112 protein-coding genes, 1 tRNA gene and 1 other RNA gene (1 of these 114 only partly in view) are annotated in these 111,497 nt (G+C 67.3%); 59 read left to right on the plus strand and 55 right to left on the minus strand.

From position 1 onward, the window contains the following. Positions 1–1,384, plus strand: the 3' portion of a protein-coding gene (locus tag GOAMR_RS16475; protein WP_005190367.1) for a propionyl-CoA synthetase. The gene continues 500 nt to the left of window position 1, outside the view; the window shows 1,384 of its 1,884 coding nt (coding positions 501–1,884); its start codon lies off the left edge, out of view; its stop codon occupies positions 1,382–1,384. Between the two features lie 137 nt (positions 1,385–1,521). Here the strand turns inward: GOAMR_RS16475 and GOAMR_RS16480 are convergent, their stop codons facing one another. Further along, positions 1,522–2,745: an acyl-CoA dehydrogenase family protein gene (locus GOAMR_RS16480; protein ID WP_005190371.1), complete on the minus strand. Its 1,224-nt coding sequence runs from the start codon at positions 2,743–2,745 to the stop codon at positions 1,522–1,524. Positions 2,746–2,777: 32 nt separating this feature from the next. Then, complete coding sequence (locus tag GOAMR_RS16485) at positions 2,778–4,148, minus strand: acyl-CoA dehydrogenase family protein (RefSeq protein ID WP_005190374.1); 1,371 nt, start codon at positions 4,146–4,148, stop codon at positions 2,778–2,780. Positions 4,149–4,315: 167 nt separating this feature from the next. Here GOAMR_RS16485 and GOAMR_RS16490 point away from each other — a divergent pair, with 167 nt between their 5' ends. Further along, positions 4,316–4,975 carry an MBL fold metallo-hydrolase gene (locus GOAMR_RS16490; protein WP_005190377.1) on the plus strand — a complete coding sequence of 220 codons (660 nt, stop codon included), beginning with the start codon at positions 4,316–4,318 and terminating at the stop codon, positions 4,973–4,975. 49 nt (positions 4,976–5,024) lie between these two features. Here GOAMR_RS16490 and hisN read toward each other — a convergent pair whose 3' ends face one another. Beyond that, a complete protein-coding gene (hisN, locus tag GOAMR_RS25375) occupies positions 5,025–5,825 on the minus strand; it encodes a histidinol-phosphatase (RefSeq protein WP_005190379.1) in 801 nt (266 codons plus the stop codon). A gap of 33 nt (positions 5,826–5,858) precedes the next feature. Here hisN and GOAMR_RS25380 point away from each other — a divergent pair, with 33 nt between their 5' ends. The 9 genes from GOAMR_RS25380 to GOAMR_RS16540 all read left to right on the plus strand — a co-directional run bounded on the left by GOAMR_RS25380 (position 5,859) and on the right by GOAMR_RS16540 (position 13,484). Further along, a complete protein-coding gene (locus tag GOAMR_RS25380) occupies positions 5,859–6,224 on the plus strand; it encodes a hypothetical protein (RefSeq protein WP_005190382.1) in 366 nt (121 codons plus the stop codon). Positions 6,225–6,274: 50 nt separating this feature from the next. Beyond that, positions 6,275–7,390 (plus strand): peptide chain release factor 2, encoded by a 1,116-nt coding sequence (prfB, locus tag GOAMR_RS16505; protein ID WP_005190385.1) that lies wholly within the window; start codon positions 6,275–6,277, stop codon positions 7,388–7,390. A gap of 5 nt (positions 7,391–7,395) precedes the next feature. Further along, a complete protein-coding gene (locus tag GOAMR_RS16510) occupies positions 7,396–8,346 on the plus strand; it encodes a mechanosensitive ion channel family protein (RefSeq protein ID WP_005190388.1) in 951 nt (316 codons plus the stop codon). A 3-nt stretch (positions 8,347–8,349) separates the two neighbouring features. Next, a complete protein-coding gene (locus GOAMR_RS23745) occupies positions 8,350–8,787 on the plus strand; it encodes a hypothetical protein (RefSeq protein ID WP_005190392.1) in 438 nt (145 codons plus the stop codon). A gap of 50 nt (positions 8,788–8,837) precedes the next feature. Then, complete coding sequence (gene ftsE / locus GOAMR_RS16520; protein ID WP_005190395.1) at positions 8,838–9,524, plus strand: cell division ATP-binding protein FtsE; 687 nt, start codon at positions 8,838–8,840, stop codon at positions 9,522–9,524. A gap of 121 nt (positions 9,525–9,645) precedes the next feature. Then, complete coding sequence (gene ftsX, locus GOAMR_RS16525) at positions 9,646–10,554, plus strand: permease-like cell division protein FtsX (RefSeq protein ID WP_005190397.1); 909 nt, start codon at positions 9,646–9,648, stop codon at positions 10,552–10,554. A gap of 15 nt (positions 10,555–10,569) precedes the next feature. Then, positions 10,570–11,043: an SsrA-binding protein SmpB gene (gene smpB, locus GOAMR_RS16530; protein ID WP_005190399.1), complete on the plus strand. Its 474-nt coding sequence runs from the start codon at positions 10,570–10,572 to the stop codon at positions 11,041–11,043. A gap of 1 nt (position 11,044) precedes the next feature. Then, a complete protein-coding gene (locus GOAMR_RS16535) occupies positions 11,045–12,322 on the plus strand; it encodes a glycoside hydrolase family 27 protein (protein WP_244427436.1) in 1,278 nt (425 codons plus the stop codon). Positions 12,323–12,518: 196 nt separating this feature from the next. After that, complete coding sequence (locus tag GOAMR_RS16540; RefSeq protein ID WP_138943780.1) at positions 12,519–13,484, plus strand: neutral zinc metallopeptidase; 966 nt, start codon at positions 12,519–12,521, stop codon at positions 13,482–13,484. Between the two features lie 102 nt (positions 13,485–13,586). On the opposite strand, the gene GOAMR_RS16545 is transcribed toward GOAMR_RS16540, so the two are convergent. Then, a complete protein-coding gene (locus tag GOAMR_RS16545; RefSeq protein ID WP_005190408.1) occupies positions 13,587–14,732 on the minus strand; it encodes an acyl-CoA dehydrogenase family protein in 1,146 nt (381 codons plus the stop codon). Between the two features lie 228 nt (positions 14,733–14,960). Between GOAMR_RS16545 and ssrA the strand changes: the two genes are divergently transcribed. Further along, positions 14,961–15,333: a transfer-messenger RNA gene (gene ssrA, locus GOAMR_RS24285) on the plus strand. A 108-nt stretch (positions 15,334–15,441) separates the two neighbouring features. Here the strand turns inward: ssrA and GOAMR_RS16550 are convergent. Genes GOAMR_RS16550 through GOAMR_RS16560 form a run of 3 tightly spaced genes read right to left on the minus strand, consistent with a single transcriptional unit; the run spans position 15,442 to position 18,418 of the window. Further along, positions 15,442–16,305 (minus strand): 3-hydroxyacyl-CoA dehydrogenase family protein, encoded by an 864-nt coding sequence (locus GOAMR_RS16550; RefSeq protein ID WP_005190410.1) that lies wholly within the window; start codon positions 16,303–16,305, stop codon positions 15,442–15,444. Continuing rightward, positions 16,302–17,213, minus strand: coding sequence for a hypothetical protein (locus GOAMR_RS16555; protein WP_005190412.1), 912 nt, complete (start codon positions 17,211–17,213; stop codon positions 16,302–16,304). Before GOAMR_RS16555 ends, GOAMR_RS16550 begins: the two co-directional genes overlap by 4 nt. Further along, a complete protein-coding gene (locus tag GOAMR_RS16560) occupies positions 17,210–18,418 on the minus strand; it encodes a CaiB/BaiF CoA transferase family protein (RefSeq protein WP_005190415.1) in 1,209 nt (402 codons plus the stop codon). Before GOAMR_RS16560 ends, GOAMR_RS16555 begins: the two co-directional genes overlap by 4 nt. 132 nt (positions 18,419–18,550) lie before the next feature. Between GOAMR_RS16560 and GOAMR_RS16565 the strand changes: the two genes are divergently transcribed. Beyond that, the gene (locus tag GOAMR_RS16565) at positions 18,551–19,414 is read left to right on the plus strand and encodes a 3-hydroxyacyl-CoA dehydrogenase NAD-binding domain-containing protein (protein ID WP_005190419.1); all 864 of its coding nucleotides are present in this window, start codon (positions 18,551–18,553) and stop codon (positions 19,412–19,414) included. A 112-nt stretch (positions 19,415–19,526) separates the two neighbouring features. Beyond that, positions 19,527–20,942: an NAD(P)/FAD-dependent oxidoreductase gene (locus GOAMR_RS16570; RefSeq protein ID WP_005190422.1), complete on the plus strand. Its 1,416-nt coding sequence runs from the start codon at positions 19,527–19,529 to the stop codon at positions 20,940–20,942. Between the two features lie 33 nt (positions 20,943–20,975). On the opposite strand, the gene GOAMR_RS16575 is transcribed toward GOAMR_RS16570, so the two are convergent. Beyond that, positions 20,976–22,481, minus strand: a complete 1,506-nt coding sequence (locus GOAMR_RS16575; protein ID WP_005190425.1) for an APC family permease — start codon at positions 22,479–22,481, stop codon at positions 20,976–20,978. A 174-nt stretch (positions 22,482–22,655) separates the two neighbouring features. Next, a complete protein-coding gene (locus GOAMR_RS16580) occupies positions 22,656–23,540 on the minus strand; it encodes a formate/nitrite transporter family protein (RefSeq protein ID WP_005190427.1) in 885 nt (294 codons plus the stop codon). Between the two features lie 234 nt (positions 23,541–23,774). Here GOAMR_RS16580 and GOAMR_RS16585 point away from each other — a divergent pair, with 234 nt between their 5' ends. Beyond that, positions 23,775–24,095 (plus strand): putative quinol monooxygenase, encoded by a 321-nt coding sequence (locus GOAMR_RS16585; RefSeq protein WP_005190430.1) that lies wholly within the window; start codon positions 23,775–23,777, stop codon positions 24,093–24,095. Positions 24,096–24,098: 3 nt separating this feature from the next. Here the strand turns inward: GOAMR_RS16585 and GOAMR_RS16590 are convergent, their stop codons facing one another. Continuing rightward, on the minus strand, positions 24,099–24,719 hold the full coding sequence (locus GOAMR_RS16590; protein ID WP_005190434.1) for a LysE family translocator: 621 nt from the start codon (positions 24,717–24,719) through the stop codon (positions 24,099–24,101). 93 nt (positions 24,720–24,812) lie between these two features. Between GOAMR_RS16590 and GOAMR_RS16595 the strand changes: the two genes are divergently transcribed. Next, a complete protein-coding gene (locus GOAMR_RS16595) occupies positions 24,813–25,664 on the plus strand; it encodes a MerR family transcriptional regulator (protein WP_005190437.1) in 852 nt (283 codons plus the stop codon). On the opposite strand, the gene GOAMR_RS16600 is transcribed toward GOAMR_RS16595, so the two are convergent. The 3 genes from GOAMR_RS16600 to GOAMR_RS16610 form a co-directional block, all read right to left on the minus strand. Continuing rightward, positions 25,636–26,115 carry a hypothetical protein gene (locus GOAMR_RS16600; protein ID WP_005190440.1) on the minus strand — a complete coding sequence of 160 codons (480 nt, stop codon included), beginning with the start codon at positions 26,113–26,115 and terminating at the stop codon, positions 25,636–25,638. The genes GOAMR_RS16595 and GOAMR_RS16600 overlap by 29 nt on opposite strands. A gap of 74 nt (positions 26,116–26,189) precedes the next feature. Beyond that, a complete protein-coding gene (locus tag GOAMR_RS16605) occupies positions 26,190–28,325 on the minus strand; it encodes a DUF2339 domain-containing protein (RefSeq protein WP_170319176.1) in 2,136 nt (711 codons plus the stop codon). An 87-nt stretch (positions 28,326–28,412) separates the two neighbouring features. Continuing rightward, positions 28,413–29,024, minus strand: a complete 612-nt coding sequence (locus tag GOAMR_RS16610; RefSeq protein WP_005190445.1) for an alpha/beta fold hydrolase — start codon at positions 29,022–29,024, stop codon at positions 28,413–28,415. A 114-nt stretch (positions 29,025–29,138) separates the two neighbouring features. Here GOAMR_RS16610 and pgm point away from each other — a divergent pair, with 114 nt between their 5' ends. The 3 genes from pgm to GOAMR_RS16625 all read left to right on the plus strand — a co-directional run bounded on the left by pgm (position 29,139) and on the right by GOAMR_RS16625 (position 31,813). Continuing rightward, positions 29,139–30,782 carry a phosphoglucomutase (alpha-D-glucose-1,6-bisphosphate-dependent) gene (gene pgm / locus GOAMR_RS16615; RefSeq protein ID WP_005190455.1) on the plus strand — a complete coding sequence of 548 codons (1,644 nt, stop codon included), beginning with the start codon at positions 29,139–29,141 and terminating at the stop codon, positions 30,780–30,782. Positions 30,783–30,891: 109 nt separating this feature from the next. Further along, positions 30,892–31,623 carry a DsbA family protein gene (locus tag GOAMR_RS16620; protein WP_005190458.1) on the plus strand — a complete coding sequence of 244 codons (732 nt, stop codon included), beginning with the start codon at positions 30,892–30,894 and terminating at the stop codon, positions 31,621–31,623. A 117-nt stretch (positions 31,624–31,740) separates the two neighbouring features. Further along, positions 31,741–31,813, plus strand: a tRNA-Ala gene (locus GOAMR_RS16625). Between the two features lie 74 nt (positions 31,814–31,887). Here the strand turns inward: GOAMR_RS16625 and GOAMR_RS16630 are convergent. Together GOAMR_RS16630 and GOAMR_RS16635 are read right to left on the minus strand one after the other, a co-directional pair. Next, positions 31,888–32,265 carry a VOC family protein gene (locus GOAMR_RS16630; protein ID WP_005190460.1) on the minus strand — a complete coding sequence of 126 codons (378 nt, stop codon included), beginning with the start codon at positions 32,263–32,265 and terminating at the stop codon, positions 31,888–31,890. A gap of 85 nt (positions 32,266–32,350) precedes the next feature. Further along, entirely contained in the window at positions 32,351–33,604 is a 1,254-nt protein-coding gene (locus GOAMR_RS16635; protein ID WP_005190462.1) for a pyridoxal phosphate-dependent aminotransferase, read from the minus strand. Positions 33,605–33,690: 86 nt separating this feature from the next. On the opposite strand from GOAMR_RS16635, the gene GOAMR_RS16640 reads away from it, so the two are divergent. From GOAMR_RS16640 to GOAMR_RS16650, 3 genes are all read left to right on the plus strand, one after another. After that, positions 33,691–35,112: an aminotransferase-like domain-containing protein gene (locus tag GOAMR_RS16640; protein WP_005190464.1), complete on the plus strand. Its 1,422-nt coding sequence runs from the start codon at positions 33,691–33,693 to the stop codon at positions 35,110–35,112. 69 nt (positions 35,113–35,181) lie between these two features. Beyond that, positions 35,182–35,490, plus strand: a complete 309-nt coding sequence (locus tag GOAMR_RS16645) for a hypothetical protein (RefSeq protein ID WP_005190466.1) — start codon at positions 35,182–35,184, stop codon at positions 35,488–35,490. Between the two features lie 54 nt (positions 35,491–35,544). Continuing rightward, positions 35,545–36,246, plus strand: a complete 702-nt coding sequence (locus tag GOAMR_RS16650) for a M24 family metallopeptidase (RefSeq protein WP_170319177.1) — start codon at positions 35,545–35,547, stop codon at positions 36,244–36,246. A gap of 45 nt (positions 36,247–36,291) precedes the next feature. Here the strand turns inward: GOAMR_RS16650 and GOAMR_RS16655 are convergent, their stop codons facing one another. After that, a complete protein-coding gene (locus GOAMR_RS16655) occupies positions 36,292–36,861 on the minus strand; it encodes a dihydrofolate reductase family protein (RefSeq protein ID WP_005190471.1) in 570 nt (189 codons plus the stop codon). Positions 36,862–37,001: 140 nt separating this feature from the next. Continuing rightward, positions 37,002–37,904: an EamA family transporter gene (locus tag GOAMR_RS16660; RefSeq protein WP_244427437.1), complete on the minus strand. Its 903-nt coding sequence runs from the start codon at positions 37,902–37,904 to the stop codon at positions 37,002–37,004. Between the two features lie 68 nt (positions 37,905–37,972). Here GOAMR_RS16660 and GOAMR_RS16665 point away from each other — a divergent pair, with 68 nt between their 5' ends. Continuing rightward, positions 37,973–38,833 carry a LysR family transcriptional regulator gene (locus GOAMR_RS16665; protein ID WP_005190476.1) on the plus strand — a complete coding sequence of 287 codons (861 nt, stop codon included), beginning with the start codon at positions 37,973–37,975 and terminating at the stop codon, positions 38,831–38,833. A 9-nt stretch (positions 38,834–38,842) separates the two neighbouring features. Here the strand turns inward: GOAMR_RS16665 and GOAMR_RS16670 are convergent, their stop codons facing one another. After that, positions 38,843–39,205: a DUF2200 domain-containing protein gene (locus GOAMR_RS16670; protein ID WP_005190477.1), complete on the minus strand. Its 363-nt coding sequence runs from the start codon at positions 39,203–39,205 to the stop codon at positions 38,843–38,845. Positions 39,206–39,250: 45 nt separating this feature from the next. Here GOAMR_RS16670 and GOAMR_RS16675 point away from each other — a divergent pair, with 45 nt between their 5' ends. Then, a complete protein-coding gene (locus tag GOAMR_RS16675) occupies positions 39,251–40,162 on the plus strand; it encodes a 3-hydroxyacyl-CoA dehydrogenase (RefSeq protein WP_005190480.1) in 912 nt (303 codons plus the stop codon). Positions 40,163–40,220: 58 nt separating this feature from the next. On the opposite strand, the gene GOAMR_RS16680 is transcribed toward GOAMR_RS16675, so the two are convergent. From GOAMR_RS16680 to GOAMR_RS16695, 4 genes are read right to left on the minus strand one after another with little or no spacing between them, the layout of a single operon-like run. Beyond that, the gene (locus GOAMR_RS16680) at positions 40,221–40,850 is read right to left on the minus strand and encodes an NUDIX hydrolase (protein WP_005190483.1); all 630 of its coding nucleotides are present in this window, start codon (positions 40,848–40,850) and stop codon (positions 40,221–40,223) included. Next, positions 40,829–42,199: an adenylosuccinate synthetase gene (locus GOAMR_RS16685; RefSeq protein ID WP_005190485.1), complete on the minus strand. Its 1,371-nt coding sequence runs from the start codon at positions 42,197–42,199 to the stop codon at positions 40,829–40,831. Before GOAMR_RS16685 ends, GOAMR_RS16680 begins: the two co-directional genes overlap by 22 nt. Then, positions 42,196–43,152, minus strand: a complete 957-nt coding sequence (locus tag GOAMR_RS16690; protein WP_005190486.1) for a hypothetical protein — start codon at positions 43,150–43,152, stop codon at positions 42,196–42,198. Before GOAMR_RS16690 ends, GOAMR_RS16685 begins: the two co-directional genes overlap by 4 nt. Before the next feature lie 13 nt (positions 43,153–43,165). Then, entirely contained in the window at positions 43,166–44,068 is a 903-nt protein-coding gene (locus GOAMR_RS16695) for a hypothetical protein (protein ID WP_040515612.1), read from the minus strand. Between the two features lie 116 nt (positions 44,069–44,184). Between GOAMR_RS16695 and GOAMR_RS16700 the strand changes: the two genes are divergently transcribed. After that, positions 44,185–44,523 carry a GNAT family N-acetyltransferase gene (locus GOAMR_RS16700; RefSeq protein ID WP_005190491.1) on the plus strand — a complete coding sequence of 113 codons (339 nt, stop codon included), beginning with the start codon at positions 44,185–44,187 and terminating at the stop codon, positions 44,521–44,523. A gap of 9 nt (positions 44,524–44,532) precedes the next feature. On the opposite strand, the gene GOAMR_RS16705 is transcribed toward GOAMR_RS16700, so the two are convergent. Both GOAMR_RS16705 and GOAMR_RS16710 read right to left on the minus strand, forming a co-directional pair. Further along, positions 44,533–46,026 carry a carboxylesterase/lipase family protein gene (locus GOAMR_RS16705; protein ID WP_005190493.1) on the minus strand — a complete coding sequence of 498 codons (1,494 nt, stop codon included), beginning with the start codon at positions 46,024–46,026 and terminating at the stop codon, positions 44,533–44,535. Positions 46,027–46,105: 79 nt separating this feature from the next. Continuing rightward, positions 46,106–47,584, minus strand: coding sequence for an MFS transporter (locus GOAMR_RS16710; RefSeq protein ID WP_005190494.1), 1,479 nt, complete (start codon positions 47,582–47,584; stop codon positions 46,106–46,108). Between the two features lie 101 nt (positions 47,585–47,685). Here GOAMR_RS16710 and GOAMR_RS16715 point away from each other — a divergent pair, with 101 nt between their 5' ends. Continuing rightward, on the plus strand, positions 47,686–48,135 hold the full coding sequence (locus GOAMR_RS16715) for a MarR family winged helix-turn-helix transcriptional regulator (protein ID WP_005190497.1): 450 nt from the start codon (positions 47,686–47,688) through the stop codon (positions 48,133–48,135). 43 nt (positions 48,136–48,178) lie between these two features. Here GOAMR_RS16715 and GOAMR_RS16720 read toward each other — a convergent pair whose 3' ends face one another. Continuing rightward, on the minus strand, positions 48,179–48,928 hold the full coding sequence (locus GOAMR_RS16720; protein WP_005190498.1) for an SDR family NAD(P)-dependent oxidoreductase: 750 nt from the start codon (positions 48,926–48,928) through the stop codon (positions 48,179–48,181). Between the two features lie 113 nt (positions 48,929–49,041). Beyond that, positions 49,042–50,115 carry an LLM class flavin-dependent oxidoreductase gene (locus GOAMR_RS16725; protein WP_005190501.1) on the minus strand — a complete coding sequence of 358 codons (1,074 nt, stop codon included), beginning with the start codon at positions 50,113–50,115 and terminating at the stop codon, positions 49,042–49,044. A gap of 210 nt (positions 50,116–50,325) precedes the next feature. Here GOAMR_RS16725 and GOAMR_RS16730 point away from each other — a divergent pair, with 210 nt between their 5' ends. The 4 genes from GOAMR_RS16730 (at position 50,326) to GOAMR_RS16745 (ending at position 54,432) form a co-directional block, all read left to right on the plus strand. After that, a complete protein-coding gene (locus GOAMR_RS16730) occupies positions 50,326–51,357 on the plus strand; it encodes an aldo/keto reductase (protein WP_005190503.1) in 1,032 nt (343 codons plus the stop codon). Between the two features lie 117 nt (positions 51,358–51,474). Further along, on the plus strand, positions 51,475–51,798 hold the full coding sequence (locus tag GOAMR_RS23750; RefSeq protein ID WP_005190505.1) for a FeoA family protein: 324 nt from the start codon (positions 51,475–51,477) through the stop codon (positions 51,796–51,798). Then, positions 51,791–53,800: a ferrous iron transporter B gene (feoB, locus tag GOAMR_RS16740; RefSeq protein WP_005190508.1), complete on the plus strand. Its 2,010-nt coding sequence runs from the start codon at positions 51,791–51,793 to the stop codon at positions 53,798–53,800. Before GOAMR_RS23750 ends, feoB begins: the two co-directional genes overlap by 8 nt. 107 nt (positions 53,801–53,907) lie before the next feature. Next, positions 53,908–54,432, plus strand: a complete 525-nt coding sequence (locus tag GOAMR_RS16745) for a NifU family protein (protein WP_005190510.1) — start codon at positions 53,908–53,910, stop codon at positions 54,430–54,432. Positions 54,433–54,436: 4 nt separating this feature from the next. Here the strand turns inward: GOAMR_RS16745 and GOAMR_RS16750 are convergent, their stop codons facing one another. Further along, entirely contained in the window at positions 54,437–55,105 is a 669-nt protein-coding gene (locus GOAMR_RS16750) for a response regulator (RefSeq protein WP_040515651.1), read from the minus strand. Next, positions 55,102–56,268, minus strand: a complete 1,167-nt coding sequence (locus tag GOAMR_RS16755) for a sensor histidine kinase (protein WP_005190516.1) — start codon at positions 56,266–56,268, stop codon at positions 55,102–55,104. The genes GOAMR_RS16750 and GOAMR_RS16755 overlap by 4 nt, the downstream gene beginning before the upstream one ends. A 129-nt stretch (positions 56,269–56,397) precedes the next feature. On the opposite strand from GOAMR_RS16755, the gene GOAMR_RS16760 reads away from it, so the two are divergent. Both GOAMR_RS16760 and GOAMR_RS16765 read left to right on the plus strand, forming a co-directional pair. Further along, positions 56,398–57,312: an ABC transporter ATP-binding protein gene (locus GOAMR_RS16760; RefSeq protein ID WP_085949077.1), complete on the plus strand. Its 915-nt coding sequence runs from the start codon at positions 56,398–56,400 to the stop codon at positions 57,310–57,312. After that, complete coding sequence (locus tag GOAMR_RS16765) at positions 57,309–58,106, plus strand: ABC transporter permease (protein ID WP_005190525.1); 798 nt, start codon at positions 57,309–57,311, stop codon at positions 58,104–58,106. The genes GOAMR_RS16760 and GOAMR_RS16765 overlap by 4 nt, the downstream gene beginning before the upstream one ends. A gap of 101 nt (positions 58,107–58,207) precedes the next feature. On the opposite strand, the gene GOAMR_RS16770 is transcribed toward GOAMR_RS16765, so the two are convergent. Further along, positions 58,208–58,549: a histone-like nucleoid-structuring protein Lsr2 gene (locus GOAMR_RS16770; RefSeq protein WP_005190528.1), complete on the minus strand. Its 342-nt coding sequence runs from the start codon at positions 58,547–58,549 to the stop codon at positions 58,208–58,210. A gap of 319 nt (positions 58,550–58,868) precedes the next feature. Next, positions 58,869–59,699 carry a hypothetical protein gene (locus GOAMR_RS16775; protein ID WP_005190530.1) on the minus strand — a complete coding sequence of 277 codons (831 nt, stop codon included), beginning with the start codon at positions 59,697–59,699 and terminating at the stop codon, positions 58,869–58,871. A 1-nt stretch (position 59,700) separates the two neighbouring features. Here GOAMR_RS16775 and trhO point away from each other — a divergent pair, with 1 nt between their 5' ends. The 6 genes from trhO to GOAMR_RS16805 all read left to right on the plus strand — a co-directional run bounded on the left by trhO (position 59,701) and on the right by GOAMR_RS16805 (position 65,257). Then, positions 59,701–60,588, plus strand: a complete 888-nt coding sequence (gene trhO / locus GOAMR_RS16780; protein WP_005190534.1) for an oxygen-dependent tRNA uridine(34) hydroxylase TrhO — start codon at positions 59,701–59,703, stop codon at positions 60,586–60,588. Continuing rightward, positions 60,585–61,730: a CobW family GTP-binding protein gene (locus GOAMR_RS16785; RefSeq protein WP_005190537.1), complete on the plus strand. Its 1,146-nt coding sequence runs from the start codon at positions 60,585–60,587 to the stop codon at positions 61,728–61,730. Before trhO ends, GOAMR_RS16785 begins: the two co-directional genes overlap by 4 nt. Positions 61,731–61,872: 142 nt before the next feature. Beyond that, the gene (locus tag GOAMR_RS16790; protein WP_005190540.1) at positions 61,873–62,943 is read left to right on the plus strand and encodes an N-acetylmuramoyl-L-alanine amidase; all 1,071 of its coding nucleotides are present in this window, start codon (positions 61,873–61,875) and stop codon (positions 62,941–62,943) included. 85 nt (positions 62,944–63,028) lie between these two features. After that, positions 63,029–63,910 carry an SDR family oxidoreductase gene (locus GOAMR_RS16795; protein ID WP_005190543.1) on the plus strand — a complete coding sequence of 294 codons (882 nt, stop codon included), beginning with the start codon at positions 63,029–63,031 and terminating at the stop codon, positions 63,908–63,910. Further along, complete coding sequence (locus GOAMR_RS16800) at positions 63,903–64,694, plus strand: fructosamine kinase family protein (RefSeq protein ID WP_005190545.1); 792 nt, start codon at positions 63,903–63,905, stop codon at positions 64,692–64,694. Before GOAMR_RS16795 ends, GOAMR_RS16800 begins: the two co-directional genes overlap by 8 nt. Positions 64,695–64,699: 5 nt before the next feature. After that, a complete protein-coding gene (locus GOAMR_RS16805) occupies positions 64,700–65,257 on the plus strand; it encodes a nucleosidase (RefSeq protein ID WP_005190548.1) in 558 nt (185 codons plus the stop codon). Positions 65,258–65,272: 15 nt separating this feature from the next. Here GOAMR_RS16805 and GOAMR_RS23755 read toward each other — a convergent pair whose 3' ends face one another. After that, complete coding sequence (locus GOAMR_RS23755) at positions 65,273–66,124, minus strand: DUF6542 domain-containing protein (RefSeq protein ID WP_138943782.1); 852 nt, start codon at positions 66,122–66,124, stop codon at positions 65,273–65,275. Between the two features lie 59 nt (positions 66,125–66,183). Continuing rightward, complete coding sequence (locus GOAMR_RS16815) at positions 66,184–67,398, minus strand: DNA recombination protein RmuC (protein WP_005190552.1); 1,215 nt, start codon at positions 67,396–67,398, stop codon at positions 66,184–66,186. Between the two features lie 91 nt (positions 67,399–67,489). Here GOAMR_RS16815 and GOAMR_RS16820 point away from each other — a divergent pair, with 91 nt between their 5' ends. The 3 genes from GOAMR_RS16820 to ychF all read left to right on the plus strand — a co-directional run bounded on the left by GOAMR_RS16820 (position 67,490) and on the right by ychF (position 70,274). Continuing rightward, positions 67,490–67,756 (plus strand): hypothetical protein, encoded by a 267-nt coding sequence (locus GOAMR_RS16820; RefSeq protein ID WP_005190554.1) that lies wholly within the window; start codon positions 67,490–67,492, stop codon positions 67,754–67,756. A gap of 136 nt (positions 67,757–67,892) precedes the next feature. After that, positions 67,893–69,188 (plus strand): AI-2E family transporter, encoded by a 1,296-nt coding sequence (locus tag GOAMR_RS16825; protein WP_083836995.1) that lies wholly within the window; start codon positions 67,893–67,895, stop codon positions 69,186–69,188. Between the two features lie 6 nt (positions 69,189–69,194). Continuing rightward, a complete protein-coding gene (ychF, locus tag GOAMR_RS16830) occupies positions 69,195–70,274 on the plus strand; it encodes a redox-regulated ATPase YchF (protein ID WP_005190558.1) in 1,080 nt (359 codons plus the stop codon). Between the two features lie 52 nt (positions 70,275–70,326). Here the strand turns inward: ychF and GOAMR_RS16835 are convergent, their stop codons facing one another. Both GOAMR_RS16835 and GOAMR_RS16840 read right to left on the minus strand, forming a co-directional pair. After that, complete coding sequence (locus GOAMR_RS16835) at positions 70,327–70,953, minus strand: class I SAM-dependent methyltransferase (protein ID WP_005190560.1); 627 nt, start codon at positions 70,951–70,953, stop codon at positions 70,327–70,329. Positions 70,954–71,146: 193 nt separating this feature from the next. Further along, positions 71,147–72,355, minus strand: a complete 1,209-nt coding sequence (locus GOAMR_RS16840) for a globin domain-containing protein (RefSeq protein WP_005190561.1) — start codon at positions 72,353–72,355, stop codon at positions 71,147–71,149. A gap of 269 nt (positions 72,356–72,624) precedes the next feature. Between GOAMR_RS16840 and GOAMR_RS16845 the strand changes: the two genes are divergently transcribed. Then, positions 72,625–73,563: a glycoside hydrolase family 43 protein gene (locus GOAMR_RS16845; protein ID WP_005190564.1), complete on the plus strand. Its 939-nt coding sequence runs from the start codon at positions 72,625–72,627 to the stop codon at positions 73,561–73,563. 285 nt (positions 73,564–73,848) lie between these two features. Further along, a complete protein-coding gene (locus GOAMR_RS24865; RefSeq protein WP_050942775.1) occupies positions 73,849–74,157 on the plus strand; it encodes a putative quinol monooxygenase in 309 nt (102 codons plus the stop codon). Between the two features lie 39 nt (positions 74,158–74,196). Here GOAMR_RS24865 and GOAMR_RS16855 read toward each other — a convergent pair whose 3' ends face one another. The 3 genes from GOAMR_RS16855 to GOAMR_RS16865 all read right to left on the minus strand — a co-directional run bounded on the left by GOAMR_RS16855 (position 74,197) and on the right by GOAMR_RS16865 (position 78,144). Further along, entirely contained in the window at positions 74,197–75,477 is a 1,281-nt protein-coding gene (locus GOAMR_RS16855) for a GDSL-type esterase/lipase family protein (RefSeq protein ID WP_005190570.1), read from the minus strand. A 100-nt stretch (positions 75,478–75,577) separates the two neighbouring features. Next, the gene (locus tag GOAMR_RS16860; protein ID WP_005190572.1) at positions 75,578–75,952 is read right to left on the minus strand and encodes a DUF3021 family protein; all 375 of its coding nucleotides are present in this window, start codon (positions 75,950–75,952) and stop codon (positions 75,578–75,580) included. A gap of 44 nt (positions 75,953–75,996) precedes the next feature. Beyond that, positions 75,997–78,144 carry a molybdopterin-dependent oxidoreductase gene (locus GOAMR_RS16865; RefSeq protein ID WP_005190577.1) on the minus strand — a complete coding sequence of 716 codons (2,148 nt, stop codon included), beginning with the start codon at positions 78,142–78,144 and terminating at the stop codon, positions 75,997–75,999. Positions 78,145–78,385: 241 nt separating this feature from the next. Here GOAMR_RS16865 and GOAMR_RS16870 point away from each other — a divergent pair, with 241 nt between their 5' ends. Further along, entirely contained in the window at positions 78,386–78,637 is a 252-nt protein-coding gene (locus GOAMR_RS16870) for a WhiB family transcriptional regulator (protein WP_005190580.1), read from the plus strand. An 83-nt stretch (positions 78,638–78,720) separates the two neighbouring features. Here GOAMR_RS16870 and GOAMR_RS16875 read toward each other — a convergent pair whose 3' ends face one another. From GOAMR_RS16875 to GOAMR_RS16885, 3 genes are read right to left on the minus strand one after another with little or no spacing between them, the layout of a single operon-like run. Next, on the minus strand, positions 78,721–79,593 hold the full coding sequence (locus GOAMR_RS16875; protein ID WP_005190583.1) for a DUF1266 domain-containing protein: 873 nt from the start codon (positions 79,591–79,593) through the stop codon (positions 78,721–78,723). Continuing rightward, a complete protein-coding gene (locus GOAMR_RS16880; RefSeq protein ID WP_005190584.1) occupies positions 79,581–80,459 on the minus strand; it encodes a DUF1266 domain-containing protein in 879 nt (292 codons plus the stop codon). The genes GOAMR_RS16875 and GOAMR_RS16880 overlap by 13 nt, the downstream gene beginning before the upstream one ends. Then, entirely contained in the window at positions 80,449–81,234 is a 786-nt protein-coding gene (locus tag GOAMR_RS16885) for a DUF1266 domain-containing protein (protein WP_005190587.1), read from the minus strand. Before GOAMR_RS16885 ends, GOAMR_RS16880 begins: the two co-directional genes overlap by 11 nt. 223 nt (positions 81,235–81,457) lie before the next feature. Here GOAMR_RS16885 and GOAMR_RS16890 point away from each other — a divergent pair, with 223 nt between their 5' ends. The 5 genes from GOAMR_RS16890 to GOAMR_RS16910 all read left to right on the plus strand — a co-directional run bounded on the left by GOAMR_RS16890 (position 81,458) and on the right by GOAMR_RS16910 (position 86,620). Continuing rightward, complete coding sequence (locus GOAMR_RS16890; RefSeq protein WP_005190590.1) at positions 81,458–82,096, plus strand: TetR/AcrR family transcriptional regulator; 639 nt, start codon at positions 81,458–81,460, stop codon at positions 82,094–82,096. A gap of 156 nt (positions 82,097–82,252) precedes the next feature. Then, positions 82,253–83,398, plus strand: coding sequence for a VOC family protein (locus GOAMR_RS16895; protein WP_005190592.1), 1,146 nt, complete (start codon positions 82,253–82,255; stop codon positions 83,396–83,398). Continuing rightward, positions 83,395–84,354: a fumarylacetoacetate hydrolase family protein gene (locus GOAMR_RS16900; RefSeq protein WP_005190595.1), complete on the plus strand. Its 960-nt coding sequence runs from the start codon at positions 83,395–83,397 to the stop codon at positions 84,352–84,354. Before GOAMR_RS16895 ends, GOAMR_RS16900 begins: the two co-directional genes overlap by 4 nt. Continuing rightward, the gene (gene mhpA / locus GOAMR_RS16905; protein ID WP_005190596.1) at positions 84,351–85,859 is read left to right on the plus strand and encodes a bifunctional 3-(3-hydroxy-phenyl)propionate/3-hydroxycinnamic acid hydroxylase MhpA; all 1,509 of its coding nucleotides are present in this window, start codon (positions 84,351–84,353) and stop codon (positions 85,857–85,859) included. The genes GOAMR_RS16900 and mhpA overlap by 4 nt, the downstream gene beginning before the upstream one ends. Before the next feature lie 284 nt (positions 85,860–86,143). Next, positions 86,144–86,620, plus strand: a complete 477-nt coding sequence (locus tag GOAMR_RS16910; RefSeq protein WP_005190599.1) for a peptide-methionine (S)-S-oxide reductase — start codon at positions 86,144–86,146, stop codon at positions 86,618–86,620. A gap of 63 nt (positions 86,621–86,683) precedes the next feature. Here GOAMR_RS16910 and GOAMR_RS16915 read toward each other — a convergent pair whose 3' ends face one another. Beyond that, a complete protein-coding gene (locus tag GOAMR_RS16915; protein WP_005190602.1) occupies positions 86,684–87,097 on the minus strand; it encodes a RidA family protein in 414 nt (137 codons plus the stop codon). Positions 87,098–87,179: 82 nt separating this feature from the next. On the opposite strand from GOAMR_RS16915, the gene GOAMR_RS16920 reads away from it, so the two are divergent. Next, entirely contained in the window at positions 87,180–87,587 is a 408-nt protein-coding gene (locus GOAMR_RS16920; RefSeq protein WP_005190604.1) for a winged helix-turn-helix transcriptional regulator, read from the plus strand. Between the two features lie 102 nt (positions 87,588–87,689). On the opposite strand, the gene GOAMR_RS16925 is transcribed toward GOAMR_RS16920, so the two are convergent. Next, positions 87,690–88,319, minus strand: a complete 630-nt coding sequence (locus GOAMR_RS16925) for an NAD(P)-dependent oxidoreductase (RefSeq protein ID WP_005190607.1) — start codon at positions 88,317–88,319, stop codon at positions 87,690–87,692. After that, entirely contained in the window at positions 88,316–89,125 is an 810-nt protein-coding gene (locus tag GOAMR_RS16930; RefSeq protein ID WP_005190610.1) for an inositol monophosphatase family protein, read from the minus strand. Before GOAMR_RS16930 ends, GOAMR_RS16925 begins: the two co-directional genes overlap by 4 nt. A gap of 92 nt (positions 89,126–89,217) precedes the next feature. Here GOAMR_RS16930 and GOAMR_RS16935 point away from each other — a divergent pair, with 92 nt between their 5' ends. Together GOAMR_RS16935 and GOAMR_RS16940 are read left to right on the plus strand one after the other, a co-directional pair. After that, the gene (locus tag GOAMR_RS16935; protein ID WP_040515617.1) at positions 89,218–90,108 is read left to right on the plus strand and encodes a LysR family transcriptional regulator; all 891 of its coding nucleotides are present in this window, start codon (positions 89,218–89,220) and stop codon (positions 90,106–90,108) included. A 135-nt stretch (positions 90,109–90,243) separates the two neighbouring features. Continuing rightward, a complete protein-coding gene (locus GOAMR_RS16940) occupies positions 90,244–90,654 on the plus strand; it encodes a VOC family protein (RefSeq protein ID WP_005190616.1) in 411 nt (136 codons plus the stop codon). Between the two features lie 79 nt (positions 90,655–90,733). Here the strand turns inward: GOAMR_RS16940 and GOAMR_RS16945 are convergent, their stop codons facing one another. Then, positions 90,734–91,618, minus strand: coding sequence for an NADP-dependent oxidoreductase (locus tag GOAMR_RS16945; RefSeq protein ID WP_005190619.1), 885 nt, complete (start codon positions 91,616–91,618; stop codon positions 90,734–90,736). A gap of 131 nt (positions 91,619–91,749) precedes the next feature. Here GOAMR_RS16945 and GOAMR_RS16950 point away from each other — a divergent pair, with 131 nt between their 5' ends. Next, a complete protein-coding gene (locus tag GOAMR_RS16950) occupies positions 91,750–92,145 on the plus strand; it encodes a winged helix-turn-helix transcriptional regulator (protein WP_005190622.1) in 396 nt (131 codons plus the stop codon). A 194-nt stretch (positions 92,146–92,339) separates the two neighbouring features. Here GOAMR_RS16950 and GOAMR_RS16955 read toward each other — a convergent pair whose 3' ends face one another. Next, positions 92,340–92,909, minus strand: a complete 570-nt coding sequence (locus tag GOAMR_RS16955) for a helix-turn-helix domain-containing protein (RefSeq protein WP_005190624.1) — start codon at positions 92,907–92,909, stop codon at positions 92,340–92,342. A gap of 47 nt (positions 92,910–92,956) precedes the next feature. Between GOAMR_RS16955 and GOAMR_RS16960 the strand changes: the two genes are divergently transcribed. From GOAMR_RS16960 to GOAMR_RS16970, 3 genes are all read left to right on the plus strand, one after another. Continuing rightward, positions 92,957–93,781 carry a class I SAM-dependent methyltransferase gene (locus tag GOAMR_RS16960; protein WP_005190627.1) on the plus strand — a complete coding sequence of 275 codons (825 nt, stop codon included), beginning with the start codon at positions 92,957–92,959 and terminating at the stop codon, positions 93,779–93,781. Between the two features lie 198 nt (positions 93,782–93,979). Next, a complete protein-coding gene (locus GOAMR_RS16965; RefSeq protein ID WP_005190629.1) occupies positions 93,980–94,231 on the plus strand; it encodes a WhiB family transcriptional regulator in 252 nt (83 codons plus the stop codon). Positions 94,232–94,389: 158 nt separating this feature from the next. Then, positions 94,390–94,809 carry a nitroreductase/quinone reductase family protein gene (locus tag GOAMR_RS16970; RefSeq protein WP_005190632.1) on the plus strand — a complete coding sequence of 140 codons (420 nt, stop codon included), beginning with the start codon at positions 94,390–94,392 and terminating at the stop codon, positions 94,807–94,809. 56 nt (positions 94,810–94,865) lie between these two features. On the opposite strand, the gene GOAMR_RS16975 is transcribed toward GOAMR_RS16970, so the two are convergent. Further along, positions 94,866–96,548, minus strand: coding sequence for an acyl-CoA dehydrogenase family protein (locus tag GOAMR_RS16975; protein WP_005190635.1), 1,683 nt, complete (start codon positions 96,546–96,548; stop codon positions 94,866–94,868). Beyond that, positions 96,545–97,222: a TetR/AcrR family transcriptional regulator C-terminal domain-containing protein gene (locus tag GOAMR_RS16980; protein WP_005190638.1), complete on the minus strand. Its 678-nt coding sequence runs from the start codon at positions 97,220–97,222 to the stop codon at positions 96,545–96,547. Before GOAMR_RS16980 ends, GOAMR_RS16975 begins: the two co-directional genes overlap by 4 nt. Before the next feature lie 223 nt (positions 97,223–97,445). On the opposite strand from GOAMR_RS16980, the gene GOAMR_RS16985 reads away from it, so the two are divergent. Together GOAMR_RS16985 and GOAMR_RS16990 are read left to right on the plus strand one after the other, a co-directional pair. Then, the gene (locus tag GOAMR_RS16985; RefSeq protein WP_005190641.1) at positions 97,446–98,846 is read left to right on the plus strand and encodes an FAD-binding oxidoreductase; all 1,401 of its coding nucleotides are present in this window, start codon (positions 97,446–97,448) and stop codon (positions 98,844–98,846) included. Positions 98,847–98,872: 26 nt separating this feature from the next. Then, positions 98,873–100,429, plus strand: a complete 1,557-nt coding sequence (locus GOAMR_RS16990) for an acetolactate synthase large subunit (protein WP_005190643.1) — start codon at positions 98,873–98,875, stop codon at positions 100,427–100,429. Between the two features lie 71 nt (positions 100,430–100,500). Here GOAMR_RS16990 and GOAMR_RS16995 read toward each other — a convergent pair whose 3' ends face one another. From GOAMR_RS16995 to GOAMR_RS17005, 3 genes are read right to left on the minus strand one after another with little or no spacing between them, the layout of a single operon-like run. Next, positions 100,501–101,043 (minus strand): GNAT family N-acetyltransferase, encoded by a 543-nt coding sequence (locus GOAMR_RS16995; RefSeq protein WP_005190645.1) that lies wholly within the window; start codon positions 101,041–101,043, stop codon positions 100,501–100,503. Next, entirely contained in the window at positions 101,040–102,119 is a 1,080-nt protein-coding gene (locus tag GOAMR_RS17000) for an alpha/beta fold hydrolase (protein ID WP_005190648.1), read from the minus strand. The genes GOAMR_RS16995 and GOAMR_RS17000 overlap by 4 nt, the downstream gene beginning before the upstream one ends. Positions 102,120–102,121: 2 nt before the next feature. After that, positions 102,122–102,427, minus strand: coding sequence for a hypothetical protein (locus GOAMR_RS17005; RefSeq protein ID WP_005190650.1), 306 nt, complete (start codon positions 102,425–102,427; stop codon positions 102,122–102,124). A gap of 213 nt (positions 102,428–102,640) precedes the next feature. Here GOAMR_RS17005 and GOAMR_RS17010 point away from each other — a divergent pair, with 213 nt between their 5' ends. After that, positions 102,641–104,293 carry a long-chain fatty acid--CoA ligase gene (locus tag GOAMR_RS17010; protein ID WP_005190651.1) on the plus strand — a complete coding sequence of 551 codons (1,653 nt, stop codon included), beginning with the start codon at positions 102,641–102,643 and terminating at the stop codon, positions 104,291–104,293. An 84-nt stretch (positions 104,294–104,377) separates the two neighbouring features. On the opposite strand, the gene GOAMR_RS17015 is transcribed toward GOAMR_RS17010, so the two are convergent. The 5 genes from GOAMR_RS17015 to GOAMR_RS17035 form a co-directional block, all read right to left on the minus strand. Then, a complete protein-coding gene (locus GOAMR_RS17015) occupies positions 104,378–107,062 on the minus strand; it encodes a bifunctional acetate--CoA ligase family protein/GNAT family N-acetyltransferase (protein ID WP_005190655.1) in 2,685 nt (894 codons plus the stop codon). Further along, positions 107,055–108,284 carry an acetoin utilization protein AcuC gene (locus tag GOAMR_RS17020; protein WP_050942777.1) on the minus strand — a complete coding sequence of 410 codons (1,230 nt, stop codon included), beginning with the start codon at positions 108,282–108,284 and terminating at the stop codon, positions 107,055–107,057. The genes GOAMR_RS17015 and GOAMR_RS17020 overlap by 8 nt, the downstream gene beginning before the upstream one ends. Then, a complete protein-coding gene (locus tag GOAMR_RS17025; protein WP_005190661.1) occupies positions 108,281–108,691 on the minus strand; it encodes a universal stress protein in 411 nt (136 codons plus the stop codon). Before GOAMR_RS17025 ends, GOAMR_RS17020 begins: the two co-directional genes overlap by 4 nt. Before the next feature lie 39 nt (positions 108,692–108,730). Next, positions 108,731–110,332 (minus strand): sugar porter family MFS transporter, encoded by a 1,602-nt coding sequence (locus GOAMR_RS17030; RefSeq protein ID WP_083836996.1) that lies wholly within the window; start codon positions 110,330–110,332, stop codon positions 108,731–108,733. 79 nt (positions 110,333–110,411) lie between these two features. Further along, the gene (locus tag GOAMR_RS17035) at positions 110,412–111,440 is read right to left on the minus strand and encodes a LacI family DNA-binding transcriptional regulator (RefSeq protein ID WP_005190665.1); all 1,029 of its coding nucleotides are present in this window, start codon (positions 111,438–111,440) and stop codon (positions 110,412–110,414) included. Positions 111,441–111,497: the final 57 nt, after the last annotated feature.

Here is a 111,497-nt window from a genome sequence, read left to right on the forward strand (position 1 = left end):
TATCGAGCCGGGCCGCAATATCGAATACCTGCCGATGGCGGCCAAGGCCATCGAGCTCTCGGAGTTCCCGCCCACGACCGTCATCGTCAAAGACCGCGAGCAGGTGGCCGGTTCGGCCGCCGACTTCGACGGCTGGCTCGACTGGGACGCCGAGATGGCCGTCGCCGCACCGGCCGACGCGGTCACCGTCGCCGCCACCGACCCGCTGTACGTGCTGTATACCTCCGGAACCACCGGCAAGCCGAAGGGCGTGGTCCGCGACAACGGCGGCCACGCGGTGGCGATGACCTGGTCGATGGGCAACGTCTATGACATCAAGGCCGGAGACGTGTTCTGGGCGGCCTCCGACGTCGGCTGGGTCGTCGGGCACAGCTACATCGTGTACGCGCCGCTGCTGTCGGGTGCCACCACGGTGATGTACGAGGGCAAGCCCGTCGGCACCCCCGATGCGGGTGCGTTCTGGCGGGTCGTCGCCGACCACAAGGTGAGCGCCCTGTTCACCGCACCCACCGCCATCCGGGCCATCCGCAAGGCCGACCCGGAGGCGGCTGAACTCGCCAAGTACGACGTGTCGACGATGCACACGCTCTTCGCGGCCGGCGAGCGCCTCGACCCCGACACCTACGAGTGGGCCACCGAGGTCCTCGGGGTGCCCGTCGTCGACCACTGGTGGCAGACTGAGACCGGCTGGGCCATCGCCGCCAACCTGCGCGGCCTCGAGCCGATGCCGCTCAAGGCCGGCTCGCCCACTGTCCGCGTGCCCGGCTATCAGGTGGAGATACTCGACGCGGGCGGCGCCCAGGTCACCGACGGCAGCGAGGGCAACATCGTCATCAAGCTGCCACTCCCGCCGGGCACCCTGGCCGGTCTGTGGCGTGACGACGACCGGTACCGCACCTCGTACCTGTCGGCGTTCGACGGCTACTACCTGACCGGCGACTCCGGCTACATCGACGCCGACGGCTACGTCTTTGTGCTCGGCCGCTCCGACGACGTCATCAACGTGGCGGGTCACCGGCTGTCCACGGGCGGTATCGAGGCCGTCGTCGCCTCGCATCCGGCGGTCGCCGAATGTGCCGTCATCGGTATCCACGACGACCTCAAGGGCCAGCGCCCGAGCGGCTACGTGGTGCTCAAATCGGGTGTTGAGATCGAACCCGACACCCTGCGGTCGGAGCTGGTGAAGATGGTGCGCGACGAGATCGGCGCCGTCGCCACGTTCCGCGACGTGACCGTCGTGGCCGCGCTGCCCAAGACGCGGTCGGGCAAGATCCTGCGCAAGACGATGCGGCAGATCGCCGACAACGAGGAGTACACGGTGCCCTCGACCATCGAGGACCGTTCGGTGCTCGACGCGCTCGCCGAACAGCTCGGCGGCAAGTAGCCCACTTTCTTGCTGGTTGAGGCGTGAGGAGCGCAAGCGACGAGCCTCGAAACCCGGTGAGACGACATTGTCATCTCACGAGGTTTCGAGGCTCATCGCCTAGCGGCTCTTCGCACCTCAACCAGCAGTGAAGGTGATCACTTCAGTTCGGCGCTGCTCTTGCCGAGTACGCGGCGGGCGATGATCAGATTCTGGATCTGCTGGGTGCCCTCGAAGATGTCGAGGATCTTCGAGTCGCGGGCCCATTTCTCGATCAGCAGCCGCTCGGAGTAGCCCAGCGTGCCGGTCAATTCCACCGTCTTGTTGGTGATGTCGGTGACGGTGCGTCCGGCCTTCGCCTTCGACATCGACGCCTCGGTGGAGTTGGGGATCTTGTTGTCGGCCATCCAGGTGGCGCGCATCGTCATCAGGTAGGCGGCCTCGAAATCGGCTTCCATCCGGATGAATTCGGCCGCGGCGGCATGCTGGTCGGCTGCCGGACGGTCGTAGTCGATCTCGACGCCGGCCTCTTCGAGGATGCGGCGCAGCTCTTCCAGGGCCGCCCGCGCCAGACCGACGGCCATACCGGCCACCAGCGGACGGGTGTTGTCGAAGGTCTGCATGACCCCGCCGAAGCCCTTCTTGACATCCACCTCGGGGGAGCCGAGCAGGTTGTCCTTGGAGATACGGCAGTTGTCGAAACGGATGACCGCGGTGTCCGAGGCCTTGATGCCGAGCTTGTGCTCGAGGCGCACGATCTCCACGCCCGGATGCTCACGCGGCACCACGAACGACTTGATCGCCGCGCGGCCCAGGCTCTTGTCGACGGTCGCCCACACCACGATGTGGGTGGCGCGCGAACCGGAGGTGACGAAGATCTTCTCGCCGTTGATGACGTAGTCGTCGCCGTCGCGGGTGGCGGTGGTGGTCACCGCCGCCGAGTCCGAGCCGAAGCTCGGTTCGGTGATGGCCATCGCGGCCCACACCTTGCCGAACTTCTTGAGCTGCTCGTCGGTGGCCACTGCGGCGATCGCCGAGTTGCCCAGACCCTGGTACGGCATCGACAGCATCAGGCCGACGTCGCCCCACGAGGTCTCCATGACGTTGAGCACCGACTGCATGTTGCCGCCGTTGACCACTTCGCCTTCGGCCTTCGGCTTCTTCTTGGCGGCCTGGCTGCGGCCACCGTCGGCGCCGGCACCGGCCTGGCCGGTCTCAGCGAGGCCGTCGTACAGGCTGGCCAGGGTGTCGAGCTCGACCGGGTAGGCGTGCTCGGCCAGGTCGTACTTGCGCGAGACGGGACGGAAGATCTCCGCGGCCGCCTGATGCGCCTGGTCGATGGTGGTGTGCAGCTTCTTGGGAAGCTCAAGGTTGATAGCCATGAGTGTTCTCTCCTAGACCTTGCGCCGTGTCGTCAGAGGACGACGATGCCCTCGCCGATGCCCGCACCGCGCAGGTCGCGGTACCAGCGCTCCACCGGATGCTCCTTGGTGAAGCCGTGGCCGCCGAGCAGCTGCACGCCGTCGAGGCCGATCTGCAGGCCCTTGTCGATGGTCAGCTTGCGCGAGAGCGCGGCCTCGCGCGCGAACGACAGACCCTGCTCGGCGCGCGAGGCACCACGCAGGGTGACCAGGCGGATCGCGTCGAGTTCGGTGGCGATGCCGGCCACCATGAAGGCGACGGCCTGACGGTTGGAGATCGGCTCGCCGAACGCCTCACGCTCGTTGACGTACGGGATCACGTAGTCGAGGACGGCCTTGCCGGTGCCGGCGGCCAGCGCCGACCAGCCCAGGCGCGAGAGCCGCACCACGTCGCGGTAGGCGGCGAACGCCTCCTCGCCGGGGGCCTCACCGAGCAGCGCCGACTCGGGGACGGCCACGTCCTGCAGTAGCAGGCGGCCCATGCCGGCGGCACGCACGCCCATGCCGGGATCGGCCTCGATGATCAGGCCCTTGGAGTCGGATTCGACGATGAACAGCGCGGGCTTGCCGTCGAGCTGGGCACCGACGATGAACAGCTCCGACGATCCGGCGGCCGGCACGAACGACTTCACACCGTTGAGGCGGTAGCCGCTGGGCACCCGGGTGGCCTTGGTCTGCAGCGCGAACGCGTCGAACAGGGGACGCGGTTCGGCGATGACGACAGCCGACTGCGGCACGTCCTCGCCGGCGAAGTCGGGCAGGTAGGTCTTCTGCTGGCCCTCGGAACCGAAGTTGGTGAGGGTGGTGGCCACGCCGCTCGGGGCGAGCAGCGGCAGCGCCAGTCCCATGTCGCCGTACGCCATCGCCTCGGCGACCAGCGCGTTGGTGACCACACCACGCTCGGAGGCCGCGCCGTCGAACTCCTCGGGCACGTTGATCATGGTGATGCCGAGTTCGGCGGAGCGCTTGAGGATCTCCTCGGGGGCGCTGGCGTCGTGATCGGCGTCGTAGGCTGCCGGACGCAGGATCTCGGTCGCGAAGTCCATGACGGTCTCGGCGATCATCTGCTGCTCGTCGTCGGGCGTCAGGTTGAAGTAGTTCTTGGTGGACTTCGCCGGGCGTGCTGCCTCACCCGAACCGCCCTGTACCTTCTTGAAGGCGCGGCCTGCGGCACCGAGCGACTGGAAGCCGGTCTTGGTGGCCTGGTAGGCGACACGGTTGATGGGTTCGCGGAGCTGGTACTTCTCGGCGAACTCGGAGCCGGTGACCGTGGACAGCACGCGCATCGCGGTGCCGATGAAGTTGCGGGGATGCGGGTTCTTTCCGACTGCGGAGGTATCGCGCGGTTCGGCGTGAGTGGTCATGTCCTCAGCTCTTCTTCCTGGGGTATCCCCGGGATGTGGATGGAAACGTTCGCACCGATCTTACTCGGTAGTAAGAACAAACCTTACTACTCGGTAGGTAGGTTGTCACGCATCCGGGTGAACTTGTTCCAGCAACGCGTGCGCGGCAGTGGTGGAACAGTGGAAACATGCAGATCACGCACTTCGGTCATTCCTGCCTGCTGGTGGAACTCGACGGCACCCGGATCCTGTTCGACCCCGGCAACTTCTCCCACGGATTCGACGGCCTGACCGGCCTCGACGCGATCCTGGTGACCCATCAGCACCCCGACCACTGCGACGTCGCGCGCCTGCCCGATCTCGTGGCCGCCAACCCCGGCGCGGTGCTGTACGCCGACCCGCAGACCACCGCCCAGCTCACCCGCGACAACGTCGCCGGAACCTGGACCGCCGCGAGCGCGGGCGACCAGGTTTCGGTGGGTGCGGTGTCGGTCCGCGTGACCGGCGGCCGGCACGCCGTCATCCACCCCGAACTCCCCGTCATCGACAACGTCGCCTACGTCCTCGACACCGCCGATTCGCGAGGCCGCTTCATGCACCCCGGCGACTCGTTCTACATCCCGTTCGAGAAGATCGACGTCCTCGCCCTCCCGTCCGCCGCCCCGTGGATGAAACTCAGCGAATCCGTCGACTACCTGCGCGCCATGGCCCCCCGCGTGGCCGTCCCCATCCACCAGGCGATCCTCTCGGACGCCGGCACCGGCATCCACTACGGCCGCCTCGCGGAGATGAAGGCCGACGCCACCGAGTTCCGCGTCCTCGACAAGGAATCAGGAACAGACCTGTAAACCTTGCTGTCAGGTCCGGAATTCCGGAACTGACAGCTAGCTTTACGGGTTACGGGGCGAGGGCGGACAGGACGGCGTCGTGGAGGTGACCGTTGGTGGCGACCGCATTGCCGCCGCCGGGGCCGGAGGTGCCGTCGAGGGCGGTGAACCGGCCACCGGCCTCGCGGACGATGATGTCGAGCGGGGCGAGATCCCACAGCGAGACCTCGGGTTCGCAGGCGATGTCGACGGCACCCTCGGCGACGAGGCAGTAACTGAAGAAGTCGCCGTAGGCGCGCACCCGCCACACCTCGTCGGTGAGGTCGAAGAACTTCTCGCGCAGGCCGCGTTCGGCCCAGCCTGAGATACTGGAGAACGACAGCGACGACGACTCCAGATGTGCGACGCCCGACGCCGAGATGGCGTGCGCGGGCTGGTCGTCGAAGGCGACGAACGCGCCCTGGCCGGACCCGGCCCACCAGCGCCGGCGCAGCGCGGGCGCCGACACCACGCCGACGACGGGCACACCGTCGACGAGCAGCGCGATGAGGGTGGCCCACACCGGGACGCCGCGCACGAAATTCTTGGTGCCGTCGATCGGGTCGATCACCCACTGCCGTCCCGACAGCACCGCGTCGCCCCCGAACTCCTCGCCGAGGATCTCATCGCCCGGCCGCATCGCCGCCAGCCGTTCCCGCACCAGCGCCTCGCACGCCAGGTCGGCGTCGGAGACGGGGGTGAGATCCGGTTTGTCGTCGACGCGCAGGTCGACGGCACCAAACCGGCGCATCGTCAGCGCGTCGGCCGATTCGGCCAGCGACAGGGCGAGTTCGAGATCGTCGGCAATCGTGAAGGGATTCTCTGCAGGCACGGGGGCCAGCGTAGCGCCGGTAGGCTGGCGACCATGCTTGAGTTCGTCTTCATCATCGTGCTCGTGGCCGTGCTCGTGATGTTGGTGATGCAGTGGCGGGGTGGACGCGGCGGAAAGGGACTGTCGCAGGCCGCGGCCGCGCAGTACGTGCAGGGCACGTTCACAGTGACCGGTGTGTCCGAGCGGCCGGCTGAGACAGACAAGAACGGCGACAGCTACTGCACCATCTCGGGCACCATCACCGGTCCGCAGACCAACCCGACGGAGGTGTACGGGACGCTGGTCATCGGGGCGCTCGGGTCGTGGCCCCATCACGGTTCCGACATGCCGGTGATCTACAAACCGGGCAAGGCCGAGACGACGTGGCGGTTCGGGACCCTGGAGGAGCCGTCGGCGTAGCCGGGCTGTGACCGCGGGGTCGTGACCGCGAGGCGGTACTCTGAAGAATTGTGCATCCCGATGTGACCGTTGATCTCGAATCGCTTGACGCGACCCTCACCACCGTCGAGAAAGTCGTCGACCTGGAGGAACTGCGCCGTCGCATCGACGAACTGGAGATGCAGGCGTCCGATCCCGAGTTGTGGAACAACCAGGACCACGCCCAGAAGGTGACGAGCGAACTGTCGCACGCCCAGGCCGAGTTCCGGAAGGTCAGCGAACTCCGCCAGCGGCTCGAGGACATGCCCGTCCTGTACGAGCTCGCCGAGTCCGAGGAGGGCGAGGACCGCACCGCCGCCCTGGCCGACGCCGACGAGGAGCGGGCCGCGCTGCGCACCGACATCGAGGCGATGGAGGTGAAGACGATGCTGGCCGGCGAGTACGACGCGCGCGACGCCCTGGTCAACATCCGCTCCGGCGCGGGTGGCGTCGACGCCGCGGACTGGGCGCAGATGCTGATGCGTATGTATATCCGGTGGGCGGAGAAACATCACTACGGAGTTGAGGTCTACGACACATCCTATGCGGAGGAGGCCGGCATCAAGTCGGCGACGTTCGCGGTCAAGGCGCCCTACATGTACGGCACGCTGTCGGTGGAGCAGGGCACGCACAGGCTCGTCCGGATCAGCCCGTTCGACAACCAAAGCCGCAGGCAGACGTCCTTTGCGGAGGTCGAGGTGCTGCCCGTGGTGGAGACCACCGACCACATCGACATCGCCGAGACCGACCTGCGCGTGGACGTGTACCGCTCGTCCGGGCCGGGCGGTCAGTCCGTCAATACCACAGATTCCGCGGTCCGCCTCACCCACATACCGACCGGTATTGTGGTGACCTGTCAGAACGAGAAGAGCCAGCTGCAGAACAAGGCCGCCGCGATGCGCGTGCTTCAGGCCAAGCTGCTCGAACGCAAACGACAGGAGGAGCGTGCCGAACTTGACGCACTCAAGGGGGACGGCGGATCCAGCTGGGGCAACCAGATGCGCTCGTACGTCCTGCACCCGTACCAGATGGTCAAGGACCTGCGCACCAACGTCGAGAACAACAACCCGTCGGCTGTGCTCGACGGTGAGATCGACCCGTTCATCGAGGCCGGCATCCGCTGGCGGATGGCCTCTGCCGACGCCTGAGCAGCATGTTCGCTGACCTGGGGGCGGCGCCGTCGACGACGGTCGCCGCGGCGACGGTGCCCTACCAGTCGCTGGTCGGGGACTGGTACCGGTGGCTGGCCACCGACGGTCTGTCGATCCTGCTGTGGATTCTGGGCGCGGCGATCGTCATCCGGTTCATCCGCTGGCTCGGCGAGCGGTACAGCGAGCGTTTCGAAGCGGAATTCGCCGGCAGCGACATGCTGGTGCGTTCGGAACGGTCCAAGCACATGCGCACGGTGATCCAGGTGATCAGCTGGACGTTGATCGTGCTCGTCGCGCTCATCGGTGGCCTGAAGATCCTGGGCATCATCAACGTGCCCATCACCAGCCTCGTCGGTCCCTCCGCGGTGATCGGCGCGGCGCTCGGTTTCGGCGCCCAGCGCGTGGTGCAGGACCTCCTCGCCGGATTCTTCGTGGTCACCGAGAAGCAATACGGATACGGCGACGTGGTCAACCTCGCGGTGACGGGCGGCGCCACCAAACAGGGCACCGTCGAGGACGTCACCCTGCGCGTGACCAAGCTGCGTACCAGCGACGGCGAGGTGGTGACCGTGCCCAACGGGCAGATCATCACCGCCACCAACCTGTCCAAGGACTGGGCGCGGGCCGTCGTCGACGTACCGGTCCCCGGTGAGGCCGACATCGCGCGCGTCACCGAGATCCTCGAGCAGGTGGGCGAACGGTTCTTCGACGACGAGCGCTGGCACAAGTATCTGCTCGACGCGCCGGCCCCGCTCGGGATCACCGACCTCGAACTCGACTCGCTCACCATCCGGATGGTGGCTCGCACCCTGCCCGGTCAGCAGTTCGCGGTCAGCCGCGCCCTGCGCAGCCGGATCGTGCGCGCGCTCGCGGCCGAAGGCATCAGCGTGCGCGAGGTACCCACGCACACCGCCCCTGCCGCGATCGGAGCTGCCGGCGAAGGAGGTGTGTAACCGATGGGAGAAGACGGACCCAAGGTCATCTACCGCACCCGCATCCGGGTGCGCACCGCGATACTCGTGGCGGCGTTTCTGGTGCTGCTGGCGGTGTACGGCTACACATCGGAGCGGTACCCACCTGAGGAGAAGGCAGGTAGGCCGGTCAGCACCGTTCAGGAGCAGGCGAAGTCGACTCGCACGCCGTCGTCGACGTCATCGACAAAGAGGACGTCGTCGACCACCGAGAGCAGCAGCGCCGGCGAAACCGAGGAGACCACCACCGACGAGGAGTCCTCGACCGACACCACCGACACCTCGGACGAGACGCTGACGAGCACGGCCCGGCGGCCGAAGCTCACCACCACGTCGGTGCCCGGTATCCCGGTGCCGATCCCGCGGATCACCACCGAGGACGGGGACGAGACGACGACGGCCGAGGAATCATCAGCGCGGTAGTACGCGAGCCTGAGCGTTGTTCTCAGGGGCCGTGGCTACACTGACTTGCTGTGATCAAGCTGGAGAACGTCTCGATGAAATACAAGGCGTCGAGTCGGCCTGCGTTGTCGGGGCTCAATTTAGAGGTGGACAAAGGCGAATTCGCTTTCCTCATCGGGCCGTCCGGTTCGGGCAAGTCGACGTTTTTCCGTTTGCTCCTCAAGGAGGACAAGCCGACCACCGGCGAGGTGTTTGTCGGGGAGTATCACGTCAACCGGCTCAAGGCCCGGATGGTCCCCAGGCTGCGGCAGTCGGTGGGCTGTGTGTTCCAGGATTTCCGGCTGCTGCAGCAGAAGTCGGTGGCCGACAATGTGGCGTTCGCGCTCGAGGTGATCGGTAAGCAGCCACAGGTCATCCGCAAGGTGGTCCCCGAGGTGCTCGACTACGTGGGCCTGTCCGGCAAGGCCGACCGCATGCCCAACGAGCTCTCCGGTGGTGAGATGCAGCGCGTGGCCATCGCCCGCGCGATTGTCAACCGGCCGCTGGTGCTGCTCGCCGACGAGCCCACCGGAAACCTCGACCCGGAGACCAGCGAGGAGATCGTCGACGTCCTCGACCGGGTCAACCGGCGCGGCACCACGGTCCTGATGGCCACCCACGACCGGCACATCGTCGACGCGATGCGGCGGCGGGTCCTCGAATTCGACAGCGGGCATCTGGTCCGCAACGACGAACGCGGCGTGTACGGCATCGGCTGACCGCCTACCGGACCGCGTCAGCCCCGCACGCCGAGACTCCCTCGCGCGGTGCACGCGGCACCCGGCGACCACCTTCCGCCCAGCGGCACCCGACCCGGGGCCACCACGACAACGGAGCACGATGCGCGCGAACTTCATCTTCAGCGAGGTCCTCAACGGGCTGCGCCGCAACGTCACGATGACCATCGCCATGATCTTGACCACCGCCATCACCCTGGCGATGTTCGGCGGCGGTCTGCTGGTCATCCAGATGGCGGACAAGAGCCAGAAGATCTTCCTCGACCGCGTCGAGATGCAGTTCTTCATGAACCTCGACGTGAGCAAGTCCGACCCCGACTGCCAGAAGGCCCCCTGCTCGACGCTGCGCACCGAACTGGAGAACGCGCAGGGCGTCGCGACCGTCACCTACATCTCGCAGAAAGAGGCCTACGAGGCGTCGAAGGAGGCCTTCGCCGACAGCCCGGAGATCGCGGAGATGATCGACCCGTCGAGCACCCAGGCGGCGCTGCGGGTGCGGATGAAGGACGCGGACCGGTTCGGCGCGGTGCTCGACGAGTTCGCCGACCGTAAGGACCTCGGCGTCGACAGCGTGCTCGACCAGCGCGACCTGGTCAAACGTATCTTCAGCGTGCTCGACGGCGCGCGCAACGCGGCGTTCGCGGTGGCGGTGGTCCTGGCGATCGCGGCGATGCTGTTGATCGTCAACATGATTCAGATCGCGGCATTCACGCGGCGCACCGAGGTATCCATCATGCGCCTGGTGGGCGCCACCCGCTGGTACACCCAATTGCCCTTCCTGCTGGAGGCGGTGGTGGCCGCCCTGGCCGGCTCATTCCTGGCGATCGGCGGGCTGTTCGGGGCCAAGGCGCTGTTCTTCGACCGCGCCCTCGAAGACCTGTACGGCGTCAATATCCTTGCCCGCATCACCAATTCGGATGTGCTCGTGGTGTCGCCATGGCTCATCGCCGGCGGAATTCTGTTGGCCGGAATCACGTCGTATGTCACGCTTCGTGTGTACGTCCGTGAGTGAGGAGGTGAAATAACCATGCCCAAGGAGAAGGGTCGCAGCGTGATCGCGACCAACCGCAAGGCGCGGCACAACTATGCCATCCTCGACACCTACGAGGCCGGTATCGCGCTCGTCGGCACCGAGGTGAAGGCGTTGCGCGACGGAAAGGCGTCGCTGGTCGACGCGTTCGCCACCGTCGACGATGGCGAGGTGTGGCTGCGCGGCCTCAACATCGCCGAATACGGTCACGGCTCGTGGACCAACCACGCACCCCGCCGTAACCGCAAACTGCTGCTGCACAGGCGCGAGATCGACAATCTGATCGGCAAGATCCGCGACGGCAACCTGACATTGGTCCCGCTGTCGCTGTACTTCAACGACGGTCGGGTCAAGGTCGAGCTGGCTTTGGCCCGCGGTAAGCAGGCCCACGACAAACGTCACGACCTCGCCAAACGAACCGCCCGGCGGGAAGTGGAGCGAGAGGTCGGCAGGCGCGTCAAGGGTATGTGAGTTGAGACCGGACCACCGTCGTCGCCGTGGGTTGTGCGCCGCCGTCGCCGCGCTGGCGGTGGCGGCCCTCGCCGTCGGATGCACCGATAGCCCCGAGGACCGGCTCGGCGGCGAACGACCCGCGATCGAGGGGGTGGCGCAGACCCCTCCGATGGGGTGGGACAGCGGTCCGTCGCTCGGGTGCAAGGTGTCCGAGGAGACTATCCGGCAGCAGGCCGACGCACTGGCGTCGTCCGGTCTGCGCGCCGCCGGCTACCGCTACGTGATCGTCGGCGACTGCTGGTCGGCCCGGGAGCGGGCCGCGGACGGCACTCTGCTTCCAGATCCGGTCCGCTTTCCGTCCGGGATGGCCGCGCTCGGCGAGTACCTGCACGCCAGGGGGCTGCTCTTCGGGTTGTCGTCGGCGGCCGGAACCCGCACCTGCGCGCAGCATTCGGGCCGCAGCGCGGGCAGCACCGGGAGCCTGGGCCATGAGTCCCGCGACGCCGCGACGTTCGCGGAGTGGGGTGTCGACTACCTTTCGTACGACTGGTGTTCGGGCCAGTCGGACCGTGGCGAGCAGATCGCCGCGTTCACCGCCATGCGCGATGCGCTGCGCGGGTTGCACACACCGATCGTGTACGCCATCAACCCCAATCGCGGGCTCGATGCCATCCGCCCCGGCAGTGACGCCTACTGGGGCGGGGTCGCCACGGTCACCAGGGTCACCGGGCCGACCGGTCCCGCGTGGTCCACCGCGGGTCGGGACAAGAAGGTGCAGGGCGTCGTCGAGGTGACCGATTCGCTCGCGCCGCTTGCCGGCCGGGTGCGGCCGGGCACCTACAACGATCCGGGCCTGCTCATGGTGGGACTTTCCGACGGGGCGGGCGATCTGACCGAATCCGAGCAGCGTACCCAGCTGTCGATGTGGGCGATGATGGCCGCACCGTTGATCCTCGGGGTCGATCTGACCTCGATGCCCGCGTCGGCGGCGCGGACGCTCACCAATACCGCGATCGTGAGGATCGATCAGGATGAGCGGGTCAGTGCGGGTGCCCGCGTCGCGAACAATCCGGAGGTATGGTCGCGGGCCGTCGGGGACAAGGGCCTGGTGGTGTCGTTGACCAATCGCGGCAAGGCGCCCCGCAAGCTGTCGGTGGCGCTGAGCGACCTCGGGCTCAACGGTGACGCGACGGTCGCGGGCGTCGACGCCTGGACCGGTGAGCGGCATCAGGCGGTCAACGGCAGACTCACCGTCACCGTCGCCGCGCACGACACCGCCGTGCTCACCATCGTCTGACCTGAACAGACGCTTAACTGATGTGCCACACCGGTTCGTGGCCGTGGGCCGATCATTTGCTTCGCCGACACCGCGGATAGGCCCGGCCCGGACCTGCTACCTTTCTCACACTCGGCCCGCGGGGGGCCGCCCGCTTTTCGTGATCGGAGAAAAAGTGCGAGTGGTCCATTCCCCAAGAGCGCGTGGGGTGCGCGCGATGATCGTGGTCGCGGTGGCTGTGCTCGGTACGGTCACCGGATGCTCGGATGTGCTCTCATCCCAGGATGATTCGGCTTCACCACCGGGGGTCTCGGCGCCGGCCGACGGCGGCGGCCAGAATACGGACGGAGACCGCGGCCAGGACGATTCGGGATCGTCGAATGGAAATCCCGGTACCTGCCAAGGTGATTCGTGCCCGAAGCTGCCCACGCCGTCGAGCACGTTCGAGGGCAGCGGCGTCACCGCCGACAACACCGACAAGACGGTGTCCCCGTACCTGGCCTCCCTGCTCGACGACCTGGATTCGGCGTGGGGTGCCTGGTTCACCGAACTCAACTGGGGCGATCCGTCTACGGGACGCAAACTCATCGAACCGGGCACCACCTACACCACCGACTGCACCAGCGACGACAAGAAGATCGGCGAGATCTCCTCGGACCTGAAGAACGCGTTCTTCTGCGCCGTCGATACCCAGCCGAACGGCAAGGGCAAGCCCACCGAGGGCACGATCATCCTGCCCGTCGAGACTTTCGCCGGGATCTGGAAGGGTGACGTGTTCGGGGCGTCGGTGCCGTCGGTGATCGTCGGTGACTTCACCGCCGCCACCGTGGTGGCGCACGAGTACGGCCACAACATCGTGTTCCGGATCGCGGACGCGCTCAAGATCCCGGAGAGTTCGTTCCCGCAGGGCAACAATCTGGAGCTGATCGCCGACTGCTTCGCCGGCAACTGGGCGGCAACGGTTTTCGACCGCGACGATTTGTCGCTGCGCAACATCCTGCAGGCCGCGACCCTGCTGCCGATCATCGGTGACACCGGCCCCGATCAGGGTCACGGCACCACACGCGAACGTGCGGCGGCGATCACCACGGGTCTGACGGGTAAGTCGCTGCCGACGTTCGAGCGCCGGGGCCAGCCGTCAGATTGCCTCGCCAAGTACTGGCCCGAACGGTTCTCCTCCTAGAGCGAAAAGCAGGAGGGGGCGAAAGGCAGGAGGGGGTGGGCGAGCCGGGTCATGGCCGATCGCTCACCCGCCGGCGGCGACGGGGAGCGATCGGTGCCTGGTTCACAACCCGAGGTCGCGTCCCACGATGTCCTTCATGATCTCGGTGGTGCCGCCGAAGATCGTCTGGATCCGGATGTCGGTGTACGCGCGGGCCACCCGGTACTCGTTCATGTACCCGTAGCCGCCGTGCAGCTGCAGGCAGGAGTCGATGACCTTCTTGCTCAGTTCGGTGCACCACCACTTGGCCTTGGATGCGTCCACGGCGGTGGCCTCACCGTCGAGCACGCCCTGCAGGCAGCGGTCGATGTAGGCCTGGGCGATGTCGAGTTCGGTGGCCATCTCGGCGATGGTGAACCGGTTGGCCTGGAACGTGCCGATCGGCTTGCCGAAGGCCTTGCGGTCCTTCACATACTGCACCGTCTCGTTGAAGATCGACCGGGCGATCGCGGTAGCGGTGATGGCGATCGACAGCCGCTCGGACGGCAGGTTGTGCATCAGGTGGTAGAAGCCGCGGTTCTCCTGGCCGAGCAGGTTGGCGACGGGCACCCGGACGTTGTCGAAGTGCAGTTCGGAGGTGTCCTGCGACTTGAGGCCCATCTTGTCGAGCTTGCGGCCCCGTTCGAAGCCCTCCATGCCGCGTTCGACGACGATCAGGGAAAACGCCTTATGCCCGGCGGCCGGGTCGGGATCGGTGCGGCACACCACGATCACCAGGTCGGAGTTGATGCCCGAGGAGATGAAGGTCTTGCTGCCGTTGACGACGTAGTGGTCGCCGTCGCGGACGGCACTGGTCTTGATGCCCGCCAGATCGCTGCCGGCGCCCGGCTCGGTCATCGCGATGGCGCCGATGGTCTCGCCGGAGGCGAAGCCGGGCAGCCAGCGCTGCTTCTGCTCGTCGTTCGACAGGGAGATGAAGTACGGGGTGACGACGTCGTTCTGCAGTGTGAAGGCAGGTGCGGTGGCGGCATCGGCCAGTTCCTCGGCCACGACGGCGTTGAAGCGGAAATCGTCGACGCCCGCGCCACCGAACTCCTCGGGCACGTTGAAACCGATGAGCCCGGCCTCGCCGGCTTTGCGATAGATCTCGCGGTCGACCTGCCCGGCGGCGATCCACTCACCGGCGTGCGGATTGATCTCCCTCTCGATGAACGCCCGCGCGGTCTGCCGGAACTGCTCATGCTCGGACTCGAAGATCGATCGCTTCATCGTTCGTATACCTTCCGGTCATAGGTGTGTTGGCCGTAACACTACATCTCTACATGTCCCGCGGACCGAGCGATCGCTCGGGGTCGCGTTTCGCGTATTTTCGCAGGTCATCAGCCGAACATGGCAACAAGGCGGCAGGTGCGGGGAGTGTGGAGAAAACAGGGATGAAAAGTTGCCGAGGTGTTGTTAGTATCGAGTGCCCGCCGGGAAACCGGAGGGACCTGACTCGGGGCTGATCGGATTCGACTACGTGCGCCGAGGCAGGGGAAGCGTGCCGGTGCAGGCCAGAGACCACCGTATAAGCGTCGCGGCAACCAATTAAGCGCCGATAAGAATCAGCGCGACTACGCCCTCGCTGCCTAAGCAGCCAGGCTAGTCTGTCGGCCCGAGGGTGCTCTCACCTCGGCCCCCGGCATCATCTTCGGGAGCTCACCGTCTCCGCCGGTCGCGGGTGGGGACGGGACAACTCACAGCGACTGGGATCGTCATCTCGGCTTGTTCGCGTGACTGAGAGATCCGAGTAGAGACACAGCGGACTGCGCACGGAGAAGCCCTGCCGACTCGACGGAGGACCCGGGTTCAATTCCCGGCAGCTCCACGAGAGCCCCTCACCTGTTACCGCAGGTGAGGGGCTTTTCTCATGCGCGATGCGGGTTAGCGGCCGCAATGTGGGGCCGCGGTGCCCACAAGCGTGCCCACGCTGCGGTCGTCAGGAGTAGTCGTAGAACCCGGTGCCGGACTTGCGGCCCAGCTTGCCCGCGTCGACATACTCGTGCAGCAGCCGCCGCGGACCTTCCGGCAGATGCGGATTCTCGGCCGCGTAGTGGTCCTCGATGTCGAGAACCACGTCGAGGCCGACGCTGTCCATCATCTGGAACGGCCCGACGGGCATGTGCCAGTTCAGCCGGAACATGGCGTCGATGTCCTCGGGGCGGGCCACCCCCTCGGCGACCACCTGCAGGCTCTCGCGTTTGATGGCCGCCCACACCCGGTTGAAGATGAAGCCGGTGCTCTCCCGCATCGCCACGAACGGGTGGATGTCGTACTCCGGCAGAATCGCCTGCAGGCTCGACAGCAGTTCGGGGTCGGTCTGGCCGTCCGACATCAGGTCGACGGCGTTGGAGCGCGGCGGCATGTAGAAGTGCATGTTGCACAGCCGCGACTTGTCGCGCACCTTCTCGCTCATCAGCCGCGACGCGTACGACGACGAGTTGGTCGCGAAGATGGTGCCGGCGTCGGCGAGCTCGTCGATCTGACCCCACACGTCGATCTTCAGGTCCAGGCGTTCGGGCACCGCCTCGACGACGAGCCACGCTCCGGCGAGGGCCTCTGCCAAGCTCGATACCGGCTCGGCCCGGCCGACGGCCCCGGAGCCACGGTCGGCGACCATCTGCGGCAGGGTGGTCGCGACGAACTCGGCGCCGGCCTGAGCCTGCGCCGGATCCGGGTCGTAGATCCTGCTCAGACCGCCGCGGCTCGCGAACATCAGCGCGATGCGCCTGCCGAGGGTGCCCGCCCCGAGGACGGCGACCGGCCGGTCCTGAACGTCGGCGAATGTGACCGCGTAACTCACCGGGATGCCTCCAATCCGTAGATGCCCGTGACCGGGCCGCCGAGGTGTGTCAGTAGCGTGTCGGAACCGTCGCGCCCGATCCGCCGGATTCGTCCGGACAGGTCCGAGACGTAGATGGCCACGCTGTCCACGGCCAGCCCGATGGCCTCGCGGAAACCGTCGGCCAGGACCTCGGGCGTCGCGCCGGGCTGCCCGGCTGCGGGCAGTGCCGCCCGGTTGAGCGTGTTGCCCAGCGGTGGCGCGCCCCGGTCGGTCCAGTACAGGTCGCCGTCGTAGATCTCGAGGTCGATCGGCTCGGGCAGGTCCTCCCACAGCACCTCGATGTCTGTGCGGCGGTTGGCCGACTCGCCCTCCGGTACCGACAGCCCGGCCCGGAAGATCCGGCCGCGCCCACCCTTGGCCGGTCCCTTCTGAGTCCAGTAGAGATGCCCTGCCGCGGCGTCAATGGCGACCCCGACGCATTCGGCCATCTTGTCGGGGGCCGGCGGGTTGATCACCTCGTCGCGGCGGTCGGTGCCGTCGAGACGAATGCTGCTGACCCGCAGGCCCTCCCGGTCACCCCAGTACAGTCGGTCGACGCCGTCGAAGGCGATCTGCTTGCCGGTGACCACGCTGCCCCGGCCGGTGAGGTCGCGGCGATTGCCTCCGTCCCGGTCGATGGCGTGCACACCGCCGTTGGCCGCGCCGTAGTCCCGGCCGGCCTCGCCCGGGATGTCCGGATCCTTCACCGAGGCACCCATCGTTGTCCAGTAGACGGTGTCGCCGATCATGAGGATGCCGTCGGGTGCTCGTCCGGTGCCGTCGTAGAGCTGCTCCACCTGCCCGTCGGGGATGCGGACACGCTGAATGTCGTGGGTGGCGATCCCGAGGACGAGCAGCCGGTCGAACACCGCGCCCGTCGCGCTCATGCGACCGCGCCGGACGACCGAAGCGTCGCCACTCTGTCTGTGTCGTAACCCAATTCGGTCAGGATCTCGTCGGTGTGCTGCCCCGGCGAGGGAGGCATTCGCGGCGGGACCGGTTGCTGGCCGGCCAGCCGGAACGGGGTGGCCACGGCTTTCAGACGCTCGTCGTCGGGGAAGGTCTGCACCATCTCGTTGACATAGATCTGCGGGTCGTCGGGAATGTCCTCGGAGGTGGCGACAATGTCGAACACGATCCCCGCCTCGCTCAGCGTTGACGCCCAGTGGGCCCGCTCCCGGCTCGCGAATGCGGCATCCATGATATCTACCAGTGCGCGGGCGTTCTTGAGGCGCAACGGTTTCGACGCGAAATCCGGGTGGTCGATCAGATCGGGCCGGCCGAGGCAAGTCGCCAGCGACGGCCAGTGCCTGTCCTCGTTGAGGATGGTCAGGATGAGCCACTTGCCGTCGGCGCACTGATAGTACGCGCCGAGTGCGTTGAGACTCGCCTCGCGCGGTGGGCGTGGGATGAAGGTGGCACCGCAGAGTGCGGCTGTGGCCATATAACTGTTGGCCCACAACCCGTTCGCCAGCAGCGACGACGACACGTAGGTGCCCTTGCCGGTGCGTTCGCGTTGATAGAGCGCGGTGACGACGGCGGCGAACATGGTCATCGCCGACGGATGGTCACCCTGCCCGACGACGGACCGGGCGGGGACCGCGCCGGCGTCGCTGCGGACGGTGTCCATCATTCCCGAGCGGGCCCAGTACGAGGTGGTGTCGAAGCCCGGTTTGGTTGATTCCGGTCCGGTCTCCCCATATCCGGTGAACGAGCCGTAGATGATCTTCTCATTTCGGGCAGCAAGGGTCTCGTAGTCCAAATGGAGTTTTTGCCGGACTTTCAGCGGATAGTTGGTGACGAAGACGTCGGCACTGGCCACCAGGTCGTGCAGCACCGACTGCCCATCCGGGTCCGCGAGATTGAGGGCGATCCCGCGTTTGCTGTGCGCGTCCATCAGCCACGCGAAATCGTGCTCGCAGACGGGATTTCCGGGGAGTTTGGGAAGCTGACGGTACGGGTCGCCCATGCCGGGCGGTTCGATCTTGATGACGTCGGCACCGAGGTCGGCCAGAATTGTCGTCGATGCCGGCGCAGCGATATAGCTGCCGCAGTCGATCACCCGAAGTCCGTCGAAAACATGCGAATTCATGCCGCCTCCTCAATCGCGCTCCCATCGGAGTTGTTATCGAACATAACCAATTCCCGAACGGTGCGAGGCTGATCCGGTAGACCGGTGACAGTGGGTGTGCGAGTGGCGCCTCATGCGAGGAAGGGAGTACTCATGCCGATTGTGACCATCGTCGGAGCCGGGGTGATCGGTATCTCGTGGGCAAGGCTGTTCGCCGGTGCCGGGTGGGAGGTTCGTGTCAGCGACCCCCGGCCCGACCTCGAACAGGCACTGCAGGGTATCGACGCCGCGGCGGTGGCGGACCTGGCCGAGGCGTTGCGCGACGCGGACTTCGTCCAGGAGAACGGCCCGGAGCGGATGGAGCTGAAGCGAACGCTGCTCAACGCGGCCGCCGAACACGCGAAGGGTGATGCGATCCTGGCGTCGTCCACATCGTCGCTGCTGCCGTCGGCGCTGTCCGAGGGCAACCCGGCCGCCGACCGCATCCTGGTCGGGCACCCGTTCAACCCGCCGGAACTGATGCCGCTGGTGGAGATCGTGCCCTCACCCGCGACGTCGCCCGAGGTGGTCGAGCGTGCCTACGCCGTGTACGAGAGCCTCGGCAGGCAACCGGTGCGGCTCAAGCAGGAGATCCGCGGCTTCGTCGGCAACCGATTGCAGAAGGTGTTCGCCGAGCAGGCCAGTTACCTTGTGCAGCAGGGGATCATCGAACCCGGTGAACTCGACACCCTGGTGCGCAATTCGCTAGGCCTGCGGTGGGCGACGATCGGCCCGTTCGAATCCCGTCACCTCGGTGGCGGGCCCGGTGGTATCCGGCACCTCGCGGCCAATGTGGGATCGCAGATGAACTTCGAGAACGGCATGCCCGATCCCGCGCTGAACGAGAAGGTGTTCGAGTCGGTGGAGGCCGCCTACGGGACGGGAGTCGACAGCTACCGCGAGCTCGCGGAGCGTCGCGACCGACGCACCCGGGCCATTCTCGCCGCACTCAAGGAGGCCGACGAACAGGAGGACTGAACCGGCCAGGGGTGCGCAATGTCGGTTCTCCTGACTGCGCACTTTCTCCGGTGACCGAGCTGTTTCGGCTATATGGTGATCGAAACCGTTCGCCGGACATCGAGGAGAACTCATGACCTGGGCTTCCGTTTCCACCGAGCGGTCGAAGGCGATGGTGGCCGGGGCGTCGCCGGAACCCTACTGGCTCGACCGCCCCGAACGTCCGGCGCCCCGCGCGCGACTCGCCGCCGACACCGAGGCCGACCTGCTGGTCGTCGGTGGCGGATTCACCGGACTGTGGACCGCGGTGCAGGCCGCCGAACGGCACCCGGGGCTGCGCATCGTGCTGGTGGAGCGGGACCGGATCGCCGAGCATGCCACCGGGCGCAATGGCGGATTCTGCGCGGCCAGCATCACCCACGGTCTCGGCAACGGATTGACGCGCTGGCCCGACGAGATGCCCACCCTGGTGCGGCTCGGCAAGCAGACGCTCGACGAGATCGAGGCGGCGATGGAGCGTCTCGGTATCGACGCCGATGCCGAGCGCGCCGGCGAGGTCGACATCGCCAACTTCGATTGGCAGGCCGCCGAATTGGCCGAGGTCGTGCAGGACGCGGCGGCCGTCGGGCTGACTGTGGACCTGCTGTCCGCGGAGGCGGCCCGGGCGCGGGTCAAGTCACCCATGGTCGCCGGTGCCACCTTCGACCCGGACGTGATCGTCCTCGATCCGGCGAAACTCGCGTGGGGCCTGGCCGCCGCGGCCGAACGCCTGGGTGTGACGATCCACGAGCACACCGAGGTCGGGAATCTGAAGTCGGTGGGGGACAGGGTGGTCGCAACCACCGGCTACGGTTCGGTCACCGCGGCCAAGGCGGTGCTGGCGACGTCGGCAAGTCCGTCGCTGGTGCGGCGCCTGCGGCTGTACACGGTGCCGGTGTGGGATTACGCGATCATGACCGAGCCGCTGTCCGACGGACAACTCGCCTCGCTCGGCTGGGCCGGTCGCGAGGGCCTGGCCGACGCCGGACCGCGCTTCCACTACTTCCGGCTCACCGCCGACAACCGGATCCTGTTCGGTGGCTGGGACGTGCTGTACCACTTCGGATCCGACTCCGACCGCCGGCACGAGTTCGAGCCGGCCGAGTTCGCGTTGCTCGCCGAACACCTGCTCCAGTTCTTCCCACAGCTCGAGGGCATCAAGGCCACGCACACGTGGGGCGGACCGATCGACACCTGTTCGCGGTTCAGTGCCTTCTGGGACACCTCCCACTCCGGACGCGTCGTCACCGTGGTCGGATTCACCGGACTCGGGGTGGGTGCCAGTCACTTCGGGGCGACGGTGGCGCTCGACCTGCTCGACGGGGTGCGTAACGAACGCACCGAACTGGAGATGGTCAAGACCAAGCCGATCCCGTTCCCGCCCGAGCCCGCCCGTTGGCTGGGTGTGAACATCACCCGCCACCAGATCGCCAGAAGTGAACGGCGGCAAGGAAAACGTGGCCTGTGGCTGACGATCATGGACAAGACCGGTCTGGGCTTCGACAGCTGACGGCTGCCCGGACGGTCAGTTGCGGCGGGATCGTCAGTAGACGTCGGGCACCATCACCTCGGTGTCGGCTGTCAGTGTCTTTCCCTGGAAGAAATCCTTCCGGTGGGCGAAGCAGGCCAGCATCAGCGGGATACCCAGCACGAGCATGCCCACCCCGAGGATGAAGACACCGCCGACACCCCCGATGGACGTGGCGCCGTAGTCCTCGGCGAACATGTCGACGGCGGACTGGACGAACGCCCACGTCATCGAGATGCCACCGAGCAGCGGCAGCAATCCGCGCATGAGGAAATTGCGGACCGAATCGAACAGGGTGGCGCGGAAATACCAGACGCAGGAGAAGGCGGTGATGCCGTAATAGAAGGCCACCGCGAGCCCGAGCGAGGCGATGGAGTCGGCGAGGGTGTCCTCGCTCAGCAACGACAGCACGAGGTAGAACATCAGCGCCGACGCACCCATCACGGCGGTGCCGAAATCCGGTGTCATATAACGCGGATGGATGCGGGCAAACTTGTCGGGCAGTGCCTTGTAGACGGCCATCGACAGGCTGCCGCGCGCGGTGGGCAGGATGGTCGACTGGGTCGACGCCAGCGCCGACACACTGACGGTCAGCAGCAGCGCCGAGGCCATCAGCCCGCCCGCCACCGGATCGCCGAGAATGGTGAGCACGTCGTCGGCGTTCTCGGGATTGTTCAGGCCGATACCTGTGTCCCCGAATCCCGCGAACGCCTGTACCGCGTAGGCGACCAGGACATAGGTGGCGACGAGGATCAGGCAGGTGATGATCGCGGCCTGGCCGGGGGTCTTCGCCGGATTCTTCGTCTCCTCGCTCACCGCCAGGCAGGCGTCCCATCCCCAATAGATGAAGATGCACAGGATGACCGCCGCCGCGATCTGCGACTGGCTCAGATCGCTCGGCCATAACCAGCTCAGCTCCGGTGTGATCGCCTGGTCGCCGGCCTTGTCGAAACCGACTTTCACCAATGCGATGACGCTGGCGAGGATCAGCACCGCGAACTGGATCACCATCAGCACGGCCTGCAGCCGCTCACTGATCACGATTCCGCGGATACTCACCCAGGTCATGCCGGCGATGAGAATGCACCCGAATGCGACCTTCACCCACAGATTGTCGGCCCAGGAATCCAGATGCAGGAAGCGCAGCATGTAGATGCCCGCGATCTCGGCGACATTGGCCAGCACGATGATCGCCGACACCGCCAGGCCCCAGCCACCGATCCAGCCGATCCACGGTCCGAATGCCCTTGTACCCCAGGTGAAGGTGGTGCCGCAGTCGGGGGTGTCGGCCGCGAGTTCCTTATAGGCGAAGGCCACCAGCAACATCGGCAGAAAGGCGATGAGGAACATCGCCGGCGCCTTCTCGTGCACCTCGTAGACGACATAGCCGAGCGTCGCGGCGAGACTGTAGGTGGGCGCGGTGGCCGACAGACCGATGGTGACGTTGCCCAGCAGGCCGATCGAGCCTGTGCGCAGGCCCTTGTCCATCGGGTCGGATTGAACTACGGGGTTCTCTGTCATCTTCGCGTTCTCCCGATCGCCACGACATGTGCGCTCAGACTACGGTCGTGGTGGTCGTCGCGCCCGGCACTGGGCGAAATTCATAGCCGGGCAGAAATCACGAATCTGCGCAATAAACAAAACGGAGTCCAGGTGCTACATTTTGGCACCCGGACTCCGAATTGATGGCCAGGATCAACGGGTCACGTCGACCTTGGCGGGTTCGGCCACCGCAATATCGGTGGTGTGGGGGGTGAGGCTCGCGGGCAGCCGCGGCTCACGGGTCTTGGCGTGCGTCCAGTACATCGTCAGACCGACGAACGACAGGCCGCCGACGACGTTGCCGAGCACGGTGGGGATCTCGTTCCACACCAGGTAGTCACCGATGGTGAAGTCGGCGCCGAGCAGCAGGCCCGACGGGAACAGGAACATGTTGACGATGGAATGCTCGAAGCCCATGTAGAAGAACAGCATGATGGGCATCCACATGGCGGCGATCTTGCCGATGACGGTGTCGGACATCATCGCGCCGGCCACCCCTGTGCACACCATCCAGTTGCACATCATGCCGCGCACGAACAAGGTGAGCATCCCGGCCGCGCCGTGTTCGGCGTAGCCGACGGTCCGGCCGTGCCCGATCTCACCGATCGCCTGCCCGACCGCGTTGGGGTCGGTGTCGAATCCGTAGGTGACGATGATCGCCATCAGCACGGCGACGAGGAATGCGCCCAGGAAGTTGCCGAGAAACACCAGGCCCCAGTTGCGCAGCAGGGCCTTCATCCCGATGCCGGGCCTGCGATCGATCCACGCGAGCGGCACCAGCATGAACACGCCGGTCAGCAGGTCGAAGCCCATCAGGTACAGCATGATGAAGCCCACCGGGAACAGCAGCGCCCCGAGCAGCGGCTGTCCCGTGTTGACGGTGACGGTCACCGCGAACGCCGCGCCCAGGGCGAGGATTGCGCCGCCCATGAAGGCACGGATGATGGTGTCTCGCGTCGACAGCAGCGCCTTGTACTCGCCCGCGGCGACCAGCCTCTTCACCAGGTCTGCGGGTTTCACATATGAAACGTCGGACATCGGTTCCAGCTCCTTGTACGCCGCGTCGGCGCGGCATGTTCGGCGTTCCGGCCCGCGTCGTCGGGGGCAGGAGGACTGCCGAACAGAGTCGCCGTCGGGGATTGCCGAGGGTTCACCGCTCTATTGCCGCAATGACGCGAAGAACGCACGCGCACCGGATCCCCGGGTGAGGTCCGACCATCTCAATGTGAGATTCCGTGCAGTTCACGGTGACCGGCGGCGGAGACTGAACCCATGATCTTCATCGTCGCCAAGTTTCTGATCAAACCCGAACATGCCGACAAATGGCCCGACCTGTCGCGGGAGTTCACCGAGGCCACCCGCGCCGAACCGGGCAATCTGTGGTTCGACTGGGCACGCAGCGTCGACAATCCGGACGAGTACGTGCTCACCGAGGCGTTCAAGGACGACGCGGCCGTGGCGCACGTGACCGGCGATCACTTCCGCAAGGCGCAGCAGGACCTTCCGCAGTACCTGCAGGAGACGCCGCGGATCCGCAACACCCAGCTCGATCGTGACGAATGGGACCAGCTGGGCGAGTTCACCGTCGAGTAGCGGTCAGGCCGATTCGAGCGCGAGAGCCCCGGCGAAGCCGAGCATCACGGCGCCGACCGTTCCGTCGATGCCACGCCGGAACGCCGACCGGGAGATGAGCTCCCGGAACATTGCCGCCCCGAACACCACGACGAGAAGGAACAGCGAACCGACGACGGCCAGCGTGAGCGCGTACAGCGCGAGTTCGGCGACGGTGGCGTTCTCGGAGACAAACTGCGGCAGGATCGCCAGATTGAAGGCGAGCACCTTCGGGTTGGTGATGTTGCACAGGAATCCTTGCCGCGCGGCCTTGAACGGGCTCACGGGTGAACGGCGCAGGTTCTGCCACCCGGCGTCGGAGTAGCGCAGGGCGGCGACGATCGCAGTGATGCCCAGGTAGATCAGGTACGCGACGCCGATCCACTTGATGGTGAGGAACACCGGTTGGCTGTGCGCGATGATCGCGCCGAGCCCGGTGACCACGGCCCCGGCCTGCACCACGTTCGCGGTGAGGATCCCGGCGGTGGTCCACAGGCCCCGGCTCCGGCCGCCTGCGACGCTGGCCCGGAGGGTGAAGAAGGTGTCCGGTCCCGGCGCCACGGCCAGCAGGATCGCGACACCCAGAAACGACAGGTACGTGCTCACCGGACAACGGTAGCCGCAGGTCAGCGGCGGTTCAATTCGGTCACGCGTCGACCCCTTGACCCTGACACCGTGTCAGCCCGCACACTGGTCGCCATGACCGACACCCTGAACCTGATGTCGATCGGCGAGTTCTCCTCCATCACCCGGATCAGCGTGCGCATGCTGCGGTATTACGACACCCACGGCGTGCTCAGCCCCGTCGATGTCGACGGCGCGACCGGGTATCGCAGGTACTCGTCCGATCAGATCACCGTCGCCGGCCACATCCGGCGCCTGCGCGACGTCGGGTTCGGCGTGTCCGCCATCGGTGCGTTGCTCGCCGTCCGGGACACCCCGGACTACGCCCGCGCTCTCCGCGCCCAGCGGACGGTGCTGGTGGACGAGGCGGAAGCCGCGGCTGCGCGGCTCGGCGCACTCGAGCGCATGCTCACCGAATCCGAGAAGGAGTACCCGATGTCCCAAACCCCCGTCGCCCTGACCACACTCGAACCGACAACCATCGCCTACCTGCGTGACACCATCCCGAACTATCAGTCCGAGGGGATGCTGTGGGAGCGTTTCATGCCCGCGCTCGCCGCGCAGGGCGTCCAACCGCTGCCCGGCGGCGGCTGTATCGAGCACGACGCCGAGTTCCGGGAATCCGACGTCACCGAGTCTGTATTCGTTCCGGTCGCCGCGGGAACGACGGTGTCGGCGCCGCTGGCGACCACCGATCTGCCCGAGCGCCGGGCGGTGATCGCCACCGCCACGGGTCCGTACCACGAGTCGATTCCGCGTGCACACGAAGCGATCTCGCGGTTCATGGCCGATCACGGTCTGAGTGCTGTCCGCTCGGCAGACATCGCGACCCATCACTTCAACGTGTACGTGACCGATCCGTCGCAGGTGCCGGCCGACGAACTCGTCGTCGAGGTGGTCATGCCCGTCGGCCAGAACGAGACCTGATCACATTGCGGTCGCCGGCGATCCGCGCGACGACGGCGACCGTCAGCATCCCGACGCCGATACCGGCGAGGTACCGGGTCCAGTCGGTGCCGCCGAAGCCCGGCAGCGCCAGCGCCCACTCCATCCAGCCGATACCGGCCACCGAGGTCACCGCGCCGACGACGGCGGCACGATGACGGCCGGTGAGCACCGCGATCGTCGTCAGTGCCACGCTCGTCGCGAGCAGATAGTGCCCCCAGTCCAGGAAGGCCCGCTGTAGTGCGGACCCGGCATCCGGAGCCCGGAGGGACGTGACCTGCTGCGCCGAATCGAGAAAGCCGCGTCCCCGGCTGTCGGGTTCGGGCCACCAGTCGGCCGCGTACAGGCAGATCAGCGTGGCGATGGCACCGCACACCGCCAGCAGACCGGATGCGCCGATCTTGTGGTCGGCGGTCGATCCGAAACTGACCACGGCTGGTACACGCGCCGGGCCTCGGCTTGTGGGCGCTTCTGTCCACGAGCCGAACCCGGCGCTTCTGCGTCGAGTCACTGTGCGGGCTGGTGCCGGTCGTCGGTCAGGGACTTGGCGTACACGCTGCCCAGCGTCAGGATCATCAGGCCGGTGACGATGAACACGATCACCCGGAACACACCGTCGAGCGCGGCCAGGTCGAACAGGAACAGTTTGGCCACGGCCGCGGCCACCAGCACCAGGCCCACGGTGAGGGGCAGTGCCCGCGACGGTCCGTGACCGCGGCGCGCGTACCAGAGCAACGTGGCGGCGGTGCCCATCCACACGATGGTGGCCGCCACATGTCCGCCGCGGAATCCGGCGTCGGGGTCGATGAGAACCCCGAGGCTCACACACAGGTCGGTGACCGCGGCGACCGACACGACACCGCAGAAGAACCACATGGTGCGCGCCGAATCCTGGTCGGTGAGCTGCTGATAGCCATAACCGATCGCGATCGCGGCCGCACACAGGGCGATGGCGAACACCGGCTCCCACGCCTGACGATCGCCGGTGAGCGGCTCGTTGACGATGAGCGCGCCCAGACGGTCACCGCGCAGGAATCCCAGCGCTCCGATCGCGGCGAACGCGGTGCCGAGGAACAACACGGCCTTCCCGGTGCTGTCGAGGTTCGGTGCGGCGACGGCACACACGATGGCGATGGCCAGCACGGTGACCGACTGGGCGTGGCCTCCGGTGATCGCCCCGACCGCGGCGTAGGCGGCGACGGCGGCCGTGGTGAGCCAGATCTGCCGGACACCGAGCGTGACCCCGGGCAGGGTGTCACCGGCGTACACCAGGATGACCAGGACGGCGGCGCAGGTGAGGGTGCCGACAGCCGCCGGGACCGACTGCGCCGCGAGCGAGGCCATGGCGAACGGGACGAGCGACAGCATCCCGGCCAGGGCGTACTCGGCGCCCCGGTCGGTGCGGCGCAATGCGAGGAGGGTGCCGCCGACGGCGACGGCGAAGCCGAGGAGCCCGACCGCGAGATAGAGCCATGCGGTCGCGTTGTCGGAGCGCAGGTCGTCCTTGGCGGACACGAGGGCGATGGTGAGGGCGAACGATGCCGCGATCATCCGGGCGCAGAACAGGCCGAGCCAGTCGCGGTCGATCTGCACCAGCAGGCCGACCGCCGACAAAGCCAGCATGAAACATGCGGTGACCAGGGTGAATCCGCCGGTGATGACGGGTGCCAGCACTATCAGCGGCACCACCACCAGCAACCCGAGGGTTTCACTCGACCAGCGGTACGCCAGCGCCACCCCGGCTCCGCCGATCAGCCCGCACAGCACCAGGCCGGCGGCGTCGGGCAGCCAGTGATAGATGACCGCCGCGGCGAGGACATCGAGGTAGGCGGCACCGATACCGGTGGCGCACAGGGCAACGGCTCCGGCCCGCGACTCGGGTGTGCGGGACAACCACAGGCCGGTGCCGACGAGAGTCGCGGCGAGCACACCACCGCCGGCGACCCGTAGGCCCGGACTCAGCAAGCCGGCCTGTGCTGCCAGGACGAGCAGCAGGACGACACCGATCAGGGTGACACCGACGCCGAGCCCGGCGAGGATCCTGCCGACCAGGCCCTTCTCGAACGCTGTGGACAAACGCTCGGACAACGGGACTTTCGGGGCCGGCGGATGCTGGGGCGCCAGGTAGCGGGGCATCGGGCCCGGGGTCATCGGGACGTGGCCCGCTGCGGGGTGGCCGGCCGGGCCGATCGGCTGTTGGCCGGCGAACGGTGCCGCGTTGCCCGGTGCCCATGGGCCCGCCGGGAAACCGGTGGTGGCGTTCGGCCGGAACGCTCCGGTCGGTGAGCCGTGGAAGGCTGTACCGGGAATCGGCACACCGCCGGATCCCGGCTGGAAGCCGGCCGGACTCGGGGCCTGGAAGCCTGCTGGATCCGGGGCCTGGAAGGCGGCTGGACCCGGGGCCTGGAAGGCGGCTGGACCCGGGGCCTGGAAGCCTGGTGCGAACGGCGACTGCGCGGGCGCGATGAGCGGCGGCGTCGCGAGGTTCGTCGCGGTGGGCGAGGCGTCGGTGCGGAGCAGGGCGGTGAGCGCATCGACGTCCGTGCCGATGCGGGTCAGGCGTGCGGACAGGTCACTGACATCGTCGGACAGCCTGGTCAGGCCGGTCAGGACGGCAGATCTGGAGTCACTTGGCGTGGTCATGACGTCGAGTATTGCGGCGCCGCGGACCCGGAACATCCGCACAATTACCTATCGGGCACCGAGTCTTGTTCCCCGCGCGGGCCGGGGTCAGCGCAGCCGGGCGTCGTCGAGCGACCGGCCGATGAAACGCAGCGCCTCGCCCTGCCAGGTGAGCATGTGGTCGAGCATCGCGTGCCCGCCGCCAGGGACAGGGAGGTAGGTGGCGTCGACGCCGCGGGCGACGAGTTCACCGATGCCCTTCTCGGTGCGCCGCGCATACGTGCGGGTGTCGGCGGTGCCGTGCATCGCGACCACGCGGACGTCGTCGTGGATGTTGCGCCAGTCGGCGTACTGCCACCACGGTGCCAGCGCCAGCAGCGAACCGACGCCGCGGTGGGCGGCGAGTTGTGCCGCCACCCGGCCGCCCATCGAATGTCCGATCAACGCCACCGGGATCCCGGGGTGGCGGGCGGTGATGTCGTCGAGGGCCTTTTTCGCGTAGAGCATCGGGCTGTTCTGCTCGCCGTTCCAGCCGTACACCCGGTAGCGGACGTCGCGGACCGCGACCGCGGAGCCGTAGCGGGCGCGGATCGAGGCGCTGAACGGGTACATGCGCAGCGCCGACCCCTGCAGCGGGCTGAAAGGCTTGTAGCTGGAGTCGGTGCCGCCGGGCAGCACGAGAACGGCGAGGACCGGTGACGACGGGGCGCGCAGAAGCATGCCGCCGTTCTACACGATCACCGGCCCGCAGTATCCGTGTGGCCGGGCTGTGTGGTGCCGGTGAACGTGGTGTGATCGGGCGCGCGCCGGGGTGTCCGGTGGCAGAATCGGCCTATGGCTCACCCGCGCGCAGGAACCCCGGCCTTACCCGAAGATCTGATCGACGTCGACGCCGTCGAGCGGGCGTACTACCAGAACAAACCTGATGCGTCGGATCCGTTGCAGCAGGTGGTGTTCGGCACCTCCGGGCACCGCGGGTCGAGCCTGGGCAACGCGTTCAACGAGGACCACATCCTGGCGACGACGCAGGCGATCGTTGAATACCGTGTGGGGGCGGGGATCACCGGGCCGCTGTTCATCGGCTTCGACACGCACCTGCTGTCGATTCCGGCGTGGCGCAGCGCGCTCGAGGTACTCGTCGCCAACGGCGTCACCGTATTCACGGCCGCGGGCGACGCGTTCACGCCCACCCCGGCGGTCAGTCACGCGATCCTCACCTTCAACCGCGACCATCCGGGCGTACTGTCCGACGGCATCGTCGTCACGCCGTCGCACAATCCGCCCCGGGACGGCGGCTTCAAGTACAACCCGCCCAGTGGTGGCCCGGCCGACACCAACATCACCTCGGTGGTCGCGGCCCGCGCCAATCAGCTTCTCGCCGAAGGTCTTTCCGGAGTCAAACGGGTGCCCTTCGAGACGGCCCGGGGCAGTGATCTGGTCACCGACTATTCGTTCATCGACGGCTACTTCGCCGACCTGGCCGGCGTCGTCGACCTCGACGCCATCCGGTCGGCGGGGGTGCGCATCGGCGCCGACCCGATGGGCGGTGCGTCCGTGGGGTACTGGGCAGAGCTGGGGGAGAGGTTCGATCTGCCGAATTTTACCGTCGTCAACTCCACCGTCGATCCGACCTTCGGGTTCATGACCCTCGACACCGACGGCAAGATCCGGATGGACTGCTCCTCGCCCAACGCGATGGCGTCGCTGATCTCCGCGCGCGACAAGTACGACATCGCCACCGGTAACGACGCCGACTCCGACCGGCACGGCATCGTCACCCCCGACGCCGGGCTGATGAACCCGAATCACTACCTGGCCGTCGCCATCGAGTATTTGTTCACCCACCGGCCGGGCTGGGATCCGGCCGCGGCCGTGGGCAAGACGCTCGTGTCGTCCTCGCTCATCGACAGGGTTGTCGCCGGGATCGGGCGTAACCTCCTGGAAGTGCCGGTCGGTTTCAAATGGTTTGTCGACGGCCTGCTCGACGGCTCGATCGCGTTCGGTGGCGAGGAGAGCGCGGGAGCGTCGTTCCTGACGTTCGACGGCAGCCCGTGGTCCACCGACAAGGACGGCATCATCCTGGCCCTGCTGGCCGCCGAGATCCAGGCCGTGACCGGGCAGTCGCCGTCCCAGCACTACCGCAGGCTCGCCGACACCTACGGCGAATCGGTGTACGCCCGCGTCGACGCACCCGCGAGCCGGGAACAGAAGGCGACACTGGCCAAACTGTCGGCAGACCAGATCACCGCCACCGAGCTGGCCGGCGAACCCATCACCGCGATCCTCACCGAGGCGCCCGGCAACGGTGCGGCCATCGGCGGACTCAAGGTGACCACGGAGAACGCCTGGTTCGCGGCGCGCCCGTCGGGCACCGAGGACGTATACAAGATCTACGGCGAATCATTCAAGGGCGCCGACCACCTCGCCCAGGTGCAGGCGCAGGCACAGGAGGTCGTCGACGCCGCGCTCGGTGGCTGAGCAGGGCGTGTTCAGGAACCTCTCATGACGCGGTCGCTAGAGTTGTGCAGGAAATACACAGCTCAGTCGTGTCGTGACGGCTGGGCGCGAACAGCAGAAGGACAGGTCCGTGAGCAAAGACCGCAAGCAACAGGTGCCCAAGGTAGGTAAATCCGGGTACAAGCCGCAATCGAACTCGAGCACGATGACCTACATCCTGTTCGGTGTGGCCATTGTGGTGATCGCGGCGGTCGTCATCGGCGGCATCGTCTGGAGCAAAGACGACGGCGGCGAGAAGGTCGACGAATCGCAGCTCAAGACCACGGCGCTGGTCATCGGTGACGAGAAGGCACCCGTCACCATCGACCTGTTCGAGGACTTCCTGTGCCCGGCCTGCGGCCAGTTCGAAGCGACCCAGGGCAAGCAGATCCTCGACGCCGTCAACGCCAAGAAACTGCGCGTGCGCTACCACATGCTCAACTTCCTGAACAAGAGTTCGGCATCCGGTGACTACTCGACGCGCGCCGCTGCCGGGTTCCAGTGCATCGCCGACGGTGGCGAGAAGCAGGACGTGCTCGAGAAGTTCCACACCCTCCTGTTCTCCAACCAGCCGCAGGAAATGGGTTCGAGCGACCACGACAACAAGGCCCTGGCCAAGTTCGCGGCCGATGCCGGCGCGAGCAGCAACACGCAGGCCTGCGTCTCGTCGGGTGCGCGCGTCAAGCAGGCGGAGGCGAACGCCAAGGACGCGCAGAACACCCTGGCCAAGGCCAGCGGCGGCCAGGTCAGCACCCCGTCCGTGCTGCACGACGGCAAGCTGGTCACCCTCAACGAGACCTGGCTCACCGACCTGCTGAAGTGACCCCGTCACCCCGGTCACCGCGTTTGCGCAGGTGACCGGGGCGATTTGGTCCGCGCGTCGATGGTGGTGTAACTTTTCAAAGGCGTTCAGGGAAACCTGAGAGCAACAACCGAATACGGGGCTATGGCGCAGCTGGTAGCGCACCACACTGGCAGTGTGGGGGTCAGGGGTTCGAGTCCCCTTAGCTCCACAAAACGAACCGCGAGGTCAGGACATGTTTTCCTGCCTCGCGGTTTGTCGTTTCGCCAGTGAGCGGCGGTCGAATCAGTTCAATGCCGGCGGATCGTAATTCGGTTCGAAGAGGGTGATCGGTCCCGCGCCGGGAACCTTGAGGCTAACGGTGAGGCCCCACGCCTGCTGGACGGGTTCGCCGTCGAACTCGGCACCCTTGGCGGACAGTTCTTCCATAGTGGCGGTGAGGTTGTCGCACATGAGTGAGACGTCGAAGCGCTGGTCGGTGCCGCCGGCCTGGCCGTTGTACTCCCAGGCGTTGGGGTGAACGCCGAGTTCGCTGGGGCCGGTGGTGAAGATCAGCCAGCCGCCGCCGGTGTCGACGGCCGGGAACCCGAGGACGTCGCGGAAGAACGCGCGGGCGGCCGGTGGGTCGTCGCAATAGATCAGGGTGTGCACTGCGGTGATCATCGGCTCAGTGTAGGTGCGTAAACCCCACCGATACGGCCGACCAGCGCAATAATCTCCTCGTCGGGGCGTATCGGTGGGGTTTTGGTCAGGCACTCCGCGATACGCGCCGCCTGCGGCCGAGGTACCTGCCGATCGAGGTGACCGCCTGGTCGAGGATCGCGTCGTCGGGGAGGCAGACGATGCGGAAGTGGTCGGGGTCGGGCCAGTTGAAGCCGGTGCCGTGGGTGACCAGGATGTGTTCGGTGCGCAGCAGGTCCAGGACGAACTCCTCGTCGCTGTCGATACCGAACAACTCGGTGTCGACGCGGGGAAAGCAGTACAGGGCGCCGCGCGGGGCGACGCAACTCACTCCGGGGATGCTGTTGAGGGCGTCGGCGGTGAGGGCGAGCCGCCGTTCGAGCACACCGCCGGGGTCGATGATGTCGGCGGGCAGGGGAGAGTCCGGGGTGCCCGCACCGAGGGCCAGCGAAATCGCGTGCTGGCCAGTCGCATTCGGGCACACCCGCATGTTGGACAGCAACGTGATCCCTTCGAGCAGGTCGCCGGCCAGATGCAGGGGGCCGGTGGCGACGGCCCAGCCGGCCCGGTAACCGCACACCCGGTACGCCTTCGACAGGCCACCGAACGTCAGGCACAGCACGTCGTCGCCGGCGGCGCGGGCCGCGTGGTGGTGCCGGGCGTCGCCGAACACCAGTTCCTCGTAGATCTCGTCGCTGAGCAGGACCAGCTTGTGGCGGCGCGCGATGTCGGCGATGCCGCGGACGGTGTCCTCGCTGTAGACGGCGCCGGTCGGGTTGTTCGGGTTGATCAGCACCAGCGCGGTGGTCCTCGGGGTCACCTTGGATTCGATGTCCTCCAGCGACGGGTTCCAGCAGTTCGACTCGTCGGCCAGGTAGTGCACCGGGACGCCACCGGTGAGGTTCACGGCGCCGGTCCATGTCGGGTAGTCGGGTGCGGGTACGAGGATCTCGTCACCCGGGTTGACCAGCGCCTGAAGGGTGAGCGTGATCAGCTCACTGACCCCGTTGCCGAGGAACACATTGTCGGGTCGGACGCCATCGATGCCCTGCCTCTGATAGTGGTTCGCGACGGCCTCACGGGCGACGGGGATCCCGCGCGAATCCGAATATGCCTGGGCGGCATCGAGACCCGCGGCGACGGCGTCGACGATCTCGGGCCGGGCCGTCAGCCCGAATGGGCGCATGTTCCCGAGGTTGAGGCGCAGCACGTCGTGCCCTTCGCTCTCCAGGCGCATCGCCTCGGTGAGTATTGGGCCGCGAACGTCATAGCGCACGTTCTTGAGGCGGTGGGACTGCCGGAACATCGTCATGGATGCCATTCCAGCGCCTAAGTGGCCGTGATTGAAGGTCCACTTCCGCGATATTCATAGGACCACTTTGCCGCCAAGGTGCGTACAGTTGATGCATGGCACGCACCGCTCGCCCTGGGTCGCTGGTCCTCAGTGGCGTCGCGGGGGCCGCAGATCTGGTGGGTGCGATCATCGACCGCATCGCCGACGGAGTTCTCGCGGACGGCGACAGGTTGCCTTCGAGCCGCGTACTCGCTGAGCAAACCGGGCTGTCGCGTGGGACGGTCGTGCGTGCGTTCGACGAGTTGTCGGCCGCGGGTTTCGTCGTCTCCGAACATGGTTCGGGGACCCGGGTGAGTGTGGGTGCGGCGCAGGCGGCGCGGGCCGGAGCACGGACGCGCGGAAAGCGGGACGCCCTGCCGGGCAGGGCGTTCGAACCGCGTCGCGGACGGTCGCGGCGAGATCTGCGCCCCGGTATCCCCGACGCCGATCTGGTCGACGGCCGGGCGTGGCGCAGCGCAGTCCGCGCGGCGGTGTCCGACGGCATGGCCGGACTGAACCCGTGGGAGGAGCCGAGCCCGCGGCTGCGCAGCGAACTGTCCGGGCATCTGCGCCGGCACCGGGGTATCGCCGACGCCGATCCGTTGCTGTTCGACAGTTCGCGTTCGGCGATCGCCGCGCTGTGCGCCGCGTTCGCGGCCGAACGGCCAGGTGACGTGGTCCCCTTCCACATCGAGGATCCCGGTTATCGTGGTGCCCTCCTCATGGCCCGCGAACAGGGCCTCGACGTGCGGTTCCATCGGGTTGAACCCGACGGTCTGGACGCCGCTGCCCTCGGCACCGAACCCGGGATCGTGTTCACCACCCCGGCGCATCAGTACCCGCTCGGATACCGGGTGAACGTGGACCGCCGGGTGGCCCTCGTCGAATGGGCCAGGTGGACAGGTTCTCTGGTGATCGAGGACGACTACGACGGCGAGTTCCGTTATGGCGTAGCGCCGTTGCCCGCGCTCGTCACCCTGCCCGGCGCCGCCGGCCACGTCGCGTACGTGGGCACGTCGTCGAAGTCGCTGTCGCCGGATCTGCGTGTCGCCTGGTGTGTTCCGCCGGCCGCATTGCGCAGGCCCGTCAAGCGGTGGCTGGCCGTGCATCGTCGGGGCCCGTCGTCGCTGCCCGCCGACGCACTCGGTGAGTTCATCGGTTCCGGGGCGATGGACCGGCACCTGGCGCGGGCCGCCCGCGTCTACAGCGACCGGCGTTCCCGGCTGGTCACGGCGCTGGGCCGCGAATGTCCGGAACTCGCCGTGACCGGGGTGGAGGCGGGGCTGCACCTGTGCGTCCTGCTGCCGGGTTCCGATGACGAGGAGGTGGTCGCGGCGCTCGATCGATCTGGTTGGCGGACGAGGTCGTTGAGCAGCCAGTCCACGGTGCATGCGGTGCCGGGGCTGGTGCTCAACTACGCCCGGCTCGGTGCCCGCGATGCGGGGGAGTTCGCGGTGGCCTTGCGCGAGGTTCTCGCACTCGTCACACCGGATTGATTGATTCCTCGCCCGCATTCAAATGACAGGTGCCTGGTTTCGTCCAGGATCGTGACTACACTCGCGAGTATGGACGATTACATAGAAGAAAGGGTTGGAGCGTCCTACCGGCGTGGGCTGCAGTACGTCGGTGGATATCTGTACTTCGACGACAGCGGAATAACATTCGACTCGGCGATATCGAACACGATCGACATCGGAGTCATCAGAATCGAATACCGCGACATCGTCGGACTGGATACCTACCGGATGCTGGGTCTCAGGAACACCGGACTCATCGTCCACACGGCTGACGGCGGGCTGCACAGAATAGTGGTCAATAAGCGGTCGAGAATTATCGAGTTCGTGAACAGCAAAATATCGCCTCACCCAGGATGAGTAGGCCCTCCGGCGCCCGCAGAGTACGCGGTGGTGCCGTGGCACAATCGGCAGGTGACCAGTAGTGACGAAGCCACGCGTGTCGCGGCCCTGATCGACGCCGAAACCCGGGCCGAGGCACTGTTCGACGAGGTGGTGGCGCGTGGGCTGATCGCACCCGGCATCACCGAACGGGAATTGAGCGACGCCATCAAAGTGCTGGCGGCAGAATCATTCGGGATCACGCGCTACTGGCACAAACGGGTCGTGCGGGCCGGAGCCAACACCCTGCATCCGTACCGCGACAACCCACCGAACCGCATCATCGGCGCCGACGACATCGTCTTTCTCGACTTCGGTCCGCTCCTGACCGACTGGGAGGCCGACTTCGGCCGCACCTACGTCCTCGGCGACGACCCGGCCAAACTCGCCGTCCGGGACGCACTCGCGCCGGTGTGGCGGGCCGCTCGTGCGGCCTTCGACGCAGACCCCGACGTCACCGGCGAGCAGTTGTACGACGCGGTGGTGACGATAGCCGAGAACGCCGGCTTCGTCTTCGGCGGCGACATCGCCGGACACCTCGTCGGTGACTTCCCGCACGCGACCATCCCCGGCGACAAGATCGCCTCGTATGTCGCACCCGGGTCAACGACCCGGCTACGAGACCCGCTTCCCGGCGGCACCCCGTCGCATTGGATCCTCGAAATCCACCTGCTCGACCCCGATCGCCGTTTCGGTGGCTTCTTCGAACAACTCCTCGACATCCGGAGGGACTGACTCACACGCCACCGGCAGGGGGCAGTGGCATTGCCGTGGTCGAATTCACGATGGAGTGGACACGGGTACGTAGCGCAGGGCGACAGTGCCGGAACGGAAGTCCCGGCGATCGACGAGTTCGAGCCGGATCCGTTCACGCAGGCCGGAGAGGAGCGTCGGGCCGTAGCCTGCGATCACCGGGTGTACGACGAACTCGTACTCGTCGATCAGCCCCAGGTCGGCCAGTGCGCGGGGAAGCCGTACGCCGCCCACCGACAGGCCGTTGCCCGGCTGTTCCTTGAGCTCGCGGACCGCATCACCCAGGTCTCCTTGCAGCAGTTCGGCGTTCCAGTCGACCTCGGTCAAGGTGCTTGATACGACATACTTCTTGGTGCGGTCGATGGCCTCGGCGAACGGGACCTCCCACTCGTCCATCCAGTCCGGCCAGATCCCCGATTCCGGTTTGCGCCAGGCGGATTCCATCATCTGGTAGGTGACCCGGCCGTACAGCTCGGCGTCGGCGCCGGCCATCTTGTCGAACCAGTACTGCATCGACTCGTCGTCGGGCGGCAGGCCCGCGTCGTGATGACAGCAGCCGTCGAGGGTGAGGTTGATCGAGTAGCGGAGTGGTCTCATGGCGTTCGCTCCTGACACATATGTGAGCCAACCTACCCGCGCAGTTGCCGGAAATCCGACTTTTCGCGCTCACCGAACCGGCAGACGCTCAGGTTATCGGGCGAGCGTCTGCCGAACCGGTGAGCGGTGCAGGCACGTGGCTATTCGGTTCGGACGGTCATTCCGCGGGCGCTCACGATCACATTGCTGACGACGATGAGTCCCATGCCCACCCATTCGTTGACGGCCAGACTCTGCGACAGCGCGAGCCATCCGGCGAGTGCGGCCAGCACCGGGTTGATGCTGGTGAACGTGCTGAACACCGGTGCGGGGATGTAGCGTAGGGCGGCGAGGTCGACGGCATACGGCACCACCGACGACAACAGTCCGCAGGCTACCGCCAGCAAGAGTGCGGCGGTCGTCGGAGGGTGGGTGCTGAACCAGAGTGCCGCGACGGGAAGCCACACCGCGGCATTGACGGCACTGGCCGTCGCGGTTCCCTGTATCCCTGGAAGTCGTTGCCCTACAGCTCGGTTCAGGAGAATGTAGCAACCCCACGAGGTACCGGCGACCAGTCCGAACGCGATACCCAGAAAGTCGGTGGCCGGGCCGGGATCGGTCAGCACGAGAACCCCGACTCCGGCGAGGACGGCGCACAGCCTGTCGATGATGCGGCGTGAGCCGAGGATGGCGACGGTGAGCGGTCCCAGGAACTCCAGGGTGACCGCCAGACCCAGACCGATCCGCTCGACGGCGAGATACAGGGTGAGGTTCATGCTGCTGAACACCACCGCCAGCCCCAGCGTCGGCAGCCACTGGGCACGGGTCAGGCCACGGAACCGGGGACGGACCAGCGGCACCAGCACCGCGGCGGTGATGAGCTGGCGCACCGCCACCACCCCGACCGGCCCGATCGCTGGGAACGCCTTCGCGCCGAGCGCCGCGCCGACCTGATTGGAGGCCGCGCTGCCCAGCATCATGGCAATTCCCGACGCACGCCGGGGGGCCGGAATCTCGGCGGTTGCCGCCATGTGCTGCGGGGCGCTGGACTGCTGCGTGGTCACCGGTCAACCGTAGGCGCGCATCCGCGATTCACCTAGTGCATGTTTCGACTGTGCCATACGATTTGGTTATGACTGTCTCGTTGCGGGAGCTACGGGTGTACGTGACCGTCGCCGACTCCGGATCGTTCACCGATGCGGCTGCGGTGCTACATGTTTCGCAGGCGTCGGTCTCCAGGACGGTGGCATCGCTGGAAACCGCGGTGGGGGACCGGCTGCTGCGGCGGGTGCCGCGCGGTTGTGAACTGACCAGCGCGGGACTCGCAGTCCTCCCGCACGCCAGACGACTGCTCGCCGAGGCTGACCGATTCGACCAGTTCCTGCGCACTCGGCACGGCACGCTGCGCCTCGGCTACGCGTGGGCGGCTCTCGGCAAACACACCGCCCCGCTGCGCCGACGGTGGGCCGCAGAGCACGAGGCGATCGAACTGGAACTGGTCCGCCACAACTCCCCGACGGCCGGCCTCGCCGAGGGACTGTGCGATGTGGCGATCGTCCGCAAACCCGTCGACGATCGCCGCTTCGAGTCCGTCATCGTCGGCCTCGAACGCCGGTTCGTGGCCTTCGCCGCCGACGATCCGCAGTGGGCGCGCCGCCGGATGCTGACGATGGCCGAGATCGCCGAACGCACCGTCGTCATCGACACCCGCCTCGGTACCACCTCGGCCGACCTGTGGCAGGGATTCGAACGGCAACCACGGTTCATCGAATCCACCGACGTCGACGGCTGGCTCGACACCATCGCCGTCGGCCACGCCGTCGGGACGACGGCGTCGGCGACCGTCGACCATCATCAGCGGCCCGGCGTCGTCTACCGGCCGGTCAAGGACGGGCCACGGATCCCGGTCCTCCTGGCCTGGTGGCGCGACACCCGTCCGGCCGGCCTGACCGACCTCATCGATGCCGTCACCACCCTGTACGCCGGGTCCTGAGGGCGCCGGTCAGGACCGCAGGATCTTTTCGATCGCCTTGCCCTTGGCCAACTCGTCGACGAGTTTGTCGAGGTACCGGACCTGTTGCATCACCGGGTCGTCGATGTCCTCCACCCGAACGCCGCAGATCACGCCCTTGATCAAGGGGGCGTTCTCGTTCAGGTGTGCGTCGGCGAAGAACTCCTCGAACGTGGTCTCCTGCTCGACATGACGGGCGATGTGGGCGTCGTCGAAACCGGTGAGCCACGTGATGACCTGGTGGAGTTCGGCTTTCGTTCGTCCCTTCTTCTCCGCCTTGGCGACGTAGAGGGGGTACACCGACGCGAACGACATCGTATGGATGCGGCGCAGCGTCTTCTCGTCGGTCTTCATGACTGAAAGCCTACGTCCGGACCGCAACCGACGTAGCGTGGCCACATGAGCGAATCGACCAACCTACAGAAGGTGACCGTGCTGGGAACCGGTGTCCTCGGATCCCAGATCGTCATGCAGGCCGCGTACGCGGGTAAGGATGTCGTCGCCTACGACATCAAACAGGAATTCCTCGACAAGCTGACCGAACGCTGGGAATGGATGCGCGGCTACTACGTCGCCGAGGTGCCCGAGTACACGCCGGAGAAGTTCGACGCCGCCATCGCCCGCATCACCACCTCCACTGTTCTCGCCGAGGCCGTCGGCGCGGCCGACGTGGTGATCGAGGCGGTGCCCGAGGACCTGGAGCTGAAGAAGTCGGTGTGGGCGCAGGTGGGTGCGGCCGCCCCCGATCACACGATCCTGCTCACCAACTCGTCGTCGTTGCTGCCGTCGGACTTCGCCGACGCCACCGGTCACCCCGACCGATTCCTCGCCCTGCACTTTGCCAACATGGTGTGGCGGTGCAACACCGGTGAGGTGATGGCCACCCCGAAAACCGATCCGGCGGTGTTCGAGCGGACCGTCGGGTTCGCCGAGGAGATCAACCTGGTGCCGATCCGGATCCTGAAGGAAACCCCCGGCTACGTACTCAACGGCCTGCTCATCCCGTGGCTGGAGGCGGCGGCACTGCTGTACGTCAACGGGGTGGCCAATCCCGCCGACATCGACCGGGACTGGACGATCTCCACCGGCGCGCCGGGCGGTCCGTTCCAGGTGTACGACGTGGTCGGTTTCAACGTGGTGGTCGCGATCAACGCCAGTAAGGCCGAGCGGACACCCGAGGGTGACAAGTTCTCGGAAATGCTTGTCGAGCGCGGGATTTCGCAGGGTAAGGCCGGTCTCGGCGACGGAGTCGGCTTCTATGAGTACGAGAACGGAGTGCCCGTCCGGCCGAACCCCGACTGGGAACTCTGACAGATCAATCCGGAATCCCGGCGGCAGTCGTGTGGCACCGGGATTCCGGATCGGTGTCTCAGGACGTCCACTTCCAGAGTTTGGGGGGTCTGCCTCCGGACGCCGGGGCGGTACCCGCTTCGGTGAGGTCCGGATTCTTGGCGAGGTCGCGGTTGAGGTTGGCCCGGTGCGGGGGCCGGCCGTCGAGTTGTTCGGTGATGGCGACGGCGTCGGTGGCCGAGAACACCGGACCGGTCAGCGCCCGCGTGAACGCGGTATCCCGCCACAGCGCGCCCGCCAGCAGCTCGCGGGCGGTGCCGACGATGCCGTTGTGGTCGAACGCGAGCTCGGGCACCTCACCGAGGGCAAACCATTCGGCGTGTTCGGCGGCCCGGGCGGTGGTGTCATCGAATACCGCCCACATGGCGATCGACAGCGACGGACCGCGCGGGTCACGGGCGGGTTCGTCGAAGGTGCGCAACTGTCCCAGCGCGGCCGGCGTACCCAGTCCCAACTTGCCCAGTGCCCGTCCGGCGGCATCACGCAACCGTTCACCGCTGGTCACCACCACACCCGGCAGCACGAGCCTGCCGGTGAACGGCTCGCTAGTGCGCCGGTGCACACCGACGACGACGCGACGGTCGTCGCGCCGGAAGCTCAGCGCGACGACGTCGACACACACGATGCTCAGCAGGTGAGGTTCGGGCACAACATCCTTCGGTCGGTTCGCTGTGGTCCTGCCGCGGCGAGTACCACCGGGCATCCGGTTGCCGAAGTTATCAGGTCGAGCACGCCGTCGGGAGTGCCGGGCAGGTCCCGGTAGTCCGGCTCGGCCGCCGACGCCCGCGCCGTCAGCGCCGCCAATTCGCCGACGCCGGTACCCGACGGCAGCGGCAGGGGATCGGGGATTCCCGACCAGCTGTCGGCCACCAGCAGCTCCCGGGTGCCGACCGCGTCGAGGTGCGAAACCCCGATGCCGTCGACCCCACCGGCCGCGGCGATCGCGTACCGCAGCGCGGGCAGATCGAGATGCCCTGTCCGCCAGGCACCCTGGTAGCGGCCCTCCCGATTGTGCACGTCGGGCAGGTCGAGAGAGCGATCCTCGGTGGGCATCGGCCCCGCACCGTGCCGGGTGGCGTAGCTGCGGGTCAGCCCAAGCACATACGGGTTGTGGCCCGCCGCACGGAGATCGGCCACCAGCTGCCGTGGGGTGATCGTCGACCAGGTGGTGTACGGGTGAAAGCCGTACCACTCGTCGAGCAGCACGCCCTGGCTGCCCTCGAAGATGACCGTCCCCGACGCCATGGCCGCATCCACATGGGCATCCATATCATCGACGACGCGCAGCAGCGAAGCGATCTCGCACAGCGCCTCGGCGATGGTCTCGACCGGTTCGAGCGCTACGTCGGGGTGGTTCACCGAATCCAGCAGTGGCCGTGCGTAACCGGCCAGCGCATCCAGCGCGCCGACGGTGGCCGCACGGCTGCGCAGCATGCCCATCGTGAGGGCGGGGGAGCCGGGGACATCGGCGTGGACCGGGAAGTTGCCCACGGCCTCGCCCCGGCGCGCCGCGGCCTCGACCGCCAGTGCGTACGCCCGGGTTTCGCCGATCCCCTCACCGCACGAGCCGTGCCGGCCGGCACCGCGGGCGATCTCGCGAGCCCGGTTCATCGCCACATGAATTGGGGTGGTGACCAACGCATTCGCGTCGACGGTGAGCAGCCCGAGCGGGTCGCCGACCCCGAGAGTCGCCAGTTCGGCGGCCTCGGCGGCCAGCGAGACCGGGTTGACCAGCATCGGTGCCCGCAGGATGGTGCGGACCCCGCGCAGCGTGCCCGACCCGAACTGCCGGAAGGTGTGGTGACGCGGGCCATGACACACATTGTGGGCGGCCTGCGCACCACCGGACCAGCGCACCACGGCTGCGGTGTCCCCGATCGTGGAGGCGAGGTAATCGACTGTGGCGCCTTTGGATTCGTCGCCATAGCCGAGCCCCACCACAATTATCGGGGCGCCCTTCGGGCGGGGGGTGGGCGATCCAACCGCCCGGATGGTCATAGGTCCTCCGGCAACCGGCCACCGCCGGTGGTCACCGCCCGGCCCGCGAACGGCTTGAGCGCCTTGCCGACGGCCCGGTGCGTCTTGGATCCGGTCGCCTTCAGATCCGCCAGGCCCTCCTTGAGGTCGATGGCGTCCTCGGTCATCCCGATCGTCAGTGCGATCAGGTCGGCCACCCCGTCGGGGTCATCGAGCTTGAGGAGACGCTCACCGACCAGCGGACGCCAGTGGTTCTCGATCTCCGGATCGTTGTAGTAGCTGGTCAGATTGGGCAGCACGTAGAAGGTGTGCCATTTCCGCGCCAGCTCCCGGTATACCTGCTCGACCCGCAGGTCCTCGGTGAGGTCGTCGCCGATGATCCGGCGCACCGACCGCGCGTACACGGCCTCCTTGTTCATCTCGTCACCGATGAAGAACACATATCCCTTGCGGCCGCGCCTGTCCCACGCATCGGTCTGGGCACGGGTGTTGAGGAAGTACGCGGCCAGCGCGTAGCCCTCGCACTTGTCACCGCCGCCGCCGCCTTCGAGATAAACCTCGCGCAGCTGGTCGTCGATCCGGTTGTCGGATTCGAACTGGCCGATCTGCAGCGGCACGTCGTCGAACTGGTCGTCGCCGATGGCCCCGATCATGATCTGCGGGTCGGTGACATACCCGCCGCGGGTGAGCAGGCCGAGCAGGTCGCCGAGCCGTTTCTGCACGGTCACCGGCACCATACCCATCGAGCCGGTGACGTCGAACAGCACGACGATCGGCGTCGACGCGGGGTGTTCGGCGCTGTCGCGGGCCTCTCGCGCCTGTGCCCCGAACACGTCGAGAGCCGGTGCGGCGGTGCGCTGATCGCGCGGCAGGTTCCGCATGCGGTCGCTGTATCCGAAGTCGGGATCGCCCGCCGCCCTGCGTGCCGCCGACGCGGCGCGGAAAGCGTTTGTGTCCCAATATCCTCCACCCATGATGGGCCTCCTATCAATTGTTGGTTCCGGTAGATACGGTGAAAGGCCGGAAACGTCTGCGGCCGTACAGGTGTTGCAGCAGCAGGTCGTATTCGGTGAGCTGCTTGCCGGGGGAAAGCTCTTGTGCCGCATGCATGAACCGTGACTGGCGTGGTTCCCTCGACCGGAGCATGGTGTCGGTGAGTCCGGCGAGGACCGGGCCGTCACCGCCTATCGCGGCCGTCCAGCCGGTCAGCACCACCCCGTGCTGTTCGGGACGAATGAGAACGGTGTCGACGGACAGTGCGCCGTGCGGCCGGCCGGCGGCGGCGAGCGTCATCAGGATGCGGCGCAGCATCCACGCCCAGTCCCTGCCGTCGAGCCCGTCGGGGTAGGCCTCGTGCACCTCGCGCAGTGACACCATGCCGTCGGGGATCTGGTACTGGACCCAGCTGCGTCCGTCGGTCACCCCGCAATCGGAGCTCCCGGGGAGGAATGCCGACATACCGTGGACCGCCGCTTCGAGCCACAGCTCGCGGAGCGCGGACGAGCATCGTCCGCCGTCCGTCCGGTCGATGTCCACCCGTTCCCCTGGCTTTCCGGTCTCGTAGCAGGCCACACGCTCGTTGGCCCACAACCGGTTTCGCAGCGGATAGGTGCCGTGGTGGCCGACCACGTGCGCCTCGGCGGCGGGGGCGGCGCCGCGTTGCCAGTCCGCGTACAGCTCGGAGAGCCGGGCCGCCGCCGCCGTTGTGGCGCTGCTGTCGACTCCGTCCGCCGCGCTGCGATCGGGATGGACCGCCATCAGCAGCGACCGGAAGGTGCGCCGTGCGGAGCGGCGGTCACTGTCGCGGCGGGGGGCGCCGTCGAACAGGTCGTGAGCGGTGCCGGCGCGGCAGATCATGCTGATCGCCTGCCCGGGGTCTGTCTTCCTCATGGCTTTTACTCTAACAGAGTAAAAGAATCTGTCAACGGGTGCCCGGGACGCGGGGACGTGGCGACTGTGGACCAAAAGCCGCATCCGTCGCGGGCCGGCGGGGCTACGGTGGATATATGAGTACCGAGATTCCGGTTCCCCCGCCGACCCTCGCCCTCGATCCGGAGCCCGCGCTGCGCGACAATCCCGGCAGCGAACGGTTCGAGCTGTGGTCGGGTGACGAGCTCATCGGTCTGGAGGGGTACCAACGCCGCGACGACGGCACCATCGTGCTGCTGCACACGATCGCCACCGACGCCTACGAGAAGAAGGGTTTCGCCCGGTTGCTGGTGCATTCAGTGCTCGACGAGGTTGCCGCGCAGGGCCTCAAGATCGTCCCGGTGTGCACCTACGTCCAGTCGTTCCTGACACGTTTCCCGCAGTATCAGAGGCTCGTCGCCGACGACGCGGAATAGGGGGCGTTGCTAGCGCCGGGGTGCCAGGGCGCGTACCTGCGCGTAGCCGTCGGGCCTGACTGCCGACGGGGTGTCGAAGATCTGGATCGGGTTGCCGGGCTCGTCGTAACGGGACCATCCCGGCTTGCCCGCGGTGATGAAATCAACAGCTACACAATGTAGTTCGTCGGCAATGGATTGCGGCGGATTGCCCCCGGTGAGTGGTTCCAGCGCCGGGCCGTCGAGGCAGTCGAAGAAGAACGGCACATCGATGCAGTGCCCGGCCAGGCCGTCCTTCCGGGATGGCCACGAGAACCGGTACGCCCACGTGGGACCGGGGCCGCGGGCATCGAGCATTCGCAGCACATTCGCCCGGAACACCGCATCGGTCAGCACCCGGCCCGCCAGGAGAATCTTGCCGCGCTCGGCCACGTCCGCGTTGTCGGACAGGTATGCGGCCCGCCTGTCACCGGTCAGTCCGGCCAGCCGCAGCAACGCATTACGCGGAATCCATCGCAGCACCTTGCCCGCCTTGACCGCGGCCATTGAGAACTCGTCGTCGACGGAGCCCACCACGAACGGTTTATCGCCACCGATACCGTGGCGCAACGACTTCAGCGGCGATCGCGGGATCAGGTCGCCGTCGACGGTCGGCCCCAGCGGCAATCCGCCGGTCCGCATCGACGTGAGTGTGCGCAGACCGATTGCCGTCTCGTTCTTCTGGAGTTCGAGGATCCGTTCCTCCGTCAGCGTTGACCATCCGGCCCGGGTCGGGGCCACCCCGGCCCGTTCGGCGAGCGCTGTACCGAACTCCCGTGCCCGGGCCGTCGGCAGCGCGTTCACCGCCCCCGACATGCAGTACGCACCGTGGAACAGGTGCTGCGCGGACTCCATGCCGAGCAGCGTGGTCACCGCGCCGCCACCGGCCGACTGGCCTGCGACAGTCACCCGACCGGGATCACCGCCGAACGCGGAGATGTTGCGCCGCACCCACTCCAGCGCCAGCAACCAGTCTCGCACACCACGGTTCGATGGCGCGTCCTCGATCCAGCCGAAACCGTCGAAACCCAGCCGATACGAGAGGGTCACGGTGACCACACCGTCGCGGTTGAAGTTGCGGCCGTCGTACCAGGGGCTGGCCGGTGACCCCGCGTAGTAGCCGCCGCCGTGAATCCACACCATCACCGGCAGCCCCGGAACCCCTTGTCGCGGTGCGGGTGTGAAGACGTTGACGTTGAGGGTGCTCTCGCCCGGCATGCTCGGTTCCGGGATGAGCGTGACGCCCGGGTCGCCGCGCTGCGGGGTGGCGCCGAACTCGGCCGCATCGAGCACGCCCTCCCACGGCGCCTTCGGAACGGGAGCCGCGAACCGGAGTTCGCCGACCGGTGGTTCGGCGAACGGGATCCCCAGGAACGCCGCCGACCACAGTGATCCGGTGCCTCCGGTCGTAGGCCGCCATCGACCGCGCACGCGGCCCGCCGCCGTGACAACCTCCGGATGCTGTTCCGGTGAGCCCGTATCCATCCCACGAACTTACCTGGGGAGCGAACGTGCCCGGGCACGAGAGGTTTCCCGGCCCCGGGCACGCTCGTACCGTCTCGTCTCAGCAGTTCAACTCGCACGCCGGCCACTCCTGTCGGGCCTTCGGGTTATCCAGTCGCACACCGGCATCGACGATCCTGTCGAACGTCTCGGCCGCGGGCGCCGTGGCGAGCTCAGGCGGGATGGTGACCGGCCGGGCCGACCAACGAGGTCCGGTGACCGCGATTCCGACGACCATCAGCGCCGCCGCGCCCGCGATTGCCTGCACGACCCCGGAATCGCTGACCCCACCGGAAGCCGAAGCGGTCCAGCCCAATACCGCGACCCCGGCGGCTCCGCCGACCTGCAGGGCGGTGTTCACCGCACCGGCCGCGGCGCCCTGTGCGGGGCGGGGGACATCACGGGTCGCCCAGACGAACGCCGACGCGAGCGATGCGCCCACCCCGAGGCCCCACAGCGCACCGGCCACACCGTATCCGGGCATCCCGGCATCGGCATGGGTGGCAACGGCCCAGCAACCGAGTCCGATCGCCTGCACGGTCAGGGCCCCGCGCAGCACCCGTTGCGGTGGCATGTGGGCGAGAAGCCGGACGGCAGTGAGGGATCCGGCGAACATCGCACCGCTGATCGGCAGCATCCACGCTGCCGCGGGCAGCGGGTCGAGGCCGTGGAGCACCTGCAGGAACAGCGTGACGATCAGGAAGCCGCCGAACAGGCCGAATCCGAGCACCGCGTTGAGCCCGATGCCGCGCACCGTCGACGCCGAGCGTGTGAGGGCCTGCGGCAGGAGCGGATCGCGCGCGGTCCGCTGCCGGTGCCAGGCCGCCGCGAGTGCCGCGACGCCGCCTGTCGCGGTGAGCGCGGTGACGGCCGCGGGCCGGATCCCGATGCCGGTGATGGTGAGCAGGATCAAGCTCACTCCGCCTGTGAACGCGGTGGCGGCGAGCATATCGGGCAGTGCGCAATCGCCGCGCCGGTCGGGTAGGTGCCGGCGGACCAGCGCCGCCAGCAGGGCGGCGGTTGGCACGCAGAACCAGAATGTCGCGCGCCAGCCGAGTTCGGTGAGCCCGGCACCGGCGAGCGCGCCCACCGATCCCGCGATCCCGCTGACGCCGCCGAGAAGTCCGGTGGCCTTGGCCCGTTCGGAGGTGTCGCGGAAGATGTCGGCGATCGCCGACATCGCGGCCGGGGCGACGAGCGCACCCGCGATGCCCTGGGCTGCTCGTGCGCCGATCAGGACCGGGCCGGTCCAGGCGAGGGCGGCGAGCGCCGAGGCGAGTGACATCCCGATCAGCCCGGCGATCAGTACGCGCCTGCGGCCGAATCTGTCGGCGAGCCGCCCTCCGACCAGGAGGAATCCACCCAGGGAGAGGAGGTAGGCGTTCATCACCCAGCCCAGGTCGGCGGGTGCCAGTCCGAGCATCCGGCCGATCGAGGGCAGTGCCACGAACACCACGGTGTCGTTCATGACCACCAGGCAGTGCACCGCCGCGACTATCGCGAACGTACGCCAGGCGGCCCGGGGAGTGGCGGTGTTCATCATCAGCTCCTTCGTCAAAGGATATTTCGATAGCGAACTAAGTCTCAGTGTACGATTACTGGCGAAATGTTCGCAAGCGAAATAAATCGGAGGGTGTCCGGATGCGCGACGACGACGTCATCTCCCTGTCGGGGCTCGTCCTGGAGGTCGCCCGTGGCCTGGAACGCAGCGTGGCGTGTGTGCACCGAGGGCACGGACTGCAGGGTAACGAGTTCAGTGCGCTGATCCGGCTCTCGCGGAACCCGGGCCGGCAGATGCGGATGTCGGCGCTGGCCAGTCAGCTCGGGGTGTCCAACAGCGGCACCACCAGCATCGTCGACAGGCTCGCCGCCCGTGGCCTGGTCACCCGCGACGTCGATCCCGCCGACCGGCGCAGCTGGGTCGTTCAGCTCACCGATGACGGCGACGACCTGCTGCGGGCCGATGTCGCGGACCTGCTACCGGTACTGCGCGAGGTGCTCGTCGCGCCTCTCGGAGATGACGCGGCCGCCTTCGTCGGTGTGCTGGAGCGCGTCCGCGCCGAGGTGGCCCCGGGGGCCACCGCCAGATAGTGCGGTCAGCCTCTTTTCGGGAGTGAGTGCATTCGGTGCCGCCCTAGCTTGTGCTGTAGCCGCCGTTGATGGGGATGGTCTGGCCGGTGGTCCAGCCACCGTCGTCGGAGACCAGCCACGCGACGGCCGACGCGACGTTGTCGTAGGTTCCCAGGCGGCGCAGCGGATATCGCTTGGCGTGGGCCAGCATTCGTTCGGTGCCCGCCAGTTCGGCCGGCACGATCGTTCCCAATGACAAGGTGTTGCAGGTGATTCCGTCGCGCCCGAGTTCCTTGGAAAGCGAACGCATCAGCGATGCGCCGGCGGCCTTCGACGCCGCGTACACCGCCATCCGCGCTTCGCCGGTACGGGCGGAGTCGGAGGTGACGGTGATGATGCGTCCCCAGCCGAGTTCGGTCATCTGCCCGATCACGGCGTGCGTGCAGTGCAGGACGCCGTAGATGTTGAGTCCGATCATCGCTTCCCAGTCGGCGGGAGAGGTGTCGGCGAACGGCGCGAGGGTGACGCCGCCCGCCGGGATGCCCGCGTTGTTGATCAGGATTGCGATGGGGCCGAGCCTGTCGCGGACGTCATCGACGATGCGGGTCACGGTCGCCGGGTCGGTGATGTCGCCGGGTACGGCGACGGCCCGGCCACCGGCGGCGACCACCGCCGCGGCCGATTTCTCGGCGCGTTCGGGGACCAGGTCGTTGACTGCGATGGCCACTCCTTCGCCGGCCAGCCGCAGTGCGACCGTGGCGCCCAGGCCCTGGCCCGCGCCCGTGATCAGCGCGACGCGTGGTGCAACGGTCATGACGGGTCTCCGGTCTCTCGGCCAATTGTGGGCTATGAGATCGAAAGTACTACCGTTGTATTTACTGTTGCTAGGTGGGTCTCATGTTCCTGTGCCGGCCGGGGCCGGCCGGTTCAGCCGCGCAGCAGCGGCAGCAGTTGCGAGCCCTGGCGTTCGATCTCGCGCAGGTACGGGGTGTCCGACAGCACGAAATGGGTGATGCCCAGATCGGCGTACCTCTGCAGCGACTTCGCGACGTCCTCGGCCGATCCGACCAGCCAGGTGGTGCCGGCACCGCCACCACCGAACTTGCCGGGGGTGGTGTACAGGTTGTCGTCGAGCACCTCGCCGCGGGAGGCGAGGTCGAACAGGCGGCGCTGGCCGACGGCCTCGCGGCGGCGCACGAAATCGGTGGTCGTGGGCTCGGATTCGGCCATCTGCGCCACGCGTGCCTGGGCCTCCTCCCATGCCTGGTCGGTGGTGTCGCGGATGAATGTGGTGATGCGCAAACCGAATTCGAGCGGCGCGTGCTGCCTGTCGACGGTCTCCGAGAGCTTCTTGAGGCGGTCGATGCGTTCGGCGACACCGTCGAGCGGCTCACCCCAGAACAATTGGACATCGGCCTCGGCGGCGGCCACCCGCTCGGCCGCCTCGGACGCGCCGCCGAAATAGATCTTCGGGTGCGGGCGACCCTCGCGGGCCTCGATACGCGGTACGGCCGTGGAGTTCTCGACGGAGAAGTGTTCGCCCCGGAATGTGACGTTCTCCTCGGTCCAGAGTCTGCGGATGATCTGGATGAACTCGCGGGTGCGGTCGTAGCGGTCGGCCTGCTCCGCCTCGGCGTCGCCGTATGCGCCCAGATTGTCCTTGCCGGAGACGATATTGATCCGCACTCGGCCACCGGACAGGTGATCGAGGGTCGCGATGGACGACGCGAAGTTGGCCGGCCGCCAATACCCGGGGCGCACCGCGATGAGCGGTTCGAACGTGGTGGTGCGTGCCGCGAGCGCCGTCGCCACGGTGAAGGTGTCCGGGCGTCCCCACGAGGTGCCGATGAGCGCGCCCTTCCAGCCGCTGCGTTCGAGTGCGAGCGCGTGCTCGGTCAGCGTCTCCAGGCTGTTGTGGCCCTCGACGGCGGTGTCGCCGCGATGGCCCGGCTCGTTCTGATTCGGGATGTACCAGAGGAATTCGGTGTTCGGGATGCTCATGACAGCTTTCTCGTCGGTCGTCGGGGAGGTGTGTGGCTGCCGGCCCCAACGAAAGCTAGTGCCGCACAGCTGTTGCCCGTCGAGTTGCGATCAGCGCGGGCGCAACGGGTGACCGCACGTCACGCCGGATGGTTATCTGTCGGCCGGACTGCCGCCCGCATCACACCGGAAGATCACCACCGGAACCGAGCCCCGACCGGAAGGAAAACCGTGTCCCACGGACCCACCGAACTCACCTACACCGCCGACCCGGCCCGTTATGAGAACGCGACGTTCCGCCGGACCGGGCGCTCGGGCCTGGACCTGCCGGCGTTCTCGTTCGGTCTGTGGCAGAAGTTCGGCACCGACTATCCGTTCGAGACGCAGCGCGAGATCATCCGGCACGCCTTCGATCTGGGCATCACCCACTTCGACAACGCCGACCGCTACGGCCCGCCGCACCGTGCCGCGCAGCAGAACTTCGGTCGGGTGCTGGCGAAAGACCTCGCCCCGCACCGGGACGAGTTGATCCTGTCGACCAAGGCCGGCAATCCGATCGGGCCGAGCCCGTATCTGAAGGGCGGATCGCGTAAGTCGCTGCTGGGATCGCTCGACCACAGCCTGCGCGACCTGGGAGTCGACTACGTCGACATCTTCTATCACCACAGCCCCGACGAGTCGACGCCGCTGGAGGAGACCGTGTCGGGACTGGTGTCGGCGGTGCGCAGCGGAAAAGCGCTGTACGTGGGCATCTCCAACTACCTGCCCGACCGTGCGCACGCGATCGCCGAAGAGCTGGCCGCCGAGGGGGTGCCGCTGCTCATCCACCAGCCCCGCTACTCCATCTTCGACCGGCGCATCGAACAGAACGGACTGCTGGAGACGGCCGACCGCGACGGCTTCGGGCTTATCGTGTATTCGCCTCTGGCCCAAGGTCTTCTCACGGACAAGTACTTGGAGGAGATCCCCGACGGCGCCCGCGCGGTCAACTCGACGTTCCTGCGGCCCGACGTCATCGACGACACCTACCGGCAGCGGGCCCGCGAACTGAACAAACTCGCCGAGTCCCGCGGACAGTCGCTGGCGCAGCTTGCGCTCCAATGGGTGCTGCGGCGACCACAGGTCACGTCGGCGTTGATCGGGGCCAGCTCCACCTGGCAACTCGATCACAATGTGGCCGCCCTCGACTTCCCGGAACTCACCGACGACGAACTCGCACTGGTCGACGAACATGGTGTCCACGGCACCGGACTGGGTCTCTGACGAGTCCGACGCACTCGTCGGCAGATCGTCAAAGGGGTCATTGGGCGACCGCAAAGGGACTTTTGTCACGCGAAGCTGAGCCTTGCCTGAGCGTAATTTCGTTACCTGAGGTGAGACATGTCCGAATCGGCCCAGCCTGACCTTGCTTACGGCAAGGCATCCAGCACTGTGACAGGTGCCCGGTACACCACGCTCGACCGCGTTCAACCGGGCCATACCGCGACCGTCATCGGAATCTCCGGTGACGCGGATCCTCATGTGATCCACCGTCTTTCGGCGATGGGTCTGGTGCGGGGCACCGAGGTCACCGTGCTGCGCGCCGCGCCGCTGCGGGATCCACGACAGTACCGGTTCCGCGACACCTCGATCTGCCTGCGCGGTGCCCAGACCTCGTTGATCGACGTCGAACTCCGCGGCGAGGCGGGCACCGATCATGAGTGATCCGGCTTTGGACAGCCACTGCGAACACGGGACGAGCACCGAAGCGGCGTGCCCGCATTGCGATTCCGGCTCCACGACATCGACCAGGACGCTCGCCGCGTCGTCGGCGAAGGTCGCGCTCATCGGTGCGCCCAACACCGGAAAGTCGACGGTGTTCAACGCCGTCACCGGCCTCAAGGCCAAGACCGGCAACTATCCGGGTGTCACCGTCAGCCGCACCGTCGGCGTCGTCAGGACCGGCGACAGGCAGATCACCCTCGAAGACCTGCCCGGCACCTACGACCTCACCCCCGTCAGCATCGACGAACAGGTGGTCGCCGACGTCCTCGCCGGCGAGATCGAGGGCGTCGAGAAACCCGATGCGATCCTGGTGGTGGCCGACGCCGGCACCCTGCGCCGGTCGTTCGGGCTCATCGCCGATGTCATCTCCCTGGACCTGCCGACGGTGCTGTGCCTGACCATGCTCGACGAACTGTCCCGGCGCGGCGGCTCGATCGACACCGACAAGCTCAGTGCGGCACTGGGTATCCCGGTCGCCGCCATCGACGGCCGGCGCAAGGGCTCCGGCGCACAGGTCCGTTCGCTGCTCGGCGACATCGCCGCGTGGCCGCATCCGGTGATCGACCCGCCGCCCTCGGGCACCGAGGAATGGGCGGCGTGGAGCGAATCGGTGCTGGCCGAGGCCGACTATCGCTCGCCCGAACCCGACCCGATCACCGAACGGATCGACAAGGTGCTGCTGCACCCGGTGATCGGAACCCTGATCTTCTTCGCGGTGATGTTCGGCTTCTTCCAGACCATCTTCGCGCTCGCCGCGCCGCTGCAGGATTACGTCGAAACCGGTTTCGCGAAGCTCAGCGAATGGGTGTACGACGTCGGCGGCGACAATTGGTTCACCAGCTTTGTCGCCGACGCCCTCATCGGCGGTGTGGGCGGCGTGCTGGTTTTCGTGCCGCAGATCGCGCTGCTGTTCGTGCTCATCACCTTCCTCGAGCAACTCGGTTACCTCTCGCGCGCGGCGTTCCTGATGGACCGGATGATGGGGACCGTCGGGCTCGAAGGCCGGGCGTTCGTGGCGATGCTCTCGTCGGTGGCCTGCGCGATCCCCGGAATCATGGCCACCCGCACCATGCCGTCGGCGCGGCAACGATTCGCCACCGTGATGTCGCTGCCGCTGATGACCTGTTCGGCGCGCATGCCGGTGTACACCCTGCTGATCGGGATGCTCATCTCGTCGGAGTCGAAGGTGTGGATCTTCAACGCCCAGGGCACCGTCCTGTTCGGGCTGTACCTGCTCGGCGCGATCTCGACGATGACCGTCGCCAAGATCATCTCGGTGTTCTCTCAGCGCCGCGGGCCGGTGATGCCGTTCACGATGGAGATGCCGCCCTACCGGGTCCCGTCGTGGAAGTTGATGCTCGTCGAGATCTGGTCGCCGGTCAAAGGTTTCATCCGTAAGGCCGGCACCATCATCCTGTTCGCCACCGTCGTGCTGTGGGCGCTGCTGAACCTGCCGATGCGCTCGGACGCCGACCTCGAATCGGCGGGTATCGACCCCTCCGACTCGGCGGCGGTGTCCACCTACACGATGAACCACAGTGTCGCCGCGAGACTCGGCCACAGCGTCGAGCCCGTCTTCGATCCGCTCGGCTTCGACTGGAAGACCAATGTGGCCGTGCTGTCGTCGCTCGCCGCCCGCGAAACGTTCGTCGCCACACTGGGGCAGATGTCGGCGGCCGAGGACCCGGAAGACCCCGCGACCCGGCTGGAAGAAGCCCGCTACGAGGACGGCTCACACAAGGGCGACAAAGTGTTCACCCCGCCGACCATCGTTGCGCTGCTCATCTTCTTCGTCTACGCGCTGCAATGCACGTCGACGCTGGCGGTGCTGCGCCGCGAGACCGCGTCGTGGCGCTGGCCGGTCATCATCTTCTGTGCGTATTCGGTGCTGGCCTGGGTGATGGCGTACATCGCCCACACCATCACCGTCTGGGTGTGGTGACACGGGCCGTGCTGCGCCGAAGGCGGCTACCCCGCCCGGCAAACCGCCGGGCGGTCACCTCGCGCGGTGCGCCTGTGTCGCTTGGCCTTCCGGAAGTGCCGGTCCCGATGCACCCGGAACCGGGCGATCTGCCGGGCCAGATCCGCTGGATCATCCCGCCCGGCATCCTGACCGTCAGGGGAACGGTGCGGGCGCCGGGTGAGCTCGGACGGATGCAGGCCGACGGCACGCTCACCGCGATCACCGTCGGCGCGCGGTCGGTGGTGCTCACCGCCGAGCCGGCGGCATGGCCGCGGATCGGGAAGACGGTGCGCACCGCGCTGACCGCCGCACTGCGCACCCCCGCTGACTGGCACGCCGGGACACCGGCCGGGGACGGATCCGGGGGCCATGGCAACGACACGATCGCGGAGGTCGCGCGCGAGGTGATCGATGGCCGGCTCGGGGATTACGCACGCTCCCACGGCGGCCGGATCGCACTGATCGGGGTCGACGACGGCGTCGTCACCGTCGACCTTGCGGGTGCATGCCGGGGATGCCCGGCGTCGGCGGACACACTGCGCTCCGGATTCGAGGCCGAGCTGCGCCGCAGGTGCCGAGACGTCGTCGAAGTCCGCGCGCTACAGCACTGAGTTCTCAGGCCAGCCCGGCATCGTGCATGACGATGGCCACTTGCACCCGGTTGGTGGCGCCGAGCTTGCCGAAGATGTGTGAGATGTGTGCCTTGACGGTGGCCACGCTCATGAACAGCTCCGCGGCGATCTCCGCGTTCGAACTGCCCCTGGCCAGGCACACCGCCACCTCGCATTCGCGGTCGGTGAGCAGTTCGGCCGCCCGGCGCGCAGCGGCCGACCGGTCGCCGCCCGAACCGTCGACGACCTGCTTGATCAGCGCCGCCGTCACCGACGGACTGAGCGCCGGCCGCCCGGCCAGCACCCCGCGGATCGCGGCCACGATCTCCGGCGGATCGGTGTCCTTGAGCAGAAAGCCGTCGGCCCCCACTGCCAGCGCGCGCACCACGTAGTCGTCGGCGTCGAAGGTGGTGAGCACCAGGATCGCGGGCGGCTCCGGCAGTGCCTTGAGCATACGGGTGGCGGCGATGCCGTCGAGCACGGGCATCCGCAGATCCATCAGCAGCAGGTCCACCGGATCGGCGGTGTGCAGGTCGACGGCCTCCTGACCGCTGGCGGCCTCGGCGACAATCGTCAGATCGGCCTGCCCGCCGAGCAGCAGCCGCAACCCCGACCGGACCAGGGGATCGTCATCAACGAGCATGATGCGCGCGGCCGCGTTGTCTCCGGTCATGCCGTCCACGGTAGCCACACGTGCAACACGAAACGTTTGTCGTCGCCCAGCGTCGCCGAATACCGCCCGCCGGCCAGGGCGACGCGCTCGGACAACCCGACCAGACCCAGACCGGACGCGGGAACCCCGGCCGGGGCCGTCAACGGCAACGGATTGTCCACCAGCAGATCCACACCCGAACCCCGCGCACCCTTGATCAGCACCGACACCAGCACCCCCGGCGCGTGTTTGCGGGCGTTGGTCAGTGCCTCCTGCAGGCTGCGATAGAGCGTTCGCAGCAGCGGTTCCGGGACCTCGGCCAGTGGAAGTGAGCACGTGTAGACGATGCGCATACCGTCGCGGACACCGTCGGCGACCAGCGCGTCGATGTCGAAGGCGCCCGATTGCGGTCGCTCGGGATCGGCGTCGCCGGGATCGTCGCGCAGCACACCGAGCACCTCGCGCAGTTCGGTGAGCGCCCGGTTCGCGGTGTCCCGGATGGTCTGCGCCGTCTCCCGCATATCGTCGGCCGACAGGTCGGTGCGATACGCGAGCGCACCCGCGTGCATGCTGATCGCCGAGATGCGGTGGGCGACGATGTCGTGCATCTCGCGGGCGATGCGGGTGCGTTCCACGGTGCGGGCCCGGGCAACTTCGGAATCGCGTTCGGACTCGGCGAGCACGGTCCGGGCCCGCAACTGGGCCAGCAGCTCCCGCCGCGAGCCGATGTACATACCCCACGCCACCATCGCGGCCGTGGCGATCACCGCGGTGATGTACTGCAACGCCTGGGGCTCGGGCCGGGGCGAGGCGAAGAACTGCTGCGTCACCACCGTCATCGCCAATCCCAGCAGGAGCTGCGGAATGATCTCCACCCACCGGCGCCGCGTCGACAGCGACACCAGCGCGAGCGCGGCCGGACCCAGGCTGAGCGTCGACACCGACGATGCGAGATTGACGAAGGTGTTGACCGCCACCGGATGTGAACGGCGCCACCACACCACCACCAACGACACCGCGCCTAGCACGATGTCGGCGACGAACTGCCACCGCGCATGCGACCACAGATACTGTGCGTGGTTCTGATCGCCGAAGGCGATCGCGCTGAGCACCAGCATCAGCGCCAGCCGCCACACATGACTGCGCCAGGTCAGGGCGGGCTGATAGTCGTCGGGACGCACCATCTCACGCTATCGGGGATTCCCACCGGAAAACCTCAGCCGCCCGGTCAGGGTGATGTCCGACTTTCGGCTGATCCCGATTCGTCCCGTCGCCCGATGCGCCCGGCGACGTGCCGGTTCACGATGGACACCATGATCACCGTCGAAAACCTCACCAAGAGATACGGCGACTACGTCGCGCTCGACGACGTGTCGTTCACGTCCAAACCGGGGCGGGTCACCGGATTCCTCGGTCCCAACGGAGCCGGGAAATCCACCACGATGCGCATCATCGCCGGTCTGACACCCGCCACCTCCGGAACGGCCACCGTGTGTGGCAGTTCCTACCGCGATATCCACAACCCGGCCACCGAGGTCGGGGTGCTCCTCGACGCGTCGGCGCAGCACGCCGGACGCACCGGTGCCGAGATCCTGCGGCTGAGCGCGATGACCCTCGGCGTCGGCCGGACCCGCGTCGACGAGATGCTGGAGATGGTCAGCCTCACCGCCGAGGAATCCCGGCGCCGGGTGCGCAACTACTCGCTCGGCATGCGCCAGCGCCTCGGAATAGCCAACGCGCTCCTCGGCGACCCGCAGATCCTGATCCTCGACGAACCGGCCAACGGCCTCGACCCGGCGGGTATCCACTGGATGCGGACGCTGCTGCGCGACTACGCCGACCGGGGCGGAACGGTGTTGCTGTCCTCTCATCTGCTGCACGAGATCGAGATCATCGCCGATGACCTCGTCGTGATCGGGCAAGGCCGGATCGTGGCGCAGGGCACCAAGGAGGAACTGCTCGCCGGCAACGGCACCCGGGTCCGGTCACTCGACGACGACGCGTTGCTGCAGGCGATGACCGCGGCCGGTATCGTCGCCCGGCCCGTGATCGAGGGCGGTTTCCTCGCCGACGTCGCACCCGAGGACATCGGCAGACTCGCCGCGCGCATTCAGATCCCGCTCGTCGAACTGCGTCCCGGCGACGGGGCCAATCTCGAACAGATGTTTCTCGATCTCACCGCGGCGACCGCGCGTGAGGGTTCAGCCACTCAGGGGGCACCGCAATGACCACCACAGCCACACCGCCCGCCGTCCTCGACACCGGCCGGCCGGGAATCCCGATGAGCAGACTCATCCGCGTCGAAATGCGCAAACTTGTCGACACCCGCGCCGGGTTCTGGTTGATGGCGTCCATCGGCCTCATCGCGCTGGCCGTGATGATCGGCATGCTGGCGGGCAACCGGAACAAGCCGGAGAACCTGACCTTCGGCGACTTCTTCGGCCTGATGAACATCCCCACTGCGATCATCCTGCCGGTGATGGCGATCCTGCTGGTCACCGGCGAATGGAGTCAGCGGACCGCGCTCACCACCTTCGCGATGGAACCTCGCCGGGAGCGGGTGGTGATCGCCAAGTTGGCGACGTCCTTCATCGCCGCAGTCAGTGCGGTCGCGCTCAGCCTGGTGCTCGGAGCGGTCGGCGCCGTCATCGCGGGAATGCTCTATTCCGATCCCGCCGGCAGCTGGTCGATGACGCTTGCCGGTATCGTCAATTCATTCACGATTCAGATCTTCAATCTTCTGCTCGGATTCGCGTTCGCGGCGTTGATCCTGAACACCCCGGGCGCGATTGTCGGCTACTTCGCGCTGCCGACGGCGCTCAGCATCGTGAACGAACTGTTGCCCGCGTTCAAGGACAGCGTCGGCGAGTGGATTGATTCCTCGCTCACCCAGGCACCGTTCCAGTCGGGTGACTGGGTGAGCGGTGGGGAATGGATGCGTCTGATCGTCTCGGGGATTGTGTGGATCGGTATTCCGCTGACCTTCGGCATTCTGCGGATTCTGCGGACCGAGATCAAATAACCGCTGGGATCAAGTAAACGCGGGGATCACAGGCCAGGTCAGGCGCGGTCCGCCGGTGGACACCGAGTCCACCGGCGCACCGCGTCAGTCGGGCAGAATGCTCAGTGAGCGGACTGGTAGGCCTCGATGATGAAGTGCGAGATACGGCCCCGGTCGCTGACCTCATAGCCGTTGTCCTGAGCCCACTCGCGGATCGCCTGGGTCTCTTCCTTGGTCCGGCCGCCACCGTTGGACGCGGCAGCACGCCGGCCACCACGGACGGGGGAGATGACACGAGAGGCACCGATATAGGTGGCGAGGGTGTTCCGGAACTCCTCGGCGTGTTCCGCCGAAGTGTCGAACTCATACGTCTTACCGTCGACGCTCCACTCGATCGTTTCGTATTCATCGAGGGCAGCACCATCCAGATCGTCAATGACCTGGATCACTTCCTTCTTTGCCATCCTGCGCTCCGTTCGTGATTGCCAAAGTCGTGACACGCCTATATCGGCCGCACCTGTCGGCCGAAGGGGTGAAACCAAGCATACAACAACCGGTGCTGCATCAATGGCCGGCTGGTCCGGTGCTTACGACTATAAGATCCGAATTGTGAGTTCCGGTGCGATTCAACCGATTGTGCGCCGCCGCATCGTTTCGTTGTGACTCTGAATGAATAGCGGTTAATTCACAGGGAAATATAAGGTTTCTGCCGAGGCGTCGCGGCGTGCGTCACATCGCCGGCCGAGGTGCCCGAATCCTGGTCGGCCGAAGGTGGTCCGGGACTTAAGGTCCGTCGCTTCCCGGTTCCGGTGCGGGATCGGTCACATCGGTGGTGTCGTCGGTGCTGTCGCCGCTGTTGATCATCGATTTCGGTGCGGGATCGGTGGCGTCGAGGTACGCGAACTGCGAGCCGGTGATCATGAACCCGCCCTTGGAACGAGATTCGAGGCAATACAGCCCCGATACGTCCGTCAGGCACGAGATCCGGGACATCGTGATGGTGGTGCCATAGGGCAACACGGTGCTCCGGTAGAGGAGATTGACGTCTTTGCCGTCGTCACACAGACCGAGCCGGGCGCCGTCCGAGGTCAAAGTGACCAGATTCTTGGACTTGTCGCACGAGGGCGCGTCACGGTCGGTGCCGGGTGAGTCCGCGGACGGTTCGTCGGTGAGGGTGCCACCGTTGACCCGGCACACCAGCGTCCGGCTGTCGAGCGAGGTGGAACAGTTGATCGTGCGGTCGGGCGTCGAGAAATGAAACCCCGAGGCATTGCCCCGGGGACCGGTTCGGGTGGCGGCGCCCTTCTCGTAGTCTGCCGTGTCGGCCCGCGGCGCCAGGGACATCACCCGGCCGATGGTGCCCTCACGCAGCCGGTTCGGGGTATCGCGCGACTCGATCGTGGAACTGGTGGTGGTCGAGGTGGACGGCGCGGTGAACGTCGACAACTCGTCGGTCGGCGGCAGCACGATCTGGTCGGGTGCCGAATCGTCGAGCAGGGAACACCCGGCGGCCAGCAGTGGCACCAGCACACCGATGCCGGCGCCGGCGATCCAGCGGCGTGCGCCGGGCCGGTGGTCCCTGAGTCCGTGCCCCCCGAGTCCGTACCATTGCACCGTGGCAACCCCTAAGATCGTGCTGTTCTACGTGTTCACCCCCCTGCCCGACCCTGAGGCGATCAGGCTCTGGCAGCAGGCGGCGGGCGAGTCGACCGGGGTCACCGGCAGAGTAATCGTGTCGCCGCACGGGATCAACGCCACGGTCGGTGGCGATATCTCCGCCGTCAAACAGTACGTGAGGGCCACCAAAAGGTACGCGCCATTCGCCGGTGCGGACATCAAATGGTCCGAAGGGACAGGTTCGGATTTCCCGCGGCTCAGCGTCAAGACGCGCCCCGAGATCGTCACCTTCGGGGTGCCCGGCGAACTCGAGGTCGACGAGAACGGGGTCGTCGGCGGCGGTACCCGACTCACGCCCGAGCAACTGCACGAGCTCGTCGCCGACAAGGGCGACGACGTGGTCTTCTTCGACGGCCGCAACGCCATCGAGGCGCAGGTCGGCCGGTTCAAGAACGCCGTCGTCCCGCCCGCGGACACCACCCGCGACTTCGTGCCGCTGCTCGACAGCGGTGCCTTCGACGACCTCAAGGACCGCACGGTGGTCACCTACTGCACAGGCGGGGTGCGCTGCGAGGTGCTCACCCGGCTGATGAAGGCCCGCGGTTTCGGCGACGTCTACCAGCTCGACGGTGGCATCGCCCGATACGGCGAGACCTTCGGCGACGACGGTCTGTGGGAGGGATCGATGTTCGTCTTCGACGACCGGATGACCGTCGACTTCTCCGATCACACCGAGGTGATCGGGCGGTGCTCCGAATGCGGCGCGCCCACCAGCCACATCGAGAACTATCCCGACCGCCTCGGCCGGGAACTGCGCGTCGTGTGCCCCGAGTGTGTGCCCCCAGAGCGTGCGTCCACAGCCGACGCGGTGCCCGCGTCTTCGTGAGCCGGCGACGGGACCGTCCCGCGATCCCGGTCATCGTCGTCGCGGGTTTTCTGGGGGCGGGCAAGACGACGCTGCTCAACGCGCTGCTCGGCAACACCGTCGGTGCGCGGCTCGGGGTGATCGTCAACGACTTCGGTGCCATCAACGTCGACGCGCTGCTGGTGGCCGGGCAGAGTGCGGGCACGATCAGCTTCGGTAACGGCTGCCTGTGCTGCAGCGTCGACGCCGACGGCCTGGGCGACGCGCTCAGCGGGCTCGCCGACCCGGCCGCGGGACTGGACGCGATCGTCGTCGAGGCCAGCGGCATCGCGGAACCGAGGGCGCTGATCAAGATGGTGGTGGCCGTCGCCGATCCTGCGATCCGCTACGGCGGACTCGTGTACGTCCTCGATGCGGCCGCGGCCACCCTCACGCGGCAACTGCACCCGGAGATCGGCGGGCACCTGGCGATCGCCGACCTCGTGGTGATCAACAAGGCGGACCTCGTCGACGGTGACGTGCTGTCCGGCGTGCTCGACATGGCCCGCGAACTCAATCCGACGGCACCGGCCGTGGTCACCACGGAGGGCCACATCGACGCCCGAGCCCTGTTCGATCCGGGGTCGCGGCCGCAACCTTCCGACGACCTGCCGCGGCAACTCACCCTCGACGAACTGCTGCGCGCAGAAGAATCTGGCGCAGAAGAATCTGACGCAGAAGAATCTGACGCAGAAGAAGAATCTGACGCAGACGAGCACGCGGCGGGGGAGTGCGGCACCGGGCATGCACGGCATTTACATGATGCGTTCACCTCGGTGTCGGTTCAGGTCGAAGGTGTTCTTGATCCGCGGCGGCTCGCCGAACTGCTCGAACGGCCACCCGTCGGGTGCTACCGGATCAAGGGCGTCGTGTGGCTCGCGGGTGCGGGCGAACAGTTCGCGGTGCATGCCGTCGGCGGATTTGTGCGCACTGAACGCACCGGTGTGCGGCGGATGCCCCGGCCGCCGGTCAGCAGCCTCGTCGTCATCGGCACCGGTGTCGACGAAGTCCAGGTCAGAGCAGATCTTGGCGGCCTGGTCGCGGCTCCGGACCTCGACGACGAGTTCGGGATCCTGCGCATCACCCGGCACCTGCCGGTGCCGTCACAGCTCCCTAACGATTGACCGTCTCGGCTCCCGCCGAATTCTCATCCTGGCGCTCGTCTGGTTCACTTGTTACAAATGAGACTGCTGTGACCAGAGTTGCGCAATTGAAGGGAGGCGGCACCGACCCGCGCGCAGATGTGCGCCGTGGTGCCGAAGACACATGTTCAACACCCGATTCACGCGAACGCGCATGACCATCGCCGCGGTGTCCGTCGCCGCGGCATCGACGGTGGCAGCGACCACCCTCGTCGCGCCCGACGCCCAGGCCGCCCCACGCGCGGCATCGCTTGCCGGCAAGACGGTGTTCCTCGACCCCGGCCACCAGGGCAGCGCCGCCGGTCACAACCTGGGCGCCCAGGTGCCCGACGGCCGCGGCGGCAAGAAGGACTGCCAGACCACCGGCGCCACAGCCATCAACGGCGTACCCGAACACACCGTCAACTGGCAGATCACCCAGCTCGTCAAGGCGGGGCTGGAGAGCCAGGGCGCCAAGGTCGTGCTCAGCCGTCCCGACGACAAGGGCTGGGGAGGCTGCGTCGATCAGCGCGCCGCCGCCGCGAGCCGGTCGGGTGCGTCGGTGGCGGTGAGCCTGCACGCCGACTCCACCTCCGCGGGTGCGGATAACGGCCACAAGGGCTTCCACATGATCGTGCCCAAGCTGCCGCTCCCCGACAAGACGGTCAACCGGGTCCAGTCCGGAGCCGGCCGTACCGCATCGTCGGCGATGCGGGACGCCTTCGTCGGCGCGGGTCTGTCGCCGGCCAACTACGCAGGCGTGCAGAACGGGCTGCAGACCCGCTCGGACATCGCGGCGGTCAACCTCACCAAGGTGCCCGCGGTGTTCATCGAGATGGGCAACCTGTCCAACCCGGCCGAGGCGTCGGCGCTGACCTCCAAGGAAGGGCAGCTCAAGTACGCGCTGGCCATCACCGACGGCATCACCCGGTACGTCACCAAATCGGGCACCAAGGTCATCCCCACCGCGGCATCGAAGGACACGGCCCCGGTGAGCACCGGCAACCCGCCGGAGCCGGCCACGCCCGTTGCCGACGACAATGCCTTCGCGGGTCTGCAGACGGTGCTGCCGTTCGTGCAGAAGCTCATGGCGGCGGGGGATGCCTCCGAGGTCATGAAGGTTTTCGCCACCGATGGATCAGATGTTTTCTCCGAGGTCCTCAAAGCGATGCTCGAGGTCGTGTACGGTCTCGCGGGAGGCAAACTGCCGATCTGACCCGCCCACAATCGGGTTCGCGCGGCCCCTCACAGGGAGGATGGGGTGGCGTGAGCACCGACCGATCGCTGATTAAGGTCGAACTATGGCTGTGAAGGATCTCGTCGTCATGAAGCCGCCGGTGCCCACGCTCCGCGGTCGCACCGTCCTCATCACCGGTGCCGCCAGCGGCATCGGTCGCTCGACGGCCCTCGCCGCTGCCCGTGACGGGGCACGGCTGGTGCTCACCGACCTGCGGACCGCCGACCTCGACACGGTGGTGGCCGAGATCGAAGGCGCGGGCGGCACCGTCGCGCTGTCCCGGGCCGGCGATGTGTCCGACTACGAATGGGTGAAGTCGTTCGGCGCAGAGGTCGACGAGCAGGTCGGCACGATGGACGTCGTCATGAACGTTGCCGGCATCTCGGCCTGGGGCACCGTCGAGAACCTCGAGCACCGGCACTGGCGTGCCATGGTCGACGTCAACCTCATGGGACCCATCCACATCATCGAATGCTTTGTGCCGCAAATGGTCCGGCGTGGCGAGGGTGGACATCTGGTGAACGTGTCGTCGGCGGCGGGGTTGCTCGCGCTGCCCTGGCACGCCGCCTACAGCGCCAGCAAGTTCGGCATCCGCGGGGTGTCCGAGGTGCTACGCATGGACCTGCGCCAGCACAACATCGGAGTCTCCGTGGTGTGTCCGGGCGGGGTGGCCACCCCGCTGGTGGGAACCGTCGACATCGTGGGAGTAGACAAGGACGATCCCAAGGTGCGCAAGCAGATCGACAACTTCCACAAGATCGCCGTCACCCCGGAGAAAGCGGCCGCGGCGATCATCGCCGGTGTCGAGAAGAACAAATTCGTCGTCTACACGTCCTTCGACACCCGCTTCGGATACTGGTGGAAGCGCAAGTTCGCGCTGCCGTACGAGGTCGTGATGCGGATCGCCAACAACAGGTTCAGCAAGCTGGCCCGCACGAGTGCGTAAACCGCCCCGACGGCCGCACGCGGGTCAGGTGTTCCGCAAGCACCGGCCCGGCGTCGACCCCGACTTCTTCGCGGCTGAGGCAGCGGGGCTGCGGTGGCTCGCCGACGCCGGAGCGCCGGTCGTCGACGTGCTGTCGGTGGGTACGGACTTCATAGAACTGGCCCACCTGGATTCGGCACGGCCCGGCCGGCAGGCCGCGATCGACTTCGGGCGCGCTCTCGCGGCGATGCATTCGGCGGGCGCGGACACGTTCGGCGCTCCACCCGCCGGGTACACGGGCAAGCAGTTCATCGGCGAACGTCCCCTCAGCTCCCGCACCCATCCGACGTGGGGCGCGTTCTACGCCGCCGAGCGCGTCGAACCGTACCTCGGGCCGGCGATCGCCGCCGGCAACCTCAACCACACCGACGCCGACGATGTGCGCCGCGCCTGCGAACTCATCGCCGCCGGCACCTTCGATGACGCCGCGCCGCCCGCACGTATCCACGGCGACCTCTGGGCGGGAAACGCGCTGTGGACACCCGACGGGGTGACGATGATCGATCCGGCCGCGCACGGTGGCCACCGCGAAACCGACCTGGCGATGCTCGCGCTGTTCGGTGTCCGGCTCTTCGACGACATTCTCGACGGTTACCTGGCCGAGTTCCCGCTGCGGACCGGTTGGCGGGACCGGGTGCCGCTGCACCAGCTGCATCCGCTGGCGGTGCACGCCGCCGGCCACGGACCCGGCTACGGCACCGCGCTCGGCCGTGCTGCGCGGGCCACGGTCGCGATGGCAGCATAAGCGGTGTGACCACACTCGATCCCGGTGTCCTGCTCGTGTCCGCGACCCGATCGGAGGCCCGCTACGTTCCCGACGGCGCGCGCCTGCTGATCACCGGCATCGGCAAGGTCGCCGCGGCCGTGGCACTCACCCGCGAGCTGGCGGCCGGGGCACCGGCGCATCGCATCGTCAATATCGGCACCGCGGGCGCGCTGCACGATCATCACGCCGGGCTGTTCGTGCCGTCGAAGGTGATCGAACACGACATCAGCAGCGACGCCCTGCAGGCCATGGGCTATCCGGTGGTGGACACCTGGGATGTGGCCGGTGGCGACGGCACCGTGCTCGCCACCGGCGACACCTTCGTCGCCGACCCGGTGCACCGCGAGACGCTGGCCGCCCGCGCCGACCTCGTCGACATGGAAGGATGCGCGATCGCGCACGTGGCGGCCGCGTTCGAGATCCCGGTGACGCTGGTGAAGGTCGTCAGCGACAGCGCCGACGAGAAGGCCCTGGACTGGCCGCAACTGGTCGACAAGGCCGCCCGGGAACTGGGGGACTGGGTGCGCGGCGAACTCGCGTGACTGTACCGGCCCCGATCAGGGCCGATCTTTAGGCGTCTCAAATGCCTCGGTGCGCTCGTCGGCCGGCGATCCGGGGATGAACGACTTGGCCGCCGCCCGCGAGACCTGGCCGGCCGTGGCGCGGCGCTGACCACCTGCGGCCGGGGTGCGCGCGGGGGAGGAGCGTGTCTTGGCAGAGCCGGAGCGGGCGGGTGACTCGGTACGGGCGGAACGGGTCGGTGCGGCGTCGCCGCCGGGGCGTGGGCGGGACCGCCGGCTGCGGCCACGGCCGGACATGACAATGGTCTGTTCACCGGACGCGGCTTCCTGGACATCGGACTTGGTCGACCGCTTGTCGGTGGCCTTCCGGGCCGACCGGGTGTGTTCCCGGGTGTCCGACGAGCTTCGCTTGGACGCCTTCGTGCGGGGAGTCGAGGACTCCGCCGGCGACTGCTTCTTTGTGACGTACCAGCGGGCCACCACCAGCGCCAGCGTCACCAGGAAGGTGATCGCCAGCCACGGGAACACATCCGCGATCGGCAGCAGCACCTGCAGGATCAGACTCTTGAGGCTTGCCGACGCGCGGTCGGCGTTGACCGTGTACAGGGTGATGATGCCCACACCGAATGCCACCAGTGGTGGCTGGGCGGCAGCGGTGAACAGCGCCCGCCGCCGGACCAGCAGAGCCGCGGCGACGCACCCGACGAGGAAGCAGAACTTGAACGTCGCGCCGAGTTCGTCGGTGCTGCGGGCGTCGATACCCGCGCCGACCGCGGTGATCACGACTGCGACCAGGACCGCGCCCCACCAGGGAACGCCGCGCACGGTGGGCAGCACCGACTGTTGGTCGGCCGGCACCGCCGATGCGGTTCGTTGCGCAGAAAACACATCTAGACGGTACCGGTAATGCGGCCCGATCCGCCGGACCGCAACCGAGGTGTTTCCGGTCAGTGTTGCTGGGCGCGACTTCCGGGAATCATGGGACGGACGGTGTCGTCGTCTGTGACGCGGTCGCGGGCGGCCTGCCGAGGCACCGCGTCCACCTCCGCCGGTACGGTGGGTTCGGCCAGGTCACCGAGGGCTTCGAGGTCGGCGAGTTTGCGCGCGGTGACCGCGACCCGCGTGTCGATCACCCCGACCGCCGAGTTGTACGACTCGACCGCACGCCGCAGCCCCACCCCGACACGGTCGATGTGGGTAAGGACACTGTCGATGCGTTGATGCAGCTCGACGCCGAGCCGGTGAATGGATGCCGCGTCCTGGGCCATCGCGTCGGTCCGCCACGACAGGGCGACAGTGCGCAGCAGCGTCATCAGGGTGGCCGGGGTGGCCGGCACCACATTGAGCCCGAAGGCGTACTCGATCAGGTCCGGGTCGGCGCGGGCGGCGGCGTCGAGCACCGGGTCGCTGGGCAGGAACAGCACGACGAGGTCGGGTGTGTTGTCAAACGACGACCAGTACGCCTTGGACGAGAGCTGCTTGATGTGACCACGCAGGGCGCGGGCGTGCGCCGTGAGCGCGTCGGCGATCGCATCGGGGTCGGTCTCGGCGGTGGCCTCCAGGTAGGCGTGCAGGGGCACCTTCGAGTCGATGACGATGTCGCGGCCCTGCGGCAGATGCACCACCATGTCCGGGCGGATACCCGACGGATCGTCGCCGCGGCTGCCCGACCGCGACACCTGTGTGGAGAAGTCACAGTGCCTGCTCATGCCGGACAGTTCGACGATCCGCTCGAGCTGTACCTCACCCCAGCGTCCCCGGACGTGCGGGGTGTGCAACGCGTTGGCCAGGGCCTGGGTCTGGTCCTGCAGCCGGTGCGAGGTCTGGTGCATGCCCCGGACCTGCTCGGACAACCCCGCGTAGGCGTTGATGCGCCCGTGCTCGACGCGGCGCAGCTCCTCGCCGAGCTGGTTGAGGGTATTGCGCAGCGGGTCGACCAGATGCCCGACCGCCGATCCGATGGCCGCCGACTGCCTGCGGGCGGCGTCCTCGGAGGCGGCGGCCAACGCGCCCGCCGCCATCTCGTGCGAGGAGCGCAGGGTGGCGGCCTCGGCGCGGGCGGCGGCCAGCTCCGAGCCGCCCCGGGCGGCATGGACGGCCCAGCCCAGCGCGAAGCCCATGAGCAGTGCGACCACGGCGAGCAGAACTGCGGCGAGACTCATGGGACACATGATGCACGTCGGGTACGACAAAGCCTGTTGACGTTGCAACTACGTTGGTGATGTACGACACACTTGGTGTATTAATAAGGGCATGAGCACACCGTTTCGCCTGGGGGGCACCGATCCGGGAGCCGGAGACGTACCGCTGTCGGAGTACCCCGAATGGGCACTCCGCGTTCTGACCGGCCTCTACGGCGCGGACGCCGTCGACGCCGAGACGCGTCGCCAAGAACGGCGGACGATGGTGCCTGCGCGGACCGACGACGTGTCCGCGTCGGCCACCTGTCTCGAACTCGAGGCCATCACCCAGCTCGCACGCGCCGTCGAAGGATGGTTCGGCCGCCGCCGTCGGCAGTAGTCAGGTGCCGGGCCTCGATCGGTGGGCCCTCGTGTCCTCGATCTCCCCCACTCCGCCGGTTGAGGTGCGAGGAGCGTTGGCCACAAGCCTCGAAACCTCGTGAGACGACAGTGTCATCGCGTCCGATTTCGCCGGAATGTGTGAGGATGCGAGGGTGACCGACAACGCCCAGGACGGCGGGGCCGACGGACCCCGGCAGTATCCGACCCGCACCGCCATCATGCTGAGCGGATTGCGGTCGACGGCCTTCGTGAGCCTGCAGGTGGTGGCCTGTGCGCTCGGCCTGTGGGTGCTCTTCTGGGTGCTCGGCAAGACGTGGGTGGTGCTGCTGCCGGTGCTGTTCGCCATCGTGCTGTGCACGGTGCTGTGGCCGCCGGTCCGCTGGCTGCGCGACCATCGGGTTCCCCCCGCCGCCGCGGCCGTGGTGATGATGCTCGTCGGTCTCGGCGTGATCGCCGGAATTCTCGCCGTGATCGTCCCGTCGATCATCGATCAGGTTCCCGACCTGGCGAGCAAGGCCACCGACGGCATCAACAAGGTGTACGACTGGCTGCAGGGTCCACCGCTCAATATCGAGGATGAGCAGGTCGACAAGGTCGTCGACACCATCATCGGCAAGGTGCAGTCGAGCGCCACCACCATTGCCGCCGGTGTGTTCTCCGGGGTGGGCACCGCGACGTCGATCATCGTGACCTTGTTCACCACGCTCGTGCTGGTGTTCTTCTTCCTCAAGGACGGGCCGAAGTTCGTGCCGTGGCTCGACCGCACCGTGGGACGTCCCGCCGGCTACCACCTCGGCGAGGTGCTGCTGCGGATGTGGAACACCCTCGGCGGATTCATCCGAACTCAGGCGCTGGTCAGTTTCATCGACGCCTTCTTCATCGGCATCGGTCTGCTGATCCTCGATGTGCCGTTGGCGTGGGTGCTGATGGTGATCACCTTCCTCGGTGGCTTCATCCCGATCGTCGGCGCGTTCGTCGCCGGTGCGCTGGCCGTGCTGATCGCGCTGGTCACCAACGGCCTGACCACGGCGCTGATCGTGCTGGCCATCATCATCGCCGTACAGCAACTCGAGGGGAACGTGCTGCAGCCGTGGCTGCAGGCCAAGTCGATGGATCTGCACGCGGTGATCGTGCTGCTCGCGGTCACGCTCGGCAGCACCATGTTCGGCATCACGGGCGCGTTCCTGGCGGTGCCGGCGGCGGCGTGTATCGCAGTGGTGTTCCGCTATCTCAACGAGCAGATCGCCGAGCGGGCGGGTGAGACGTTGCCGCCGGTGGGGGCCCCGATCACCGAGGAGGTGGGGGAGGACTACGAACTGTCACCCGACGAAGACGATGCCGACGTGCCCGCCGGTTCCGGAGGTCCGGCCGACAAGCCGGAGCCGGAGGAGGACGGCGGCAAACCCGACGCACCCGGCCCGATAGACTGACCCCCCGTGAGCCTCACCCTCGGGATCGTCGGTCTGCCCAACGTCGGCAAGTCGACCCTTTTCAACGCCCTGACCCGTAACGACGTCCTCGCCGCGAACTACCCGTTCGCGACGATCGAACCGAACATCGGTGTCGTCGAACTGCCCGACGCCCGGCTGACCCGGCTCGCCGAGATCTTCGGCTCTGAGCGGATCCTCCCGGCCACGGTGTCGTTCGTCGACATTGCCGGCATCGTCAAGGGCGCGTCGGAGGGTGAGGGCATGGGTAACCAGTTCCTCGCCAACATCCGCGAGGCCGACGCGATCTGCCAGGTGGTGCGCGTGTTCGCCGACGACGACGTGGTGCACGTCGACGGGCGTGTCGACCCGCTCGCCGACATCGAGGTCATCGAAACCGAACTGATCCTCGCCGACCTGCAGACCCTGGAGAAGGCGATCCCGCGGCTGGAAAAGGAGGCGAAGAAGAACAAGGACCTCGCCGCCGAACTGGCCGCCGCCAAGCAGGCCCAGGAACTCCTGAACTCGGGCAAAACCCTTTTCTCCCAGCATGATTCGTTCGATCTCTCATCGGTGCGCAGCCTGCACCTGATGACTGCCAAACCGTTCCTCTACGTCTTCAACGCCGACGAAGCCGTCCTCACTGACGACGCCAAGAAGGCTGAACTCCTGGCCGCGATCGCCCCTGCCGACGGCGTCTTCCTCGACGCCAAGGTGGAATCCGAACTCCTCGAACTCGACGAAGAAGACGCCCAGGAACTCCTGGACTCGATCGGCCAGACCGAACCGGGCCTGCGTTCCCTGGCCCGCGCCGGTTTCCACACCCTCGGCCTGCAGACCTACCTCACCGCCGGCCCGAAAGAGTCCCGCGCCTGGACCATCCACCAGGGTGACACCGCCCCCAAGGCCGCGGGCGTCATCCACACCGACTTCGAAAAAGGCTTCATCAAGGCCGAAATCGTCTCCTTCGACGACCTCGATTCCAATGGCTCCATGGCCGCCGCCAAGGCCGCCGGCAAGGTCCGGATGGAAGGCAAGGACTACATCATGAAAGACGGCGACGTCGTCGAGTTCCGCTTCAACGTGTAGGCGACTTCCTGTCTAGCGTTTGATTGGAGACGGCTGTTCGGCGAAGTGCGGGCTATTTTTCCCAGCCGTCGATGTCTGGGTCGACCGTCGAGTCGGCGTTCTTGACCGCGTCGATGTAGTCGTTGCCGCCTTCGTCGATCATCAGCGCGGTCAACCGCATGTCGAGTGACCGCAGGTGCTCCAGGTACGCCGCGTGGCCGAGCGATTGAGACTTTCGGCCGGTCTGCGCGTCGTGCCACTCGCACGGTTCGGCAGGCACGGAGAGCAGGAGCCTGCCACCGGGGCGGATCGCTGCGGCAAGCCGTCGCAGTGACGTGAACTGATCGTCGGGTTCGAGGAGAAACAGCAGGCCGATACATACCGCTCCGTCGAAACGCCGGTCGAAGTAGTCGCCGTCCTGTGCGGCCTCGCACCGGACCGGCATGCCGGGCAGGTTCCGCTCGAACTCCTCGACCATCCGGGGGGATGCGTCGACGCCGAAGACAGTCAGCCCTTCGGCGGCCAGAGCCGCAGCGATCGGAATGCCCGTTCCGCAACCGACGTCGATGACTTCGGCCCCGTCCGGCAGTGCGTCGACTGCCCAGGTGGCAACCATCCTTGCGCCGACGGCGGAGCGGGCCTGTTTGTACTCGCTGACCACGTCGTTCCAGCCTTCAGAATGATCGGACTGGTCGGCCATCCCAGAAGACTACCTGCGACTTGTCGGCAGGCCCGGCGCTGTCTGTCGATGGCAAGTCCTCCGCCTGATTTCCGTATTCGTGCGATCGAGCACAAAGATGGGGCTTGCAGTTCGAGCACGTCGCGCCGGCCACATGAGGTTGTTCGGATCAGGCCTCACGCGACCGGCATCACCGTGCGGTGATCGACGCGGGTCAGTCGGGGTTCTGTGCCCACAGGTCGGGTCCGAACACCTCGTACTGGATGCGCTCGGAGGGCACACCACGCGCGATGAGCTGGTGCCTGATCTTCTGCATGAAGGGCAGCGGGCCGCACATGAACACCTGGGCGTTGTCGGGCAGTTCGACGTCGCTCAGATCCATGAAGCCGCTGCGCGCGGGGTGCAGCGTCGGAGCCTCGTCGGCGCCCTGCTCGTACCAGTTCTGTGCCTTGGCATCGCTCATCGCGAGCACCTGGCGGCGCAGCCCCTGGTAGAGGGCGTGATGCTCGAATGAGGTGTCGGCGTGGAAGAGTCGCACGGTGCGGTCGGGCTGGCGGCGTGACAGGTCCTCGAGGATCGCGGCGGCAGGGGTGATGCCGATACCTGCCGACACCAGCACGATCGGTCCGTCGGACTCGTCGAGCACCACGTCGCCGGCGGGCGGGGAGACCTTCAGTACCGTGCCGGGCGTGGCGTTCTCGTAGAGCCAGCCCGACACCTGGCCGTCGGGGGCGCCGTCGATACCGCGCACCCGCTTGATCGTCACTCGCAGGGTGTCGCCGCGAGGTCCCGACGAGATCGTGTACTGGCGGGGCTGGAGCCTTCCGTCGGGAAGTTCGACCTGGATCGCGATGTACTGGCCGGTGCGGTGAGACGGAATGTCGCCGCTGACGGGAGCGAGCAGCAGCGAGAAGACCTCGTCGGCTTCCTCGAAACGCTCGACCACGCGGTAGTCGCGCCAGGTGTGAGCCGGGTCGGTGCCGCCGAGCGCGTACAGCCGCGCCTCGTCGGCGATCAGCGTGGTGGCGAACAGCCAGTAGACCTCGTCCCACGCGGCCGCGACCTCGGGGGTGATGGCATCGCCGAGCACGGTTTTGACGGCCTTCAACAGGTAGTGCCCGACGATTATGTATTCGGTGGCCTGGATGCCGAGCGAAACGTGTTTGTGCGCGATGCGCTGCATCACGGGGGTGAAGTCAGGGGCGTCGGGGTCGATGAGTTGCACCGCGAACGCGACGACCGAGGCGGCGAGGGCTTTGGGTTGCTCGCCGATCGCCTGGTTGGCCGTGTTGAAGGTGTTGAGCAGTTCGGGATGGGCTTCGAACATGTCGGGGTAGAAGGTGGCGGTGATCTGGTCGGCGTGCTCGGCCACGACCGCCGCGGTGGCGGCGACGACGGCTTCGGACTCGGGGGACAGTTGCATGACCGTGACTCCTGTGGGCTGGTTCGGACGAGGTCGCGCGATGGCCTGCGTCGATCATGCAACGCGGGGGGAACCCTACTGTCGGGTTTCCGCTACTTTTATTCACTTTTATTGGCCCCCACACACGGATGAGGGGAATCTCCGATGGCGGCTTTCCGAGTCGATTCGGTCTGGCAGTTGATGCCCGGATGTGACCGAACGCTGTTGCCAATGGGGTGGAAGTGGCCAATGATACTAAAGTGGTTAATTCGTCGCGACGGTCCCGTGCTATGGCGTGTGCGGTCATCGCCGGTGTACTGGGGTGGCTCATACACTCGGGTGTCGCCGTCGCCGAACCGGTTCCGCAGTGGCGGTACACGATGGTGGGATTCAGCGGTTCCAGCGCCCGCGACCTGGACGTGTACGAATCGGTCGACGGCACCGACTACCAGGTGGTCCGGCAGGCCGCCTACCGGCCGCCGTCGGGATACGTGCGGGACCCGAGCATCATCCGGCACGCCGACGGCTGGTACTACCTCACGTACACGACCGCCGACGGCGCCAACATCGGTTTTGCGCGCAGCCGCGACCGTGTCGCCTGGGAGCATCTGCGCAACCATCCGCTGCCGCTGTGCTGCGCGTTCCTCTGGGGCACCGGAGACGGCAAGGGACCGTCGAATCCGATCTTCACCGGGTCGGCCGGATTCAAGGACGGTCCGTCATTGTCGCCGTTCACCACCAAAGTGTGGGCACCTGAATGGTTCGTCGACGGCGACCGTGTCCACGTCATTGTGTCCATGTCCACCGGCGGCGGGTTTGTGCCCTATCTGCTGACCGCCCGGGATTCGTCCTTGCGTAGCTGGAGTTGGCCGATTCCGCTCGCCGGGATCGGCGCCGACCACATCGATACCACCGTGGTCAAAGTGGGATCGGCGTACCACGCATTCACCAAGAACGAGACGAAGAAGGTCATCGAGCACGCCGTCGCACCCGCAGTGAAAGGGCCGTACACGTTTGTCTCACCAGGGAAGTGGGGAACGCTGGTGGAAGGGCCGGCGGTGGTGCAGTTGCCCGATGGGAACTGGCGGCTCTACCTCGACTCCTACACCCGCAAGAGGTACCTCTATTCCGACAGCACTGATGGCCTGAGCACCTGGTCGCCGCCGAAGGAACTTCCCCGCCTGTCGGATACCGTCCGGCATGTCGGTGTCCTGCGCGAACCGGCGTAGTCGCATCGCCGCAGAAGATCCCGAAACCTGAACCAGATTCCCGCGATCGTCACCTCATCGAACGGAAGCCGCCGAACCGCTGCGACACTCCTGCGATATCCATGACTCCTGAGAGTCGGCGCGACCACCGTCTACGTCAGGGGCGCTGTGGGGCGGGCGATGCTTCGTTGGCCACCTGGCGCGAGATCATCGACCGCGATCTGGTCCCGACCTCATTGCTGTCTGCGGGATTCACCGACCATTCCGCCTCCTGTCCGGAGATCTCGGCATGGCAGCATTCGTGCGGTGAATGATCGGAGCACGACATCATCGCATGGGGAGGTGTCGCTGAGCGGCAGACTCATCTGCGCCGACGATCAGCAGGTTGCCGTCGTCGCGAGATACCTGCCGCGACACATCGAGCTGACCCGTGCGGAACCGGGGTGTATCAGCTTCTCAGTGGTGCAGAGCCAGGATCCCCGGATCTGGCGGGTTGAGGAACTGTTCGCGAACGCTGCCGCGTTCGAATCGCATCAGCAACGTGTCGCGGACAGCGAATGGGGCAGGGTGACCTCGGGTATCGAACGCGACTACACGGTCCGGACGGCGGACTGATTCATCGGGTACGGCGACAACTCGTCATTGACATGACCTTCAGCTGAGTTTGGTCAGGTCGACCGTCTCGGCCATCTTCCGGTAGCCGGCCGGGCTCGGGTGCAGCCGGTCGGGGCCGGAGTACTTGGGGGCCAGGATGTTCGGGTTGCGCGGGTCGCGCACGGCCTTGTCGAAGTCGAAGACGCTGTAGGTCAGCTTCTGGGTGCGGATCCAGCGGTTGATCACCTGGCGCGTGGGATTGGCCAGCGGTGCGGTGTAGCCGTCGAACAGGGCGTCGGCGGCGGGCAGGATGGTCGCGATGTGGACGCGGATGCCGCGGGCCTTGAGCCGGGTGATGATGAACTTGTAGCCGGCGATCACCTGGTCGGCGTTGGCGCCGATCGGAACGCCCAGGTCGTTGATGCCTTCCAGGATGATGACGTCCTTCACGCCGGGTACCTCGAGGACGTCGCGTCGCAGGCGGCGGGTGGCTGCGTCGCCGAACATCGGCACGAATCCGTCGGCGATGACCCGGTTGCCGCTGATCCCGGCGTTGACCACCGAACGATTCGCCCCGGCCGCGTCCAGGCGGCGCTGCAGGAAGTCGGGGTAGCGGGCGTTGCGGTCGACGACACCCCGTGCCTGGGGCACCACGATGTAGTTGCTGGAGACGTACCCGTCGGTGATCGAATCGCCGAGGGTGACCACGGCCGGGGTCGGCGCGGCGGTGCGGACGTCGACCCGATTGACGATGGGAACGACGGTGGTGCTCAGCGGGAAGTCACCGGTGTTGCGGCTGGCGGTGCGGTCGCCGCTGCCGGGCACCGAGTAGTAGCTGGTGGCGTTGCCGTTCATGTGCTGGGTGACGAAGGCCGCCAGGCCCCGGACGTTCACCGACACCGCGAGGCGTTGCCACGCCTTCACCTCGAGGGCCACCGGGTCGCTGAGCACATCGCCGCCTGCCGGGATTGTGACCGATCGCTTGCCGCGGAACGTCAGTGGCACGGTGGCCGACTTCAGCGAAGCGCCCGAACCCGCGATCGCCGCGGTGGCGGCGCCGACGTCGAGCGGTATCGGGCGAGCGGCGTTGGTCAGCCGCACCTTGACCTGGTCACCACCCTTGTGTGGGGTGACGATGACGCGGAAGGTCTGATCGGCGATGTTGAGGATCGGCATCAGGTTCGCGTCGGCGCCGTTCAGGGCGTCGGTGGGGGCAGCCATCCAGCTGCCGACCCAGTGCCGACCGTCGGCCGCCGGTTCGGCGTTCGCGGCGGCCGGCATGACGGCCAGGCAGGTCAGGACCGCAACAACAGCGGTCAACAATCGCGTCCGGGCGGCCATGAGCTCCCCCTTTGTGGCACGGCACACAGTTTCGTCCAGATATTCCTACCATCACTCGGCAGCAACACGTTACTGATTGGTAAGGAGTGGGCGATTCGCGTCATTTCCGTCGACGTTCACCGATGGTGAAAACGAGATAGAAGACGGCCCAGAGGCCCGCACCCCAGAGGACGAAGACGGTGATCGCGACCCACCAGCCGGTCATCGACGACAGGTTGAACCAACCACTGAGCAGGAGGGCCGGCAGCACCGTGACCAGCATGATCGCGAAGTGTGCGACTGATTGTTTCCGCAGGCTCCACCCGTCGATCCGGTAGATGAACGAACTTCCGCCCAGGGCCGCCACGATGACCCCGGTGACCAGTGTTCCCCGGCCACCCGTCTCGTCGCCCTGTGCGAGCAGCGCGAGGCCGATCGCCGTCATCACCAGCAGCGGTAGCGCGGTGGCCAGCAACACCTTCCAGATCGTTCGCACGAACCCCAACCTATCGCTATGGCCGGGGCCGGCTCTCTGGCCGCTCAGTCGGCGCGCGACACCTTCACCCAGGTGTCGTTGACGGCGGCGGTGCCGGTGAACGGGTCGACCTGCGCCGGGTCGTGCAGGTCGTTGACATTCTCGCCCGGCAGAGTGCTGGCATGCTGCCAGCCGGTGGCCTGATGGCCCCACCCGTGCGGGATCACCACCGAGCCCGGGCGGATCCCGTCGTCGATCCGCAGCGGCACCTGGATTTTGCCGACCTTGGAGGTGACGAGGAGGAGATCGCCGTCGGCCAGTCCGCGCTGGGCCGCGTCGTCGGAGTTGAGCAGGGCATTGCACCGATTCTGCCCGGACGTCATGCGCGGGAGGTTGTGGAGCCAGGAGTTGTTGCTGCGCAGCTGGCGACGACCGAGCAACCGTAGGTCGAACTCGGCGTCGGGACCGGAAATCGGCTTGGCCAGCTGGTCGAGGGTCGCCTCGACGAATTCGGCGGGTGCGAGGGCGACCCGCCTGTCCTTGGTGGCGATGACCTCTTTCAGACGAGGCACCAGTGGTCCGAGATCGATTCCGCCCCGGGCCTCGTGCAGCTTCTTGACGGTGATCGCGTTGCGCCCCTTACGGAGTCGTCCGTACGGTCCGAGGGCCATGCCGACCGCGAGAATGCGGTTGGGGTCACCGAGGCGCATCAGCAGATTCCTTACCGGGGCGGGAAACAGCGCCCGTAATGGGTTGGGTAACAACTCCAGTACCAGCTGCACGAGGATCTGCCAGTCCTCCATCGCATCGGCCGGCGGCTGAAAGGCACGGCGCTGCATCCGCAGGCTGTTGCGCACGGTGAACAGGGTGGTGAAGAACGCGACCTCCTCTCGTTCCAGCGGGGAGACCGGCGGCAGGATGAAGTCGGCGTGTCGGGTGGTCTCGGTGACGTACATATCCACTGCCACATACAGATCGAGCGTCTTCATGGCGTCATCGAGCCGGCCGGCGTGCGGAATCGACGACACCGGGTTACCGGCGACGGTGATCATCGCGCGGATCTGGCCCGGGCCGGGGGTGAGGATCTCGTCGGCCATCACCACCGCGGGCAGCTCGGAGCGGAAGGCCTTGTACCTGCCGGAACGGTCGGTCCACGCGCCGTGCGCGGCCGGGATGAACTTGGTGAACCGTGGGATGTCGATGACCGGTGTCGGGAACATGATGCCGCCGGGCCGGTCGAGGTTGCCGGTGACCGCGTTGACCACCGCCACCAGCCAGCTCACCAGGGTGCCGGTCTGCTGCTGACAGATCCCGATCCGCGCGTACATCGCGGCCGACTCGGCGGCGGCGTGTTCACGCGCCAGCGATCGGATGAGATCGGGGTCGACGCCGGCGCGTTCGCCCATCACCTCAGGTGTCGCCCGGGACACCAGAGCTCTGAGTTCCATCGTTCCGGATGCGTTGTCGTTCAGCCATTTCCGGTCGACAAGGTCTTCGGTGAAGAGCACGTTGAGCATCGCCAGCAGCAGGAAGATGTCGCCGCCGGGACGGACCGCCACGTGCTGGTCGGCCAGCTGTGCGGTCTCGGTGTGGCGGGGATCGATCACCACCACCTTGCCGCCGCGGGCCCGGACGTCTTTGATGCGACGTGTGGCGCCCGGCATGATCGAGAGCGAACTGTTCGACACCGCGGGATTGGCGCCGAGGATCACGAGGCGGTCGGTGCGGTCGATGTCGGTGACCGGCAGCAGGAAGTTCGAGCCGTAGGTCCGCCACGAGGAATACTCGTGCGGCATCTGATCAATAGTGGACGCCGAGAAGAAATTCGGGGTCAGCATCATCGCACGCAGCATTCCGAAATACATCACCGCAGAGCTATGGGCTGCCGGGTTGCCGACGTAGAGCCCCAGCGCACGGTTGCCGTGGTCGGCCCGGACCTTACGCAGACGCCGTCCGATCTCGGTATAGGCCTGCTCCCAGGAGACCGGTTCGAAGCTGTCACCCACGCGTTTCATCGGCTGCCGCAGCCGGTCCGGATCCTCATGAACGCCGCCCATCGCGGTCGCCTTGGGGCAGATGTATCCCTTGGACAGCACGTCGTCGGGGTTGCCGGCGATCCTGGCGACGGCGCCGTCTGTGACGGTCACCAGGATTCCGCAGTGGGATTCGCACAGGGTGCACTGGGTGCTGTGCGTGATGGGCTGGGCGGTCATCGGGCGCCTTCCATGGAGCAGAATAATGTAGGATATATGTTAGCGGGCTGATTGGTCCTGCGGGCAACATCGGCTTTCGGGTGGGCCGGGCGCACCGAAACACCGCCTCGTCCTGCGGCCGTCGGGTCGCCTCGATTGTCGCCACAACGACCTCCTGTCGGAGGGAAAATAAGAGGCGCTACTTCTTGTCTTCTTGTAGGTTTCTGAGATTGTCGCGGACACCGGAAAGGGGCTGACATCGATGACCACTACTGCGATTGAGCCACTTCGACTGCCGCTGACCGCTCTGATCTTCGCGTCGGAAACCCCGGACTGGTCCGGTGCGCTCTGTGCGGACCCTGGCCTGAATCCCGAACTGTGGCATCCGTTTCCGACCGAGGATGCCGGTGTGGCCGTCGAGGTGTGCCACCGTTGCCCGCTGCGGGCCGAATGCCTGGAGTTCGGGAAGGCCAACAGGCTGCCCGGGGTGTGGGGCGGCGAGCGGCTCGGTTGATTCCGAATCGTCTTGTCGCACTGGGAATTATACTTGACAGCCGGCGACCACGATTCTGGGCCGACGATCGTCATGCGACACGGTTACTCGTCGTCGACCAGCACCGGTTCGTCGGGGAACGGGATGTTGGTCCACGGCGAGTTGATCGAGTCCAAGAACGGACGCATCATCTCGATGCCGCATGTGACGTGCCGCCCCCAGCTCTCCGGGTAGGTGACGATCCGGCCGGCGAGCACCCCGAGGGCGTACTCGCGCCAGTTGCCGTACAACTGCGAGGCCGAGTCGCGGCAGGCGATGGCGACATTCGCGGCGATATCCGATGACCCGAAGCCCAGGTGCACACCCCAGCGGGCGATGTTCCCGGCGCGCAGGTAGTCGTATCCGTCCAGCGCGACGACCTCTTCGTCGGCGCCGAGCAGGTGTGCTTGGCGCAGTGTCTGTTCCGCGGCATGGATGGCCGGGATCGTCTCGCACAATGCGTCGGCGTACCCGGCCGGAGCCTCCACCCGGGCCGCCTCGTCGCGCAGGGCGGCGGCCCAGTCGGCGTCGCTGACCCTCGGCTGGTCGCGGACGGTGCGCACCCGCGTCCGGACGATCGCCGCGTGATAGGCGACGGAATCGCCGTACTGGCCGTTGACCAGCGCGTTGAGCCGTTCCATCCAGTCCCCGCGGTCGGTGATGCCCCAGACCTGCGACATGAAGTACTTCACGTCGGCGTCGCCGACATCGGTGAGCGAGTTCCAGGTCGCGTCGTTGGCGACGACCATCGGCGCCGACAGTGCCAGCCCCTGCGCGAGCGGCCCGTAGAAGTAGCCGTGCGGATCGGTGGGGATCGGTTCCTGCCGGTAGTCCCGGGCGATGGCCGCCGCGATGCCCTCCGGCGATTCCGCGACGCGCATGTGTTCGGCGTCCTCGTCGTCCACAAACCTGTCGCGCAGTGAGCTCAGTAGTCCCATGAGTCCTCCTGGAAATCGGTGATGGTCAGTTCGGGCAGCGGGTAGCGCAGGGTTCGCCACGGACTGTCCCGGGCGGTGAGGCAGGTGGCCACGGCGGGCAGCAGTGCGGCGAACCGGGCCCGTCGTTCGTCCGGCTCCGCGGTCAGCGCCGCCCCGGCCAGCACCGTCGCGGCGTACTCGCGCCACGACGCCGCCCGGCCGGTGATCAGGTCGACGACGGCCAGCAGACCCTGCGTCACCGCCGCGTGATCGGCGTACCCCGACTGCGCGCCATACCGGATGGCGGTCACGGCATAGCTTGCCTGATGTCCGACGATGCCGGGCAGCAGCACGCCCGGCGGCAGGACGTGGGTCTCGCGCAGCCAGCCGTCCACCTCGTCGATCGCCGGGGCCAGCCGGTCGAGCGCGGCATAGGCGGCGTCGGGCTGGTTGGTGGCGTGCAGCCAGTCGCGCACCGCGCCGGTCCACTCGTCGGCGGCGAGGTCGGTTCCGGCCGACCGGGCGGCCTCAGCACGCACGCGCAGCACCGTGTCGATATCTCCGATACCGCCGTGATCGAGGGTCGTCCCGAGGTACGACACCCAGTCGGCGGGACTGTTGATCTGAAGGTGACGGGACAGCCCGACACGGACCTCGTACGCCGACATCCCCGGAATGCGAATCACGTTCCAGGGCACGCCGTCGGCGACGGCGGTGGCCGCGTCGGTGGCCAGGGCTTGGGCCACCGCGCTGTAGAGCGGGCCGCGCGGATCGACGGTGAGCGTGCCGGCGGCGGCCGCGGCCAGCGCCGGGTCGGGCGGCGCACCTGCGAGCAGGTCGTCGTCGATCAGATAGTCCGACCCGGTCACGGCCGGGTCAGGCAGCACGGGGGAGCGGGATGTTGGTCCACGGGCTTTGCGGGCTCGACAGCAGTGATCGGACCGCCTCGGCGGCCCGGCGGTACACGTCGTCGGTCGGGTAGCCGCCCTCGATCACCGAACAGCCCAACACGTACGACGCACCGAACGACGCCCACGAATCGAACACAGAACCGGCGTTGTGGGCGAGCGCGCCGAGCATCTGCTGCGCGGTCTGCGGATCGGAGTAGCCCACCCGCATGCCCGCCTGGGTCAGATAGGTGGCGTGGGCGAGGTCGTAGGCGAACATGGTGACGACGCGCTGTCCCGGCGGCAGCAGCCCGCCCTCGGCGAGCGCCTGCTCGGCGTGGTAGACCTTCACCGCCGAACGCAGCAGCAGATCGGTGTGCTCGTCGGTGTGCCCGTTCCGTTCGCTGTGCGCGCTGACCGCCGGCAGCCACTCCTCCAGCCCGAGGTAGGCGGCGCCGGAGTTCTCGAGGACCTCGTCGCGCACATCCAGGGCCATCTCACCCGGCTCGCCCTTGACGCGGAGCCCGCGGATCGCGGCATCGGTCACCTGCACCCAGCTGTCGCGGCTGGTGACCTTCCACCGGTCGATCAACGCGCGCTGTTCCTCGCCGGTCGCGTCCAGCGTCCCGGGCGGAACCCCTGGACGTTCGGGCCAGTTCCAGAACAGGCCGAGTCGCACCGCTTCGGGAGCTCCCAGTGCCAGGGCCTCCGCGTGGGGACCGTGTACGGGTCCGCCTGGGTGCGACAGCGGGTGGGTTTCGAGGCCGGAATTCACAGGCGGATACCTCTCGGTGGTTCGGCGGTCTTCTCACTCGTGCTTGGCCGTTCCGAGGCTACCGAAGTCGCGGCTTGTCGATCTGCGGAGGTGGTGGGCACTCCGGTTCTCGTGTCCCACGGACGTCGCCGGCGGCGACCCCGGGCTGTCAGAAGGCTGTACACCATCCCACTGATTCGTGGCACGTATCATCACTTCTGATGAAGTGTTGCGAAAGGGAACGATGAGCGGCAAGCCTGCGCAGGTCAGTCGGGGTGACCGGCGTAAGGCGAAGACCCGGGCCGCGTTGATCGGTGCGGCCGTCGGATTCCTGTCGGAGGGGCGCACCAGCGTCAGCATCCAGGAGATAACGGACGCCGCCGACGTAGGTTTCGGCACCTTCTACAACCATTTCGACACGAAAGAAGACCTGTTCGCCGCCGCCGTGACCGCGACCCTCGATGGGTGGGCTGCGCTGCGGGCGCGGGCAACCGCCGGCCTCGTGGATCCGGCGGAGATATTCGCACGCAGTTTCCGGGTGGCCGGCCGGTTGCAGCCGGTGCACCCGACGATGGTGCGGCTGGTGCTCAATTCCGGTGCGCAGGTCCTGAGTTCCGAACATGGACTGCGCCCCGGGGCGGTCGAGGACATCGGTCGGGGTATCGAATCGGGTCGATTCGCCGTGCGCGATGTCGATGCCGCGGTGATGATGGCTGGTGGCCTACTGCTGGCTCTGTTGCAGATGCTGGAGTCCACCGATGCTCCCGCAGGGTCGACGGCGGATCTTTTCGCCGAGCGAGCGCTGGTGATGCTTGGCGTCGCGTCGGACGAAGCGCACGACATCTGCCACCGTGAGCTTCCCGATATCTCGGTTGAACTCTGATCGCGGCGCTCGTCTGACCTCTTCTTACATCTCGGTCGCGCTCAAGCCGGCCGGGCACTTCGTCGTGCCCACCTGTCGTCGACTGGTGCCCGACCACTTGACTGATAGAACCATCGTAAGTGATGATAGTATCAGTTAACGATGAGGAGGCAGCCCATGTCGGTCCGATCCGCACCACACGACCCGCACCGAGACATCCATAGCGACGCCGGAGCCGTGGCCGGGGAGCACCCCGGACGCAGCAGCAACCCGGTCATCAAGGTCCGTGGTCTCGCGTGGCTCGAATTCTCCAAACCCGACCTCGTCCGAGCGGAAGCCTTCGCGCGGGCCTTCGGGTTCGAGACCGCCTACCGCACAACGGATCACCTGCATCTGCGAGGGGCCGAGCCGGGATCGCCGTGTGTCGTCATCCACCGAGGCAGACGAACGAGGTTCCTCGGCCCCGCTTTTCAGGCGGCCGACAGCGCAGACGTGGTCAAGCTCGCCGATCGGCTCGGGACCAAGGCTGCGCCGGTCGGAGAACCGTTCGGCGGAGTGGGCGTGGACCTGCTCGACCCCAGCGGTATGCCGCTGCGAATCGTCGCGGATGTCGATCAGTTGCCCGCGATCGGCGCCACCCCGGAAGCGGTGTTCAACTTCGGTGGCCACGCTTGTCGTATCAATACGCCGGTACGGCCCGCCCGCACTCCGGCGCGGGTCCGGAGACTCGGGCACGTCGTGGTGATGACCAACCGTTTCCGCGAATCCCTCCAGTGGTACCTCGACAACCTCGGGCTGATCGTGAGCGACTTCCTCTACTACGAGGACCAGCGCGAACGCGGCCCGGTCATGGGGTTCATCCGCTGCGACCGCGGCAGCGAACCCTCCGACCACCACACCCTCGCCATGACGCTCGGTCCGTCCAACAGATATGTCCATTCGGCGTACGAGGTCGCCGATCTGGACACCATCGCAGCGGGAGGCGAGTACCTCACGGATCTGGGTTACCGCCGATCGTGGGGAATCGGCCGGCACATCCAGGGCAGTCAGATCTTCGACTATTGGCGCGACCCGGACGGTTTTCTCGTCGAGCATTACGCGGACGGTGACCTCTTCGACTCGACTATCGAACCCGGTTGGGCGCCGATGACCGCTTCGGGTCTCGCCCAGTGGGGGCCGCCGGCCTCGGCGGACTTTCTCGGCACCGCGATGGGCCGGGAATCGGCGATCACCGCACGCGATGCCATCACCTCGCTGCACAACAACGACAACGAATTCGACCTCCGCCGACTGCGCGGACTACTGAAAGTACCGACATCATGAGCATTCCCGTCCTCCGCACCCCCGACGCCTGGTGGGTGGCCCTCGGCGACGACCGCGTCCGCCGTATCGACACCGATGCGCAGACCACCGCACTGCTTCTCGCTGATCGGGAAGCGATCATCGCGGCCCGCGACGGCGACGGACCGACCACCGACGTGGCGGCACTGTCTCTCATTTCACCGGTGACCACACCGTGCCGGGTCGTCGCGCAGATGACCAACTACGCCACCCATGTCCGAGATTCCGGAATGGATCCGGCGACGGTGCCGCTGACCTTCTTCCGTAAGGCATCGGGCTCGGTCACCGGTCCCCACTCGGATATCGTCAAACCCGCCCATGTGAGCCTCCTTGATTACGAGGTCGAGATCGGGCTGGTGATCGGCGAACCCATCCCGGTGGGCACATCGATCGCCGCCGGACCGGGCCTACCGCCCCAGGTCGCGGCTCTCGTCATTACCAACGACGTTTCGGCCCGCGATATCCAGCTCCCCAAAACCCAGTTCTACGAAGCGAAGTCGTATCCCACCTTTACTCCGGCCGGGCCCGTCCTGCTCCTTCTGGAGGAGGGTGACGGCAGCCGATTCACCGATCTTCGGTTGCGGCTCGAGGTGAACGGAGAAATCCGGCAGGACAGCACCGTCGCCGACATGATCTACCGCCCGCACGAGGCGCTGTCGGCGCTTGCCCGCTTCCAGTATCTCGACACCGGAGACCTGGTCCTGACCGGCACCCCGGGCGGTACCGCGCTGAAAGCGCCACCCAAGCCGATCGAAATCATCGGCAGTCTGCTGCCGCCGGCGGTCAAATGGAAAACCTTCTTCAAGCGGCAGGCGAACAACCCTCGCTACCTGCACGACGGCGACGTCATCGAAACCTCGATCGCCACGGCAGACCTCGCTCTGGATCTCGGCGTCCAGCGCAACACGGTGAGGTTCACCGCCGACACACCGTCATGACCGGCCCGGCATCCCCGTCGGTGGTGATCGTCGGGGCCGGCCCCACCGGCGTCACCGCTGCGGCGCTGCTCGCGTTGTACGGTGTCGACAGCCTCATCCTGGAGCGCTGGGACGACATCTATCCGCAGCCACGGGCCGTTCACCTCGACGACGAGATCTACCGCATCCTCGGCAAACTCGGCATCGCCGACGACTTCGCCGCCATCTCCCGTCCGGCGCTCGGTCTTCAGGTCATCGAGGGGGACGGACGAATACTTGCCCGATTCGAGCGGAGCCCAGACACCGCGGTGAACGGCTACCCGCAGGCGAACCTTTTCGATCAACCCGCGCTGGAACGCCTGCTGCGCAACCGGGTCGCCGAACTTCCCCTGGCGACGCTGCGTTCGGGCGCCGAGGTCGTGGGCCTGACATGCTCAGGCACAGTGGGGGATCCGATCACGATCGACGTCCGCGACGTGGCCAGCGGTATCATCGAACAGATCTCCACCCGCTTCGTACTCGGGTGCGATGGAGCGAACAGCCTGGTGCGCAAGGCTATCGGAGCAACGATGCGCGACCTCCGCTTCGAACAGCACTGGCTGGTCGTCGACGTCGACACCACAGCGGACCTCCGGCAGTGGGACGGCGTGCACCAGTTGTCCGACCGGGGCAGGGCAGGCACCTATATGCGGATCGGACCTACCCGGTACCGGTGGGAGTTCCGCCTTCTCCCCGGCGAGACTGCGGACGACTTCTCCGGCATCGAGTCACTCCTGCCGCTCCTCAAGCCTTGGACCGGCAGCACCCCGGCCGCCGATCTGCACCTGATCCGTTGCGCCGGATACACTTTCCGCGCGCAGATCGCCGACCACTGGCAACATGGCGGCGCCTTCCTGCTCGGCGACGCAGCGCACCTGACACCGCCGTTCATCGGACAGGGCATGGGCGCAGGTCTGCGCGATGCCTACAACTTGTGTTGGAAGCTTGCCGCAGTCCTGCACGGGCAGCGACGCCCGGACACGTTCCTGGCCACCTATCAACAGGAACGACGTCCCCACGCGCTCGCTATGATCCGCAGCGCCATGCTGATCGGATTCGCGATGACGGGCGGCGGTATGGCCGGATCCGCGTTTCGTACCGCCGCACTGCCCCGCGCGTCGAAGATCCCGGGTATCGGCCGTGCCGCGACCACCAGCGAAACACCTCGACTCCGCCCGTCGGCACTCATCGCACGGTCCCGCCGGCCGCGTGCCCTCGAAGGCACGCTCTGTCCGAATCTGCGTGTCGATGACCGGCGCCGACTGGACGACGTCACCCTCGGATACACCGTGATCACCCTCGACCCGCCCGAACCGGGCGACCGTCGGTACTGGTCCGCGTTCCCGGCAACGATCGTCCAGGTGGACGGCAACTCCGATCTCGGTCGCCGACTGGCACGTGGCCGCAACAGGGCGGCGCTGGTTCGGCCTGACGGAACGGTTCGTGCAGGCGCAACCAGCCTTGCCCGCCTCGCGATGATCGTTTAGGACCGGTTCGGCGGCTTCACACTCGTGCTTGGCAGTTTCCGAGGTTACCTAAGCACCCGCTTGCCCGTCGGTCCGCCGGCGTGTGCCTGGCGCAGGTAGCGCACGAGTCCTGACACGGGCGCGAGGTGAGCTCGCGAGGGGCGACCCCATGAATCCGGAGTGCTAGCATCAGTGCTATCAGTTGAGGAGCTGTGCTATGTCGTGGGCCGCTCGAGTGGGCTGCCCGAACATCGCGGGCCTGTAGCGATGGGAAGCCGCGTGGCTGTGACGAGCCGGTGACATCTGTGGACGAGCATGAGATCTACCTCGCGGGCGGCTGCCTGTGGGGCGTACAGGCTTTCGTCGCGACACTGCCCGGGGTGACGTTCACCGAGGCGGGACGGGCGAACGGCACGAGTTCCTCTCTCGACGGTGCCTACGACGGGTATGCCGAGTGCGTCCGGACTCGATTCGACCCGCATGTGGTGAGCGTCGAACAGTTGATGTCGTACCTGCTCGAGATCATCGATCCCTACAGCGTTGATCGGCAAGGCCCCGATGTCGGGCGTAAATATCGCACCGGCGTGTACTCGGCGAACCCGAATCACCTCGCACAAGCGAAAGCATTCATCGCCGCGCGGGAGGACGCCGACCGCATCGTCGTCGAAATCCTGCCGCTGACAAGCTATCTCCGCAGCGCCGATGAACACCAGCATCGGCTCGCGCGTTGCCCCGGCGACTCCTGCCACATCCCCGACGAGCTACTGCGGAAGTACGCATGACGGGGTCCCCATGCGAGACCTGTTGGCCGGGCAGATGAATCGGCGGAGCCGCGGGTTTTGCGACTATGGGCCGGCGATGGCCGTGGTTTCCAGCTCGACACGCACGTCGGGTTCGAACAGGTAGTCCACGCCGATGAGCGAGGCCGGAGGAAGTGGCTGGGGGATGCCGAGTTCGTCGGCGACACGCTCGATTCCCGCCATGAATGCTCCGATCTGGTCGGGACTCCACCGGGTGACATAGAAGGTCATGCGTACGACGTCGGCGAACGATGCGTCGGCACCTTCCAGCGCTCGGGCGGTGTTGCGCAGTACCTGTACCACCTGGGCGTCGAGCTCGTCGCCGCCCACCGGCAGACCTTCGGCGTCGCGGGCTATCTGGCCGCTGATGTGGATGTGGCGGGTGCCCGTGGCGATCGCGACATGGTGGTAGGGGGTGTGCGGCTGCAAGCCTGAAGGGCTGATGCGCTGGACGGACATGGGTGTCTCCATTTCGTTCGATCACAAGTGGTTTATTGTTGATACCTGGTTGCTTCAGGACACTTCAAGGAGACCTGGTTTCATGCGGGATACCTCGCCCCACGCACACACCCCGGCGCATGCGGCCGAGGACGCGCTTCGCATCGACACGCCACATCGGGAACTGCTCGATCAGGTACTGGACAAGTGGTCGCTCAGCGTCCTGAACGAACTGTGTGAGCGCCCTTGCCGTTTCAACGAGCTGCGCCGTGCGATACCGCAGGTTACCCAGAAGTCGCTGACGGCCACGCTGCGCAGGCTCGAGCGGAACGGCGTCGTCGAACGGTGCGTCACCGGTACGCGTCCCGTGGCGGTCGAGTATCGGATCACCCCGCTGGGCAAGACGCTCCGCGCGCCCGTCGACGCTCTGCTCGAGTGGGCCGATGAGTATCTGCCGGCCATCGAGTGGGCGAGAGAGCAGTTCGACGACGCGCAGGCCGCCGGCGGCTGAGCGCGACCGGACGTCGACCATGGGGGAGGCGCGTAGCGCCCCACTCCGTCGGTCGGCATCATGCCCGCCGGGCCGCCGGCACCTGCCCGCACCCGGAAGGTGTCACGACTTCGCCTTCTGGATGAGGAAGAGTCCCTCGGGGTCCGCGGGCGACCGTGTCGCGAGTTCGATCATCAAGCGCGCGACGGAGATCCGTGAAGCGCCGTAGGGAAAGAGCCGCTTGCGTACCGCGGCGAGCGGGGCCAGGGTGAGGCGTGCGTCGTCGGCCTTGTCGCTGAGCGGACCCGAGTGCACGACGGTTCCCCCGGCGGCCAGCACTGCGGTGTCGGCGGTGACCTTGTCGTCGTACTCGGGGCCGAACATCCTGCGCAGCAACCAGGCGGTGACACCGCCGACCTTGGTGGCGGACGGGCCCGTGCCCGACGCCCCCAGCCACACGATGCGTGCCGGGTGGGCGGCGACGACCGCTCTCGCCCCGGCGGTGAGCGTGCCGGTCTCGGCGCGTCCGCGTACACCCAGACCCGAGACCACGACGTCGTCCGGGCCGATCGCGGCGGCGACACTCGCGGCGTCGTTCACGTCCGCGCGCACCACCTCCAGCTGGGGATGCGGGGCAAAGCCGGCGGAATCGGGATTGCGCACGAGGGCCCGCACCTGGTGACCGCCGGCGAGGGCGTGAACGACGAGTTCGCGACCGGTACCTCCGGACGCTCCCAGAACAACAATCCTCATCGGAGGCTCCCGTCGGTCGTCGCGAGCGCTGCACGGACGCCGGGATGCACGCCGGGGGCGCCGACGAGGATCGTGTCGCTGCCCGGGACCCAGGGCTTTCCGTCGATGGTGGTGACCACCCCGCCGGCCTCCGCGACGAACAGCGATCCCGCGGCCACACCCGGCAGCACCGGCCGGTACTGCCAGAACGCGTCCATGTTTCCCCCGGCCACCTGCAGCATCGGGAAGGTGGACGGCACGCTGGCGCGCACCAGGAGGGCCGCGTCGAGCAGTGTTGTGATGGAGGAGCCGATCGGGCCGTAGGTGTCTGGCTGATCGGCCTCGGCCTGGCCGGTTCCGACGATCGCGACGTCGAGCCCCTGTTTCCCCGACACCGCCAGTCGGCGTTCGCCCACGAGTGCACCCTCGCCCACGACGGCGGTGTAGGTCAGGTCCGGTACCGGTTGGCGGAACACGGCGAGCACCGGGGTGCCGGCGCGGACGAGCGCGATGCTCACGCCCCAGTCGGGCAGGCCGTGGATGTGGTTCACGCTGCCTTCGGTGTCGTCGATGACCCACCAGTCGCCGTCATCGGGGAGTGGTGCGGCCTCCTCGGCCTCGCCGACGAAGCGGGCCTCGGGCAGCAGCGCGGTGAGCGCCGCGCGGGTTCCGTCGGCGGAGACCCGCTCGTTGCGATCCAGAGCGTCGCGCAGAGCGGCGGCATCGGCCGGACGGGCGTCGGTGTCGTACACGTTCAGCAGCCGGTCACCGGCCTGCTCTGCGATCACTGTGACAGCTTTCAGAAGTTCGCTGTAGTCGGTCTTCATGGCGTCCTCTCTTGTTGACGAGTACGACGTTACGAAGAACCGATCCATGATTCCAGTGCAGGTTAGGAAGCCTGTACATTACTGTGAGTCATGTGGACTTCAATCTCCTCGCCGGCCTGGACGCCCTGCTGGAACACCGGAGCGTGCAGGATGCCGCCGCGCAGCTTCATCTGACCCCACCTGCGGTCAGCCGCATCCTTTCGCGACTTCGCGCCGCGACGGGCGACGAGATCCTGGTGCGTAACGGGCGGCACATGATCCCCACGGCCAGGGCACTGGAGATGCGCAGCGAGGTGCGTGACCTCGTGGCCCGGGCCGAGCAGATCCTCTCGCCCCGCCGTTCGCTCGATCTCGCGCAGTTGCAGCGCAGTTTCGTCGTGCGCTGCCACGAGTCGCTCGCCCCCACGGTGGCCTCAGGCGTGGTCCGGGTCATCGCGAACACTGCTCCGCAGGTTCAGCTGCGCGTGCTCGGGGAGGGCTCGGGCGACGATCGCGATCTCGCCCAAGGACTCGTCGACCTCGACGTCGGTGCGGAACCTCCCGCCACCGCCGGGCTACGGGCGCGCGTCATCACCTCCGACCGGATGATGCTCGTCGCGTCCCGCGACGCCGGTCTCGACGTCGAGAATCCCGCCCTTGAGGCCGTGGTCGCCGTGCCGCACATCGCGATCTCGCGGAGGGGCCGCGCTCGGGGGCACCTCGACGACGTGCTCGCCGAAGCCGGCCTCAGCCGGAAGATCATCGCCACAGTGCCCACCGTCGCCGCGGGATTGGCGATCCTGGAGACGACCACGAGCGCCACCGTGATCCCCGAACGACTCACCCGCTCACTACCCGAGGGTCTCGTCGTGCGGCCGTTGCCGTTCACCCTTCAGGCGGCTCCCATCGCGCTGAGCTGGCACCGTCGATACGACAGCGACCTTGCGCACGCGTGGCTCCGGGACATTGTCGCCGCGACACTCGGTACCGCGACCATCGGCTGACGCACTCCGACCCCCATACTCTCGACAGCCGTCGGTGCGCGAGAAAAGATGTGCGTCGGGACTCCCCAAACGCCGCACCGGTGTGGTCATACTGGGCATGTCGCCACATGATCACCAGAGAGAGAGGCTTTCGCGATGACGCACAATCTTGCCACGTATCTGGCTCTGCCGGGGAACACCAAAGAGGCCATGACCCATTGGCAGGAGGTATTCGGGGGAGAATTGCAACTTCTCACCTATGCCCAGACGGGGTTCGACATGCCCGCCATCTCGCAGGACGCCATCGCTCACTCGACGTTGACGACTCCGGGTGGCACCATCGCCGCCGGAGACGCCATCCCCGAGGAGCATTCCAATCCGATCCGCGACACGGTGTACTCGTTGCTGTACACCACGGACACGCCCGACGAGGCGCGGGATCTCATCGCCAAGCTCGTCGCCGGCGGCGGTGACGAAGGTATGCCGTTCGCCCAGGCGCCGTGGGGAGGCTACTACGGGCAGGTGTTCGACCGCTTCGGCGTGATGTGGGCTTTCAGCTGCGAATGAATTCGCTGCGCAGTTGACGTCGGCAGCCACACACCGATTCTCGCCCAGATCCCCGGTAGCCGGAGGCAGTTGGTCTTGCTCAGTACGTGACAACCACCGCGCCGCGCCGGCCACCATCGGACAGGTGCGCGACGGAATCCGGCGCGTCGTCGAGGCCGACCTTCTCCGAGACGCGGAGGATGAGCTTGTTGGCGGCGGCCAACGCCAGCAGTTCGGCAAGTTCGGCGCCGTCGGGTCGCACCAGAACCGCCTGGACGTCGATCCGCGTTTCGGCGGCGGTCTCCCGTGCCGGTACCACCCCGATGTACCGACCGTCGTCGCGGACCGCCCGAAGCCCTTCGTCGGCGAGGTCGGCGGCATCGAACACGGCGTCGTAGGTGCGGTCTACCCGATCCGTGAACCGGGCTCCGGTCGATTCGACGAATGAGCGATCGGCAGGTCGCGCCAGCCCGGTGACGGTGAACCCGAGATCGACGGCCAACTGGATCGCGTAGCCACCGACCGATCCCGCAGCACCGGTGATCAACAATGATCCGCGCTCGGTACCGAGAAGTGCCAGCCCCTGACGTGCGGTCTGCGCGTTGAGCCCGACTGTCGCCGCGGCCACCGGGTCGAGTCCTGCGGGCACCGCCGCGATCGAGTCGGCCGGCACCACCACCTGCTCTGCGACAGCACCGACCTCCTTGTCGACGCCGCCGTACAGTGCGGCCACGATGTCGCCCGGTGAAACCGAATCTACGCCGTCGCCGACCGCGATGACCTCACCGACGACATCCCAGCCCAATCCGACGGTCGGTCGCGCAATCCAGCCCAGTTGATGGAAGAAGCCTTCGGACACAGCCACATCCACCGGATTCAGTGTTGCGGCGACGGCCTGGAGGAGAACTGTTCCCGGTGTGGGTGCCGGTGGCTCGACCTCGGTGATCTCGGGTACGCCGGGAGGTGTGACGACGAGTGCGCGCATTGATGAGTTCCTTACTGTTACGGGTGCGATCTGTCAGGACCCCGAAGAGGTTGACCACACCAGCATCGGTGAGTAACTCTCTACTGGTAAGTAGGCACCTGAAAGTGCGTAACAGATGCAGGAGTATGCAGATGGTCACGATGACCGCCGCCCAACGGCGTGCCGTACGCAAGGCCGACTACGACGTGTACATGGCAAGCTGCAAGAGTCGCCTTGTCCTGGAACGGATCACCGACAAGTGGGTGTCGCTGGTGGTGTGCGCTCTCGGTGAAAGCGACATGCGCTACGCCGAACTCAACCGCCGCATCGCGGGAGTCAGTCAGAAGATGCTCACCCAGACGTTGCGGAACCTTGAGCGCGACGGTCTGGTCACGCGCACCGTGGCCCCGACGGTGCCGGTGTCGGTGACCTATTCCCTCACCGAACTCGGGCATGGCCTGCACGAGGTCCTGCAAGGAATCAAGGTATGGGCCGAGGAAGCGGCGGCGGAGATCATCATCGCGCGTGACCGTTACGACGCAGGCTGATTCACCGGATGCCGGGAGAGCGGGGACAACTGCCGGCGTCCGGGCATGCGGCCGTGATCGCGAGGGACGGCCGACTGGCCTGCTGGGTACAGCCGGAATTGCGGAGCGGTCAGTCGTGGGCGGCGGTGGTGATCGATGGGGCGCTCCGGTGCGGCCATGGCGAGTACCGGGTACACCGCAGTACAGCCATGTGCTCAGTCCTGCTCGTGGGCGTGCCGGCCTTCGGCCGTGAGGATGGTGAGGATCTCCACGGGATCGGGTCCGTGAGCGCCGATGGCGTGCGGGACCATGGTGGAAAACTCGGCCGCGTTCCCGGCCTCGACGACAATGATGCGTTCGCCCAGACGCAGAGCCGCGGTGCCGCGCAGGACGGTGAACCAGTCTCGGCCGGGGTGGACTCCGGCTTCATCGAGTGGAGGTGGTGGCGTCGTGATCAGCATCTTCGCGACGGTGAGTCCGCCGGGAGTGCGGGAGCTGGTGAGCGTCCAGGTGGTCATGCCACGCCGCTCGTCCCGATGCGGGCGGATCACGACGTCCTCGTCCTCCGGCGATTCCACGAGCTGATCGATCGTCGCGTCGAGTGCGCGGGCGATCGCCACGAGCTGGTCCAGTGCGATGCGCCGAGCACCGGTCTCGATGCGACTGAGGTTGGAAGGGCTCAGGTAGGCGCGCTCGGCCAGAGTGTCGAGCGACCATCCACGGGCGAGCCTCAATGCGCGGATGCGCAGCCTGACGAGTCGGTCCACATCCGCATCTTGCGTCATAGGCAAGAGTATATGCCTATACTGCATGGCGGATCTACGCTGGAACCATGCACAACAACGACGCTCAGGCCCTGCCCACCGACGAGTCTCAGCATTCTCATCGGCACTCGTCCGCACTGAGCCTGCTGCTCGATCTGGACGCGTGTGTTCACGAACAACTGCTCGACGCCGCGATGGACGCAGCAGCCACCCACGTCGACGACGCCGGTGTCCACCGTGTTCTCGACGTGGGTGCGGGAACCGGTACCGGGACCTTGCGCTGGGCACACCGCTACCCGGAGGCCGAGATCATCGCCCTCGACGCCAACCCCGCGATGGCCGCGACGATCGCAGCCCGGGTGGCGGGCGAACACGTCAGGACCCTCACGCGTCCCGTTCAGGAGCTGGGCATCGAAGCCGGGTCGGTCGACCTGGTCTGGGCGTCGTCGGTATTCCACGAATTCGATGATCCGGCAGTGGCGTTCGATGTTCTGTCGCACGTGATCCGCCCGGGTGGGGTGCTGGCGATCATGGAGATGGATGCCCCGCCGCGACTGCTGCCCGTCGAGTACGACGAACTGGAATCTCGACTGCGAGCGCTGGCCGATGCGGACGCACCCGGACCGGAGTGGACGGCACGCCTCGGCGACGCGGGCTTCGAACTACTCGACAAGCGCACGCTGGTCAGCGACCGGGAACTCGCCTGGGACGGCCCCGGCGGGGACTACGCGCGAGCCGAACTCCACCGCCTCGCAGTCCACGGTTCCCGCGGTCTGAACGCCGAGCAACAAGCCTCACTATCGCGAATCCTGAACTCTGGCAACGGAGCACCAGACCGATCCGGCGTCCACATCCGGGGCACCCGAAGCCTCTGGATCGCGCGCAGGCCCTGAGTCCGAAAAATCAGCGGCGTCAATCGGCGTCATCTTGTAGTTTTCAGGAATCGTCAGCGGACAAACGGAAGGAGGTGGCACAGGTGTCATCGTTCAGCATTCTTCTACGGGAGGATTCGGTGACCACGAATCGTGGGATCGATCCGTCATCGAATACTTTTGTCCGCCATGCGAATATCCTGAAAGGAGGATGCTCTGATGACCACTTCCGCCGTCCAGCCGCTTCACGTGCCGCTCACCGCGCTGATTTTCGCGTCGGAAACCCCGGACTGGACGGGCGCACTGTGTGCTGATCCCGGCCTGAACCCCGAGTTGTGGCATCCGTTCCCCACCGAGGATGCAGGCGTGGCTGTGGAAGTGTGCCACCGTTGCCCGCTGCGGGCCGAATGCCTGCAGTTCGGGAAGACCAACAGGTTGCCCGGGGTGTGGGGTGGCGAGCGGCTCGGCTGACGACATCGTCGGCGATCGTCTGCTCGGCGTGGTGGACCTACATTGCCGGTTAGTTAGAGCAGTCGGTCGGTCTGCGCCGGGTGGTTCGTGGCCAGGGGCATCGCTGGGATCGGTACGTTGGTCGGAGGCGAAGGGGGGAGCGATGGGTATGTACGCGGATGTTGTCGGTGCACCAGGTCATCTATGAACGTAGCGGAGGAGCCGTCGGCCACCGTTTGCTGTTCGGGTTGCCCTCCTTGTTGTTGCGGACCACCGGACGAAAGACCGGGCTTCGCCGCACACATGGTCTCATCTACGTGCAGGACGGCGACGATCTCCTTGTTGTGGCATCCAACAACGGCGACCCTGCGGCGCCGGGTTGGCTGGCCAATATCAGAGCCTGTCCTGAATGCGAATTCCAAATCGGCAGAACAGTTCACACCGCTGTTGCGACAGTGATCGGCCCCGCCGACCGATCCTACGCCCGTCGCTGGGAGTTGGTGAACGCGCGACTGTTCGGGCTCTACGAAAAGCGGCAGCGGGCGATGACGCGCCGTATCGCGATCGTCGTGCTGTCATCGGCCACAGAACGCCGGTGAGTCGGTGACGCTTCGGCAGGAAACCACTGCGCGAATTGATCGCAAGGTGTGTCTGGTCAGTGTCTGGTGAGGATGGCCTGGAGGTCGGTGCCCACCGGGAGGGTGCCGTATTCGAAGCCGCGGTCGTCGCCGAGCCGGGCGGCGATGAACGCCTCGGCCACCGCGGTGGGTGAGAACCGCACCAGCAGTGACGCTTCCAGCGCCAGCGCCATCGATTCGACGGCCCGGCGGGCGCGGCGCTGCGCACCGGCGGCGTCGAGGCCGGCCAGTTCGGCGAGTTCGCGCCGCATCCGGTCGAGGTGGGCGTCGAGCACCGGGTGGGTGCCGCGCACGCGGTTCACCTCGGCGTCGAAGGCGGCCACCGACTCCGGTTCCCGCGTCATGGCGCGCAGCACATCAAGGGCGATCACATTGCCCGAACCCTCCCAGACGGCCATCACCGGCTGCTCCCGGTAGCGCATCGCCATCGGGAATGCCTCGGTGTATCCGTTGCCGCCCAGGCATTCCAGTGCCTCGTAGGCATGATGCGGTCCGCGTTTGCAGATCCAGTACTTGGCGATGGCGGTGGCCAGCCTGCGGAAGGCACGTTCGGAGTCGTCGGCGTCCTCGTCGTGGGCACGCGCCAGCCGCATCGCGGTGACCGTGGCGGCCTCCGACTCCAGCGCGAGGTCGGCGAGCACCGCCGTCATCGCGGGCTGATCGGCCAGTGTCGCACCGAACGCGGCGCGGTGGCGGGCATGCCAGAGCGCCTCGGCCACCGACTGCCGCATGCCGGCGGCGCTGCCGAGCACACAGTCCAGGCGGGTCTGCGCGACCATCTCGATGATCGTGCGCACCCCGCGGCCCGGTTCACCCACCATCACCGCCACGGTGCCGTCGAGTTCGATCTCGCTCGACGCGTTCGACTTGTTGCCGAGCTTGTCCTTGAGCCGCTGGATGCGGAACACGTTGCGGGTGCCGTCGGGCAGTACCCGGGGCAGCAGGAAGCAGGAAAGACCTTCGCCACCAGGGCCTTCCGCCTGCGCAAGGACGAGGAAGGCGTCCGACATCGGGGCCGAGCAGAACCATTTGTGGCCGGTCAACAGATAGTCGGCGCCCGGGCCGCCGGCACCAACAGGCCGGGCCACGGTGGTGTTGGACCGCACATCCGAACCACCCTGCTTCTCCGTCATCGACATACCGAAGATCGCCGACGCCTTGTCGGCGCTCAGCTCGGGGGAGTAGCTGCGCGACAATGCCTTCGGCACCCACAGCGCGGCCACGTCCGGCTGCAGCTCGAGCGAGGGGATCACCGCGTGGGTCATCGACACCGGGCAGGCGTGGCCGGGTTCGATCTGGCCGAACAGCATGAAGATCGCGGCCCGGGCCACATGGGAGCCGGGCTGCGGATCGTCCCAGCACCGGGTGTGGGCCCCGTGGGCGACCGCGGCGGAGATGATGCGGTGATACGACGGGTGATACTCCACCTCGTCGATCCGGTGCCCCCATCGGTCGAAGGTATGCAGTTCGGGGGTGAGGGTGTGGGCCAGTGCCGCGTCGTGCTGGAACTGCGCCGAACCGACCAGAGCGCCGACCTGCCGCAGCTCGTCCTCGGCCCAGCCGGCATCGTGCCGGGTAACGGCCTCGGCCAGAACCGGATTCAGGTCGTACTCGTTGACGTCGACACGTGGGGTGGACTGGTTGAACACCTCATGGGTCAGGTGCGGCCGCGGCTGGGTGACGGGGGTTGTCGAGGTCATCGAGAGCCTTTCTCTGACAGGTGTTTCTGGATGGGGCGCGGGGCGGGTTCGGGGGTGAGCGGGAAGTCGAGCAGATTGTCGGGGATGGCGAGGTGGGCGAACACCACCGCGACCGAGTCGGTGAGCGAGTATCCGATGTCCGGGGTGGTGGCCGACATCTGCACGGCCACGCCGAACACTGCCGACCAGAACGCCTTCGCCTCCACCTCCACCGGCGTGCGCGGTTGCCATCCGGTGCGGGCCAGGGTGCGGTGCAACGCCACCTCGCCGCGCTCATGCAGCAGTCGTAGCGTGTCGCCGGTGTGCTCGCGCAGATCCGTTCGCCGGGACGCGAGCAGCATCGCGGTGGTGAACAGCTGGACCCTGGCCAACTCCGGCCCGAGCAGGGTGCGCACCAGGGTTCCGGCGTAGGCGCCCAGCGTGCCGGCGTCGTCGGCGGCCTCCTCGGCATGGCGTCCGGCGCGCAGCACCGCCGCACAGGCGACCTCGACGAACAGTTGCTCCTTGGAGCCGAAGTAGTAGGTCACCTGGTTGGGGAAGGTCTGCGCCCGCTCGCAGATCTGGGCGACCGACGCTCGCTCGCCGTGCTCCAAGAACACCTCGTCGGCGGCCCGAAGCAGAGTCAGGCGGGTCTGTTTGCCGCCGCTGCGCACCGCACGCTGGGTGTTGGGCACGGCGTCTCCTCTGTCCCCTTGTCCGCTGAACTTGTACAACGAACAAGTTTGTACAAGCAACAATAAATGGCCCGGATGGTGTGAGTCAACTCACCGGCAGGGCTGCGGCGGCGCCTTTGCTCGGGTGATGCCGTAGATCGATCCGACACCGACGCCGACTACTTGAACTCCGATTCAGCAGTCCGTGACCATGGGCGCCGTCGGCGGAGTAGGTTGTTCTCCCATGGGCGACGACGCCACCGGTGCGGCCGGTGCATTCAGCAAGATTGTCGGCGAACACGATCTGCTCACGGGCGACGCGATCGGTCCGGACTACGCGCACGACGAGGCGCTGGTCGGGGAACCGGTGGTGCCCCGGTATGTGGCCAGACCGCAGACCGCCGAGCAGGTGGCCGAGCTGCTGGTGGCGGCGTCGGCGGCCGGAATCCCGGTCACCGCACGCGGTTCGGGCACCGGCCTGTCCGGTGCGGCCCGCCCGCACGCCGACGGGCTGCTCGTCTCCTTCGAGAAGATGGCATCGATCATCGAGATCGACACCGCCAACCAGGTGGCGGTCGTACAGCCCGGCGTGACGCTGGCCGACCTCGACACCGCGACCGCCGAACACGGCCTGGTGTACCAGGTGTTTCCCGGCGAGCTGTCGGCGAGCCTCGGCGGCAATGTGGCCACCAACGCCGGCGGTATGCGTGCGGTGAAGTACGGGGTGACCCGGCAGAACGTGCTCGGCGTGCAGGCGGCGCTGGCCACCGGCGAACTGATCCGCGCCGGCGGCAAGATCACCAAGATCTCCAGCGGTTACGACCTCACCCAGCTGATCATCGGTTCGGAGGGCACGCTCGGGCTGGTCACCGAGGTGACGCTGCGGCTCTACCCGCGGCTGGCGCATTCGGCGACACTGCTGGTGCCGTTCGCCGATCTGGAGGCCATCACCCGCGCGGTTCCCGCCGTGCTGCGCACCGGCGTGGACCCCAACATCCTCGAGTACATCGACAGCTTCACCCTCGCCGCGATCGCGCAGGCACAGGGCCTGAGCCTGGGTATCCCGGACGACATCGAGAAGACCGCGCAGGCCTACCTGGTGATCGGCCTGGAGAACCGCGACCATGACCGGCTCGACGGCGACGTGGTCCTGCTCGGCGAACTCGCTGAATCCCTCGGTGCTCTTGATCTGTATGTGCTGGAAGGGCATTCGGCGCACGCCCTGATCGAGGCACGGGAGCGGGCGTTCTGGATGGGCAAGGCGGCCGGTGCCGACGACGTCATCGACACCGTGGTGCCGAGGGCTCAGATGCATGAATTCCTCAACCGGGCACGAGAACTGGCAACCGAGGCGAACGCGGGGGTGATCGGCTGCGGCCACGCCGGCGACGGCAACGTGCACCTGGCGGTGTTCTGCCCCGACGACGACACGCGGCATCGGCTGCTGCACCAGATCTTTGCCACCGCAATGGAACTCGGTGGGGCCATCGCCGGTGAACACGGCCTGGGCCGAGTGAAGGCCGGGCACTACGAGGAGCTCGAAGATCCCGCGAAGATCGCTCTCATGCGCCGCATCAAGGCCGCCCTCGACCCGGCGGGCATCCTCAATCCCGGTGCGCTGCTCACCGACCCGAACGACAACTGACCCGGACCACAAGTAAGGAACCGTAGATGACCACTGGCGCCCAGGCCCTCATCTCCACACTGCGCGACGCGGGTGTGGACGTGTGTTTCGCCAACCCCGGCACGTCCGAGATGCATTTCGTCGCCGCACTCGACGATGTCCCCGAGATGCGCGGTGTGCTCTGCCTTTTCGAGGGTGTGGTCACCGGTGCGGCCGACGGCTACGGCCGCATCGCGGGCACGCCCGCCGCCACCCTCCTGCACCTGGGCCCCGGCATGGGCAACGGGATGGCCAACCTGCACAACGCGCGCCGCGCGCACGTCCCGCTGGTCAATGTCGTCGGTGATCACGCCACCTACCACAAGCAGTACGACGCTCCGCTGGAGTCGGATATCGAGCCGCTGGCCGAGTGGACACACGGCTGGGTGCGGCGCATCGAATCCGGTGACACCATCGGTGCCGACGCCGCCGCCGCGGTCGCCGCCGCGCAGGCCACCCCCGCCCAGGTGGCCACCCTGATCCTGCCCGCCGATATCTCGTGGAGTGAAGGAGGCGTGCCGGCGGGCCCGGCAGAACCCGAGACCCCACCCGCCCCGGACGCCGCTGTGGTGGCCGAGATCGCCGAGATCCTGCGCGGCGGTGAGCGCACCGTCATCCTCATCGGTGGCCCGGCCACCGGCGAGGCGGGACAGCTTGCGGCCGACCGGATCTCCGCCGCCACCGGCGCCACCGCATTGGTCGAGACCTTCCCGACCCGGCACACTCGCGGCGCCGGTATTCCGCATCTGGACCGTCTCGGCTATCTCGCCGAGGCCGCGATGGCGCAGCTCGACGGCGTCAAGCACCTGATCGTCGCCGGCACCGGCGCCCCCGTGTCGTTCTTCGCCTATCCCGGCAAACCGAGCAGTCTGGTGCCCGAGGAGGCTCAGGTGCACACCCTGGCAGGCCGCGATGTCGATGTCGTCGCCGCCCTGGAACAACTCGCCGCCGCGGTGGCCCCCGACACCGAACCGCGCCTGGCCCCGGCGACCACCACCGAACTGCCCACCGGTGATCTCACTGTGCAGAACTGGGGTCAGGTGATCGCCGCACTGCTGCCGGAGAACGCCATCATCTCCGACGAGACCAACACCTCGGGACTGCTGCTGCCCGGTGTCACCGCGGGTTCGCCACGTCACGATGTGCTCACCCTGACCGGTGGGGCGATCGGGCAGGGCCTACCGGTGTCGGTGGGTGCGGCGGTGGCCGCACCGGACCGTCCGGTGATCGCCCTGCAGGCCGACGGCAGTGCCGCCTACACGATTTCGGCACTGTGGACGATGGCCCGGGAGAATCTGAACGTCACCGTGGTGCTCATCAACAACCACGCCTACGCGATCCTGCGCCTGGAGCTGATGCGGACGGGTGCGGGTCAGGGCGGCCCCAAGGCCCGGCAACTGCTCGACCTGTCCAACCCGGACATGGATTTCTCGAAGATCGCCGCGGGCTTCGGGGTACCGTCCACCGTCGCCACCACCTGCGAGGAACTCGCCGAGCAGTTCAGCGCCGCACTCGCCGAACCCGGTCCGCACCTGATCGACGCCCGCATCCCCCCGATGCTGTGAGCTGAGCGGACACCGGCGGCCGGGACAGGTTCACAACCGGTCCAGGCCGCCGGTATCCGCGGGGCTCGAAATCAGGCGAGGGCGTCGGCGATGCCGACGGTCTCCAGGTTCTCCCAGGTGCTGTCCACCATGTGGGCGAGCATCAGTACGTCGCGCAGTTCGCCGTTGTGATCCCGGATGTGGTCGCGCAGCAGCGCTTCCCCGGTGAAGCCGAGGCTGCTGAACAGCTCGACGACGGCGTCGGAGTCGGTGGTCAGTTCCACCACCACCTTGCGCATCCCGGCCGACACCGCCTCACGTAGTGAGTGCTGAATGAGCTTGCGGCCCAAACCGCTTCCGCGGTCCTCGGGGTCCACGACCAGGCGCAGCTCACCGACATGGTCGGACCAGCCGGGCAGCCGGTTGACGGTGGCGTAGCCGACGATCGCCCCGTCGGGCCGGCGGGCGATCCAGCGCAGGTCCGGGTCGTCGGCCAGCCGGGCGATGTAATCGGTGTCGTCCACCTGCACCCGGATCGCGGTGATGTCGCCGTCGTCGAGTTTGGCCAGCAGGGTGCGGAATTCGGCGATATCGCCGGCGGTGATGTTGGTGATGGTGATGTCCGGGTCGCTCACGCGTGTGCCTCGCTCTGCTTCTTGAGGAATTCGATGATGGTGGGGATGGTGGTCTTGGCGGCCGTGCGGCCCACCACCAGGCCGATATGTCCGCCCTTGAGCCGCAGCTGTTCGGAGTCTGCGGATCCGACCAGATCGTTGATGGGGGCCGCCGCGTCGAGCGGGACGATGTGGTCCTTCTCGCCCAGCACCGACAGGAACGGAACGGTGATGTCGCGCAGGCTGATCCGGTCACCGCCGAGCGTCAGCGAATCGTTGATGAAGGCGTTCTCCTCCATCAGCATCCCGAACATCTGCCGGGCCGTGGCGCCGGGCAGCGGGATGTGATCGGTGCTCCAGCCGTTCATCGCCTGGAAGGCCGCGACGTACTCGTCGTTCCACATCCGGTCCAGCAGGTCGACGTAGCTGGTCACCTCGCCGACCGGTTTCAGGGTGCGGAAGGCGTTGTAGATGACGCTGCCGGGAACATTGCCGTCGTCGCCGATGAGGTCCTCGACACCGGTGCCGGCCTGCCGGAACGAACTGCCCAGCGGCATCTTGTCGTAGTCCACCGGGCAGGCGACGACGGTGTGGCTGCGGATCGGGGCGTCGGGGTGGTGGGCGCCGTGCAGCAGGGTGAGGTTGCCGCCGAAGCAGTAGCCGAGGATGTTGACCTCGTCGCAGTGCGCGGTGCGGCAGACCGCGTCGATGGCCGACGGGATGGCGCCGTCGGCGTAGTACTCCAGGTTGTTGCGGGCGTCGCGCTCGTCGGGTTCACCCCAGTCGAGCAGATAGACGTCGAAGCCCTCGCGCAGCAGGTGTTCGATGAAACTGTTGCCCGGCGACAGGTCCAGGATGTAGGCCTTGCTGACCAGGCTGAACACGATCAGCAGCGGCGGACGGTAACGCACGTCGTCGTTGCGGTACCGGAATAGCCGGGCGCGGCCGTTGCGCCACACCACATCCCGTGGCGTGGCCCCGACCTTGGGTTTGCCGACGCCCGCGACCATTTTGATGCCGTTGCGGGCCCGGAGCGAGTTGCGCTCGACCTCCTTGCGGATGCGGTCGACGGCGCTGAGCGGATTGGGCACGGCCACCGTCAGTCCTCCTCGGTCGAGCGGGTGAGGTGGGACTGTTCGGCCAGTTGCAGACGCAACTGCCGGATCTCGTAGTCGAGTTCGCCGACCTGCCGGCGCAGCTTGCGCACATCGGAACCGGCCGGGATGTTCACCAGATGCCAGAGGGTGGCACCGGCGCCTTCGATGCGTTTGCCGGCCTCGCGGCGCACCATGCCGACGATTGCGGTGGTGGTGGCGAATTCCTCGGAATGCACCACCGCCTCGATGGTCGGGGTGAGCCGCTTCTCGGCGGCGTCGTACAGATCGCGCAGGGAGGGCACGGTCATCGCCTTTCACTGAGGCCGGACGCCGCGTGCGGTGTCCGGTCCGGAAGGTGCATCGGATCGGCGGCGCACCTCGACGGGCGAGACGACGGACTCCGATGCTGTGCTGTCGATCACAGTCTAGGCTTGCGGTGGTTACAGGCACACTCGACCCCGGCGGCCGGTGGTGCCCGGCGCCAGTATCACGGTCGCGACCCGCGAAGGAGAACCCGGAAGATGATTCAGTCCACGATGCAGAGCGGCAACCTCTCGCTCGCGTCCCTTGTCGACTACAGCCGAAAATCGTTCCCGGAAGGAAAGGTACGTACCTGGACCGGATCGGATTTCCGGGACATCACCTTCGCCGAGATCGGGGCGCAGGGCGCCCAGCTCGCCCACGCCCTGACAGCGATCGGGATCGGCCGCGGCGACCGCGTGGCCACCTTCATGTGGAATAACAACGAACACCAGGTGGTGTACGCGGCGGTGCCGGCGATGGGGGCCGTGCTGCACACCGTGAACCTGCGGGTCTCGCCCGAGCAGGCGGTGTTCATCCTCAACCACGCCGAGGACAAGGTGATCCTGGTCGACGCCTCGGTCGCGCCGATGCTGTCGGGGTACGTCGCCGAGGCGCCGGGTCTGCGGCACGTGATCGTCGTCAACGGTCCGGTCGACTCGTTCACCGCACCCGACTGGGTCACCGTGCACTCCTACGAGGATTTCCTCGCCGGGCATCCCACCACCTACGACTGGCCCGACGACATCGACGAGCGCGATGCTGCGGTGCTCTGCTACACCTCGGGCACCACCGGCGACCCGAAGGGTGTCGTCTACTCCCACCGCAGCATCTACCTTCATTCGCTGACCGCGACGTCGACCACCGGCCTGGGGATGTCCAATCGCGACACGATGCTGGCGATCGTGCCGATGTTCCACGTGATGAGCTGGGGCCTGCCGTACGCGGCGATGATGTGTGGGGCGACGATCATCATGCCCGACCGGTTCCTGCAGCCCGAGCCGCTGCTGGCGATGATGGAGGCCGGCCGGCCCTCGCTCGCGGCGGCGGTGCCCACCATCTGGCAGGGCGTGATGGGTCAGCTACGGACCGCGCCGCAGGACATCTCGCACCTGCGGGAGGTGATCGTCGGCGGAGCGGCGGTGCCGCATTCGATGATCAAGGCGTTCGACGAGTTCAACGCCCCGATCACCCACGCCTGGGGCATGACCGAGACCTCGCCGCTCGGATCGATCGCCCGCCCGCCGGCCGGCGTCGACGACCCGGACGAGGCCTTCGCCTTCCGCGTCACCCAGGGACGTTTTCCGCCGCTGGTCGCCGGGCGCATCGTCGACGAGGAGGGCAACGAACTGCCCTGGGACGGTGAGGCCTCCGGCGAACTCGAGGTGTCCGGTCCGTGGATCACGGGGGCCTACTACCAGCCGGACGGCAATGTGAGCGCCCCCGACAAGTTCCGCGACGGCTGGTTGCGGACCGGCGACGTGGCCACGATCAGCCCGCACGGGTACATGACGATCGTCGACCGCACCAAGGACATCATCAAGACCGGCGGCGAGTGGATCAGTTCGGTGGAACTGGAGAACGCCGTCATGAGCAACCCGGTGGTGCTGGAGGCCACCGTGATCGGTGTGCCCGACGCGAAGTGGGACGAGCGGCCGTTCGTGCTGGCAGTGGTGGCCGGTGAGGAGCACGCCGACATCGAGGCCCACAAGGCGTTCCTGGCAGATCTGGTGCCGCGCTGGCAGATTCCCGAACGCTGGTCGTTCGTCACCGAGATCCCCAAGACCTCGGTGGGCAAGTTCGACAAGAAGGCTGTTCGCAGCCGCTACGCCGAAGGCGGCTATCAGGTGCACGGCAAACCGGCCGGCGAGTAGGCGCACACCACCAATCCCACGGATATCCCTCGGCATCGACATAATCTCCTCGCCGGGGCATATCCGTGGGGTTTACGGCAACTCTCACCCGATCCGGCGCGGTGTGCTGCGGCGTGGCGCCGATCCGATCCGGACCTGCCCGGACAGCACGGCCGCACCGGACGCGGAGGCGAGGATCGGTTCCAGGTTCAGTTCTCGGATCTCCGGGATGAGATCGCACAACGCCGACACCCGCTCGACGAGGTCGGCGAGGGCCTGTTTATCGGCCGGTTCGGTGCAGGCCAGCCCGTCGAGCACGGGGGCGGCGCGGGGCGCGTCGATCAGCGTGCGGGCGTCTTCCGGGCCGAGCGGCAGGGCCCGGTAGGCCCGGTCGCCGAGAAGTTCGGTGACCATCCCGGACAGCCCGAACGACACCAGCGAACCGAACGACGGGTCGTCGTGGACCTTGATGGAGCAGCCGATCCCTTTGGCCGCCATGCGTTGTACGTGCACGTGCGGCGAGCCGGAGGCCGCCGCGATGTCGCGATAGGCGCGGGTCACCTGATCAGGACCTTCGAGGTCGAGCCGCACACCGCTCATGTCGGGGCGGTTCCGCCAGCCTTCGCTGGTTGCCTTGATCGCCACCGGGTAGCCCAATTCCTCTGCCGCGCACACCGCTTCGTCGGCGGTGGCCACCTCGCGGAAGTCGACAGGGTGAATGCCGAAGCAGTCCAGCAGGTCTGCCACGTCCTGGTCGGACAGCCGGCCGTGGTCGGTGGCGCCCCGGCGCAGGGCGCTCACGACGATCTCGTGGGCGCGGTCGACGTCGATTCCGTTCGGATGGCGCGGGACGGAGATGGGCCGGCCGCGCCACTGCGCGTACTTCCACACCCGTTGCAGGGCGCGCACCGCGCGGTCCGGATCGGGGAACGACGGCACCGAACCCACATCGGGCATGCCGTCGGATCCGTTGACGGCCAGCAGTTCCGGGATGCCGTTCGCGCCGGCGAACACGGTGATGATCGGCTTGGTCTCCGAACGGACCGATCGCAGTGGCGCGGCGAACGGTTCCATCGGTATCGGGACCGGGGGCGCCACGAGCGCGACGACGGCGTCGACGTCGGGGTCGGCCACCACCTTCGCCAGTGTCGTCCCGAACTCCTCCGGACCGACCGCCGGACCGAGGATCTCGGTGCGGGATGCGACCAGGCCGCCGGACCGGACGATATCCACCGCCAGCAGTCCCAGGGGTGCGCTGGTGCTGATGACGGCGGTGCGCGGTCCCGCGGGCAGCGGCTGGTGGCACAGGATCATCGCGCAGTCGAACATCTTCACGATCGAATCGACGGCGATCACACCGGCCTGATGAAACACGTTGGCGGCCACCGTGTTATCGATCGCGGGTGCGTCGCCGTGCGCGTCCGGGCGGTCGATGCGGCTGCTCTTGACCACCACGATCGGCTTGTCGCGGGCCATCCGCCGCGCCAGGTGCAAGAACTTGCGCGGGTTGCCCAGTGATTCGAGATAGAGCAGGACCGCGGCGGTGTCCGGATCCGAATCCCAGTACTGCAGAAGGTCGTTGGCGGATACGTCGGCGCGGTTGCCCGCCGACACGAACGTCGACAGGCCCAGACGCCGGGCAGCCGCCTCCTGCAGCACCGTGGCACCGAGGGGATCGGACTGGCAGAAGAACCCCGCCCGGCCCCGTCCCGGAAGCTTCGGGGCGAGTGTGGCGTTCATCGAGATCGCCGGGTCGTTGCTCGCGATGCCCAGCGCGTTGGGACCGACGAGCCGCATCCCGTGCGCCCGCGCCTCCCGGACGAGACGTCGTTGGGCGGCGTAGCCGTCGGCGTCGGAATCGGCGAATCCCGCCGACAGCACCAGCAGTCCTTTGACGCCCTTGTCGAGGCAGTCGTCGAGGACCACGTCGATATCGGAGGCCGGTACCGCAACGATCGCGAGGTCGACCCGATTGGGGATGTCGCGCACGGAGGGGTAGGTGGGGACGCCCTGCACCGATCGGCGTTTGGCGTTGACCGGATAGACCGGCCCGGTGAAGCCGCCGGCGAGCAGGTTGACCAGCACCGCATGCCCCACCTTGCCCCTGGTGGGGGAGGCGCCGATCACGGCGATCGACTGGGGGGACAACAGATTCCGGATACTGCGCGATTCCGATGCGCGTTCGCGGGCGTTGCGCACCTGCAGCAGTGCTTCCGTCGGATCGATCGCGAACTCGAGTTCGAGGACCTCATCGCCGTCGAGGTCGACGGCCTCCCCGTCGTAGGTGCCGCTGACCTGATAGCCGGCCTCCCGGAACACCCGGACCATGCCCTGGTTCTCGGCGAGGACGTTGGCCTCGAACCGCTCGATGCCGTTCTCGGCGGCCGCGCCGGCCAGATGCTCGAGCAGCACCGACCCGAGACCGCGCCGCTGATGGTCGTCGGAAACCGTGAAAGCGACCTCAGCGCACGGGGATCCGGGTTCGCCCTCATAGACGCCGACGGCGATGATGTCGTCGCCGAGCAGCGCGATCAGGCACACGCGGTAGCGGTTGTCGACGTGGGTGCACCGGTACACCTCGTTCGGGGTGAGCTGCGGATGCGGCTCGAAGTACCGCCGGAAGATGCTCTGCTCGGACAGTTTCGAGTGAAACGACACCAGCTTGAACGCGTCGTCGGGGGTGATCGGGCGCAGGTGCACCACGCCGCCGTCGGCGGCCAGCACGTCGGCGCGCCAGTCCTCGGGGTAGCTCGGGCGTTCGGCGGTGCCCTCGGCCGCGTCGTCAGACATCGGACTCGGGGTCCAGGCCGTGCAGCGGGAAGACCGCCCGGCGGGTATCGGTGATGGCCGCGTCGACCAGTCGGTCGAGGTCGGTGCCGTCGGCGTCGGCCCGGACGGGCCAGGGGAGGTACTCGGTGTCCCCGCCGTCACCCATCGTGACCGGGAGGTGGTCCTCGGCGGTGATCTGCTCGGCGTAGGTCCGCCACGACTGCGGCACCTGTGTGACCACGTCGATCGGTGCCCCGCCGGCGACGGCGATCAGGTGGGTCCAGGCCCGCGGCACCGCGCCGGCGAGGTCATAGCCACCGCCTCCGAGTGCCAGCCAGCGGCCGTTCGCGTACCGATCGGCGAGCTCGCGCATGGCCAGAAACGCCGCCCGCTGGCCGTCGACGGTCATCTCGAATTCTCCCAACGGATCGGCGCGGTGGGTGTCCACCCCGCACTGGCTGACGATGATGTCGGGACCGAACACCGAAACCACCTGCGGCACAACCGCATGGTAGGCCCGCAGCCAGTGGGTGTCCCTGGTGCCCGGCGGCAGCGGCAGGTTGACGATGCTGCCGGCGGCGGCGCCCTCGCCGACCTCCGACGAGTATCCGGTGCACGGCCACAACGTGCGCGGATCCTGATGGACGGAGATCGTCAGGACGCGCGGGTCGTCGGCGAAGGCCCGTTGTACGCCGTCGCCGTGGTGGACGTCGACGTCGATATAGGCCACCCGCTGGATGTCGGTGTTGTCGAGCAGCCAGGAGATAGCGACCGCGACGTCGTTGTACAGGCAGAACCCGGCGGCGGACTCCGGCATCGCGTGGTGCATCCCGCCGCCGATGCTCACCGCACGGGTGGCCTCACCGGTGGCGATGGCGCGTGCGGCGCGCAGCGTACCGCCGACGATGACCGACGCCGCCTCGTGCATGTGCTCGAACACCGGGTTGTCCTCGCCGCCGAGACCGTAACCACCGGGCACCTCGACCGACGGGTCCGGGGCCTGTTTGACGGCCGCGAGGTAGTCGGCGGTGTGCGCGCGCAGGAGCAGTCCGTCGTCGGCGGGGTCCGGGGCCACCAGGTCGAGGTGATCGAGGAGTCCGAGCGACCGGGCCAGCGCCATCGTGAGGTCGAGGCGAGCCGGATGCATCGGGTGGTACGGCGACCACCGGTACCGCAGGAACTCCGGGCTCCAGACGACGGTGCCCCGACCGTCACCGTCGTCTGGCTGGGGGCGACAGGTCATCCGGTGACCCGCGGAATGCCCCCGCGCATCTCGCTCAGCGCCGTCGACGACAGTTCCTCCGCGGGCAGCTTCACCGCCAGTACCGGCACCGGGCTGTTGAGCAGCAGCCGCTGGCTCACGCTGCCGAGCAACACCTTTCCGACCGGCGTGCGCCGTTTGAGCCCGATCACCAGGCGCTGGGCATCGCACTTGACGACCTCGTCGATGACGACCTCGGCGGCATCACCCTTGCGGTGCTTCGCGACGGTGACCTTGACCCCGGAGGTGTCGGTGCCGTCCTCCTGTAACTCGCGGTCGCCGATATTGACGACGACCAGATCGGTGCCCAGGCGTTTGGCCTCCGCGATCGCGGCGACGAAGGCGTGATGGCTCTCGCGGTTGTCCGACACTGCGACAACAACAGTCATGGAAATCTCCCTCGGTGGTGTGACGGATAGTGGCCGGCGTCAATGCCGGTCGCGGTCATAGAACAGGCCCGCGAACGGCAGGCGCCGCGGCAGCTCCCGGTAGATCTCGCCGTCGAGCAGGGCCTCCTCCAGGCCCTCCAGCGTGCGGCCGCGGGTTTCGGGGACCTCGTGCCACAGGAAGCCGAGCATGATCACACCGACAATCGCGAACAGGAAGAACGTGGTGAGGCCGAGGTTGGTGACGAGCGTCGGGATGGTCAGCGCGAGAAGGCCGTTGACGAACCAGCCGAAGAACACCGAGATGCCGATCGCCAGGCCGCGGATATTCAGCGGGAAGATCTCGGCCAGCCACACCCACACGGCGATGTTCAGGAACGACTGCATCGACAGCACGAACAGGAACACCAGCACGGCGATGACGTACGGGCGGACCGAGTTGTCCTCGGGAATGGACAGACCCGCGATACCCACCAGCAGGTGGCAGAGCGTGGTCAGCGACAGGCCGATGATGAACGTGGTGCGCCGGTCGAGGCGGTCCATGTTGCGCAGGGCGATCACACCGCCGATGACGGCCGCGAGTCCGAAGGCGGTGGCCGCGGTGAGGGCGGCCGACTCGCTGAAGCCGGACTCCTCGAGCACGCGTGGTCCGTAGTACATGATCGCGTTGATGCCGGTGAGCTGCTGTGCCACGGCGACACCCATACCGACCAGGACGATGCGGCGCAGCCACTTGTTCGCGAGGATCTGCTTGAATCCGGGTTTGCTGGCCTCGACCTCCTCCTCGTCGGAGGCGACGCCGATGACCTGGTTCAGTTCGGCGCGCGCACGATCGGAGGACCGGATGGTGTCCAGAACCGCGAGGGCCTCGTCGGTGCGGCCCTTCTCCACCAGCCAGCGCGGTGACTCGGGCATTCGGAGCATGCCGAAGAACAGGCCGATTGCGGGGAGGGCACAGACCCCGAACATGACCCGCCAGATTCCTTCGACGTGCCCGAGGGTGTTGTCGAGGACAGCGTTGATGCAGAAGGCGAGGAACTGTCCGGTGACGATGGCCATCTCGTTGCGGCCGGTGATCGAGCCGCGGATCTCGAACGGTGCCAGTTCGGCGAGGTACACCGGCACCACGGTGGACGCCCCGCCGACCGCGAGGCCCAGGATGATGCGACCGATCACCACCACCGTGAAGCCGGCGAGGTGACTGCTGGGCGAGAGCACCACGAACAGGACGCCGACGAAGAACATCACCGCGAGGACGACGATGGTCTTCCTGCGGCCGATCGCGTCCGACATCCGGCCGCCGAGAAAGGCGCCCACCGCGGCGGCGAAGACCAGCGCGCTGATCACCACACCGGTCTGCAGGTCGGAGAGCCCGAGCTCATCGGACATCGGGCCCTCGGCGCCTGACGACACACCGGTGTCGTAGCCGAAGAGAAGCCCGCCGAGGCAGGCGACGATCGAGATCAGGCCGACCCGTTTGCTGTGGGGGCCCTTGGTGAGCGGGGGAAGTTGTGCTTCCGCCGCGGAAGCTCCGTGTCCGCTCATCGGGGCTCCTCGATCCGGAGAGTCACCATCGTGTGTCCTTTCGGCTATAGCCTCGCCGGCGGGTGGCGCCGGGTCGCGGGCGCACGGCGACCCTGACATCTGGCGGCTTGGCGCCAGTCGCTGTGCGGTACATCACACGAAGCATAGAGTATTTGTTAGGACATTAGGTTGTTTTGACTTAACTTTTTCCGAGGGCACCGCGCGGGATGTTGAAGGGGGTGACCACGGACACGGCCGCCGGCCGGGGCCGGAACCGGGGCAGCGCCCCGTGAAAACCCATCAGGGTCTGTGCCGCACCGCGCACATCGGCCCGCAGGTCGTGGTGCAGGATCGCCGAGATCGTCCCTCCGGCAAGGAGTTCGACATTGTCCGGGGTGAGGTCGTGGGCAACGAACGCCGCACAGTCGCGGCCCGCCCCGGTGAACGCGGCCCGGATGCCGCGATTGCCGCCACCGATCGAGTACACCCCGACGAGATCGTCGTGGTCGGCGAGCGCGTCGCCGATGCGCCGCGCGCAGGTCTCGTCCTGCCCGTCGGAGACCATCGAGAGCACGTGCCGGCCCGGGTCGAGATCGGCGAGCGTGGCGACGAAGCCCGCCGCGCGCTCGGATTCGCCATGGAAGTCGCCGCCACTGGTCATCGCCAGCACCGATCCCGCCCTGCCCGACAAGAACCGGTGGATCAGATACGCCGCGGTGGCTCCCGCCGCCCGGTTGTCCATCCCCACATATGCCAGGCGCAGACTGCGCGGCACATCGGTGACCATCGTGATCACCGGGATATGCGCCGCGGCAAGACGCCCGATCGCCTCGGCGACCTCGGGCACGTCCGGCGCCTTGAGCAGCACGCCGTCGCTGCCGTGCCGCCCGATCGCGGCGAGTTCGGCGAGCAAGTCCGGCAACGGCCAACGCTCGGCCACCCGGTAGCGGGCGCGGAACACCGCCGGCAGCGTGGGCAGCTCCGCCTCCAGCGCCCGGCGGGTCAGCCGCGAGAACCGTTGCGGTGTCTCCATGACGACGTCGACCAGGAAGTGGCGGCCGGACAGGCGCAACTGGGTGCGCTGGGCGTCGAGCTCGTTGATCGCCTGCTGCACCTGGAGAACGGTGCCCGGGCGGACTCCCTGCCGCCCGTGCAGGACCCGGTCGACCGTCGCCTCGCTGACGCCGGCCTGCCTGGCGATCTCCCGGACCGGAAAGCGGTGAGCCACGGTCGTATTGTCGATCCGCAGCGGACTCGCTGAGGGCTTTTTGAGGGATTCTCCGGG

Origin of the sequence: Gordonia amarae NBRC 15530 (assembly GCF_000241345.1) — a bacterium.
In the GTDB taxonomy this organism is placed as follows: Bacteria; Actinomycetota; Actinomycetes; order Mycobacteriales; family Mycobacteriaceae; genus Gordonia; species Gordonia amarae.

Bases quoted from the DNA above. Each gene is read 5' to 3' on its own strand.
- GOAMR_RS16480 (WP_005190371.1), bottom strand. From the start codon at position 2,745: ATGGCTATCAACCTTGAGCTTCCCAAGAAGCTGCACACCACCATCGAC.
- GOAMR_RS16485 (WP_005190374.1), bottom strand. From the start codon at position 4,148: ATGACCACTCACGCCGAACCGCGCGATACCTCCGCAGTCGGAAAGAAC.
- GOAMR_RS16490 (WP_005190377.1), top strand. From the start codon at position 4,316: ATGCAGATCACGCACTTCGGTCATTCCTGCCTGCTGGTGGAACTCGAC.
- GOAMR_RS25380 (WP_005190382.1), top strand. From the start codon at position 5,859: ATGCTTGAGTTCGTCTTCATCATCGTGCTCGTGGCCGTGCTCGTGATG.
- GOAMR_RS16510 (WP_005190388.1), top strand. From the start codon at position 7,396: ATGTTCGCTGACCTGGGGGCGGCGCCGTCGACGACGGTCGCCGCGGCG.
- GOAMR_RS23745 (WP_005190392.1), top strand. From the start codon at position 8,350: ATGGGAGAAGACGGACCCAAGGTCATCTACCGCACCCGCATCCGGGTG.
- ftsX (WP_005190397.1), top strand. From the start codon at position 9,646: ATGCGCGCGAACTTCATCTTCAGCGAGGTCCTCAACGGGCTGCGCCGC.
- smpB (WP_005190399.1), top strand. From the start codon at position 10,570: ATGCCCAAGGAGAAGGGTCGCAGCGTGATCGCGACCAACCGCAAGGCG.
- GOAMR_RS16540 (WP_138943780.1), top strand. From the start codon at position 12,519: ATGATCGTGGTCGCGGTGGCTGTGCTCGGTACGGTCACCGGATGCTCG.
- GOAMR_RS16545 (WP_005190408.1), bottom strand. From the start codon at position 14,732: ATGAAGCGATCGATCTTCGAGTCCGAGCATGAGCAGTTCCGGCAGACC.
- GOAMR_RS16555 (WP_005190412.1), bottom strand. From the start codon at position 17,213: ATGAGCGCGACGGGCGCGGTGTTCGACCGGCTGCTCGTCCTCGGGATC.
- GOAMR_RS16560 (WP_005190415.1), bottom strand. From the start codon at position 18,418: ATGAATTCGCATGTTTTCGACGGACTTCGGGTGATCGACTGCGGCAGC.
- GOAMR_RS16565 (WP_005190419.1), top strand. From the start codon at position 18,551: ATGCCGATTGTGACCATCGTCGGAGCCGGGGTGATCGGTATCTCGTGG.
- GOAMR_RS16570 (WP_005190422.1), top strand. From the start codon at position 19,527: ATGACCTGGGCTTCCGTTTCCACCGAGCGGTCGAAGGCGATGGTGGCC.
- GOAMR_RS16575 (WP_005190425.1), bottom strand. From the start codon at position 22,481: ATGACAGAGAACCCCGTAGTTCAATCCGACCCGATGGACAAGGGCCTG.
- GOAMR_RS16580 (WP_005190427.1), bottom strand. From the start codon at position 23,540: ATGTCCGACGTTTCATATGTGAAACCCGCAGACCTGGTGAAGAGGCTG.
- GOAMR_RS16585 (WP_005190430.1), top strand. From the start codon at position 23,775: ATGATCTTCATCGTCGCCAAGTTTCTGATCAAACCCGAACATGCCGAC.
- GOAMR_RS16595 (WP_005190437.1), top strand. From the start codon at position 24,813: ATGACCGACACCCTGAACCTGATGTCGATCGGCGAGTTCTCCTCCATC.
- GOAMR_RS16605 (WP_170319176.1), bottom strand. From the start codon at position 28,325: ATGACCACGCCAAGTGACTCCAGATCTGCCGTCCTGACCGGCCTGACC.
- GOAMR_RS16610 (WP_005190445.1), bottom strand. From the start codon at position 29,024: ATGCTTCTGCGCGCCCCGTCGTCACCGGTCCTCGCCGTTCTCGTGCTG.
- pgm (WP_005190455.1), top strand. From the start codon at position 29,139: ATGGCTCACCCGCGCGCAGGAACCCCGGCCTTACCCGAAGATCTGATC.
- GOAMR_RS16630 (WP_005190460.1), bottom strand. From the start codon at position 32,265: ATGATCACCGCAGTGCACACCCTGATCTATTGCGACGACCCACCGGCC.
- GOAMR_RS16635 (WP_005190462.1), bottom strand. From the start codon at position 33,604: ATGGCATCCATGACGATGTTCCGGCAGTCCCACCGCCTCAAGAACGTG.
- GOAMR_RS16640 (WP_005190464.1), top strand. From the start codon at position 33,691: ATGGCACGCACCGCTCGCCCTGGGTCGCTGGTCCTCAGTGGCGTCGCG.
- GOAMR_RS16645 (WP_005190466.1), top strand. From the start codon at position 35,182: ATGGACGATTACATAGAAGAAAGGGTTGGAGCGTCCTACCGGCGTGGG.
- GOAMR_RS16655 (WP_005190471.1), bottom strand. From the start codon at position 36,861: ATGAGACCACTCCGCTACTCGATCAACCTCACCCTCGACGGCTGCTGT.
- GOAMR_RS16665 (WP_005190476.1), top strand. From the start codon at position 37,973: ATGACTGTCTCGTTGCGGGAGCTACGGGTGTACGTGACCGTCGCCGAC.
- GOAMR_RS16670 (WP_005190477.1), bottom strand. From the start codon at position 39,205: ATGAAGACCGACGAGAAGACGCTGCGCCGCATCCATACGATGTCGTTC.
- GOAMR_RS16675 (WP_005190480.1), top strand. From the start codon at position 39,251: ATGAGCGAATCGACCAACCTACAGAAGGTGACCGTGCTGGGAACCGGT.
- GOAMR_RS16685 (WP_005190485.1), bottom strand. From the start codon at position 42,199: ATGACCATCCGGGCGGTTGGATCGCCCACCCCCCGCCCGAAGGGCGCC.
- GOAMR_RS16690 (WP_005190486.1), bottom strand. From the start codon at position 43,152: ATGGGTGGAGGATATTGGGACACAAACGCTTTCCGCGCCGCGTCGGCG.
- GOAMR_RS16695 (WP_040515612.1), bottom strand. From the start codon at position 44,068: ATGAGGAAGACAGACCCCGGGCAGGCGATCAGCATGATCTGCCGCGCC.
- GOAMR_RS16700 (WP_005190491.1), top strand. From the start codon at position 44,185: ATGAGTACCGAGATTCCGGTTCCCCCGCCGACCCTCGCCCTCGATCCG.
- GOAMR_RS16705 (WP_005190493.1), bottom strand. From the start codon at position 46,026: ATGGATACGGGCTCACCGGAACAGCATCCGGAGGTTGTCACGGCGGCG.
- GOAMR_RS16710 (WP_005190494.1), bottom strand. From the start codon at position 47,584: ATGAACACCGCCACTCCCCGGGCCGCCTGGCGTACGTTCGCGATAGTC.
- GOAMR_RS16715 (WP_005190497.1), top strand. From the start codon at position 47,686: ATGCGCGACGACGACGTCATCTCCCTGTCGGGGCTCGTCCTGGAGGTC.
- GOAMR_RS16720 (WP_005190498.1), bottom strand. From the start codon at position 48,928: ATGACCGTTGCACCACGCGTCGCGCTGATCACGGGCGCGGGCCAGGGC.
- GOAMR_RS16725 (WP_005190501.1), bottom strand. From the start codon at position 50,115: ATGAGCATCCCGAACACCGAATTCCTCTGGTACATCCCGAATCAGAAC.
- GOAMR_RS23750 (WP_005190505.1), top strand. From the start codon at position 51,475: ATGTCCGAATCGGCCCAGCCTGACCTTGCTTACGGCAAGGCATCCAGC.
- feoB (WP_005190508.1), top strand. From the start codon at position 51,791: ATGAGTGATCCGGCTTTGGACAGCCACTGCGAACACGGGACGAGCACC.
- GOAMR_RS16745 (WP_005190510.1), top strand. From the start codon at position 53,908: ATGCACCCGGAACCGGGCGATCTGCCGGGCCAGATCCGCTGGATCATC.
- GOAMR_RS16750 (WP_040515651.1), bottom strand. From the start codon at position 55,105: ATGACCGGAGACAACGCGGCCGCGCGCATCATGCTCGTTGATGACGAT.
- GOAMR_RS16755 (WP_005190516.1), bottom strand. From the start codon at position 56,268: ATGGTGCGTCCCGACGACTATCAGCCCGCCCTGACCTGGCGCAGTCAT.
- GOAMR_RS16760 (WP_085949077.1), top strand. From the start codon at position 56,398: ATGATCACCGTCGAAAACCTCACCAAGAGATACGGCGACTACGTCGCG.
- GOAMR_RS16765 (WP_005190525.1), top strand. From the start codon at position 57,309: ATGACCACCACAGCCACACCGCCCGCCGTCCTCGACACCGGCCGGCCG.
- GOAMR_RS16770 (WP_005190528.1), bottom strand. From the start codon at position 58,549: ATGGCAAAGAAGGAAGTGATCCAGGTCATTGACGATCTGGATGGTGCT.
- GOAMR_RS16790 (WP_005190540.1), top strand. From the start codon at position 61,873: ATGTTCAACACCCGATTCACGCGAACGCGCATGACCATCGCCGCGGTG.
- GOAMR_RS16795 (WP_005190543.1), top strand. From the start codon at position 63,029: ATGGCTGTGAAGGATCTCGTCGTCATGAAGCCGCCGGTGCCCACGCTC.
- GOAMR_RS16815 (WP_005190552.1), bottom strand. From the start codon at position 67,398: ATGAGTCTCGCCGCAGTTCTGCTCGCCGTGGTCGCACTGCTCATGGGC.
- GOAMR_RS16820 (WP_005190554.1), top strand. From the start codon at position 67,490: ATGAGCACACCGTTTCGCCTGGGGGGCACCGATCCGGGAGCCGGAGAC.
- GOAMR_RS16825 (WP_083836995.1), top strand. From the start codon at position 67,893: ATGTGTGAGGATGCGAGGGTGACCGACAACGCCCAGGACGGCGGGGCC.
- GOAMR_RS16835 (WP_005190560.1), bottom strand. From the start codon at position 70,953: ATGGCCGACCAGTCCGATCATTCTGAAGGCTGGAACGACGTGGTCAGC.
- GOAMR_RS16840 (WP_005190561.1), bottom strand. From the start codon at position 72,355: ATGCAACTGTCCCCCGAGTCCGAAGCCGTCGTCGCCGCCACCGCGGCG.
- GOAMR_RS16845 (WP_005190564.1), top strand. From the start codon at position 72,625: ATGGCGTGTGCGGTCATCGCCGGTGTACTGGGGTGGCTCATACACTCG.
- GOAMR_RS16855 (WP_005190570.1), bottom strand. From the start codon at position 75,477: ATGGCCGCCCGGACGCGATTGTTGACCGCTGTTGTTGCGGTCCTGACC.
- GOAMR_RS16865 (WP_005190577.1), bottom strand. From the start codon at position 78,144: ATGACCGCCCAGCCCATCACGCACAGCACCCAGTGCACCCTGTGCGAA.
- GOAMR_RS16870 (WP_005190580.1), top strand. From the start codon at position 78,386: ATGACCACTACTGCGATTGAGCCACTTCGACTGCCGCTGACCGCTCTG.
- GOAMR_RS16875 (WP_005190583.1), bottom strand. From the start codon at position 79,593: ATGGGACTACTGAGCTCACTGCGCGACAGGTTTGTGGACGACGAGGAC.
- GOAMR_RS16890 (WP_005190590.1), top strand. From the start codon at position 81,458: ATGAGCGGCAAGCCTGCGCAGGTCAGTCGGGGTGACCGGCGTAAGGCG.
- GOAMR_RS16895 (WP_005190592.1), top strand. From the start codon at position 82,253: ATGTCGGTCCGATCCGCACCACACGACCCGCACCGAGACATCCATAGC.
- GOAMR_RS16900 (WP_005190595.1), top strand. From the start codon at position 83,395: ATGAGCATTCCCGTCCTCCGCACCCCCGACGCCTGGTGGGTGGCCCTC.
- mhpA (WP_005190596.1), top strand. From the start codon at position 84,351: ATGACCGGCCCGGCATCCCCGTCGGTGGTGATCGTCGGGGCCGGCCCC.
- GOAMR_RS16915 (WP_005190602.1), bottom strand. From the start codon at position 87,097: ATGTCCGTCCAGCGCATCAGCCCTTCAGGCTTGCAGCCGCACACCCCC.
- GOAMR_RS16920 (WP_005190604.1), top strand. From the start codon at position 87,180: ATGCGGGATACCTCGCCCCACGCACACACCCCGGCGCATGCGGCCGAG.
- GOAMR_RS16925 (WP_005190607.1), bottom strand. From the start codon at position 88,319: ATGAGGATTGTTGTTCTGGGAGCGTCCGGAGGTACCGGTCGCGAACTC.
- GOAMR_RS16930 (WP_005190610.1), bottom strand. From the start codon at position 89,125: ATGAAGACCGACTACAGCGAACTTCTGAAAGCTGTCACAGTGATCGCA.
- GOAMR_RS16940 (WP_005190616.1), top strand. From the start codon at position 90,244: ATGACGCACAATCTTGCCACGTATCTGGCTCTGCCGGGGAACACCAAA.
- GOAMR_RS16945 (WP_005190619.1), bottom strand. From the start codon at position 91,618: ATGCGCGCACTCGTCGTCACACCTCCCGGCGTACCCGAGATCACCGAG.
- GOAMR_RS16950 (WP_005190622.1), top strand. From the start codon at position 91,750: ATGGTCACGATGACCGCCGCCCAACGGCGTGCCGTACGCAAGGCCGAC.
- GOAMR_RS16955 (WP_005190624.1), bottom strand. From the start codon at position 92,909: ATGACGCAAGATGCGGATGTGGACCGACTCGTCAGGCTGCGCATCCGC.
- GOAMR_RS16960 (WP_005190627.1), top strand. From the start codon at position 92,957: ATGCACAACAACGACGCTCAGGCCCTGCCCACCGACGAGTCTCAGCAT.
- GOAMR_RS16965 (WP_005190629.1), top strand. From the start codon at position 93,980: ATGACCACTTCCGCCGTCCAGCCGCTTCACGTGCCGCTCACCGCGCTG.
- GOAMR_RS16970 (WP_005190632.1), top strand. From the start codon at position 94,390: ATGTTGTCGGTGCACCAGGTCATCTATGAACGTAGCGGAGGAGCCGTC.
- GOAMR_RS16975 (WP_005190635.1), bottom strand. From the start codon at position 96,548: ATGACCTCGACAACCCCCGTCACCCAGCCGCGGCCGCACCTGACCCAT.
- GOAMR_RS16985 (WP_005190641.1), top strand. From the start codon at position 97,446: ATGGGCGACGACGCCACCGGTGCGGCCGGTGCATTCAGCAAGATTGTC.
- GOAMR_RS16990 (WP_005190643.1), top strand. From the start codon at position 98,873: ATGACCACTGGCGCCCAGGCCCTCATCTCCACACTGCGCGACGCGGGT.
- GOAMR_RS17005 (WP_005190650.1), bottom strand. From the start codon at position 102,427: ATGACCGTGCCCTCCCTGCGCGATCTGTACGACGCCGCCGAGAAGCGG.
- GOAMR_RS17010 (WP_005190651.1), top strand. From the start codon at position 102,641: ATGATTCAGTCCACGATGCAGAGCGGCAACCTCTCGCTCGCGTCCCTT.
- GOAMR_RS17015 (WP_005190655.1), bottom strand. From the start codon at position 107,062: ATGTCTGACGACGCGGCCGAGGGCACCGCCGAACGCCCGAGCTACCCC.
- GOAMR_RS17020 (WP_050942777.1), bottom strand. From the start codon at position 108,284: ATGACCTGTCGCCCCCAGCCAGACGACGGTGACGGTCGGGGCACCGTC.
- GOAMR_RS17025 (WP_005190661.1), bottom strand. From the start codon at position 108,691: ATGACTGTTGTTGTCGCAGTGTCGGACAACCGCGAGAGCCATCACGCC.
- GOAMR_RS17030 (WP_083836996.1), bottom strand. From the start codon at position 110,332: ATGTCAGGGTCGCCGTGCGCCCGCGACCCGGCGCCACCCGCCGGCGAG.